Annotated in this window: 100 protein-coding genes, 6 tRNA genes and 2 pseudogenes (2 of these 108 only partly in view); 35 read left to right on the forward strand and 73 right to left on the reverse strand. The window is 72.1% G+C overall.

Annotation, left to right across the window (positions count from 1 at the left end; genetic code table 11):
- Positions 1-66: the 5' end (the start) of an SRPBCC family protein gene (locus ICC28_RS03955; RefSeq protein WP_188286967.1), read on the reverse strand. 381 nt of this gene lie to the left of the window's left edge; the window shows 66 of its 447 coding nt (coding positions 1-66); the start codon lies at positions 64-66; the stop codon falls past the left edge of the window.
- Positions 67-150: 84 nt separating this feature from the next.
- On the opposite strand from ICC28_RS03955, the gene ICC28_RS03960 reads away from it, so the two are divergent.
- Positions 151-2,799: an SCO7613 C-terminal domain-containing membrane protein gene (locus tag ICC28_RS03960; protein ID WP_223188331.1), complete on the forward strand. Its 2,649-nt coding sequence runs from the start codon at positions 151-153 to the stop codon at positions 2,797-2,799.
- Between the two features lie 52 nt (positions 2,800-2,851).
- Here the strand turns inward: ICC28_RS03960 and ICC28_RS03965 are convergent, their stop codons facing one another.
- The 7 genes from ICC28_RS03965 to ICC28_RS03995 all read right to left on the reverse strand — a co-directional run bounded on the left by ICC28_RS03965 (position 2,852) and on the right by ICC28_RS03995 (position 10,473).
- A complete protein-coding gene (locus ICC28_RS03965) occupies positions 2,852-5,593 on the reverse strand; it encodes a Tat pathway signal sequence domain protein (RefSeq protein WP_188286969.1) in 2,742 nt (913 codons plus the stop codon).
- A gap of 114 nt (positions 5,594-5,707) precedes the next feature.
- Complete coding sequence (locus ICC28_RS03970; protein ID WP_188286970.1) at positions 5,708-6,298, reverse strand: hypothetical protein; 591 nt, start codon at positions 6,296-6,298, stop codon at positions 5,708-5,710.
- A gap of 27 nt (positions 6,299-6,325) precedes the next feature.
- Entirely contained in the window at positions 6,326-7,198 is an 873-nt protein-coding gene (locus tag ICC28_RS03975) for a carbohydrate ABC transporter permease (protein ID WP_188286971.1), read from the reverse strand.
- Positions 7,195-8,151 carry a carbohydrate ABC transporter permease gene (locus ICC28_RS03980; protein ID WP_188286972.1) on the reverse strand — a complete coding sequence of 319 codons (957 nt, stop codon included), beginning with the start codon at positions 8,149-8,151 and terminating at the stop codon, positions 7,195-7,197. The genes ICC28_RS03975 and ICC28_RS03980 overlap by 4 nt, the downstream gene beginning before the upstream one ends.
- 14 nt (positions 8,152-8,165) lie before the next feature.
- A complete protein-coding gene (locus ICC28_RS03985) occupies positions 8,166-9,455 on the reverse strand; it encodes an ABC transporter substrate-binding protein (RefSeq protein WP_188286973.1) in 1,290 nt (429 codons plus the stop codon).
- 408 nt (positions 9,456-9,863) lie between these two features.
- Positions 9,864-9,935: transfer RNA gene (locus ICC28_RS03990), tRNA-Val, on the reverse strand.
- Positions 9,936-10,023: 88 nt separating this feature from the next.
- Positions 10,024-10,473, reverse strand: a complete 450-nt coding sequence (locus ICC28_RS03995; RefSeq protein ID WP_188286974.1) for a TIGR02611 family protein — start codon at positions 10,471-10,473, stop codon at positions 10,024-10,026.
- A 191-nt stretch (positions 10,474-10,664) separates the two neighbouring features.
- On the opposite strand from ICC28_RS03995, the gene ICC28_RS04000 reads away from it, so the two are divergent.
- The gene (locus tag ICC28_RS04000; protein ID WP_004002642.1) at positions 10,665-11,078 is read left to right on the forward strand and encodes an SsgA family sporulation/cell division regulator; all 414 of its coding nucleotides are present in this window, start codon (positions 10,665-10,667) and stop codon (positions 11,076-11,078) included.
- Between the two features lie 282 nt (positions 11,079-11,360).
- Positions 11,361-11,921: a CGNR zinc finger domain-containing protein gene (locus ICC28_RS04005; RefSeq protein ID WP_188286975.1), complete on the forward strand. Its 561-nt coding sequence runs from the start codon at positions 11,361-11,363 to the stop codon at positions 11,919-11,921.
- Between the two features lie 309 nt (positions 11,922-12,230).
- Here the strand turns inward: ICC28_RS04005 and ICC28_RS04010 are convergent, their stop codons facing one another.
- A complete protein-coding gene (locus tag ICC28_RS04010) occupies positions 12,231-12,383 on the reverse strand; it encodes a hypothetical protein (RefSeq protein ID WP_010351316.1) in 153 nt (50 codons plus the stop codon).
- A 155-nt stretch (positions 12,384-12,538) separates the two neighbouring features.
- Positions 12,539-12,973, reverse strand: a complete 435-nt coding sequence (locus ICC28_RS04015; protein ID WP_223188332.1) for a hypothetical protein — start codon at positions 12,971-12,973, stop codon at positions 12,539-12,541.
- A 239-nt stretch (positions 12,974-13,212) separates the two neighbouring features.
- Between ICC28_RS04015 and ICC28_RS04020 the strand changes: the two genes are divergently transcribed.
- A complete protein-coding gene (locus ICC28_RS04020) occupies positions 13,213-13,746 on the forward strand; it encodes a DsbA family protein (protein ID WP_188286977.1) in 534 nt (177 codons plus the stop codon).
- Between the two features lie 2 nt (positions 13,747-13,748).
- Here ICC28_RS04020 and ICC28_RS04025 read toward each other — a convergent pair whose 3' ends face one another.
- The 3 genes from ICC28_RS04025 to ICC28_RS04035 form a co-directional block, all read right to left on the reverse strand.
- Positions 13,749-14,573, reverse strand: coding sequence for a GNAT family N-acetyltransferase (locus tag ICC28_RS04025; RefSeq protein ID WP_188286978.1), 825 nt, complete (start codon positions 14,571-14,573; stop codon positions 13,749-13,751).
- A gap of 149 nt (positions 14,574-14,722) precedes the next feature.
- Positions 14,723-15,544, reverse strand: coding sequence for an aminotransferase class IV (locus ICC28_RS04030; RefSeq protein ID WP_188286979.1), 822 nt, complete (start codon positions 15,542-15,544; stop codon positions 14,723-14,725).
- Positions 15,541-16,587 carry a chorismate-binding protein gene (locus ICC28_RS04035; RefSeq protein WP_188286980.1) on the reverse strand — a complete coding sequence of 349 codons (1,047 nt, stop codon included), beginning with the start codon at positions 16,585-16,587 and terminating at the stop codon, positions 15,541-15,543. The genes ICC28_RS04030 and ICC28_RS04035 overlap by 4 nt, the downstream gene beginning before the upstream one ends.
- Before the next feature lie 188 nt (positions 16,588-16,775).
- On the opposite strand from ICC28_RS04035, the gene ICC28_RS04040 reads away from it, so the two are divergent.
- The 5 genes from ICC28_RS04040 (at position 16,776) to ICC28_RS04060 (ending at position 17,257) form a co-directional block, all read left to right on the forward strand.
- Positions 16,776-16,848, forward strand: a tRNA-Gly gene (locus tag ICC28_RS04040).
- 39 nt (positions 16,849-16,887) lie between these two features.
- A tRNA-Cys gene (locus tag ICC28_RS04045) sits at positions 16,888-16,961 on the forward strand.
- Position 16,962: 1 nt separating this feature from the next.
- A tRNA-Val gene (locus ICC28_RS04050) sits at positions 16,963-17,034 on the forward strand.
- Positions 17,035-17,074: 40 nt separating this feature from the next.
- Positions 17,075-17,146 (forward strand) — tRNA-Val (locus ICC28_RS04055).
- 39 nt (positions 17,147-17,185) lie between these two features.
- Positions 17,186-17,257 (forward strand) — tRNA-Val (locus ICC28_RS04060).
- A 55-nt stretch (positions 17,258-17,312) separates the two neighbouring features.
- On the opposite strand, the gene ICC28_RS04065 is transcribed toward ICC28_RS04060, so the two are convergent.
- From ICC28_RS04065 to ICC28_RS04080, 4 genes are all read right to left on the reverse strand, one after another.
- The gene (locus ICC28_RS04065) at positions 17,313-17,624 is read right to left on the reverse strand and encodes a zf-TFIIB domain-containing protein (RefSeq protein WP_188286981.1); all 312 of its coding nucleotides are present in this window, start codon (positions 17,622-17,624) and stop codon (positions 17,313-17,315) included.
- A gap of 80 nt (positions 17,625-17,704) precedes the next feature.
- Complete coding sequence (locus ICC28_RS40295; RefSeq protein WP_317453954.1) at positions 17,705-18,679, reverse strand: aminoglycoside phosphotransferase family protein; 975 nt, start codon at positions 18,677-18,679, stop codon at positions 17,705-17,707.
- 660 nt (positions 18,680-19,339) lie between these two features.
- Positions 19,340-19,519, reverse strand: coding sequence for a hypothetical protein (locus tag ICC28_RS04075; protein WP_188286983.1), 180 nt, complete (start codon positions 19,517-19,519; stop codon positions 19,340-19,342).
- Between the two features lie 196 nt (positions 19,520-19,715).
- Positions 19,716-19,991 carry a hypothetical protein gene (locus ICC28_RS04080; protein ID WP_188286984.1) on the reverse strand — a complete coding sequence of 92 codons (276 nt, stop codon included), beginning with the start codon at positions 19,989-19,991 and terminating at the stop codon, positions 19,716-19,718.
- 196 nt (positions 19,992-20,187) lie between these two features.
- On the opposite strand from ICC28_RS04080, the gene ICC28_RS04085 reads away from it, so the two are divergent.
- Positions 20,188-21,603, forward strand: coding sequence for a serine/threonine-protein kinase (locus ICC28_RS04085; RefSeq protein ID WP_223188333.1), 1,416 nt, complete (start codon positions 20,188-20,190; stop codon positions 21,601-21,603).
- Between the two features lie 19 nt (positions 21,604-21,622).
- Here ICC28_RS04085 and ICC28_RS04090 read toward each other — a convergent pair whose 3' ends face one another.
- From ICC28_RS04090 to ICC28_RS04130, 9 genes are all read right to left on the reverse strand, one after another.
- Entirely contained in the window at positions 21,623-22,441 is an 819-nt protein-coding gene (locus ICC28_RS04090) for a TrmH family RNA methyltransferase (protein WP_188286985.1), read from the reverse strand.
- A 64-nt stretch (positions 22,442-22,505) separates the two neighbouring features.
- Positions 22,506-23,738: a uroporphyrinogen-III C-methyltransferase gene (gene cobA, locus ICC28_RS04095; protein ID WP_188286986.1), complete on the reverse strand. Its 1,233-nt coding sequence runs from the start codon at positions 23,736-23,738 to the stop codon at positions 22,506-22,508.
- A gap of 139 nt (positions 23,739-23,877) precedes the next feature.
- Positions 23,878-27,888, reverse strand: a complete 4,011-nt coding sequence (gene cobT, locus ICC28_RS04100) for a nicotinate-nucleotide--dimethylbenzimidazole phosphoribosyltransferase (RefSeq protein WP_188286987.1) — start codon at positions 27,886-27,888, stop codon at positions 23,878-23,880.
- A gap of 365 nt (positions 27,889-28,253) precedes the next feature.
- Complete coding sequence (cbiE, locus tag ICC28_RS04105) at positions 28,254-29,465, reverse strand: precorrin-6y C5,15-methyltransferase (decarboxylating) subunit CbiE (RefSeq protein WP_188286988.1); 1,212 nt, start codon at positions 29,463-29,465, stop codon at positions 28,254-28,256.
- Positions 29,466-29,558: 93 nt separating this feature from the next.
- Positions 29,559-30,197 (reverse strand): GNAT family N-acetyltransferase, encoded by a 639-nt coding sequence (locus ICC28_RS04110; protein ID WP_188286989.1) that lies wholly within the window; start codon positions 30,195-30,197, stop codon positions 29,559-29,561.
- Between the two features lie 132 nt (positions 30,198-30,329).
- On the reverse strand, positions 30,330-31,160 hold the full coding sequence (locus tag ICC28_RS04115; RefSeq protein WP_188286990.1) for a MetQ/NlpA family ABC transporter substrate-binding protein: 831 nt from the start codon (positions 31,158-31,160) through the stop codon (positions 30,330-30,332).
- Positions 31,161-31,227: 67 nt separating this feature from the next.
- Entirely contained in the window at positions 31,228-31,953 is a 726-nt protein-coding gene (locus ICC28_RS04120) for a methionine ABC transporter permease (RefSeq protein WP_188286991.1), read from the reverse strand.
- Complete coding sequence (locus ICC28_RS04125; protein WP_188286992.1) at positions 31,950-32,996, reverse strand: methionine ABC transporter ATP-binding protein; 1,047 nt, start codon at positions 32,994-32,996, stop codon at positions 31,950-31,952. The genes ICC28_RS04120 and ICC28_RS04125 overlap by 4 nt, the downstream gene beginning before the upstream one ends.
- A 328-nt stretch (positions 32,997-33,324) precedes the next feature.
- Complete coding sequence (locus ICC28_RS04130; RefSeq protein WP_188286993.1) at positions 33,325-33,975, reverse strand: HAD family hydrolase; 651 nt, start codon at positions 33,973-33,975, stop codon at positions 33,325-33,327.
- A gap of 69 nt (positions 33,976-34,044) precedes the next feature.
- Here ICC28_RS04130 and ICC28_RS04135 point away from each other — a divergent pair, with 69 nt between their 5' ends.
- Both ICC28_RS04135 and ICC28_RS04140 read left to right on the forward strand, forming a co-directional pair.
- A complete protein-coding gene (locus ICC28_RS04135) occupies positions 34,045-34,404 on the forward strand; it encodes a hypothetical protein (RefSeq protein ID WP_188286994.1) in 360 nt (119 codons plus the stop codon).
- Between the two features lies 1 nt (position 34,405).
- A complete protein-coding gene (locus ICC28_RS04140; RefSeq protein WP_188286995.1) occupies positions 34,406-34,828 on the forward strand; it encodes a hypothetical protein in 423 nt (140 codons plus the stop codon).
- Positions 34,829-34,923: 95 nt separating this feature from the next.
- Here ICC28_RS04140 and ICC28_RS04145 read toward each other — a convergent pair whose 3' ends face one another.
- The 3 genes from ICC28_RS04145 to ICC28_RS04155 form a co-directional block, all read right to left on the reverse strand.
- Positions 34,924-35,421 carry a GNAT family N-acetyltransferase gene (locus tag ICC28_RS04145; RefSeq protein ID WP_188286996.1) on the reverse strand — a complete coding sequence of 166 codons (498 nt, stop codon included), beginning with the start codon at positions 35,419-35,421 and terminating at the stop codon, positions 34,924-34,926.
- Positions 35,422-35,466: 45 nt separating this feature from the next.
- Positions 35,467-35,973, reverse strand: a complete 507-nt coding sequence (locus tag ICC28_RS04150; RefSeq protein WP_188286997.1) for a sigma-70 family RNA polymerase sigma factor — start codon at positions 35,971-35,973, stop codon at positions 35,467-35,469.
- Positions 35,974-36,047: 74 nt separating this feature from the next.
- Positions 36,048-37,214: a glycerophosphodiester phosphodiesterase gene (locus ICC28_RS04155; protein ID WP_188286998.1), complete on the reverse strand. Its 1,167-nt coding sequence runs from the start codon at positions 37,212-37,214 to the stop codon at positions 36,048-36,050.
- 381 nt (positions 37,215-37,595) lie between these two features.
- Here ICC28_RS04155 and ICC28_RS04160 point away from each other — a divergent pair, with 381 nt between their 5' ends.
- Positions 37,596-38,267, forward strand: a complete 672-nt coding sequence (locus tag ICC28_RS04160) for a lysophospholipid acyltransferase family protein (RefSeq protein WP_188286999.1) — start codon at positions 37,596-37,598, stop codon at positions 38,265-38,267.
- Between the two features lie 342 nt (positions 38,268-38,609).
- On the opposite strand, the gene ICC28_RS04165 is transcribed toward ICC28_RS04160, so the two are convergent.
- The 4 genes from ICC28_RS04165 to argH all read right to left on the reverse strand — a co-directional run bounded on the left by ICC28_RS04165 (position 38,610) and on the right by argH (position 43,339).
- Positions 38,610-40,136 (reverse strand): MFS transporter, encoded by a 1,527-nt coding sequence (locus tag ICC28_RS04165; protein WP_188287000.1) that lies wholly within the window; start codon positions 40,134-40,136, stop codon positions 38,610-38,612.
- Positions 40,133-40,684, reverse strand: a complete 552-nt coding sequence (locus ICC28_RS04170) for a TetR/AcrR family transcriptional regulator (protein WP_223188335.1) — start codon at positions 40,682-40,684, stop codon at positions 40,133-40,135. The genes ICC28_RS04165 and ICC28_RS04170 overlap by 4 nt, the downstream gene beginning before the upstream one ends.
- Positions 40,685-40,764: 80 nt before the next feature.
- Positions 40,765-41,736 (reverse strand): aldo/keto reductase, encoded by a 972-nt coding sequence (locus ICC28_RS04175; protein WP_188287002.1) that lies wholly within the window; start codon positions 41,734-41,736, stop codon positions 40,765-40,767.
- A gap of 175 nt (positions 41,737-41,911) precedes the next feature.
- Positions 41,912-43,339 carry an argininosuccinate lyase gene (gene argH / locus ICC28_RS04180; RefSeq protein ID WP_188287003.1) on the reverse strand — a complete coding sequence of 476 codons (1,428 nt, stop codon included), beginning with the start codon at positions 43,337-43,339 and terminating at the stop codon, positions 41,912-41,914.
- Positions 43,340-43,624: 285 nt separating this feature from the next.
- Here argH and ICC28_RS04185 point away from each other — a divergent pair, with 285 nt between their 5' ends.
- From ICC28_RS04185 to ICC28_RS04205, 5 genes are all read left to right on the forward strand, one after another.
- Positions 43,625-44,476, forward strand: coding sequence for a hypothetical protein (locus ICC28_RS04185; protein WP_188287004.1), 852 nt, complete (start codon positions 43,625-43,627; stop codon positions 44,474-44,476).
- Between the two features lie 112 nt (positions 44,477-44,588).
- Complete coding sequence (locus ICC28_RS04190; RefSeq protein ID WP_188287005.1) at positions 44,589-45,173, forward strand: pyridoxamine 5'-phosphate oxidase family protein; 585 nt, start codon at positions 44,589-44,591, stop codon at positions 45,171-45,173.
- 72 nt (positions 45,174-45,245) lie between these two features.
- On the forward strand, positions 45,246-46,628 hold the full coding sequence (locus tag ICC28_RS04195; RefSeq protein ID WP_188287006.1) for a ferric reductase-like transmembrane domain-containing protein: 1,383 nt from the start codon (positions 45,246-45,248) through the stop codon (positions 46,626-46,628).
- Between the two features lie 28 nt (positions 46,629-46,656).
- A complete protein-coding gene (locus tag ICC28_RS04200) occupies positions 46,657-47,436 on the forward strand; it encodes an FMN-binding protein (protein WP_188287007.1) in 780 nt (259 codons plus the stop codon).
- Positions 47,437-47,440: 4 nt separating this feature from the next.
- A complete protein-coding gene (locus ICC28_RS04205) occupies positions 47,441-48,229 on the forward strand; it encodes an FAD:protein FMN transferase (RefSeq protein ID WP_188287246.1) in 789 nt (262 codons plus the stop codon).
- Between the two features lie 279 nt (positions 48,230-48,508).
- Here ICC28_RS04205 and ICC28_RS04210 read toward each other — a convergent pair whose 3' ends face one another.
- The 6 genes from ICC28_RS04210 to ICC28_RS04235 form a co-directional block, all read right to left on the reverse strand.
- Positions 48,509-49,051 (reverse strand): arginine repressor, encoded by a 543-nt coding sequence (locus tag ICC28_RS04210; RefSeq protein ID WP_188287008.1) that lies wholly within the window; start codon positions 49,049-49,051, stop codon positions 48,509-48,511.
- A 19-nt stretch (positions 49,052-49,070) separates the two neighbouring features.
- On the reverse strand, positions 49,071-50,255 hold the full coding sequence (locus tag ICC28_RS04215) for an acetylornithine transaminase (RefSeq protein ID WP_188287009.1): 1,185 nt from the start codon (positions 50,253-50,255) through the stop codon (positions 49,071-49,073).
- Entirely contained in the window at positions 50,252-51,163 is a 912-nt protein-coding gene (argB, locus tag ICC28_RS04220) for an acetylglutamate kinase (RefSeq protein WP_188287010.1), read from the reverse strand. The genes ICC28_RS04215 and argB overlap by 4 nt, the downstream gene beginning before the upstream one ends.
- Positions 51,160-52,311 (reverse strand): bifunctional glutamate N-acetyltransferase/amino-acid acetyltransferase ArgJ, encoded by a 1,152-nt coding sequence (argJ, locus tag ICC28_RS04225; RefSeq protein WP_188287011.1) that lies wholly within the window; start codon positions 52,309-52,311, stop codon positions 51,160-51,162. The genes argB and argJ overlap by 4 nt, the downstream gene beginning before the upstream one ends.
- Positions 52,308-53,336, reverse strand: coding sequence for an N-acetyl-gamma-glutamyl-phosphate reductase (argC, locus tag ICC28_RS04230; protein WP_188287012.1), 1,029 nt, complete (start codon positions 53,334-53,336; stop codon positions 52,308-52,310). Before argC ends, argJ begins: the two co-directional genes overlap by 4 nt.
- Positions 53,337-53,474: 138 nt before the next feature.
- Entirely contained in the window at positions 53,475-54,434 is a 960-nt protein-coding gene (locus ICC28_RS04235) for a hypothetical protein (RefSeq protein WP_188287013.1), read from the reverse strand.
- Between the two features lie 157 nt (positions 54,435-54,591).
- Between ICC28_RS04235 and ICC28_RS04240 the strand changes: the two genes are divergently transcribed.
- On the forward strand, positions 54,592-55,794 hold the full coding sequence (locus tag ICC28_RS04240; protein ID WP_188287014.1) for an SMI1/KNR4 family protein: 1,203 nt from the start codon (positions 54,592-54,594) through the stop codon (positions 55,792-55,794).
- Between the two features lie 94 nt (positions 55,795-55,888).
- Here the strand turns inward: ICC28_RS04240 and ICC28_RS04245 are convergent, their stop codons facing one another.
- A complete protein-coding gene (locus tag ICC28_RS04245; RefSeq protein WP_188287015.1) occupies positions 55,889-58,372 on the reverse strand; it encodes an alpha-L-arabinofuranosidase C-terminal domain-containing protein in 2,484 nt (827 codons plus the stop codon).
- Positions 58,373-58,525: 153 nt separating this feature from the next.
- On the opposite strand from ICC28_RS04245, the gene ICC28_RS04250 reads away from it, so the two are divergent.
- On the forward strand, positions 58,526-58,993 hold the full coding sequence (locus tag ICC28_RS04250; RefSeq protein WP_188287016.1) for a DUF6314 family protein: 468 nt from the start codon (positions 58,526-58,528) through the stop codon (positions 58,991-58,993).
- Positions 58,994-59,011: 18 nt separating this feature from the next.
- Here the strand turns inward: ICC28_RS04250 and ICC28_RS04255 are convergent, their stop codons facing one another.
- Entirely contained in the window at positions 59,012-59,605 is a 594-nt protein-coding gene (locus tag ICC28_RS04255; protein WP_188287017.1) for a histidine phosphatase family protein, read from the reverse strand.
- Between the two features lie 185 nt (positions 59,606-59,790).
- Here ICC28_RS04255 and ICC28_RS04260 point away from each other — a divergent pair, with 185 nt between their 5' ends.
- Entirely contained in the window at positions 59,791-60,408 is a 618-nt protein-coding gene (locus ICC28_RS04260) for a DUF6461 domain-containing protein (protein ID WP_188287018.1), read from the forward strand.
- Between the two features lie 30 nt (positions 60,409-60,438).
- Here ICC28_RS04260 and ICC28_RS04265 read toward each other — a convergent pair whose 3' ends face one another.
- Positions 60,439-61,881, reverse strand: coding sequence for a PLP-dependent aminotransferase family protein (locus ICC28_RS04265; RefSeq protein ID WP_188287019.1), 1,443 nt, complete (start codon positions 61,879-61,881; stop codon positions 60,439-60,441).
- On the opposite strand from ICC28_RS04265, the gene ICC28_RS04270 reads away from it, so the two are divergent.
- Together ICC28_RS04270 and ICC28_RS04275 are read left to right on the forward strand one after the other, a co-directional pair.
- Positions 61,880-62,800 carry a DMT family transporter gene (locus tag ICC28_RS04270; RefSeq protein ID WP_188287020.1) on the forward strand — a complete coding sequence of 307 codons (921 nt, stop codon included), beginning with the start codon at positions 61,880-61,882 and terminating at the stop codon, positions 62,798-62,800. The genes ICC28_RS04265 and ICC28_RS04270 overlap by 2 nt on opposite strands.
- 99 nt (positions 62,801-62,899) lie before the next feature.
- Entirely contained in the window at positions 62,900-63,094 is a 195-nt protein-coding gene (locus ICC28_RS04275) for a DUF1918 domain-containing protein (protein WP_188287021.1), read from the forward strand.
- Positions 63,095-63,097: 3 nt separating this feature from the next.
- Here the strand turns inward: ICC28_RS04275 and ICC28_RS04280 are convergent, their stop codons facing one another.
- Entirely contained in the window at positions 63,098-64,333 is a 1,236-nt protein-coding gene (locus ICC28_RS04280; protein ID WP_188287022.1) for a glycoside hydrolase family 10 protein, read from the reverse strand.
- Between the two features lie 177 nt (positions 64,334-64,510).
- On the opposite strand from ICC28_RS04280, the gene ICC28_RS04285 reads away from it, so the two are divergent.
- Together ICC28_RS04285 and ICC28_RS04290 are read left to right on the forward strand one after the other, a co-directional pair.
- On the forward strand, positions 64,511-65,386 hold the full coding sequence (locus tag ICC28_RS04285; protein WP_188287023.1) for a 3-hydroxybutyryl-CoA dehydrogenase: 876 nt from the start codon (positions 64,511-64,513) through the stop codon (positions 65,384-65,386).
- Positions 65,387-65,578: 192 nt separating this feature from the next.
- Positions 65,579-65,836, forward strand: coding sequence for a hypothetical protein (locus tag ICC28_RS04290; RefSeq protein ID WP_188287024.1), 258 nt, complete (start codon positions 65,579-65,581; stop codon positions 65,834-65,836).
- A gap of 1 nt (position 65,837) precedes the next feature.
- Here the strand turns inward: ICC28_RS04290 and ICC28_RS04295 are convergent, their stop codons facing one another.
- The 10 genes and pseudogenes from ICC28_RS04295 to infC all read right to left on the reverse strand — a co-directional run bounded on the left by ICC28_RS04295 (position 65,838) and on the right by infC (position 76,696).
- Positions 65,838-66,383 (reverse strand): NUDIX hydrolase, encoded by a 546-nt coding sequence (locus tag ICC28_RS04295; RefSeq protein WP_188287025.1) that lies wholly within the window; start codon positions 66,381-66,383, stop codon positions 65,838-65,840.
- A 108-nt stretch (positions 66,384-66,491) separates the two neighbouring features.
- Positions 66,492-67,832, reverse strand: coding sequence for a transcriptional regulator (locus ICC28_RS04300; protein ID WP_188287026.1), 1,341 nt, complete (start codon positions 67,830-67,832; stop codon positions 66,492-66,494).
- A gap of 276 nt (positions 67,833-68,108) precedes the next feature.
- Complete coding sequence (locus tag ICC28_RS04305; protein ID WP_188287027.1) at positions 68,109-69,203, reverse strand: PP2C family protein-serine/threonine phosphatase; 1,095 nt, start codon at positions 69,201-69,203, stop codon at positions 68,109-68,111.
- 145 nt (positions 69,204-69,348) lie between these two features.
- On the reverse strand, positions 69,349-71,862 hold the full coding sequence (gene pheT / locus ICC28_RS04310) for a phenylalanine--tRNA ligase subunit beta (protein ID WP_188287028.1): 2,514 nt from the start codon (positions 71,860-71,862) through the stop codon (positions 69,349-69,351).
- Positions 71,862-72,983, reverse strand: a complete 1,122-nt coding sequence (pheS, locus tag ICC28_RS04315; protein ID WP_188287029.1) for a phenylalanine--tRNA ligase subunit alpha — start codon at positions 72,981-72,983, stop codon at positions 71,862-71,864. The genes pheT and pheS overlap by 1 nt, the downstream gene beginning before the upstream one ends.
- Positions 72,984-73,110: 127 nt before the next feature.
- Entirely contained in the window at positions 73,111-74,220 is a 1,110-nt protein-coding gene (locus tag ICC28_RS04320) for an ATP-binding protein (protein WP_188287030.1), read from the reverse strand.
- 51 nt (positions 74,221-74,271) lie between these two features.
- Positions 74,272-75,123, reverse strand: a complete 852-nt coding sequence (locus ICC28_RS04325) for a TrmH family RNA methyltransferase (protein ID WP_188287031.1) — start codon at positions 75,121-75,123, stop codon at positions 74,272-74,274.
- Positions 75,124-75,234: 111 nt separating this feature from the next.
- The gene (gene rplT / locus ICC28_RS04330; RefSeq protein ID WP_006141703.1) at positions 75,235-75,618 is read right to left on the reverse strand and encodes a 50S ribosomal protein L20; all 384 of its coding nucleotides are present in this window, start codon (positions 75,616-75,618) and stop codon (positions 75,235-75,237) included.
- Between the two features lie 101 nt (positions 75,619-75,719).
- Positions 75,720-75,914: a 50S ribosomal protein L35 gene (gene rpmI, locus ICC28_RS04335; protein ID WP_004933563.1), complete on the reverse strand. Its 195-nt coding sequence runs from the start codon at positions 75,912-75,914 to the stop codon at positions 75,720-75,722.
- A 109-nt stretch (positions 75,915-76,023) separates the two neighbouring features.
- A pseudogene (gene infC / locus ICC28_RS04340) lies at positions 76,024-76,696 on the reverse strand (translation initiation factor IF-3).
- Between the two features lie 337 nt (positions 76,697-77,033).
- Here infC and ICC28_RS04345 point away from each other — a divergent pair.
- Entirely contained in the window at positions 77,034-77,414 is a 381-nt protein-coding gene (locus ICC28_RS04345) for a DUF1844 domain-containing protein (protein WP_188287032.1), read from the forward strand.
- 4 nt (positions 77,415-77,418) lie between these two features.
- Here ICC28_RS04345 and ICC28_RS04350 read toward each other — a convergent pair whose 3' ends face one another.
- Positions 77,419-78,147 (reverse strand): SseB family protein, encoded by a 729-nt coding sequence (locus ICC28_RS04350; RefSeq protein WP_188287033.1) that lies wholly within the window; start codon positions 78,145-78,147, stop codon positions 77,419-77,421.
- A gap of 150 nt (positions 78,148-78,297) precedes the next feature.
- Between ICC28_RS04350 and ICC28_RS04355 the strand changes: the two genes are divergently transcribed.
- A complete protein-coding gene (locus ICC28_RS04355; protein WP_188287034.1) occupies positions 78,298-79,284 on the forward strand; it encodes a serine hydrolase in 987 nt (328 codons plus the stop codon).
- 54 nt (positions 79,285-79,338) lie between these two features.
- Here the strand turns inward: ICC28_RS04355 and mycP are convergent, their stop codons facing one another.
- Both mycP and ICC28_RS04365 read right to left on the reverse strand, forming a co-directional pair.
- The gene (gene mycP / locus ICC28_RS04360; protein WP_188287035.1) at positions 79,339-80,505 is read right to left on the reverse strand and encodes a type VII secretion-associated serine protease mycosin; all 1,167 of its coding nucleotides are present in this window, start codon (positions 80,503-80,505) and stop codon (positions 79,339-79,341) included.
- The gene (locus ICC28_RS04365; RefSeq protein WP_223188337.1) at positions 80,502-81,320 is read right to left on the reverse strand and encodes a hypothetical protein; all 819 of its coding nucleotides are present in this window, start codon (positions 81,318-81,320) and stop codon (positions 80,502-80,504) included. Before ICC28_RS04365 ends, mycP begins: the two co-directional genes overlap by 4 nt.
- Before the next feature lie 1,604 nt (positions 81,321-82,924).
- On the opposite strand from ICC28_RS04365, the gene ICC28_RS04370 reads away from it, so the two are divergent.
- Entirely contained in the window at positions 82,925-84,127 is a 1,203-nt protein-coding gene (locus ICC28_RS04370) for an amino acid deaminase/aldolase (RefSeq protein ID WP_188287036.1), read from the forward strand.
- Here ICC28_RS04370 and ICC28_RS04375 read toward each other — a convergent pair.
- The 4 genes from ICC28_RS04375 to ICC28_RS04390 are packed head-to-tail and all read right to left on the reverse strand — an operon-like array spanning position 84,124 to position 88,608.
- The gene (locus ICC28_RS04375; protein WP_188287249.1) at positions 84,124-85,056 is read right to left on the reverse strand and encodes a DUF2510 domain-containing protein; all 933 of its coding nucleotides are present in this window, start codon (positions 85,054-85,056) and stop codon (positions 84,124-84,126) included. The genes ICC28_RS04370 and ICC28_RS04375 overlap by 4 nt on opposite strands.
- A gap of 26 nt (positions 85,057-85,082) precedes the next feature.
- On the reverse strand, positions 85,083-85,865 hold the full coding sequence (locus ICC28_RS04380; protein ID WP_188287037.1) for a 3-oxoacyl-ACP reductase: 783 nt from the start codon (positions 85,863-85,865) through the stop codon (positions 85,083-85,085).
- Entirely contained in the window at positions 85,862-87,235 is a 1,374-nt protein-coding gene (locus ICC28_RS04385) for an aldehyde dehydrogenase family protein (protein ID WP_223188338.1), read from the reverse strand. Before ICC28_RS04385 ends, ICC28_RS04380 begins: the two co-directional genes overlap by 4 nt.
- Positions 87,236-87,243: 8 nt before the next feature.
- Complete coding sequence (locus ICC28_RS04390; RefSeq protein WP_188287039.1) at positions 87,244-88,608, reverse strand: glutamine synthetase family protein; 1,365 nt, start codon at positions 88,606-88,608, stop codon at positions 87,244-87,246.
- A 281-nt stretch (positions 88,609-88,889) separates the two neighbouring features.
- Between ICC28_RS04390 and ICC28_RS04395 the strand changes: the two genes are divergently transcribed.
- From ICC28_RS04395 to ICC28_RS04405, 3 genes are all read left to right on the forward strand, one after another.
- Positions 88,890-89,639 (forward strand): FadR/GntR family transcriptional regulator, encoded by a 750-nt coding sequence (locus tag ICC28_RS04395; protein ID WP_188287250.1) that lies wholly within the window; start codon positions 88,890-88,892, stop codon positions 89,637-89,639.
- Positions 89,640-89,761: 122 nt separating this feature from the next.
- Positions 89,762-91,207 carry an ethanolamine permease gene (gene eat, locus ICC28_RS04400; protein WP_188287040.1) on the forward strand — a complete coding sequence of 482 codons (1,446 nt, stop codon included), beginning with the start codon at positions 89,762-89,764 and terminating at the stop codon, positions 91,205-91,207.
- A gap of 36 nt (positions 91,208-91,243) precedes the next feature.
- The gene (locus tag ICC28_RS04405; protein WP_317453956.1) at positions 91,244-91,957 is read left to right on the forward strand and encodes a gamma-glutamyl-gamma-aminobutyrate hydrolase family protein; all 714 of its coding nucleotides are present in this window, start codon (positions 91,244-91,246) and stop codon (positions 91,955-91,957) included.
- A 204-nt stretch (positions 91,958-92,161) separates the two neighbouring features.
- On the opposite strand, the pseudogene ICC28_RS04410 reads toward ICC28_RS04405, so the two are convergent.
- From ICC28_RS04410 to ICC28_RS04420, 3 genes and pseudogenes are all read right to left on the reverse strand, one after another.
- Positions 92,162-93,116 (reverse strand): annotated as a pseudogene (locus ICC28_RS04410) (phosphotransferase).
- Positions 93,117-93,150: 34 nt separating this feature from the next.
- Positions 93,151-94,791 carry a serine/threonine-protein kinase gene (locus ICC28_RS04415; protein ID WP_188287041.1) on the reverse strand — a complete coding sequence of 547 codons (1,641 nt, stop codon included), beginning with the start codon at positions 94,789-94,791 and terminating at the stop codon, positions 93,151-93,153.
- Positions 94,792-94,858: 67 nt separating this feature from the next.
- Positions 94,859-95,764: a LysR family transcriptional regulator gene (locus ICC28_RS04420; RefSeq protein ID WP_188287042.1), complete on the reverse strand. Its 906-nt coding sequence runs from the start codon at positions 95,762-95,764 to the stop codon at positions 94,859-94,861.
- Positions 95,765-95,834: 70 nt separating this feature from the next.
- Between ICC28_RS04420 and ICC28_RS04425 the strand changes: the two genes are divergently transcribed.
- The gene (locus ICC28_RS04425; RefSeq protein WP_188287043.1) at positions 95,835-96,980 is read left to right on the forward strand and encodes a TDT family transporter; all 1,146 of its coding nucleotides are present in this window, start codon (positions 95,835-95,837) and stop codon (positions 96,978-96,980) included.
- Here the strand turns inward: ICC28_RS04425 and ICC28_RS04430 are convergent.
- The 4 genes from ICC28_RS04430 to ICC28_RS04445 all read right to left on the reverse strand — a co-directional run bounded on the left by ICC28_RS04430 (position 96,892) and on the right by ICC28_RS04445 (position 102,194).
- On the reverse strand, positions 96,892-97,605 hold the full coding sequence (locus ICC28_RS04430) for a helical backbone metal receptor (protein ID WP_188287044.1): 714 nt from the start codon (positions 97,603-97,605) through the stop codon (positions 96,892-96,894). The two genes, ICC28_RS04425 and ICC28_RS04430, sit on opposite strands and share 89 nt — an antisense overlap.
- Entirely contained in the window at positions 97,605-98,171 is a 567-nt protein-coding gene (locus tag ICC28_RS04435; protein WP_188287045.1) for a helix-turn-helix domain-containing protein, read from the reverse strand. Before ICC28_RS04435 ends, ICC28_RS04430 begins: the two co-directional genes overlap by 1 nt.
- Before the next feature lie 344 nt (positions 98,172-98,515).
- Positions 98,516-101,128, reverse strand: a complete 2,613-nt coding sequence (locus ICC28_RS04440) for an ABC transporter permease/substrate binding protein (RefSeq protein WP_188287046.1) — start codon at positions 101,126-101,128, stop codon at positions 98,516-98,518.
- Positions 101,121-102,194 (reverse strand): glycine betaine/L-proline ABC transporter ATP-binding protein, encoded by a 1,074-nt coding sequence (locus ICC28_RS04445; RefSeq protein ID WP_188287047.1) that lies wholly within the window; start codon positions 102,192-102,194, stop codon positions 101,121-101,123. Before ICC28_RS04445 ends, ICC28_RS04440 begins: the two co-directional genes overlap by 8 nt.
- Before the next feature lie 189 nt (positions 102,195-102,383).
- Here ICC28_RS04445 and ICC28_RS04450 point away from each other — a divergent pair, with 189 nt between their 5' ends.
- The 3 genes from ICC28_RS04450 (at position 102,384) to ICC28_RS04460 (ending at position 105,549) form a co-directional block, all read left to right on the forward strand.
- Complete coding sequence (locus tag ICC28_RS04450; protein ID WP_223188395.1) at positions 102,384-103,322, forward strand: 5'-3' exonuclease; 939 nt, start codon at positions 102,384-102,386, stop codon at positions 103,320-103,322.
- Positions 103,323-103,489: 167 nt separating this feature from the next.
- Positions 103,490-104,332: a siderophore-interacting protein gene (locus tag ICC28_RS04455; RefSeq protein WP_188287049.1), complete on the forward strand. Its 843-nt coding sequence runs from the start codon at positions 103,490-103,492 to the stop codon at positions 104,330-104,332.
- Between the two features lie 266 nt (positions 104,333-104,598).
- Positions 104,599-105,549 carry an RluA family pseudouridine synthase gene (locus ICC28_RS04460; RefSeq protein WP_188287050.1) on the forward strand — a complete coding sequence of 317 codons (951 nt, stop codon included), beginning with the start codon at positions 104,599-104,601 and terminating at the stop codon, positions 105,547-105,549.
- Between the two features lie 9 nt (positions 105,550-105,558).
- Here the strand turns inward: ICC28_RS04460 and ICC28_RS04465 are convergent, their stop codons facing one another.
- From ICC28_RS04465 to ICC28_RS04490, 6 genes are all read right to left on the reverse strand, one after another.
- Entirely contained in the window at positions 105,559-107,085 is a 1,527-nt protein-coding gene (locus ICC28_RS04465) for a cytochrome P450 (RefSeq protein ID WP_188287051.1), read from the reverse strand.
- Between the two features lie 55 nt (positions 107,086-107,140).
- The gene (locus ICC28_RS04470; RefSeq protein WP_188287052.1) at positions 107,141-107,761 is read right to left on the reverse strand and encodes a GTP-binding protein; all 621 of its coding nucleotides are present in this window, start codon (positions 107,759-107,761) and stop codon (positions 107,141-107,143) included.
- Positions 107,742-108,140, reverse strand: coding sequence for a DUF742 domain-containing protein (locus ICC28_RS04475; protein ID WP_188287053.1), 399 nt, complete (start codon positions 108,138-108,140; stop codon positions 107,742-107,744). Before ICC28_RS04475 ends, ICC28_RS04470 begins: the two co-directional genes overlap by 20 nt.
- Positions 108,137-108,544 carry a roadblock/LC7 domain-containing protein gene (locus ICC28_RS04480; protein ID WP_188287054.1) on the reverse strand — a complete coding sequence of 136 codons (408 nt, stop codon included), beginning with the start codon at positions 108,542-108,544 and terminating at the stop codon, positions 108,137-108,139. The genes ICC28_RS04475 and ICC28_RS04480 overlap by 4 nt, the downstream gene beginning before the upstream one ends.
- Complete coding sequence (locus tag ICC28_RS04485; protein ID WP_188287055.1) at positions 108,541-110,157, reverse strand: sensor histidine kinase; 1,617 nt, start codon at positions 110,155-110,157, stop codon at positions 108,541-108,543. The genes ICC28_RS04480 and ICC28_RS04485 overlap by 4 nt, the downstream gene beginning before the upstream one ends.
- A gap of 886 nt (positions 110,158-111,043) precedes the next feature.
- On the reverse strand, positions 111,044-113,200 hold the 3' portion of the coding sequence (locus ICC28_RS04490) for a DEAD/DEAH box helicase (protein ID WP_188287056.1). The gene runs 696 nt beyond the window's last position; only the last 2,157 of its 2,853 coding nucleotides appear in the window; the start codon falls outside the window, past its right edge — the gene reads right to left on this strand; it ends in the stop codon at positions 111,044-111,046.

Below are 113,200 nucleotides of genomic sequence, written 5' to 3' on the forward strand. Positions count from 1 at the left end.
GTAGACGACGGCCGGGGGTGCGGGCAGGGTCCACACGGTGCGGAAGCGGTAATGGGACCAGTCCATGGACTGAGTGTGGCACCGGATCTGAGTACGTTCTGAGTATCCGCGCTCATGTCCGGCGGGGTGACGCGGACCACACTTCGACCCATGACGCACAACCCGTCCCCGGTCGAGGAGTTGCGGCTCCTCGACACCGAGCTGTGGCAACTGGACGCACGCCGCGCCCAGTTGCTGGCCCGTCGCGTCCGGCTGGTCGCCGCGCTCGACGCGGCCCGCCCGGCGCAGCCCTTCGCGGCGCCCTCCGCGCTCCCGCGCCCCGAGGCCTCGGGGCCCCGGGTGCAGAACGTGCTGCTGGCCCTCGGCGGAGTCCTGCTCGCCATCGCCGCGACGGCGTTCACGCTGGTCAGCTGGGGCCACCTGGGCATCGCCGGGCGGGCCATGGTGCTGGGTGCGGTCACGGCGGCGGCGCTGTGCGCGCCGGTGGTGCTGCTGCGGCGCGGGCTGCGGTCGACGGCCGAGGCGGTGGCCGGCCTCGGGCTGGCACTGACGGTCCTGGACGCCTACGCGCTGCACGAGGTGGCGCTCGCCGGGGTGGACGGCGTCGGGTACACGGCGGGTGCGGCGGCGGCACTGGCGGCCCTGTGGACGGCGTACGGTCTGCTGCCGCGCGCGCGTGAGCTGCGTCTGCCGTGGCCCGCCGCGCTGGCCGCGGCTCAACTCCCGCTGCTGCTCTGGGCGGTGGCGGCGGATGCCGGACCGTATCTGCTGGCCGCCGCGCTGCTCGTGACGGCCGGGTTCGACACAGGAGTGGCGCTCCGGGTGCCGGTCCGTTCCGTACGTCTCGCCGCGACCGTCGGCGCGTACGGCTCGGGCGCCTGGGGTGTGCTGGCGGCCGGAGGTCTGTCGTGGACGGCCGCCGGTCCGAGCGCCGCCGCCCGTGCGGCGGCGCTCCTCGTCCTCGCCGCGGCGATCGCGCTCACCGCCGCCCGGCTCACGGCGCACCCCGGCACCTCGGCGCTGACCGCGCCGGCCGGCGGGCTGCTGCTGGTGGCGGCGTTCGGCGGCGTACTGCGGGTGGCCCTGCCGGACGCGTGGACGGTGCCCGCGTATCTGGCGTGCGGTGTCGCGCTGTTGGCGGCGGCGCGGCTGCCGGAGCCGGTGGGCGCGGGGATGCTGCGGGCCTGTGCCGGGGTTCTGGCGCTCGCGGTCCTGTGGGCCGTACCGCTGGTCGTCCTCACCCTGCTGGGCCCGGTCGCGTGGGTCGGCCGGGCCTGGTCCGGGGCGCCGTCGGACCTGCGCGCCGCGGTGGCCGTGGACGCGCCCTGGCCCGCGCAGACGGAGACGGTTCCGCTCGTTCTGGCCGCGGTGGCCGCCGTACTGGCCCTGGCGGTGCGGGACGCGACGTGGCGTCCTCGGGCGCTGACCGGTGCCCTGACCCTGACCTGGGCGGCGCTGCTCACCCTGCCGGCGGTGCTGGAACTGCCGTACGCCGTCGGCCTGTCGGCCCTGGGCATCACGACGGCGGCCGTCCTCGCGACGGCGGGGAGGCTACGGCCGTCCCGGCCCGTCGGCGAGAGCGCGAGCGCCGAGGCGGCCGAAGCCGCCGACGCTGCCGACGCGGGGAGCAGCGCCGCGGCTTGCGATGCCGAGCCGCCCGCTGCCACGCCGACCGGGCGGGACTCGACCAGGCCAGGCACCACCGGAGCACCCAAGCCCGCCGCAGCCCCGGCCTCCCCCGGCACTCAGCCGACCGCCCCGCCCACTGCCACCCCGACCAGGCCCGACTGGACCAGGCCAGGCGCCAGCGGGGGACCCAAGCCCGCCGCGGCGCCCGCCTTCCCCGACGCTCGGCCGGTCGCCCTCGTCCTCGCCCTCCTCTCCTCCCTCGTTCTCGCGGCCCTCTCGCTCGCCTCGCAGCCCGCGACCCTGTCCGTGCTGGGTGCGCTGACGGTTCTGTTCGCGGCGGCCTCCTGGCACCAGCACCTCGCCCCCGTCACCGCCCCGGCCGCGCTCGCGTACGCCACCGCGCTGGCCTGCGCGGTGGGCGCCGCGGCGCACTGGCCGCCGCAGCACACCGCGCTGCTGGTCCTCGCCGTCCCGGTGGCCGCCGCGCTGCTCGCCGCCAGGCTCGGCGGCGGTTCCCCCGCGACGCTCCCGATCGAGACGACGGGCGCCGCGGCGGGCCTGCTCGCCCTCGGGCTCGCGGTCACCGACCCGCCGCTGCTCGCCCTCGTCCTCGCCCTGTGCGGTGTGATCACCGCGGGCACGGCGCTACGAGCGGACCGTCGTCCCGTCGCCCACGCCTCCGCCGCCCTCTTCGCGCTGGCCACCTGGGTCCGGCTGGCGGCCTGGGGAGTGACCGCCCCGGAGGCGTACACGCTGCCGGTGACCGTGCCCGCCTTGGTCGTCGGCGTCCTGCTCCGGCGCCGCGATCCGCAGGCCTCGTCCTGGAGGGCGTACGGCCCCGGCCTCGCCGCGACCTTCGTGCCGAGCCTGGTCGCCGCCTGGGGCGACCCGGGCTGGACGCGCCCCCTGCTGCTGGGCCTCGCGGCGCTCGCGGTCACCCTGCTGGGCGCCCGCCACCACCTTCAGGCGCCGCTGCTGCTGGGCGGCGCGGTCCTCGCCGTGGACGCCCTGCACGAACTGGCCCCGTACCTGATCCAGATCGCCGGCGCACTCCCCCGCTGGGTGCCTCCGGCCCTGGCCGGCCTCCTCCTGCTGGCCCTCGGCGCGACCTACGAGCAGCGCATCCGGGACGCCCACCGGGTGCGGGACATGCTGGGCCGGCTGCACTGAGGCGCGCGCCCCAAGGGGGGCGCGGGGTGACTCCCCGCGCCCCAGCGGAACGTCACGGCATCTTGTCCCCGACCAGCGCCAGGTTCTGGATCGCCGCAAGCCCGTACAGCGCGGTCGCGTTCGTGGACACCCACGCGGCCTCGCTGCCGCCGACGAGGGCCGTCGGCCCCTCGATCTTCTTCGTGGACCAGTCGGTCGACTCCTTGTAGTCCCACGTGTCGCGGCTGCGGTAGAACTGCTGCCAGGCCCGCGCGGCCAGCCCGTCGTCACCCAACTGGACGGCGGCGTAGGCGTCCTGACGCGAGTGGCCCTGGAACAGCAGCAGCGTGCCGAAGTTCGAGCCGTACCGGGCGGCCTGTTCGGCCTTGCTGGCGTTGTAGTAGCGGCAGTAGTCCAGCCATGCCTCCTTGAACTTCGGCATGTCGACCTGGTCGATCAGCTCGGCGCACAGCTCGACCAGGCCGAACATCGCCGACAGGTGCGAGACGCCGACCTTGGGCTCCTCGTCGATCGCGAACTTCCCGGTGTCGAGGTCGTAGAGGGCGCTGCCCTGGACGAAGCCGTTGGGCTGGGCGGCGATGGTCTCCATGGTGGAGAGCACCCGGGCCTTGGCCTTCTTCCACTTGGGCCCGCGCCGTTCCCACTCGGTGAGCCAGGCGGAGACCAGCCCGGACCAGTCGGTGCCGAAGCCGATCGAGAGGGCGTTGCGGTCCGGCTCGTAGGGTTCGGTGCGGATCTTGCGGATGGGGTCGAGGACGAGGAACGTCTCGTCGGAGTCGACGTTGGCGTGCATGAGGTCGCCGACGCGTTCGTCCGCGGTGAGGAAGTAGTAGTAGCGGCGGTAGGTGGTGTTGGCGATGCGCTGCTGCTTGGCGCTGTCGGCGTAGTGCTGGACGCCGTGCCGGGTGCCGAGCCCCGCCCACTTGCCGATGTGGTAGACGTCCACCTCACCGGTGTGCCGGGTCATGGCCTCCGCGAAGCGGAAGATGTCGGCGCGGCCGGAGCGCATGTACGCGAACCACAGCCAGAGGTCGGGCGACAGCTCGGAGTTGTCCCAGGCGTAGCCTCCGACGTCGTAGCACCACTGGTGGCGGCTGGGGTCGTAGCTGTGCATGATGTCGCCGTAGTCCCAGAAGCCGTACCAACGGCGCATCTCCACCTGGTCCTTGTAGTAGGTGAAGAGGAAGTCGAGGTGGTCCTCGATCTTCGACTTGGCGTCGGTGGAGCGGTCCGGCTCGGAGAACAGCCCGCCGAACACGCCGGCCTTGATGAGTTGCTGGGGCGGTGCGGCGAGCTGGGGCGGGGTGCGGACGGCCTCGACCTGCCGGGCCATGGTCTCGGCGTCGGGCGTGGACTCGTGGGCCCAGAAGAGGAGTTCGCTGGTGCGGGCGATTCCGTAGGGGGTGCCGAAGCCGGGTTCGTAGTCCTCGTAGGTGATGTTGAGGCCTTCGAGCTGTTCGGGGTAGGTGTCCTGGCCCATGCCGTCGTGGTAGAAGCGCAGGTCCATGGGCTGGGCCTCGGGCGACCAGAGCCAGAGGGTGACCTGGGCCTCGTCGGTCTGGGCGTCGCGGATGTCGAGCTGGGCGGGGTGCTTCTCCCAGAAGTCCCTGATGCCGAAGGCGAAGCCGCCGCTCGCGCCGCCGACGTATCCGAAGCCGCTGGCCCGTCGGCCGCCGCCCGCGGGGATCCAGCCGTGGCCCTTCTTGGTGCGCTTGCGTACGGCGAAGCCGTCGGCGGAGAGCTGGGAGAGGGTGTAGTCGCCCCACTCCGGGATGTACTGGAGGCGGGTGGTGACGCGCTGGTCCCAGGTTGAGGGGTCCGGCAGCTTCCTGCCCTCGAACTGCGCCTCCCGTACGACGGCTCCCGGGTCGCGGCGCAGTCCGGTGATGCCCTTGACCGCCTCGCGCAGCAGGCCGGTGCCCTCGCCGCCGATGCGGATGTGGCGGTCGTAGGACTCGTCCCGCAGGGGGACGGTGAAGCGGACGCCGAGTCCGCGGATGAAGTCGCCGCTCGCCTTGCCGGGTTCCTGGGTGCCGTCGTAGGTGATGGTGTGCATCATGCGGAAGGACTCGGCGCCGGCGTAGAAGTAGAGCCGGATCGAGAAGGGCAGCCAACTGCGTGTGCCCTTGCGGTGTTTGCCGTCGATGCGGACGACCGCGCGGACGGGGCCGTCCTGTTCGACCTCGACCTCGCCGATGACGCTGTCGAACCGTTCGACCTTGGTGGCCGTCTGGTCGCCGTCCTCGATCTCGGGCTGGCGCAGGAGGACCAGCCGGCCGTCCTTGGCGATCTCGGTGCCGCCGCGGCGCACGGACTTGACGAGGACGGAGCCGCTCTTGCCGATCTTGGCGGTGATGACGCCGGTCGACACGTCGATGGTGCCGCCGCGCTTGTCGACGGTGACCTTCTTGGCGGGGGCCGCGGGCGTGCCGGGGGCGAGGGTGAGCTTGCCGGAGCCCGAGCCGACCGCGTGCGCGGTCCACTTCAGGGAGCCGTCGGGCCAGTAGGCGATCGGCCAGGACTGGACGGGGACGTCCTTGCCGTCGGCGTCCGTCAGCGCGAACGTCTGGTCCTTGTCGTAGGCGCCCTTGGGCCAGGGCACGCCCACGGTGGAGCCGGGAGCGGCGCCGAGGCCGCCCTTCTCCAGCCAGTCCAGGGTCACCGGTTCGGCGTCCGCTGCCGCAGCCGCGGGCGCGGCCTGCGCGCTCGACGTGCCGAGCGCCCAGCTGAACTGCGCGGCGGCTCCGGTGACGGCGGCCGTCTTGAGGAGGGATCTGCGGTCGATGGGGGACATCGCCTTTCCTTTCCGTGCGGGTGGATCGGGGCAGGGCAAAGGTGTGCGGTCAGGGGCATGACAGAGAGAGGTACGGCGCCCAGGGCGCCGACCCGGTGGCGAGGGCGCCGCCGGTCAGCGGCGCCGGTACCGCTCCTCGACGGCGACGGCCGCCGCGGCGACGGCCCCGAGGACGGGGACCGCCAGGGGGGTGACGAAGGCACCGGACAGGGCTACGACGGCCAGGCCGCCGACGATCAGGAAGGACCCGGCGGGGTCGAGCACGGTCCGGCGCACGGCGGCCGGGAGCAGCGCCCGCCAGGACGCGTCCGGCGTCCAGACGGCAGCCGCCCGCAGCAGCGCCACGGTCAGCCCGATCAGTGCGAACAGACCGACGGCCCCGACGAACCGCCCGCCGGGCAGGCCGGCCCGGGCGGCCAGGACGTCCACCCAGACCGCGGCGGCCACCGCCCAGCCGGCGAGCCCGGCGGCCCACCCGCCGCGCACGGCCGCCCGGAAGTCCGCGACGAACTCCCGCCACCCGCCGCCCTCGTGGCCGATGCGGCGCCGCAGGTGCCGGGCGCCGGCCGCGAAGGCGGCGGGATACGTGACGACTCCGAGGCAGCCCACGGCGATCCACACCCCGGTGAGCAGCGTCTCGGCGAAGACGGAGAACCGCTCGCCGAACACGGACTCCTTGCGTGCCTTCACGCGTGCCTGCGCCATGGTGAACGCCTCAGCCCTTTCGCTCGCCTACTTGAGTCCGGAGGTCGCCATGCCGTCGATGAGATAGCGCTGGAAGGCCATGAAGAAGGCGATGACCGGGATCAACGCCACCAGCGACATCGCGATCATGCTGCCGTAGTTGGAGATGCCCTCCTGGTCGCGGAACATCATCAGGCCGAGCGAGACGGTGTACTTCTCGGGGGTGTTGAGGTAGATCAACGGCCCCATGAAGTCGTTCCAGGCGTTGATGAAGGTGAAGATCGCGCTGGTGATGAGGGCGGGACGGGCCAGCGGCAGCACGATGGACCAGTAGGTCCTGAAGTGTCCGCAGCCGTCGAGCTTGGCGGCCTCGTCCAGCTCGCGCGGCAGCCCGCGCATGAACTGCACCATCAGGAAGACGAAGAACGCCTCCGTGGCCAGGAACTTGCCCGCGACGAGCGGCACCAGGGTGTCGGTGAGCTCCAGGTTCCGGAAGAGCACGTACTGCGGGATGAGCAGAACGTGGTACGGCAGCAGCAGCGTGCCGATCATCAGGGTGAACAGCAGGTTCCGCCCGGCGAACCGGATCTTGGCGAAGGCGTACGCGGTCAGCGAGCTGGACAGCACGACACCGGCCACGGCGAGGACCGCGTACATCAGCGAGTTCCAGAAGAAGCTGCTGATGGAGATGCCGGAGATGCCGTCGGCGAGTCCGGAGAAGTTCTCCCAGACCGGGTCGGTGGGCAGCAGGTCGAGGCTGGCGATGATGTCCTTGCTCGGCTTGAACGAGGCACCGACCACCCAGACCACGGGGTACAGGACGACCGCGAGGACCAGGAGCGCGCCCACGTGCCAGGCGATCGATCCGGTGCGCCGCCGCTCGTTCGCGGTGCGCCGGGCGGGCGTGGTGGCAGTGGTCACTTGGCGGCCTCCTCGTAGTGCACCCACTTCTTCTGCGACCAGAACAGGACCGCCGTGACGAGCGCCACCGCGACCACCAGCGTCCAGGCCATCGCGGAGGCGAAGCCCATCTGGGCCTCCTTGAAGCCCTTCTGGTACAGGTAGCAGGTGTAGACGAGCGTGGCGTCGGCGGGCCCGCACCGGGTGTCGGAGACGACGTAGGCCGAGCCGAACACCTGGAACGCGTGGATGGACTCCAGCAGTACGTTGAAGAAGAGCACCGGGGAGATCATCGGCAGCGTGATGTTCCAGAACCGCCGCAGGGGACCGGCCCCGTCCACCTCGGCGGCCTCGTACAGCTCGCGCGGGACCTGCTTGAGGCCGGCGAGGAAGATGACCATCGGGGCGCCGAACTGCCAGATGCTCAGGGCCACCAGGGCGTAGAGGACATAGTCCGGGTTGCCGATCCAGCCGCCGACCTCGACGCCGAAGATCTTCTGTGAACGGTCCACGATCGCGTCGTCCGAGAACAGCGCCCGCCATACGAAGCCCACGGAGACGCTGGCGCCGATGAGCGAGGGCATGTAGAACGCGGCCCGGTACAGGCCCTGTCCGCGCCGGCTCTGCGCGAGCAGCAGGGCGACGCCGAGGGCGAGCAGCAGCTTCAGCGGGGTGGCCACGACGACGTACTTGAGCGTGACCTCGACCGACCTCTGCCAGCGCGGGTCCTGGAACATCGTCGTGAAGTTGTCCAGACCGACCCACTGGGGCGGCGTGAACAGGTTGTAGCTGGTGAACGCGTAGTACAGCGACGCGATCATCGGCCCCGCCGTGAGCAGCAGGAACCCCGCGATCCACGGCGACATGAAGAGGTAGCCGGCGAGGTTCTCGCGGCGCCGCCCGCGCCGCCCGGCACCGGGAGCGGCGGACCGCTTCCCGGCCAGGCGCACGGGCGCTTCCTTGACGAGCGTCATGGTGGTACGTCCCCTCAGCCCGCGAACGCGGCCTTGGCTTCGTTGAACAGCGCCTTGGCGGCGTCGGCCGGCTTGGTCTTGCCCTGGGCGATCTCACCGCCGAGGCGCAGGAACGCCGCCTCGATGACGTCGGCGCCGGACGGGTGCGGGGTGATCTTCCCGAGCACTCCGGCCGCGGCGACCTCCTCCTCGTACGCCTTGACGCCCTTGTTGTTGTCGTCGGTGGGCGTGAACGCCTCGTACTGCTCGGTCGTGGCGAGGATGCCGCGGTCGTAGCCCATGATCCTGCCGACCTCGGGGTCGTGGACCATGAAGTCGATGAACTGGGCTACCTCCTTGGGGTGCTTGGTCCCGGAGAAGCCGCTGAGCATCAGCGAACCGAGGTACTGGCCCGTCTCCTTGCCGTCCGTGGTGGGGATCGGCGCGAGCCCGTAGTCCGACTCGCCCTCGCCCTCGTAGCGGATGGAGAAGTTGTCCCAGGTGAACTCGGAGGCGGCGAGGCCGGCCGAGAGACCGGACTTGGGCGCGACCTGCTCGATCTTCTTGGGGTCGGCGACGAGCCCGGAGCGCACGCGCTTGTAGCCGTCCTCCCACCACTGCGTCAGATCGTCCTCGGTGAAGCCGAGATCGGAGTCGGTGAAGAACGCCTTGCCGTTCTGACGGAGATACAGGTCGTAGAGGTACATGATGCCGAAGTAGCCGGTGTCACCGGCGATCTTCAGCTTGTCCTGGATCGTCTGGAGCGCGTCGAAGTACTCGTCCCAGGTCCAGCCCATCTTCGGCTCGACGCCCGCCTTCTTGAAGGCCTTGAGGTCGATGACGAGGGCCATGGTGTTGGCGCCGACCGGGATGCCGAGCTGCTTGCCGTCGACCTGACCGTTCGCCAGAACGCCGTTGCGGAAGTTCTCCAGGCTCAGATTCCCCGCGTCCGCCTGGGTCTTGAGATCCAGCAGAACACCACGCTTGTCGTACTTGCGCAGGAAGCCGACCGCATTCTGGAAAACGTCCGGCGGATTACCGCCGGAGGCCTGCGTCTGGAACTTCTCCCAGAACGCGGCATAGTCGGTGAATTCCGGCTTGATCTTGATCTTCGGATACTTCTTCTCGAAGAGGTCGATCGTCTTCTTGATGGCGATGGTGCGCGGCTCGCCACCCCACCACGCGTAACGGAGTGTCACCGTCCCGTTTCCGGAACCGCTGCCGTCGCCGCCGCACCCCGTCGTCGCGGCCAGCCCCAGCGTGGCCGCCGATGCGCCGGCCACCTTCAGGATCGTTCGCCTCTCAACATTCCTGCTGGTTCCCATGGTTGGGCCGCCTCCCCGCAGCGTCATCGCCGCCTGCATGAATCGTTTCAAGTAAGCGCTTGCTGGCACAAGTTACGGAGGGGCTCGTGGTGCGTCAATGATTCGGACAGGAATTTCTTGGAGACCGCCCCGGCGCGCCGGTGCCACCGAGGAACCGGGGAGCACCCCCGGCGGGACGGCTTCGCAGGTGGGAGGCTTGGGGCCGACTGCCCGAACAGGGCGGAAGGGGGCGCACGGCGGGGCGGGTCGGCCGAAAGTCGCCCACGGGGCCGCCGCCTGACGGGACGACGGATCACGCCGACCAGGGCGGGGTGGCGCGCCCGTCCGCCGGGACCGCGCGCGTCGAGATCGTGGCCACGAACGACGGCGGCCCGTCTGCAGTGATGCAGACGGGCCGCCGACTCCGGGTGGGCGATACTGGGTTCGAACCAGTGACCTCTTCGGTGTGAACGAAGCGCTCTCCCACTGAGCTAATCGCCCGGGCGCAGGAAGAACATTACCCCATGTCAGGGGGTGCCTGTGACCAGCACGGACGAGCACCGGCCGGCACCCGCACCCCCGTCACGGATCACTGGTTCTTGATCTTCCAGGGCATCTCGAAACCGAACTTCCACAGGTACACGCCGACGATGACGGCCACGATCACGAGGCCGATCGACGTCAGGATGATGTTCCGGCGCCTGACCTTGGGGTCGAGGGCACGCTGTGCCGCCTCGGTGACCTTGCGCTTGGTCCAGCGCAGCACCAGCTGGGCCCAGACGAACTCGGTTGCCCAGATCGCCATGCCGCCGAAGATCACGACCCAGCCGGGTCCGGGCAGCGGCAGCATGATGATGCCGGTGATCACGACGGCGAGGCCGATGATGAAGACGCCCACCTGCCAGCTCAGATGCAGAAGACGGCGCGCCTTGACGAATTCGGGTGCTCTGGAGCCGAGCGGCTGCTCCTTCACACCGTCCACTTCGATCCTGTTCGAGGCCATGGCCACCTCGCCACCCTCGTCACTCCCCGTGTTCATACGGCCAAACCCTACCCGAGAGAAACCGGTCACCGAAATGGTCGTACCTCGCGAACGGCGTCTCGGCCGGAAGAGTTACGTAAAGACACGCAAAACACTCAGAGGGGTTTACAACGGCACCGTAGGTGGCATGTCGATTTCGCCGACGTGCGAATCCCCGAGCGCACACTGAGCGAAAGGCCCTGGCGCTTATGAACACCACGGTCAGCTGCGAGCTGCACCTGCGCCTCGTTGTGTCGAGCGAGTCCTCCCTGCCTGTCCCCGCAGGCCTGCGGTACGACACGGCCGACCCCTACGCCGTGCACGCCACCTTCCACACCGGAGCCGAGGAGACCGTCGAGTGGGTGTTCGCCCGCGACCTCCTCGCCGAGGGCCTCCACCGGCCCACCGGGACCGGCGACGTCCGTGTCTGGCCGTCACGCAGCCACGGTCAGGGAGTCGTCTGCATCGCCCTGAGCTCCCCGGAGGGCGAAGCCCTGCTGGAGGCCCCGGCGCGAGCCCTGGAGTCCTTCCTGAAGCGAACGGACGCCGCCGTGCCGCCCGGCACGGAGCACCGGCACTTCGATCTCGACCAGGAGCTCTCCCACATCCTGGCGGAGAGCTAGGCGGGGCGCCCACGAAGCCGCCCGGCGCCGTCCACTCGGGGAGACGGCTCGGGCCACGACAACCGCATACGGTATGCACCGACGCCGTCACGCGAGGCTCTCGCGTGACGGCGTCGGTGTCTTTCGTCCGTGGGACCGCGACCCTGACAGCACCACTCGCAGCGCCACTCGGTTGCTCTCGGCTACCACTGGCACCTCGGGGCCGACCGAGTTGCCGTGGAGCCACTACCATCGGCCAGCATCGGCGGGCGTCCGCCCGACCCTCATGCCAGGGAGCGAAACGTGCTGATCACCCACGACACCCGGTGCGCCCTCGACGCCGTCGTGGATCTGGTGAACACCGCGCCGGAGGACGACGCGACGCCGGAGGGGCTGCCGGACGTGCCGGCCCTCGCCGATTTCGTGCGCAGGCACGAGATCAGCGACGTCGGCGTGCTCTCGGAGTTCGACCTGTCCGCGGTACGCAAGATCCGCGGCAGGTTCGCCGGGATCTTCGCGGCCCCGGACGCCAGGGCCGCCGCGGTCCTGATCAACGAGCTGGTCGCCGCCGCGGGCACGACTCCGCGGCTCACCGATCACGACGGCTACGACTGGCACGTGCACTACTTCGCACCGGGCGCCTCGGTCGCCGACCACCTCGCGGCCGACTGCGGGATGGCGCTGGCCTTCTTCGTGGTCGCCGGGGAGCAGGAGCGGCTGCGGCGGTGCGAGGCCCCCGACTGTCGGCGCGCCTTCGTCGACCTCTCCCGCAATCGCTCGCGCCGCTATTGCGACAGCCGTACCTGCGGCAACCGGCTCCATGTGGCCGCGTACCGGGCGCGGCGCAAGGAGGCGGCGGGGTAGGGGGCGGTGGCTGCGGGGTGCGGGGTGCGCGGTGCGCGGCCGCGGGGTATGCGGTCGCGGGGGGCGCTGGGCCGTCGGGCGCGTGCGGTGGCGTCGTGGCTGGGCGCGCAGTTCCCCGCGCCCCTATGGGGCGCTTATGGGTACCGGTGTCCCCCCGCGGGGGGGTGCGCTGGGCCGTCGGGCAAGTGCGGCGGTGGCGTGGTTGGGCGCGCAGTTCCCCGCGCCCCTGCAGGGGGCGGGTGGTGCGGTGTTTTGGGGTGTTCGTCGGCGCGGGCCCCGGCGGGTGGCGCCGGGGGCCGCGGGTACGGCTCAGAGCAGCAGCAGGTCGTGCAGCGCAGCCATGAGCAGCAGAGACCCGATCACCGCAAGGAAGATCATCAGCGGTGGCTGGGAAAGGGCGAAGAGGCATCCGCGCGGCTCGTCCTGCGGCGGCGCGGCCTCGCTCTGTGTCGTGTCCAGCATCTCGCGCCGAATGATGGCGCAGCGAACGGCCCCGTGGCGATCAACACGCCCGGAGAGAGCGGGAGTTCGTCGGAATCCGTGACGTCCGGTACAGGTCGTGATCGATTACGAGCGTGGGTGGACCCACTGTGTCGTTTCAGGCCGGCCTGCGGACGTCATATGCCGTGCTTCTTGAGGATGGCCTCGATGTCGCTGAAGTCCTCCTCGGCCCGGGGTGCCGCCGCGGGCTTGGTCGCCGGGCGGGAGGCGGCGCCCAGGGAGGGCGCCGAGGCCGCCGGCGCCACCGCCTCGCGCTGCCCGGACCGGGCCGCCTTGCGCTCCTTGCGGGTGATGCCGCGGCGACGCTCCACCACGCGGGTGCTCGCAAACAGCAGCCAGGCCGCGCCCAGCACGCCGAAGCCGGCCCACGCGGTCGGACTGAACGCGGTGTCCGCCATCCACTCGACGATCCCGGTCATCACCAGACCGATGGGAACGAGCGAATACGCGGCGATACGGGCGGCGGACAGGAAACGCTTGCGGTACGCCGTGACCGCCGCGATGCCCAGGCCGGCCGCGGAGACGGCGGAACAGACGGTCTCGGCAATCATCCGGTCCTCCAGACGGGATTCGGTCGGGCGCAGCCCTTTCGTCCCTTCCATCCTGCACCTATCGGGCCCCGCCGGGCCATGCCCCGACCCGAGATCAGGGACATCTCCGGGTCGGCTCCTCCGCAGGTGCCGGTCCGGTCGTACGCGGTCCGTGGCACGCACCTGCCGCGACGGGCCGCGTACGTCCCGTCCGGGCGGTCCGGTTGGGAGCGGTCGGCGGGGGCTGGGAGACTGTGCGCATGAGCGACTCCTCCCCCGTCCGTCCCATCGCCCCCGCCGTCGTCCTCGACGTGTGGTGCGAACTCCAGTGCCCGGACTGCCGTGACGCCCTCGACGACCTGCGCGCCCTGCGCGCCCGCTACGGCGACCGGCTGGATCTGCGGCTGCGGCACTTCCCGCTGGAGAAGCACAAGCACTCCTTCGCGGCCGCCCAGGCCGTCGAGGAGGCCGTGGAGCAGGGGCAGGGCTGGCCGTACGCGGAGGCGGTCCTGGAGCGGGTCGAGGAGCTGGACCGCAAGGGCGAACGCCTCCTGGTCGAGGTGGCCCGGGAACTCGGCCTGGACGCCGAGGAGTTCGACACCGCGCTGATCGACGGCCGGCACATCCTGATCGTGGACGCCGACCAGGCCGAGGGCAAGGCGATCGGGGTGACCGGCACCCCGACGTACGTGATCGGCGGCGAGCGGCTCGACGGCGGCAAGAGCCAGGAGGGGCTGCGCGAGCGCGTCGAGGAGATCGCGGACCGGCTGCTGGCCGAGGCCGGACAGGGCTGAGCTCAGAGCAGGTCCTTGTACATCACGTAGCTCTCCGGCTCGTACCCCAGCGACTCGTACAGCCGCTCGGCCGGTGTGTTGCCCGCGAAGACGTTGAGGCCGATGTCCCTTTGGCCGGCGGCCAGCGCCTGGACCTCGGCCAGCAGCATCAGGGAGCGGCCGTGGCCCCGGCCGCGGAACCGTTCGTCGGCCTCGACGTCGAACACGTACGCCCGCTCCCCCTCCACCGACAGCCACAGGGTGCCGACCGCGGTGCCCTCGTGCTCCAGGACGCTGATCAGCGTGTTCTCGGTGGCCAGGCCCTGCGGCAGCAGCCTGGCGTGGTCGCTCTCCGACTTGGTCCTCGCCTGGTCCTCGGGCACCCCGCGGTCGATCCAGCTCTGCGCGTAGTGCGCCTTGCCGTATTCCAGCCACGGCCCGAACTCCGCCTCCGTCATGGGGCGGCCGCGGCTGCCGGCGGGCAGCTCGGGCGGTGTCGCGGGCAGCCGCTTCCGCAGGCGGCGGTTGCGGTGGACGTACCCCAGGGCCGTGGCCAGCCGCAAGGCGGGCTCGGCGTCGCCGGGCACCGTGAGCTCGATGCGCTTGCAGCCCCAGCCGCGGGCCACCTCCTCGGCGGCGAGCGCGGCGACCGTGCCCCGGCCGCGCCTGCGGTCCGGCTCCTCGATCCGCAGGTCGAGGATGTCGGCGACGGTCGGCCCGAAGACGGGGTGGGTCGCGAGGTGTACCGCGCCGACGGGACGGCTGTTCACGCACACCTGGAAGTGGCGGGACAGCACCCCGTCGGCGGCACGCTGAAGCGGCTCGGTCGGCCGCAGGGTCGTGGTCATCAGGGGTGTTCTACCCGCGGTGGAGGCCCGCGTCAGCTTCTTTTCCGCGGCGGTCACGGAACCTGACCCCACTTCCACGTCCGCGGCCGTCACGGATCCTGCTTCCACATCCGCGGCCGTGACGAATCCCGCGTCCGCACCCGCGACGGTCAGGGATCCTGGTCGTGCCCGGACCGCTCGTCGAAGACGCGCATGGCCTTCGCGGTCACCGGGCCCGGCGCGCCCGGCAGTTCGCGGTCGTCGACCCGGTGCACGGCCTGCACGTCGCGCAGCGTCGAGGTGAGGAAGATCTCGTCGGCACGGTCCAGGACGTCCAGCGGCAGGTCGGTCTCCCTGGCGCCGGTCCACTCCACGGCCAGCGCGCGCGTGATGCCGGGCAGGCAGCCGGAGGTGACCGGCGGGGTGTGGATCTCGCCGTCCAGGACGACGAAGACGTTCGACCCGGTGCCCTCGCAGAGTTGGCCGACCGTGTTGCCGAACAGGGCCTCGGAGGCGCCGTGTTGGTGGGCGCGGGCGAGGGCGACGACGTTCTCGGCGTACGAGGTCGTCTTCAGGCCGGTGAGCGCGCCGCGTTCGTTGCGGGTCCAGGGGACCGTGATCACGGCGGTGGAGTCGGGACGGCGGGTGGTCTCGCCGAGGGCGACCACGAGGGTCGGGCCGTGCTCGCCGCGGTCGGAGCCGAGGGGGCCGTGGCCGCCGGTGTAGGTGATGCGCAGCCGGCCCAGCGGCATCGGGTTGGCGGCCAGAACGGCGGCGCAGGCGCGCCGGATCTCGTCGTGGTCCGGGTCGGGCAGGCCGAGGCCCCGCGCGGAGCGGGTCAGCCGGTCCAGGTGCCGGGTGAGCGCGAACGGCTTGCCGTCGGTCGCCTTCACCGTCTCGAAGATGCCGTCGCCCACGGTCAGCCCGTGGTCGAAGACCGAGACGCGGGCGGACTCGATGTCCTGGAGTCCGCCGTCGAGCCAGATCTTCACGTGCTCAGTCCCTCTCCACTCACGTCGTACTCTCCCGACGCTACCGCGAGCAGCCGGGACGCCTTCAGTTCGGTCTCCCGCCACTCCCCCTCGGGGTCGGAGCCCCAGGTGATGCCGGCGCCGGTGCCGAAGCGCAGCACGCCTTCCGTGCGGTCGATCCAGAACGTGCGGATCCCGACCGCCAGCTCGCCGGTGCCGCGGTCGGCGTCGACCCAGCCGACGCCGCCGCAGTACGGCCCCCTGGGTGCGGTCTCCAGCGCGTCGATGATCCGCAGGGCGCTGGACTTGGGCGCGCCGGTGACCGAGCCGGGCGGGAAGGCCGCGGCGAACAGCTCGGGCCAGCCGGCGTCCTCGCGCAGCTCGCCGCGGACGGTGGAGACGAGGTGCACCAGGCCCGGGTGCTTCTCCACGGCGCACAGGTCGGGGACGGTGACGGAGCCGGTGGCGCAGACCCGCCCGATGTCGTTGCGGACCAGGTCCACGATCATCACGTTCTCGGCGTAGTCCTTGTCCAGGAGGTCCGCCTCGGTGCGTCCGGTGCCCTTGATCGGCCCGGACTCGACGACCCGACCGTCCCGGCGCAGGAACAGCTCCGGAGAAGCGGTGGCGATCTCCACGCCGTACCCGGGCAGGCGGATCGTTCCTGCGTACGGTGCCGGGTTGCCGCGTGCCAGCAGGGCGGTGAGGGCGTCCACGTCGGCATCGGGCGCGACCGGCGCCGAGAGGACCCGGCAGAGGTTCGCCTGGTAGACCTCGCCGGCCGCGATGTGCTCGCGGATCCGGCGGACCCCGGCCGTGTATCCGGCGTGGTCGAGGGAGGAGGTCCAGTCCCCGGCTGCCGGTCCCCGCCAGGCGCCCGGCACCGGGGCGGGCACGGGTGCCCGTGTCACGTCACGGAAGCGGGCGCAGGTCAGCCGGCCCTCGAAGTCCGCGGCGACGGCCCAGAAGCCGGTGGAGTCGAGGGCCGCGGGGTCATGGGTGACGTCGAGGAGGCCGGTGGCGACGCGGTCACCGAAGCGGGCGAGGGGAGGGAGGTCGAGCACGTTGTCGAGTCTATGGCGGGTGTCTTCCGGGTGACCTGCGCATGTCTTCGCGGGCGTCCTGGGCGGGTGTCCGGGCAGGTCCGCGCAGGTCCGGCGCAGCACGCTGCACAAACGCGTTTTTGTACTGGCCCAGGAATCCGCTAGAGTTCAACACGTCGCCGGGACGCGCAAGCGGAACGGAAAGACAGGCGAACGTAGCTCAGTTGGTAGAGCGCAACCTTGCCAAGGTTGAGGTCGCGAGTTCGAACCTCGTCGTTCGCTCGAAAGAGCAAGGGGATCATCCCGAACCCCTACACTCCTGGTGGAGTGGCCGAGAGGCGAGGCAACGGCCTGCAAAGCCGTCTACACGGGTTCAAATCCCGTCTCCACCTCCAAGGACGATTAGCTCAGCGGGAGAGCGCTTCCCTGACACGGAAGAGGTCACTGGTTCAATCCCAGTATCGTCCACTGAGGCCTTCGGGCTTCGGGAGCCGCAAGGCTTCGACCCGCGCGATTAGCTCAGCGGGAGAGCGCTTCCCTGACACGGAAGAGGTCACTGGTTCAATCCCAGTATCGCGCACGCATGATCCGATCCGCGGCCTTCGGGCCGTGATCCCGAGGACGATTAGCTCAGCGGGAGAGCGCTTCCCTGACACGGAAGAGGTCACTGGTTCAATCCCAGTATCGTCCACGCACCGCAAGCCCCCGGTCGCTCGCCGCGACCGGGGGCTTCGTCGTGCGGTGGATCAGCTGGAGAACAGCATGTGGCCGAAGCTCTTGTGGCGCTTACGGCCGTAGTGGCCGCCGTGGTGACCGCCGGGGTGCGGGGCTCCCCAGGCGGGTGCCGCCGGGGCGACGGGGGCAGCGGGGGCGGCCGGGTAGGCCTGCGGGGCGGCCGGGGGCGGCGGGGCGGGCTGGGACCACTGGGACTCCAGACGGGTCAGGGCCTCCAGCTCGCCGTAGTCGAGAAAGATCCCGCGGCAGCCGCTGCACTGCTCGATCTGGACGCCGTTGCGGTTGTAGGTGTGCATCGCTGCACGGCACTTCGGACACTGCATGGTCGGCTCAACTCCTCGCCGGTCGGTCCTGCTTCGCGTATCGCCAGGACAGACACTGTCCGGCTGCGGTCGGTTGCACCCTACTTGGCGGATTCGTACGTCAACTCGGGTGGTGCGGCGGCCATTCGGACACATGCGTCGATCAAGGACTCCTCGACCTCGTCCAGGGGGCGGCCGGCCGCGGTCGCCTTGGTGATCGCGGTGGCGGCGGTCTGGACGGTGAGGGCGCGGGCCGGGACGTCCAGGGCGGGCCACGGGTCGCCGTCGGCGGGGACCGCGGGGCCGCCGGCCGTGCGGTACGCGGTCAGGAAGCGGGTCCATTCGTCGGGCGGGAGGAGTCCGCAGGCGTACCAGGCGGCGGGGCGGGCGAGATCCCAGGCGGGGTTGCCGGTGCCGAGGTCGTCGACGTCGATGAGGAGCCAGGGGCCGTGCGGGGCGGGATGGCGGACGAGTTGGCCCAGGTGGAAGTCGCCGTGGCAGAGGGCGGGTGTGGGGGTGGGGATGGCGTGGACCGGGGTGGAGGCCTCGGCGCGGGCCCAGGCGGGAAGGGATTGCCAGGCGCGGAGGACGGGGGGTGCGGCGGGGTGGGGTGCCGTTGCGGTTGCCGTGCGGAGGCGGGTGACGGCCCTTGCGGCCTTGTGCGGGCCGCGCATGGGGGGCAGGGGGGTGGTGACGAGAGTGGGGGCTCGGTGGAGGCGGGCCAGGAGGGTGGCGGCGGACTCCCACGGGGCGTCGTCCGGGGATGCGGGATCGACGGGGGTGCCGTACGGCCAGCAGGTCACCAGGCGGCCGTGCAGGGGGGCCGGGGTGGGGGTGAGCGGGGGGAGGAGTACGTCGGGGAGGGCTGTGGCCGTGGCGAGGCGGAGGGCGAGTTCGGTGGGGTCGGTGTCCGGGGCGTGCGCCTTCGCGACGGTGTCCGCGTGGCGGACGACCGTGCCGTCGGGGCGGTCGGCGAGGGTGGCGGGGGTTCCGCAGGGGCAGGCGGATGCGCGGGAGTGCGCGGTGGCCCTGGCTGCGCGGGTCAGCTCGGGCAGGAGGGGGTTCTTCGGTGTCACGGGGCTCCCTGCGGGCGCGGGTGGTTCTGCGGGTGAGCGTACGCGGGTGGGCTGCGGGGCTTGAGCGGGTGCGTGGGTGGCGTCGTCTGGGGTGCTCGGGCGGCGGGCAGCGGGGTTGCCACCGCCCGAGCTGCGCGGCCCCGGGTCCACGGGTGCCGCCGGTTGCGCCGCCGGGGGGGTCGCGCAGCCCGGCGCTACCGGGGTGCCGCCTGCGCCCACCCGTGCCGCCCCAGGCGGCACGCATGCCCGCAGCACGGACGGCGAAGCGAGCCAGCACCGCCCGCCCAGGCGGACGCCGCCCCGGCCGCCACACACCCACAGACGCAGCGCCCCCCAAGGGGCGCGGGGAACTGCGCGACCAGCCCACGCATGGCCGCGGGTGGTCGTGTACGAGGCCCGCCCTCTGCCGCCCGCAGGGCGAATGGAGTGGGGCGATGCCTGCCCCGGGAGGGCTCGGCTGTCCCGGGGCGTCTGGTCGGGCGGCGAGTATGGACGCCCGGTCTGCGGCTTGCGCACGGAGTGTCGTCGTGGGCATGGCAATGCCGGCGCAGCTCCCCAGCTGCGCCGGCATTTTTTGCCGTCCGCCGCACCCCCGTCCCCACGGGGTTTCATGGGTGGATGTCCCCGCCCGGACCGCTCTTCCGGGCCTGGGGTCGCCGCTCAGCGCCCCAGCATCACGCCCACGGACGACGCTTGTGTGGCCACTGTCTCCCACCCGTCGAAGACGAGGAGGAGCAGGGCTGCCAGGGGGAGGGCCATAAGTGTCGCCACCAGGGGGTGGCGCCGGCCTTGGCGGCGCTGAGGTGTGCGGAGCAGTGTCCGCGGTGCCGTCTGGGCCATGGTCCCTCTCCTGACCGTTCCGTTGTCGTTGGCAGCGGCGGGTGTCTGACCTCGGGGGACGAGTGCGCCACCCGCCGCTTGACCTCAAATCTACGGGCGCGGCGGATGCCGGACGTCATGCCCTCGTACCGATTGCCGGGCCTCCCGGAGGATGAGCCGTGCGCGGGCGACTACTCCCCTGGGTGGAGACGGAGACCTAGGTCTCGGGGTCTTCCCGGAGGGGGCGCCCGGTGTGCCCTGCTTTCTCCGAGCTGTCCTCCCGCGGCACCGGCTGCTCGACCAGCGCCAGGACCCGGTTCGCCATGAAACGGGCCGTACGGACGACGGAGCCGCTGCGGGTGACTTCGCTCACTTCCACCACCCCCCGGCGCACCGCCGTCTCCACCCGGCGGCCCGCCCTGCTCGCCACCACCTCGTACGTGCGGGTCGTGTCCCCCGCGTCCACGACTATCTCCACGCGATCACCCTTCACGGGTTCAATCCCCCTTCTGTGACGGGTGGTTGGCAGCGCGGTCAGGCCGAAGTGCGCCTGTCCACCGGCTCCCTGACCACTTCTCAAGTCTCCCACCGGGCACTGACAATCCGTCGAACCGAGAGGGCGCGGCCTCTGCGCGCAGGGGGCCGCGGAAACGTAAGCTGTGGCTCGTCACAGGGACCGGGCAGCGGGGATGAACATGGCGATGATGCGCCTGAGGCGCGAGGACCCGCGCGTCGTCGGCTCGTTCAGGCTTCACAGACGGCTCGGCGCGGGTGGGATGGGCGTGGTCTACCTGGGCTCCGACAAGAAGGGGCAGCGGGTCGCGCTGAAGGTCATCCGGCCCGACCTGGCCGAGGACCAGGAGTTCCGGTCCCGCTTCGCACGTGAGGTGTCCGCCGCCCGGCGCATCCGGGGCGGGTGCACCGCGCGGCTCGTCGCGGCCGATCTCGACGCCGACCGGCCCTGGTTCGCCACCCAGTACGTTCCCGGGCCGTCCCTGCACGACAAGGTCGCCGACGAGGGCTCGCTGGTCGCGGCGGAGGTCGCCGCCATCGGGGCCGCCCTGTCGGAGGGGCTGGTCGCCGTGCACGAGGCCGGGGTGGTGCACCGCGACCTCAAGCCGTCCAACATCCTGCTCTCCCCCAAGGGCCCGCGGATCATCGACTTCGGCATCGCCTGGGCCACGGGCGCCTCGACGCTCACCCACGTGGGCACGGCCGTCGGCTCACCGGGCTTCCTCGCCCCGGAGCAGGTGCGCGGCGCCGCCGTCACCCCGGCCACGGACGTGTTCTCGCTGGGGGCGACCCTGGCGTACGCCTCGATGGGTGACTCGCCCTTCGGGCACGGCAGTTCCGAGGTGATGCTGTACCGGGTCGTGCACGAGGAGCCGCAGCTGCACGGCGTGCCCGACGCGCTGGCCCCCCTCGTACGCGCCTGTCTGGCCAAGGACCCCGACGAACGGCCCAGCACGCTGCAGTTGTCGCTGCGCCTGAAGGAGATCGCGGCCCGGGAGGCGCAGGGGCTCGCCGAGCTGCGTCCGCCCGCTCCGCGCGCGGGGGACGCGGAGCGGCCGACCGGGCGGCTCGCCGAGGGCTATCCGGAGCGCACCCAGCGGCGCCCACAGGGGCAGCCGGGCGGCGGGCAGGGCACTCCCCCGCCGCGGGGCGCCGGTCCTTCCTCCCGTGGTCCCGCTCCCTCCCGGGGCGGCAGCCCCTCGCGCGGGGGGACGGCCTCGTCCGGCCGGGCCGGGGCACGGCCCACGCCCGCGCAGCGGAACACGCGGTCGGGCAGCGGGAGCAGGCCGGCCCCGCGCAGTGGGACCGGTCGTCCGGCGCCCCGGAACACGGGCACGGGACGGCGTCCCGCCAATCCGCAGTTGCTGCGGCAGCGGCTGTTCGTGTTCGTCGTGGTGACCCTGCTGGTCGCGCTGGGCATCGCCGCGGCGCAGGGCTGCCAGGGCCCGCAGCGGGGACTCGGCGACGACAACGGCGTCGTACGGCAGGAGCGATCGGCGCGGCCGTCGCCGGGGTACGAGCCGCTGGACGGGCCGTTGATGTCCGAGCGGTACGCGTCGACGCTCGAGGCGACGCCCGAGGCGACCGAGTAGCCGCGGCCGCCGCGCTCGGCTACGGCTGGGGGCGGCCCGTGGCCACCGCGTAGAAGGCGACCGCGGCCGCCGCGCCCACGTTCAGGGAGTCGACGCCGTGGGCCATGGGGATGCGTACCCATTCGTCGGCGGCGACCAGGGCCTGGCGGGAGAGGCCGTCGCCCTCGGCGCCGAGCATCAGGGCCACCCGGTCCATCCGGTGCGGGGCGACCTCGTCCAGGGACTTGGCCTTCTCGTCCGGGGTGAGGGCGAGAAGGGTGAAACCGGCCTCGCGGACCGACTCCAGGCCCTTGGGCCAGCTGTCGAGACGGGCGTAGGGGACGGAGAACACCGCGCCCATCGAGACCTTCACGCTGCGGCGGTAGAGGGGGTCCGCGCAGTCGGGTGAGAGCAGGACCGCGTCCATGCCGAGGGCGGCCGCGGAGCGGAAGATCGCGCCGATGTTGGTGTGGTCGTTGACCGACTCCATGATCACGACCCGGCGGGTGGTCTGCAGGAGTTCGTCGGCCGTCGGCAGCGGTTTGCGCTGCATGGAGGCGAGCGCGCCGCGGTGCACGTGGTAGCCGGTGACCTGCTCGGCGAGCTCCGGGCTGACGGCGTAGACCGGGGCCGGGAGCTCGTCGATCACGTCGCGCATGACGTCGACCCACTTCGCGGACAGGAGCATCGAGCGCATCTCGTACCCGGCGTCCTTGGCCCGTCTGATGACCTTCTCGCCCTCGGCGATGAACAGGCCCTCGGCCGGTTCGCGCTTACGGCGCAGTTCGACGTCGGTCAGGCCCGTGTAGTCACGCAGGCGCGGGTCGTCGGGGTCCTCGACGGTGATGAGATCGGCCACAGAGTGATACTGCCTTGTCCTGGGTGCGGTGCCAACGGCTCGGGAGTGGTTGTGTTACCTCGGGTTACGCCGAGGTGTCCGGGCCGACCTTCACGACCTCCCCGATGACGATGACCGCGGGAGGCTTCACGTCCTCGGTGCGGACCGTCTCGGCGACCGTCGCGAGGGTGGCGTCGACCCGGCGCTGCGCGGCCGTCGTGCCCTCCTGGACCAGGGCGACCGGGGTGTCCGGGGACTTGCCGTGGGCGATCAGGGTCTCGGCGATCCGGCCGATCTTGTCGACGCCCATGAGGATCACGAGCGTGCCGGTGAGCCGGGCGAGGGCCGGCCAGTCGACCAGGGAGCGCTCGTCGTCGGGGGCGACATGGCCGCTGACGACCGTGAACTCGTGGGCGACCCCGCGGTGGGTGACCGGGATGCCGGCCGCGCCGGGCACGGAGATGGAGCTGGAGATGCCGGGGACGACGGTGTACGGGATGCCGGCCTCGACGAGCGCCTGCGCCTCCTCCATGCCCCGGCCGAAGACGTACGGGTCGCCGCCCTTGAGCCGGACGACCGCCTTGCCCTGCTTGGCGTGCTCGACGAGCGCGTTGTTGATGGCCTCCTGGGCCATGAAACGACCGTAGGGGATCTTCGCGGCGTCGATGACCTCGACGTGCGGCGGGAGTTCGGCGAGCAGGTCGCGGGGGCCGAGGCGGTCGGCGATGACGACGTCGGCCTCGGCGAGCAGGCGGCGGCCGCGCACGGTGATCAGGTCCGGGTCGCCGGGGCCGCCGCCGACCAGTGCGACGCCGGCGGTACGGGTGCGGTGGTGCGGGGCGACGAGGGTGCCGTCGCGCAGGCCCTCGACGACCGCGTCGCGGATGGCGGCGGTGTGGCGGGGGTCGCGGCCGCGGGCGCTGGTGGTGAGCACGGCGACGGTGACGCCCTCGCTGTGGCCGGTGGCGGGGGTCCAGGCGGTGGCCAGGTCGGCGTCGTCGGAGCGGACGCACCAGACACGGTGCGCCTCCGCCTCGGCCGAGGCCCGGTTGTTGGCTTCCGTGTCGCTGGTGGCGATCAGGGCGTACCAGGCGTCCGTGAGGTCGCCGGTCTCGTAGCGGCGCCGGTGCCAGGTGATCTCGCCCGCGTCCGCCATGGCCTCTACGGAGGGGGTGGCTTCGGGGGACACCAGGACGATGTCGGCGCCCGCCGCGATCAGGGCCGGGAGCCGGCGCTGGGCCACCTGGCCGCCGCCGAGGACGACGACCTTGCGGCCGGTGAGGCGGAGGCCTACGGGGTAGGCGGGGTGTTCGGCCATGAGGTGCGGCTCCTCGTCCTGGCATTGCGATGGGTGCTACGGCGCTGGAGCAGCCCTGACGTGCGCATTTTAGGGATGGGTTCAGCGTACGGCCGGGGTGGGGTGCACGCAGGAGCGCAGACCCCACCCCGGTCCGGGACTACTTCTCGGTGACGCCCGCCGAGTCGAACGTCGCCACCTCGTGCATCGCGCGGGCCGTGCTCTGGACCAGCGGGAGTGCCAGAAGGGCGCCGGTGCCCTCGCCGAGGCGGAGGTCGAGGTCGACCAGGGGGCGCAGACCGAGCTTGTTCAGCGCGGCGACGTGGCCCGGCTCCGCGCTGCGGTGGCCCGCGATGCAGGCCGCGAGGACCTCGGGGGCGATGGCGCGGGCGACCAGGGCGGCGGCGCCGGCGCTGACGCCGTCGAGGATGACCGGCGTGCGCAGGGAGGCGCCGCCGAGCAGGAGGCCCACCATCGCCGCGTGCTCGAAGCCGCCGATCGCCGCGAGCACGCCGATGGGGTCGGCCGGGTCCGGCTGGTGGAGTTCCAGGGCGCGGCGCACGACCTCGGTCTTGCGGGCCAGGGTCTCGTCGTTGATGCCGGTGCCGCGGCCGGTGACCTCGGCCGGGTCGGCGCCGGTGAAGACGGAGATCAGGGCCGCCGAGGCCGTCGTGTTGGCGATGCCCATCTCGCCCGTCAGCAGCGCCTTGTTGCCCGCCGCCACCAGGTCGCGGGCCGTCTCGATGCCGACCTCGATGGCCTGCTTGCACTCCTCGCGGGTCATCGCGGCGCCGGTGGTCATGTCGGACGTGCCCGCGCGGACCTTGCGGGGCAGCAGGCCGGGGGTCGCGGGGAGGTCCGCCGCCACGCCGACGTCCACCACGCAGACCTCGGCGCCCACCTGGCCGGCGAAGGCGTTGCAGACCGCTCCCCCGCCGAGGAAGTTGGCGACCATCTGGGCCGTCACCTCCTGCGGCCAGGGGGTCACGCCCTGGGCGTGCACGCCGTGGTCGCCGGCGAAGATCGCGACGGCCGCGGGCTCCGGGATCGGCGGCGGGCACTGGCGGGACAGGCCGGACAACTGCGCGGAGATGATCTCCAGCATGCCGAGCGCGCCGGCCGGCTTGGTCATGCGCTTCTGCCGCTCCCAGGCCTCGCCGAGCGCCTTGGCGTCCAGCGGGCGGATCTGGGCGACGGTCTCGGCGAGCAGGTCGTGCGGCTCCTCGCCGGGCAGCGCGCGACGGCCGTACGTCTCCTCGTGGACCACCCAGGACAGCGGGCGGCGCTTGGACCAGCCCGCCTGCATCAGCTCGGGCTCGTCCGGGAACTCGTCGACGTAGCCGACGCACAGGTAGGCGATGACCTCCAGGTGCTCGGGCAGGCCGAGGGAGCGGACCATCTCGCGCTCGTCGAAGAAGCTGACCCAGCCGACGCCGAGGCCCTCGGCGCGCGCGGCGAGCCAGAGGTTCTCCACCGCGAGGGCGGCGGAGTACGGCGCCATCTGCGGCTGCGTGTGGCGGCCGAGGGTGTGGCGGCCGCCGCGGGTCGGGTCGGCGGTGACGACGATGTTGACCGGGGTGTCGAGGATGGCCTCGATCTTCAGTTCCTTGAACTGCTTCGCCCGGCCCTTGGGCAGCGACTTCGCGTACGCCTCGCGCTGCCGCATCGCCAGTTCGTGCATGGCGCGGCGGGTGTCGGCGGAGCGGATGACGACGAAGTCCCAGGGCTGCGAGTGGCCGACGGACGGGGCGGTGTGGGCGGCCTCCAGGACGCGGAGCAGCACCTCGTGCGGGATCGGGTCGCTGCGGAAGCCGTTGCGGATGTCGCGGCGTTCGCGCATGACCTTCAGGACGGCCTCGCGCTCGGCGTCGTCGTAGGCGGGCGCGGCCGGGCCGGTGGACTGTCGTGCTTCTGCCACGGGGGCCGTGCTCTCTTCCTGGTCGGCGGCCCTTGTGTCCAGGTCCTCCGCGTTCTGTACGAGGTCGGGGTCGCCCTCGCGAGGCGCCGGGACCGTCGGGTCGCCCTCCGCGGGGAGGACGAGCGGCTGGGGCGGGGTCGGCGCGAGGTGCGGGGTGGTGGGCACCGAGCCCTCCACGGGGACGAACTGCCCCAGCGGCTGCACCTGGGGGCCGGCGGGTTCGGCGAGGTAGGGCTGCGGCTGCTGCGCGTCGGCGGCGGGGGCCTCGGCGGGCCGCGACGGTTCGGGCGCGGCTTCCTCGGCGGCTACGGGCGCGGCGGCGTCGTCGGTGGGGAGCTGGGCGGGGGTCCCGGGCTCGGGTGCCTGCGTCGGGTCGACGGCGGCCGGGAAGGGGACGGCTTCGGGTGCCCCGGGGACCGGGGTGGCGGGGGCTGCCGCCTCGGGGGACGGGGCCTCGGCGGCCGGGGCCTCGGCGGCCTGGGCGAATTCGGGGGTGCTGGGTTCGACGGTCTGGGCGGGGGCCGGAACGGCCGGCTCCGTGATCTGCGCTTCGGTGGTCTCGTCGGCCTCGGGCGCGACGGGCTCCGCTACCTGAGCGGCGTCGGGCGCGGGGGCCTCGGTGGCGGTCGGTGCGGGGGCCTCGGCCGACTGGTCCGCATCGGATACGGCAGGCTCGGCGACGGGTGCGGCGGCTTCGGCGACCGGTGCGGCAGGCTCGGCGACCGGTGCGGCGGCTTCGTCGGCGGCCTGCGCGGTCGCGTCGGCGGCCTGACCCGTCACGTCGGCGGCCTGCGCGGCGTCTGCCGCGGTCGCGTCCGGCGCCTGGGGGGCTTCCGGCGTCTGCACGGCGCCCGGCGCCGCGGTCTCGGGAGCGGCCTCGACCGCCCCGGTCACGCTGACCACGGCGGCCTCGGGCGCGGCGGCCTCCTGCGCGGTGTCGGGGGCGGCGGCCTCGGGCGCGGGCACGGTGTCGGGAGCGGCGGCCTCGGGGGCGGCTACGGCCTCGGGCACCTGCGCGCTCTCAGGAGCTGCCGCAGGACCGGGAGCCCGCACGGACTCGGGAGCCGCCGCAGGATCGGCAGGCTGCACGGACTCGGGAGCCTGTCCGCCCTCGCGGCCGGTCCCGGCATCGATCGCCTGCTCGGTACCCGGCGTCCGCGGCTCGGTCGGTGCCTCACCGGCGACCGGCGCGGCATTCTCCACGGCCTGCTCGGCGACGGCCGCGGCCGTGTCTCCCGACGGGTCCTGGGCGACGTACTCGCCCTCCGGCCCTTCGGCGGGCTGCGGGACGGCCTCGGCGGCGACGGCCTCGGGCTGTGCAACGCCCTCTGCCACAGCCTGGGCCTGCGGAGCGGCCTCCATGACAGCCGGGTCCTGCGGGGCAGCCCCCGCCATGTCCTGGACCTGCACGGCAGCCTCCGCCCCGGGCTGGACCTGCACCGCAGTCTCCGCCACGGCATGAACCTGCGGACCAGCCTCCACGACAGCCTGGGCCTGGGCCTCCACCCCGGGCTGGGCCTGCGAAACGGCCTCGGCGACGGCCTGTGCCTGCGGAGCGGCCTCGGCGGCAGCCGCCTCAGAGGCAGCCTGGACCTGCGGAGCGGCCTCAGCGGCGACCTCGACCGGGGCAGCCGGCTCGGCGACCTGAACCTGCGGACCTGCTCCCGGCGCTGCCTCGGCCTCCGGCGCGGTCTGCACCCGTGCCGCGGCCTGGGCCTGCGGAACAACCGTTTCCGCAGCCTGCGCCTCCTGGCTCGCCGGGGCGGGGGCGCCCCACGGTGCCGCGCCCTGCGGGGCGGGCTGGGCGATGTCGAGGTACTCGGGGCCGGTCGTCGGCGGGCCGGGCTGGCGTACGGGCGCGCCCACGGCGCCGCGGTCGGCGAGGGAGCGGACCGGGCTGGCCGAGGCGTCGGGGATCGGCGGGCCGAGGTGCAGGGGCCGACGGGGTGTGGTCGGCGGGACCGGGGCGGGCCCCGGCAGGCGGACGCCGTTGAGGTCGACCGAACCGCTGTCGCGGCCGGACATCTCGTGCGGGCCCGGCTCGTGCACGGCCTCGACGACCGGCTCCGGCGCCGGCGGGGCGACCTCGTTGCCCCATGCGCTCTGGGCGCCCGGCAGCAACAGGAGGTCTTCGTCCTCGGCGGTGGTCTCGGAGAGGTAGGTGTACGCACCGTGCGCGGGGACGCCCGGCTGCTCCACCATGCCTGCGTTCTCCGGCAGTCCCTCGCCCGGGACCTGGCCGGTGTCGGTCATGCGTACCCCTCGCCCATCGGTTAGTGCTTCTACGACCAGCTCACCGGAACGGCGCACCGACCGCCCCGTAGTGAAGAACGAGCGTGCGTGCCCAGCGGCACGAACGGCCCGTCCACAAAGACGACAAAGCCATTAACTGGCATTGTCGCGGCCGTTGCCCCGTCGCGACAGCTTGATCCGCGACGATCCCGCTGTGGACTGCGCCACGTTGCGCGTCCTCCGGTTCTGCCGTACCACACCCACCCCAAAACGGGCGTGTTTTCCGGACATTGACCGACGAAGCGCCGGGCGACCGAGTGCGGTACAACGATCGGCCAGCCTACCGCGCGCGGTACGACAACAGGATCACGGGGACGGGATCCGCATCAGCCCGTTCGGTCCGGCAGCAGGCCGCTGAGCAGGAACGCGACGCTCCGCTCCGTCTCCGTCCAGGCCCGCGTGTCGAGTTCGACGGACTGCAGGAGGGCGCACTCGACGCGGTAGCCGTGCTCGGTCAGATCGCGGCCGACGAGTTCGGCCGCGTCGCGGGTGGCCGCGTGCGTGACGATGCGCTGCGGGCGGCGGTCGGCGACCGCGGAGACGACCGCCGCTCCCCCGCCGCCGACGCGTACGACGTCCGGCTCGGGCAGGTTCTCCAGCACGTGCGGGGCGGAGCCGTGGACGATCTGGAGCTGGACGCCGAAGCGGCGGGCGGCGGCCTCGGTGCGGGCGCAGGCCTCGGGGTCGTGGTCGACGGCGATGACGGCGGCGCCGGCCCGCGCGGCCTCGACGGCGAAGGCGCCGCTGCCGCAGCCGATGTCCCACACGAGGTCGCCGACGCGGGGTCCGAGCCGGGCCAGTTGGGCCGCGCGCAGGACGTCCGTCTCGCCCTCGCCCAGGACGCCGCCGTAGGCCTCGGCAGGCTGGGTCCAGCCGCGCGGGCCCGCGCCGGGGTCGCGTCCGGCGAGCCAGCCGCCGCTGTCCCCGGCGCCGACCGGGCCGCCGATGGCGATGACGACGTTGGGGTCGCGCCAGGTGTGGTCGGCGGCCTTGTCCGAGGTGACGACCGTGACCTGCTCGCGTTCGGTGCCGAGTTCCTCGCAGATGACGAAGGTGCGGTGGACGCCTTCCAGCAGCAGACCGAGTTCGGCGGGGCCGGCGCCGGGCGAGGTGAGGACGGCGACCTTGGTGTGGGCGCGGCACACGTTCACCGCGCGTCGCAGGGTGCGCCGGTGCGCGACGACCACTTGGGCGTCGTCCCAGGGCATCCCGGCGCGGGCGAAGGCGGCGGCGACCGAGGAGACGGCGGGGACGACCTCGACCTCCAGGCCGAACTCGGGTGCGCGCAGGGTCCGTACGACACCGAAGAAGCCGGGGTCGCCGTCCGCGACGACGACCGCGGTGCCGCGGTGGCCGGCGATGCGGCGGGCGGCGAGGGAGACGCTGCCGAGCCGGATGCGCTCGGCGGCCGGCGGTACCTCGGGCAGCGCCAGGTGGTGTGCGGCACCTGCCACGAGCGTGGCGGCGCCGAGGGCGGAGCGTGCCGCGGCGGTCAGCGGCGAGCCGTCCCAGCCGATCACCGTGACCCGGTCGGCCATCGTCGTCAGTCTCCAGGGGTTTGCGCAGGTCGTCAGGGGTGGGTTCGGTGAGGGTACCTGGTGGCGGCGGCGGGCGTGCCGTCGCCCGAGGGTTCAGTTCCAGTCGCCGTAGGAGGTGAAACCACCGGAGTCGGCGAGTTGCTCGCCGGTGCCCTCCAGGTCCTCGGGCAGCAGGCTCCAGACGATGAAGTCGGTGCGGACGTCGGCCCAGGTGCCGTCCTCGGTGCTGACGCGCGCTATGCAGGCGTTGCGCAGGACGCCCTCGCTGATGCAGCCGATCTTCTGGGCGACCTGCTGGGAGGCGGTGTTGTCGGCGGCCGTGCGCAGCTCGATGCGCTCGAACTTCTGGTCGCCGAAGAGCCAGTGGGCGGTGGCGAGGGCGGCCTCGGAGGCGTAGCCCTCGCCGCGGGCCCAGGGGGCGATGATGTACGACAGTTCGGTGGAGCGGATGTGCCAGTTGGTCTTGGTCAGTTGGACGATGCCGACCAGACGCTGGGTGAGGAACTCGGTGACGGCGAGGTCGAGTCCGCGGCCCGACTCGCGTTCGGCGGGGGCGTACTCGGAGATCCAGTGGCGCGCGCCGTCCTCGCTGAAGGGCTGCGGGACGTGGGTCCAGGCGGCGACCTGTTCGTCGTTCATCATCTCGGTCAGGGCGGGCACGTCGTCCTCGTCGAGGGGCCGCAGCACCAACCGCTCCGTGCTGATGGAGATGTTGGGGAAGGTGCTCGTCATGCGCCGCTCCGTAACCTTCGGAAAAACCGTCAGGGCCTGCTGAACTGCCCAGCATGCAGCATGTCGGCACCGAACCGCACCACAGGGCCCGGCCGGGGCAGCCCGGCGTGGGCCCTGTGGTGTGCTGAGCTGTCAGAAGGACGCGATGACGGATCCGTCGTAGGTGTCCTCGATGAACTTCCTGACCTCGTCGGAGGTCAGCAGTTCGGCGAGCTTCTTCACGCGCGGGTCGTCCTCGCTGCCTTCCTTGACGGCGAGGAAGTTGCCGTAGGGGTTGTCCTTGGCGGACTCCAGGACGAGGGCGTCGTCGGCGGGCTTGAGGTCGGCCTCGATGGCGTAGTTGCCGTTGACGACCGCGGCGTCCACGTCGTCCAGGGAGCGCGGGGTCTGGGCCGCCTCCAGCTCCTTGAACTTGAGGTTCTTGGGGTTCTCGGCGATGTCGGCCGGGGTCGCGTCGTTGCCCACGCCGTCCTTCAGCGTGATGATGCCGTTCGCGTCGAGGAGCTTGAGGGCACGGGCCTCGTTGACGCTGTCGTTGGGGACGGCGACGGTGGCGCCGCTCTTGAGGTCGTCGGCGCTCTTGACCTTGTGGGAGTACAGGCCGAGCGGCTCCAGGTGGACCGTGACGACAGGCACGATGTGGGTGCCGTTCTTCTTGTTGAAGTCGTCGAGGTACGGCTGGTTCTGGAAGTAGTTGGCGCCGACGGAGCCGTCCTCCGTGGCCGTGTTCGGGGTCACGTAGTCGGTGAACTCCCTGACCTCCAGGTCGAGGCCCGCCTTCTTCGCGAGGTTGTCCTTGACGAAGGTGAGGATCTCGGCGTGCGGGACGGGGCTCGCGGCGACGACCAGCGGTCCGCTGGTGTCGGAGGCGGCGGAGTCGCTGTCGGAGCCGCAGGCGGTGAGCCCGAGGGTGAGGGCTCCGGCGGCGAGGACGGCGGTGGTGATCTTGGCGGTGTTACGCACGAAAAGTGCCTTTCCTGAAGGGGTGGTGCGACCCCGTCGTGGGTGGACGGGGAGTTCTGGGGAAGCCTCAGAAGGTCTTGCTGTTGGCCGGTGCGGTCTTCAGCAGCCTGAGCTTCGGGATGGGGCCGGAGCGGCCGCCGCGGCGGTGCAGGGAGCGGGCCGCGTAGTCCCCGGCGAACTGGATGAGGGAGATGACCACGGCGAGGATCGCCACGGTGATCCACATCAGTTCGGTCTCGAAGCGCTGGTAGCCGTAGCGGATGGCGATGTCGCCGAGGCCGCCGGCGCCGACCGTGCCGGCCATCGCCGAGTAGCCGATGAGGGCGACGATCGTGGTGGTGGTGCCGGCGATCAGCGAGGGCAGCGACTCGGGCACGAGGACCTTGCGGACGACCGTCCAGGTGTTGCCGCCCATCGACTGCACGGCCTCGACGAGACCTCCGTCCACTTCGCGGACAGCCGTCTCGACCAGACGCGCGAAGAACGGGATGGCGCCGACGGCGAGCGGCACGATGGCGGCCTCGCGGCCGATGGTCGTCCCGGTGAGGGAGCGGGTGAAGCCCATCAGGGCGACCATCAGGATGATGAAGGGCAGCGAGCGGGCGACGTTCACGACCTGCCCGATGGCCTTGTTGGCCACGACGTTCTGGAGCAGTCCGCCCCGGTCGGTGAGGACCAGGAGGATGCCGAGCGGAAGTCCGCCGACGACGGCGATCACGGTGGACCAGCCGACCATGTACAGCGTGTCCCAACAGGCCTGCTCCAGCAGCGGCTGCATCTCGGACCAGGTCACAGCTGGGCCCCTTCCTTCACCAGAACGGGCTCCTGGCCCAGGATGTCGATCTGCAGGCCCTGTTCGCGCAGGAAGCCGATGGGGACGACGTTGTCCTCGTAGCGGCCGGGCAGTTCGATGCGCATGCGGCCGACCTGGAGGCCGCCGACGGTGTCGATGGCGGCGCCGAGGATCGATATGTCGATGTTGTAGGTGCGCGAGAGCTGGGAGATGACCGGCTGGGTCGCGCTCTCGCCGTGGAAGGTGACGTCGAGGACGGTGCGGTCGGCGCCCGTGGCCTCGCCCCCGACCGGGAAGAGCGCCGAGGCCAGCTCGGAGCCCGGGGTCGCGAGCAGTTCGCTGACCGTGCCGGACTCGACGATGCGGCCCCGGTCCATCAGGGCGGCGGAGTCGCAGACCGACTTCACGACGTCCATCTCGTGCGTGATGAGCAGGACCGTCAGGCCCAGCTGCCGGTTCAGGTCGCGCAGCAACTGGAGGATGGAGCGGGTGGTCTCCGGGTCGAGGGCGCTGGTGGCCTCGTCGGAGAGCAGCACCTTGGGGTCGCCGGCCAGGGCGCGGGCGATGCCGACGCGCTGCTTCTGGCCACCGGAGAGCTGGGCCGGGTAGGCGTGCGCCTTGTCGGCGAGCCCGACGAGGTCGAGGAGTTCGAGGGCCTTGCGAGACCGCTCCTTCCCCGACTTGCCGAGGATCTCCAGCGGCAGTTCGACGTTGTCCTGCACGGTCCGTGAGGACAGCAGGTTGAAGTGCTGGAAGACCATGCCGATACGGCTGCGCGCCTGCCGCAGCTCCTTGCCGGCGCGCGGTCCGCGGCCGGCGAGCGCGGTGAGGTCCTGACCGTCGACGGTGACCGTGCCGGCGGTGGGGCGCTCCAGGAGGTTGACGCAGCGGATGAGCGAGGACTTGCCGGCGCCGGACTGGCCGATGACGCCGTACACCTCGCCTTCGCGGACGTGCAGGTCGACGCCGTCGAGGGCGGTGACCTCACGACCGCGCGAGCGGTTGGCCCGATAGACCTTCGTCAGGCCCGATGTGGTGATCACTGGGGTTTCCGTCACTGTCGAGTACGCGGGCGTGGGTGTGCCCTGGTACGGGAGGAAGGTGTGCGCGGGGCAGATCGGTCACGTACGGCAGAAGGCGTACGGACATGCCGCGGCGGCTCGCTTCGGGGCGCGAGGCTCGGGGGTGGTGCAGGGGCCCTCTAGAAGGCGCACATTCGACACATACAACGAGCACCGGGCGTCATGGTCGCCTCGGTCGCAGGAATGCGGTTGCTCGTCGTGGTCATGCGATCAGTAAAGCAGACAGGTGCGGTCGACCCGGAACCGCTGTCCGCATTGCGGACAGCGGTGGACAGCGGGGGACGGACGGTCAGCCCCGGACGGAGATCTCCAGGCCCCGGCCGGTGACCAGGGCGGACAAGGCGGACAGGTCCTTGACCACCAGGTCGGCGTCCAGTTCGTGGGGCTGGTGGGTTGTGGTCAACGCCACGGTGGTCATCCCGGCGGCGCGGCCGGCCCGGAGTCCGGCGGGGGCGTCCTCGAAGACGACGCAGCGGGCGGGGTCGACGCCCAGCTCACGGGCGGCGAGCAGGTACGGCTCGGGGTCGGGCTTGCCGCGCGTGATGTCGTCGGCGGTGATCAGGGTCTTGGGCCGGATGCCGACGGCGTCGAGGCGGGCCTCGGCCAGGCGCCGGGTGGCGGAGGTGACCACGGCCCACAGCTCGGCGGGGAGCGCGCCGAGGAAGTCCTCGGTGCCGGGCAGCAGTTCCACTCCCCCGTTGGGCACGTCCTCGACCTCCAGCTCCTCGATCCGCGCGACGGCCTCCGGCACGATGGCGGCGGGCAGCAGGTCGGCGGCTATCTCGGCGGCCGGCCGACCGTGCAGCCCGACGCGCGCGAACGCGTCGGGGGTGATCCCGTACTCCCCCGCCCACCGCGTCCAGCAGCGGTCGACGGAGGCGAGGGAGGAGACGAGCGTGCCGTCGTTGTCGAACAGGAGGGCTTCGGCGTGGATCTGCATGGTCTAGACCCTACGGTGCCCGCCGGGGGTGGCCGCGGCAGGGCTTTTGGCCCGTAATAGGCTCACCGCATGCTTGCCGCCCTGACGCTCGTGACCGGCGTCGCCGCACTTCTGCTCGCCGCCTGGTGCGGCTGGGCCGCCTACCGTGACCAGCCGACGAAGGACTGGCACTTCATCGGAATGGCCGTGGTGACCGTGCTGGCGCTGGTCCAGCTGGTGGTCGGGATCGTGCTCCTGGCGCGGGGCGAGGATCCGGAGCAGGGGACGACGATCTTCGTCGGGTATCTGCTGGGCGCGTTCGCCTGCATTCCGGCGGCGGGGTTCATGTCGCTGGCCGAGCGGACGAAGTGGGGTTCCCTCACGGTCGCGGCCGGCGGTGTGGTGCTCGCCGTGCTGGAGGTGCGGCTCTATGACATCTGGGGAGGCTGAAATGGCCGCGACGCAGGAGCAGCCGAAGCAGCGGCTGATCGGCGGCCCCGGCATGCTGCTCGTCTGGCTCTACGGCGTGATGGTCGTCGGCGCGGTGTCGCGGTCGGCGGTGCAGATCTCCACGGAGTTCGACAAGGCGCCGCTGGCCTACACGCTGTCGGCGGTGGCCGGGCTCGTGTACGGGTTCATCACGTACTCGCTGGTGCGGGGCGGCGAGACGGCTCGCAAGGCGGCGTTGTACTGCTGCGCCGCGGAGTTGCTGGGCGTGCTGGCGGTCGGTACGTGGACGCTGGTGGAGCCGTCGGCGTTCCCCGACGCGACCGTGTGGTCGGACTACGGGATGGGGTACCTCTTCATCCCGGTGCTGCTGCCGCTGTCGGCCGTCTACTGGCTGCGGAAGCCGCGCAGCGAGCAGCCTGGCTGATCACCGTCGGCGGGCGCGGGTCCGCGCGTGGTCGATCGCGCCCACGCGGCGGAGCCGCACATCGACACAGCCCCGCGCCCCTTCGGGCGTTTTCGTCACGCCGTTGCCGCGTACGTCCCCGCCGGCTTCTCCAGGACGATCATCGGTACTCCGTCCGTACCCTCGGAGGTGCCGACGGTGCGGTAGCCGACCTTGCGGTAGAGGCGCAGGTTGCCCTCGCTGCGGTGGCCGGTGTGGAGGCGGAAGCTCTTGGCGCCGTGCTGTTCGACGAGGGCGGACTCGGCGGCGCGCAGCAGCCGGGCGCCGATGCCGTGGCCCTGGAGGCGGGGGTGGACGCAGAGCTTGCCGATGGCGGCGGCGCCGTCCTCGGTGACCGAGCCGCGGACCGAGCCGACCACTTCGTCGCCGAGCCGTGCGACGAAGACGCAGTCCCGGGCGACCTCCTCGCGCAGGGAGTCCAGGGTCTGGACGAGGGGATCGATGCGGTAGTTGCCGTACAGCGCCGCCTCGCTCTGGAAGCACAGGTACTGCAGCTTGAAGATCTGCTCCGCGTCCTGCTCGGCCGCCGCAGAGATGGTCACGCTCATGCCCATGTGCGCACGCCTCCCGCTCACCTGATCACCTGTTGTCCCTCACTCCTATCCCCGCGGCCCGCCGACCGCAACCTCCGGTGCGAGCAATCGGCGCAGACAACCCAGGCATCTGGAACGTTCCGGGCCAAGACTTCCCTGTGAGATACCCAACTCCCCCGCGATCTCCCGGTATGTCGGGTCCTGTGGGGACAACAGGGCTTCCATGAGGCGGGAGCAACGGCCGGGGAGCCTGTGCACGGCGTCCCGCAGGGCGCGGTGGCGGGCGGCGGTGAGGGCGAGGGCTTCAGGGCCGCGGTCGGCCGCGTCCGCGGGTTCGTTGTCGTACGGCCGTTCGAGGCGGGTCGTACGGCGGGTGCGGCGGGCCTCGGAGCGGACGGCCGAGCGCAGCCAGCGCTGGGGGTCGCGGGGCGGGCCCTGGGCGTCGAGGAGTTCCAGGAGGCGGAGCCAGACGGCCTGCTCCAGGTCGCCGGGCTCGGTTCCGGAGGCGTGTGCCTCCGCGGAGGCCTCGGCGGTGAGCAGCGGGCGCAGGGCCGTGACCAGGTCGGGTGTCATACGCGGCACGACGTGGCCGCCCGGGCGGCGGGTTGCCCGGGCGGCCGGATGTCACCCCAATCGGGGCACGGGGCTCAGCCGTTGACGAAGTCCTCGCGGGCCAGTACGCCGGTGTCCGGCTGGTCGGTGAAGACGCCGTCGATGCCGGTCGCGAAGTACGTCCGGTAGGCGCCGAAGACATCGCCGTAGGCGTCCGGGGCCGTGCCCTTGCGGAAGTCCGCCGGCAGGAAGGGGTTCTCGTTGCGCAGGGTCCACGGGTGCAGGATCAGGCCGACCCTGTGCGCGTCGCGCACGAGCGTGGTGGGCGTGGTGAGGTTGCCGCTCGCGTCCTTGGGGATGACCAGGTCGAGGGTCGGGCCGATGCCCTGGGCGTAGGAGGCGATCTCGCGCAGGCCGGCCGGTTTGACGAGGTCGGCGACGGTGCGCGGGTCGCCGGTCTCCACGAAGTCGTAGGGGCGGGTGTCCGCGCCGGACAGCAGCACCACCAGCGGGTTGTCGATGAGCTTGTTCAGGCGCTGGATACTGGTCGGCTCGAACGACTGCACGATGACCGGCGAGTTCCACTTGTGCCTGCCGTACTTGCGCAGCACCTTGGCGATCCGCTCCTCCAGGCCGAGGCCCAGCTTGCGGAAGTAGGTGGGGTGCTTGAGCTCGGGGTAGATCCAGACCTGCTTGCCGCGCCTGCGGGTCTGCTCCGTCTGCCACCGCAGCACCTCTTCGAAGGTGGGGATCTCCCAGCGGCCGTTGTACAGGGTGTTGTGCGGGCGGTTGGCGGGGATGCGCTCGATCGCGCGCAGCGTCTTGAGCTCGGCGAGCGTGAAGTCCTCGGTGAACCAGCCGGTGACGGAGACTCCGTCGAGCACCTTGGTGACCTTGCGGTCGGCGAACTCGGGGTGGTCGGCGACGTCCGTGGTGCCGCCGATCTCCGGCTCGTGCCGGCAGACGAGGTGGCCGTCCTTGGTGGGCACCAGGTCGCCGGCCTCGACGATGTCGGCGCCCATGTCGAGGGCGAGCTGGTAGGCGGCGAGGGTGTGCTCGGGGCGGTAGCCGCTGGCGCCCCGGTGGCCGATGATCGTGGGCCGGGGCAGGCCCTTCACACCGCCGCCCGCGTGGCCCGGGCCGGCCGCTCTCGCCGTACCGGACAGCCCGAGGACCGCTCCGCCCGCGCCGAGCACGGCCGCCCCGAGCAGTGCCCGCCGTCCGGTGCCGCGCGCCTGCTCGTCCGACTCCTGCGTTCCCATGAGCGCCCTCCTGCCGTCGCCTGCTGATTGCGGGCCGATCGTAGGTGCGTGGACATGACCGGCGGGAGACCCCCGGCCGAACAGGGGGGTGACGCCCGATGGCGTATGGGGGCAGAGTTCTGACGGCCCGTCGGCTTCGGGCGCATGCCTCGGGGTAGACGCAGGGGGCGGCGTGGGGGCGATGTCCGTCACACCGTTCCGTGCGGATTACCGGGGGGCAACGGGACACCACCGCAGGTAAACCCGCGTCAACAGTGCGTAATACCTCGGTGAACCCGATGTGCGCGACCCCCGGAACCGCGAGTATCGTCCTCACCTGCACAGACTCATATCGAATCCGCAGAGATCCGCTCGCCGTTTCTCTCGACACCGGAGGGCCCGTTGTCCCGCTTCGCGCTCATCAAGGCAGTGCTCGGACCGATCATGCGCCTGATGTTCCGCCCACAGGTGGAGGGCGTGGAGAACATTCCGGGCGACGGCCCCGTCATCCTGGCCGGCAACCACCTGACCTTCATCGACTCGATGATCCTGCCGCTGGTCTGCGACCGTCAGGTCTTCTTCATCGGCAAGGACGAGTACGTCACCGGCAAGGGTCTCAAGGGCCGGCTGATGGCCTGGTTCTTCACCGGCGTCGGCATGATCCCGGTCGACCGCGACGGCGGCAAGGGCGGGGTCGCGGCGCTGATGACCGGGCGCCGGATCCTGGAGGAGGGCCGCGTCTTCGGCATCTACCCCGAGGGCACGCGGTCCCCCGACGGACGGCTGTACCGGGGGCGCACGGGCATCGCCCGGCTGACGCTGATGACCGGGGCGCCGGTGGTCCCCTTCGCCATGATCGGCACGGACAAGATCCAGCCGGGGGGCGCGGGCATGCCCCGGCCCTCCAAGGTGACCGTCCGGTTCGGCGAGGCCATGGAGTTCTCCCGGTACGACGGCATGGACCGCGACCGCTACGTCCTGCGCGCGGTCACCGACTCCGTGATGAGCGAGGTCATGCGGCTGTCGGGCCAGGAGTACGTCGACATGTACGCAACGAAGGCGAAGGCGGCGTAATCCGGACAGCCGCCTGGCACTGGCTGCTCCCGAGCCCCCGCCCACCCGTGAGCGCCGGGTCTATCCGGCCTCCGTGCAATGCCGACCTCGGCCGCACGGCAGGGTGGGCGCGCGAGTGGCGGCGACAACCGGTCTTCCAGCAGAGGCAGTTCACGGGTCGCGCGGGCCGGTCGTACGACGTGCTCGGCGACCGCGCAGGCGTGGCTCGTCGGCACAGGTGGGGCACCGGTCCTGGGAGCGCCCAGGACCGTGCCCCGCGTCCGGGTGGGCCCTAGGTCTGTCCGGCGGATCATGCCGGTGAGTCACCGCCGCTTTCCTGCGACCTGATCCGCCGGACAGGCCCTAACCCCGGTTCTCCTCCAGCCGCTGTCCCCGCAGCATGAACCAGGCCGCCACCGACGCCGCCAGCAGGACGGCCGCTCCCGTGCCCGCGGCCAGGGTCAGGCCGTCGACGAAGGCGTCCCGGGCCGAGGTCAGCAGTTCCTGGCCCGTGTGGGCCGGCAGGCCGGCCGCCGCCTCCACCGCGGCGCCCAGTGACTCGTGGGCGTCCGCCGGGGTGCCGGCCGGGCCCGTGAAGTCGCGGTAGACGCCCGTCACGATGGAGCCCAGTCCGGCGATGCCGAGGGCGGCGCCCAGTTCGTACGCCGTCTCGGAGACCGCTGATGCCGAGCCCGCCTGCTCCTTGGGTACGGAGCTCAGGATGACGTCGGCCGTCACGGTGAACGAGAAGCCCGCACCGATGCCGACGACCAGGAGGGCGGCGCCGAGCAGCGGGTAGCCGGTCGAGCTGTCGATCACGGTCAGCGCGGCCAGGGCCAGGCCGACCGCGGCCAGACCGCCGGAGACCACGGCACGCACCGAGAAGCGGCGCGCCACCCGGCCCGCGACCAGGCCGGCCGCCACCGCGCCGACGGCGGCGGGCAGTTCGGCCAGGCCCGCCTCGAACGGGCCCCTGCCCTGCACGAGTTGCAGGTACTGGGAGAGGAAGAACACCAGGCCCGCCAGTCCGAGGATGGTCAGCAGGTCGGCGAGGACCGCCCCGCTGAAGCCGCGGTTGCGGAACAGCCGCATGTCCAGCAGCGGCGCCGGCAGGGTGAGCTGGCGGCGGACGAAGGCGTAGAGCGCGGCGGCGCCGAGCAGGCCCACGGCGAGCGGCTCCCAGGCGAGGCCGTACGCGGCGGCCTCCTTGACGGCGTAGACGACCCCGACCATGCCGACCAGCGACAGCAGAACGCTGAGCAGGTCCCAGGGGCCGGGGTTCGGGTCGCGGGACTCCGGCAGCATCCGGATGCCGACGACGACCAGGACGGCCATCACGGGCAGGTTGATCAGGAAGACCGAGCCCCACCAGAAGTGCTCGAGCAGGAAGCCGCCGACGATCGGCCCGACCGCCGTACCGGCGGAGGCGGTGGCGCCCCAGATGCCGACGGCGAGGCTGCGTTCGCGCGGGTCGTGGAAGAGGTTGCGGATCAGGGCGAGCGTGGCCGGCATCAGGGTGGCGCCCGCGACACCGAGCAGCGCCCGGGCCAGGATCATCGTCTCCGGCGTGGTCGCGTAGGCGTTGAGCAGGGATATCGCGCCGAACGCCGTGGCGCCCACGAGCAGGATCCGCTTGCGGCCTATGCGGTCGCCGAGGCTGCCCATGGAGACGAGCAGACCGGCGAGGACGAAGGAGTAGACGTCGCCGATCCACAGGAGCTGGGTGCCCGAGGGTCTCAGGTCCTCGCTGATGTAGGGGGTGGCGAGACCGAGGACGGTCGCGTCGACGGCCACCAGCAGCACGGCGAGCACGAGGACGGACAGCGCGAGCCAGCGGCCGGGGCGCTTCACCGCCTCGGTCGTGGTCGTCGGCTGCAGGGTGCTGGTCATGGTTCCTCTCTCCGTAGCGCGCCGCCGAGCAACAGCTCGACGATCATGAACTGGAAGTCCTTGGCGGCCACTCGGCCGTCCAGTACGGACCAGGCGGCGGAGCCGACGAGCCCGTAGAACGCCTCGGTGAGCCACACGGGTGACAGGTCGATGCGGAACTCGCCGTCGAGCTGGCCGCGCCGGAACAGGGCGGCGATGCGGGCGTCGAGCCGGGCCCAGCCCGCGTTCTGCTCCTCGCCCTCGAACAGCTGGTTCTCGGTGACGAGGAACGCGAGCAGTCCGGCCGCGGGCTCGATCTCGCGCACGAGCCGCCGTACGGCCTCGGTGGCGGTGCCCTCGTCCAGGCGGGCCGCTTCCATCGCGGCCTCGCACTCGGCGATGCCGAGCGACTCCAGCGCCCGCACGAGCGCGTCACGGCCGGCGAACTGCCGGTGCAGGGTGGCCCGGCTGATCCCGGCCGCCTTGGCGACCTCGTCCATGGTCGCGGTGGATTTCCGGGTCAGCAGGGCCGCGGCACTGCGCAGCACATGGTCACGATCGACAGCCATGAGACGACTATAGCCCAGGTGAGACATTGATGTCTCACGCTGGGCATGCGTGACTCACGTACAAGGGATCGAGCAGTGTCTCAGTGCCAGGGCAGCTGCCCGCGCCGCTCCCAGTACGCCCGCGGCTCCTCCACCAGGGCCGCGAGCCGCGCCAGCCCCTCCTCGTCGAGGTCGACGACCGGGGCGTGCAGGTTGGAGGCGAGCTGGACGGTGGTGGCGGCGCCGGATAGGACGACCCCGGCCCACGGCTGACGCAGCACGAACGCGAGGGCCACCGCATCGCAGCCCAAAGACGCCTGTGCGGCTACGGCCTTCAGCGCGTCCGGGGCGTACGGCTCGGCGAGCCGGCCGTTGGCCATGCCCTCCTTCACGATCACCGTGAGCCCGGCGTCGTGGGCCTCGGCCAGGGCGGGCGCCGCGGAGGTCTCCAGGACGTTGTACGTCGACTGCACGGTACGGAAGAGGGGTTCGCCGTCGACGGTCACGGCGAGGGCGGCGCGGATCGCGTCGGCCTGGGCGGGGCCGCTGGTGGAGAAGCCGACGGTGAGGCCCTGGGCGGCGGCCTCGGCCAGCCGGGCGTGCAGGTCCTTGTCGGTGAGGGCGGGCGAGTCCGGGGTCACCGAGTGGATCTGGTAGAGGTCGAGCCGCTCGCCGAGCAGGGCGTCGGACTCGGCGCGCTGGCGCTCGTACGCGGCCAGGCTGTGGTCCTTGACCTCGTGGACCTCGGCGTCCGTCGTCCAGCCGGCCGTGTAGGTGTAGCCCCACTTGCTGCCGATGACGATGTCGTCGATGTCGGGGCGGGCGTTCAGCCAGTCGGCGAGGAACTCCTCCGAGCGGCCGTAGGAGCGGGCCGCGTCGAAGTAGCGGACGCCCTGGGCGTAGGCGGCGTCGAGGAGTTCGTGCGTGCGGGTGCGCAGGGTGTCGACGCCGCGGTTCGCTCCGAGGTCTTCGTCTCGGCCGAGGTTGATGTAGCCGGGGCGGCCGACAGCGGCTAGGCCCAGGCCGATGTGGCAAGTGGGGGTCGTTGCGGTTGCCAGTCGGGCGAAGGGCATCGCGGGCTCCGTTCGGTCGGCTCCGGTACGGCTCCGCCCCAACCTAACCTGCGATCACGCTCCGCCGGGGGAGCCGGGCGCCTGAGAGCTCGGGGGTCACGGCTCTCAGGCGGGTGCGGATTCGCCGTGGCTTGTCGCGCAGTTCCCCGCGCCCCTTCAGGGCGTTGTCCTGCCGCTAATTCTTGGCACTCGCCCATTCGTGCTGCGCCGCCACGTCCCGCTTCACCTCTGCCAGTTGCACCGCCACCGCACTCGGCGCCGTACCGCCCCGGCCGTTCCGCGACGCCAGGGCGCCCGGGACGTTGAGGACCGTCCGGACCTCGGGGGTCAGGTGGGCGGAGATCTTTGCGAACTGGTCGTCCGTCAGTTCGTCCAGTTCCTTGTTCTCGGACTCGGCGACCTTGACGCACTCGCCGGCGACCTCGTGCGCGACGCGGAACGGCACGCCCTGCTTGACCAGCCACTCGGCGATGTCGGTGGCGAGGGAGAAGCCGGCCGGGGCCAGTTCCTCCATGCGCTCGCGGTGGACCGTGAGCGTGGCCATCATGCCGGTGAAGGCGGGGAGCAGGACCTCCAGTTGGTCGATGGAGTCGAAGACCGGCTCCTTGTCCTCCTGGAGGTCGCGGTTGTAGGCGAGGGGCAGCGCCTTGAGGGTCGCCATCAGGCCGGTGAGGTTGCCGATCAGGCGGCCGCTCTTGCCCCGGGCCAGCTCCGCGATGTCCGGGTTCTTCTTCTGCGGCATGATCGAGGAGCCGGTGGAGAAGGCGTCGTGCAGGGTCACGAAGGAGAACTCCTTCGTGTTCCAGATGATGACCTCCTCGGCGATCCGGGAGAGGTTCACGCCGATCATCGCGGTGATGAAGGCGAACTCCGCGACGAAGTCCCGGGAGGCCGTGCCGTCGATGGAGTTGGCCGCGGAGCCGTGCTCGAAGCCGAGGTCCTTCGCCACCGCCTCCGGGTCCAGGCCGAGCGAGGAACCGGCGAGGGCGCCGGAGCCGTACGGCGAGACGGCCGTCCGCTCGTCCCACTGGCGCAGCCGCTCGGCGTCCCGGGACAGGGACTGCACGTGCGCGAGGACATGGTGGGCGAAGAGCACCGGCTGGGCGTGCTGGAGGTGGGTGCGGCCGGGCATGGCCACGTCCGGGTGCGCCTCCGCGAGGCCGATCAGCGCGTCCTGGAGGTCGGCGATCAGGCCGCCGATGGTGCGGGCGTGGTCCCGCAGGTACATCCGGAAGAGGGTCGCCACCTGGTCGTTCCTCGACCGTCCGGCGCGCAGCTTGCCGCCGAGGTCGGGGCCGAGACGCTCCAGCAGGCCCCGCTCCAGGGCGGTGTGGACGTCCTCGTCGGCGATGGTGCCGACGAAGGAGCCGTCGGCGACGTCGGCTTCGAGCCGGTCCAGGCCCGCGATCATCCGGGTCAGCTCGTCCTCGGTGAGCAGCCCCGCCTGGTGCAGCACGCGCGCGTGGGCACGCGAGCCCGCGATGTCGTAGGGGGCGAGGCGCCAGTCGAAGTGGACGGACGCGGACAGCTTGGCCAGGGCCTCGGCGGGGCCGTCGGCGAAGCGGCCGCCCCAGAGCCGTACGTCACCGGTGTTGCTGCTCACTAGCTGTGCTCCTCGGAGGTCTGGATGGTGTGCCGCCTCCCCGTGGCGTGAACGGGGAGGCGGTCGTCTGGGTGGTGCCCGGTCTCGCTTCCTCCACCGACCTGCATGAGTATGCAGTGCTCTGCATGATTCGTCAATCGAGCGGCGGCGGGAGCGTCTCGGCGGGAATCCTCGCTTTCCCTTTGAACGGACGAAACCGCTTTCCCGTATCTCTCGCCGAACGCAGGCGCCGCGTTCGCACCCCCACGCCACTGACGACACCCACGACCCGAGTGAGGCATCCGCATGTCCAGGGCTCTTCCGAAGTACAACAAGCGTCGCGTCGCGATGATCGGCGGCGCCGCCGCGGTGGCGCTGTCCGGCGCGGTGATCGCCAACTCCGCACTCGCCGGGGAGTCCGCGAAGAGCAACACCCCGGCCCGGACGCTGGCCGGGCCCGGCACGATCAGCTGTCCGGACGTCGCCTCCCGACTCCCCGCGGTCCCCGCCGGCGCGAAGGCCGAGGTCGACCGCAACCTCGCCCTGCTCAACACCCAGATCCAGGAAGCCAACCAGCGCCTGGTCAACACCGTCGGCCAGGGCGGACCCAACTTCGTCCAGAACGCCATCCTCGGCCCCCTCGCCAGCAAGCGCACCGCCACCATCGACCGCATCGCCATCTCCATCGGCCGCACGGCCGCCAAGCCCCAGGGCCTCAACTCCCTCGCCACCTGCACCCTCAACGCCACCGGGACCAACGCGGGCGGCGGCGGGGCCAAGGCCACCCCCACCCCGGCGGCGGGCGGGAACACGGGCAACGCGGGGAACACGGGCAACGCGGGCAACGCCGGCAACGCGGGCGCGGTCGGCAGGATCAGCTGCCCGGACGTCCGCTCCAAGCTGCCGGCCGTCCCGGCCTCCGCCAGGGCCGAGGTCGACCGCAACCTCGCCCTGCTCAACACCCAGATCCAGGAAGCCAACCAGCGCCTGGTCAACACCGTCGGCCAGGGCGGACCCAACTTCGTCCAGAACGCCATCCTCGGCCCCCTCGCCGGCAAGCGCACCGCCACCATCGACCGCATCGCCATCTCCATCGGCCGCACGGCCGCCAAACCCCAGGGCCTCAACTCCCTCGCCACCTGCACGCTCGTCAAGTGACGTGACAGACGGCCATGGCCGCCCCGTTTGCACGCCGGCCGGGGCGGCCATGGCGTTCACGCGCCCGGAATTCGTTAGACAGGCAAACTAACCTCGTCCATAATCGGTGGACGTGGGAAAAACTTATGAGCGCATAGACGGCAGACTGCGGAAGTTCATCGAAGAGCAGCCCCTGTTCTTCACGGCGACCGCCCCTCTGTCCGGTGACGGAACCGTCAACCTCTCCCCCAAGGGCCTCAAGGGCTCCTTCGCGGTCCTCGACGACCTCACCCTGGCCTACCTCGACTTCGCCGGCTCCAACGCCGAGACCGTCGCGCATCTGCGCGAGAACGGCCGGATCACGCTCATGTGGTGCGCCTTCCAGGGCCCGCCCAACATCGTCCGCGTGCACGGCCGCGGCGAGCCGGTGTTCCGTGACGACCCCCGGTTCCCCGAACTCCTCGCCCACTTCCCGGACATCGACCCGGGCCTGCACGGCCTGCGCGCGATCATCGTCGTACGGGCCGAGCGCGTCCGCGACTCCTGCGGATACGCGGTGCCCCTCATGACCTACGACGAGGACCGCGATCTGCACGGCAGGCGCTTCGCGCGCGAGGACGACGACTCGCTCAGCGCCTACTTCGCCAAGCGGGACATCGCCGCCAGCCTGGACGGGCTGCCCGGGGTGCCGCTGCCGCTCCCGCCGTCGGTGAGCTGAACACACCGGGGTTCTCACACGTACCTCTGGGCCGAGGGACCACGCCCACCCTTGTCCGTCCCCGGAGGAACCGTGACCACCACGCTCGCAGGCGGCCGTGCCGCTCGCCGCCAGACGATGCGCCGTATCCGTCCGCGCCGCTCACCGGCGACCCTGTTGCTGCTCGCCGTGTGGGCGGGGGCGGCCGGCGTGCTGTGGCTGTGGTGGCAGAACACCCCCGCCGTCACCGACACCGCCAGCCGGATCACCAACGCGGGCCGGATCACCGGACTGCTGGCCGGCTACCTGATGGCGCTGGTGGTCCTCCAGATGGCCCGGGTGCCCGCCCTGGAACGCCGGGTGGGCTCCGACCGGGTCGCCCGCTGGCACGCGATGAGCGGCCGCTACACGCTCTGTCTGACCCTCGCCCACGTCTTCCTGATCATGTGGGGCTACGCCCTCCAGGCGGGCAAGGGACTCGGCGACATCGTCACCCAGACCGTCGACTCGATCAACCAGCTGCCGGACATGGGCAAGGCCGCCATCGGCACCGGCCTGCTGTTCCTCATCGGACTGATCTCGATCGGCCCGGTCCGGCGCAGGATCCCGTACGACACCTGGTACCACGTCCACCTGCTGACGTACGCGGCGGTCTTCCTGACGTTCTGGCACCAGCTCACCACCGGCAACGACTTCGCCGTCGAACCCGCCGCGAAGACCGTCTGGTACGGGCTGTACGGCTCGGTCACCGCGCTGGTGCTCTGGTACCGCGTCATCACCCCCGTCCGGCTGAACCTGCGGCACCGGATGCGCGTCGAGGCGGTCTACGAGGAGACGCCGGGGATCGTGTCGGTGCTGATCCGCGGGCAGAAGCTGCACCGGATGGGCGCGGAGGCGGGCCAGTTCTTCCGGTGGCGGTTCCTGGCGCCGGGCATGCGGTTCAGCTCCCACCCGTACTCGCTGTCGGCGGCGCCCCGCCCCGACATGCTGCGGATCACCGTCAAGGCGATCGGCGACCACAGCGCCGGGCTGCGCGAGCTGGAACCGGGCACCAGGGTGTGGGCGGAGGGCCCGTACGGCGCGCTGACCGCCCAGCGCCGCAGCCGCGGCAAGGTGCTGCTGGTGGCGGGCGGCGTCGGGATCACGCCCATGCGGGCGCTGTTCGAGACCCTGCCGGGCGCCTCCGGCGACATCACCCTGCTGTACCGGGCCAACAGCACCCAGGACCTGGCCCTGTGGGACGAGCTGGCCGCCATCGCCGACGAGCGGGGCGCGCGGCTGATGTACGCGGTGAACAGCCCGGACGGCGAGCGCCCGGACATCTCCGCGGAGCGGCTGCGGGACAAGCTGCCCGACATCGACAAGCACGACGTCTTCCTGTGCGGGCCGCCCGGCTTCGCACAGTCCGTCTACGAAGCACTGCGCGGCGCGGGAGTGCCCGCCCGCCGCATCCATCACGAGTCGTTCGAGATGTGAGCGACGGGATTTCAGGAGCTGTAGGAGCATGAGGAAGAGTCATCCGATCCGGCGTTTCGTGCTGGCCGGCGCCGCCACCGTGTCCGGGATCGTACTGCTGCTGTCGCTCAAGCCGGGCTCCGACCCGGCCGCCGCCTCCGCGGCGGGCGGAGCGGCCCCGCAGCAGACCGCGGCGGCGCAGGAGTCGGCCCAGGGCGGCAGCAATGCCGAGCAGCCGGGGACGGTCACCGGAGACGCGGTGAAGACCCAGTACGGGACCGTCCAGGTCCGGCTGACCGTGAGCGACGGGAAGATCACCGCGGCCGAGGCCGTCCAGGCGCCCAGCGGAGGCCGCAGCACCCAGATCACCGACATGGCCGTGCCGCGGCTCAACCGGGCGGCACTGGGCACGCAGAGCGCGGAGATCGACGCGGTGTCCGGGGCGACGTACACCAGCGACGGCTACAAGGAGTCGCTGCAGTCGGCGCTGGACAAGATGGACACGGCCGGTCAGGAGGCGCAGGAGCCGGGTGCCGGCAGCGCCGAGGCCGCCGCGCCGCAGACCGTCACCGGCACTGTCGTGGACACCCAGTACGGGCCCGTGCAGGTCCGGATCACCGTCAGCAGCGGGAAGATCACCGAGGCGGAGGCCGTCCAGTCGCCCAGCGGCGGGCAGAGCACGCAGATCAACGGCAACGCCGTACCGAAGCTCAACCAGGCCGCGGTGGCGGCCGGGAGCGCGGAGATCGACGCGGTGTCCGGGGCCACGTACACCAGCAACGGCTACAAGCAGTCGCTGCAGTCGGCCCTGGACCAGGTCGGTGGCTGAGTCGGTGGCGGAACCGGCGGAGGCTCCCGCCGCGGTGCGTCACGTGGAGGAGGTCATGGGGACCGTCTTCTCCTTCGACGTCCGCGGCGGGGATCCGGGCGCGGTGGCGGCCGCCCTGGCGGAGGCGGTGGCGGGGCTGCACCGGGTCGACGAGGTGTTCAGCACCTACCGCGAGGACAGTGAGGTCTCCCGGCTGGTACGGGGGGAGCTGACCGTCGAGGAGTGCGCCCCCGAGGTGGGGCGGGTGCTGGCGCTGGGCGCGGAGGCCGAGCGGGTCAGCGACGGCTGGTTCAGCACGTCGTACGAGGGCCGGCTCGATCCGACCGGGATCGTGAAGGGCTGGGCCGTCGAGCGTGCCGCGCGCACGCTGGCGGCGGCCGGGGCGAGCGGGGTGAGCGTCAACGGGGGCGGGGACGTGCAACTCCTCGGGACGCCCGGGCCCGGGCGTCCCTGGCGGGTGGGGGTGGCGGATCCCGTGCGGCCGGGCGGGCTGGCGGCGGTCGTCTCGGCGGCGGGGGCTGCGGAGCTGGCGGTGGCCACGTCGGGGACGGCGGAGCGGGGCGCGCACATCGTCGACCCGCGCACGGGCCGCTCCGCGGTCACCGACCTCGTCGCCGTGACCGTCGTGGCGCCCGAACTGACCTGGGCCGACTGCTGGGCGACGGCCGCCTTCGCGATGGGGTCACGGGCGGGCCTGCGCTGGCTGGAGTCCCTGCCCGACGTGGAGGCCCTGCTGATCACAGCGGGCGACGAGGTGCGCTGCACGGGGGGCCTGGCGGCGCGGCTGGGCTGAGCGGGGGGTCCCGCAGCCCGGCGCTACCGGGGTGCCGCCTGCGCCCACCCGTGCCGCCCCAGCGGCACGACTGCCCGCAGGCTCAGCGGCGCGGGCCAGCACCGCCTGCCAGGGTGGGCGCCGCCCCAGGCGACACGCAGGCTCGGCGGAGGGAGTGGGCGGCACGCAGGCTAGGTTGCTGGAACGGCTTGCGTGACTGTGCCGACGTAAGGGGCGCGGGGAACTGCGCGACCAGCCCCCACGCACCCGCACCCGGCACGGAAACCGCAACCGCCCCCTTCAGTGGCCGTTCTGGGCCAGCCGCAGCAGATGTTCCGCCAGGGCCTGTCCGCCACTGGGGTCCCGGCTGATCAGCAGCAACGTGTCGTCGCCCGCGATCGTCCCGAGGATGTCGTGCAGCTCGGCCTGGTCGATCGCCGACGCGAGGAACTGCGCCGCCCCCGGAGGGGTCCGCAGGACCACGAGGTTCGCCGAGGCCTCCGCGGAGATCAGCAGCTCCTGCGACAGCCGCCGCATCCGCTCTTCCTTCGCCGACTCCCCCAGCGGCGCCCGGGGCGTACGGAAGCCCCCTTCGCTCGGCACCGCGTAGATCAGGTCGCCGTCGTTGTTGCGGATCTTCACCGCGTTCAGCTCGTCCAGATCCCGGGAGAGCGTCGCCTGCGTCACCGTCAGCCCGTCGTCCGCCAGCAGCTTCGCCAACTGGCTCTGCGACCGCACCGGTTGCCGGTTGAGGATGTCCACGATCCGGCGGTGGCGTGCGGTGCGGGTCTGCGGCACGGCGGGCCCGTTCCCTGCGTGCTCGTGGTCCTGCGCCTGACTCATCGTCGTCCCATTCCCCGGATCATCCGTCCCCGTTGGCCACGTCTAGGATGCCGGGCAGCATGTGGAGGAAGGCGTCCACCTCGTCGTCGCCGAGATTCAGCGGCGGCATCAGCCGTACGACATCGGGGGCGGGCGCGTTCACCAGGAGGCCGGCGTCCTGAGCCGCCTGCTGCACCTGGGCTGCGCGCGGCTCGGTGAGCACGATACCCAGGAGAAGGCCCGCGCCCCGGACGTGGGCGACCAGCCCGTGCCCGAGTGACTCGATCCCGTCCCGCAACTTCTCGCTCTGCCGCTTGACGTTCTCCAGCAACCCCTCGTTCGCGATCGTGTCGAGCACGGCGAGTCCCGCGGCGCAGGCGACGGGGTTACCGCCGAACGTGGTCCCGTGGTGGCCGGGCTGCAGCAGCTCGGCGGCCCGCCCGAAGGCGACCGTCGCGCCGAGCGGCAGCCCGCCGCCGAGGCCCTTGGCGAGGGTGACGACGTCGGGCAGGACGCCCTCGTGGGCCTGGTACTCGAACCAGTGCCCGGTACGGCCGACACCCGTCTGCACCTCGTCCAGGACGAGGAGGGAGCCGGACGCGGCGGTGATCGCCCGGGCCGCCTTCAGGTAGCCGGGCGGCGGCGCGACCACGCCGTTCTCGCCCTGGAGCGGCTCGATGATCACCAGGGCCGTCTCCTCGGTGACCGCGGCGGCGAGCGCCTGCGCGTCGCCGTAGGGGACGTGGGTGACGTCACCGGGCAGCGGCAGGAAGGGGTCCTGCTTGCCGGGCTGGCCGGTGAGCGCGAGGGCGCCCATGGTGCGGCCGTGGAAGCCGCCCTGGGTGGCGACCATGTGGCTGCGCCCGGTCAGTCGGCCGATCTTGAAGGCGCCCTCGTTGGCCTCGGCACCGGAGTTGCAGAAGTACACCTTGCCGTCGCGGCCGAAGTGCGTCAGCAGCCGTTCGGCGAGGGCGACGGGGGGCTCGGCGATGAACAGGTTGGAGACATGGCCGAGCGACGCGATCTGCCGGCTCACGGCCTCGACGACCGCCGGGTGCGCGTGGCCGAGGGCGTTGACCGCGATACCGCCGACGAAGTCGAGGTACTGCTTGCCGTCGGCGTCCCACACCCTGGTGCCCTCGCCGCGGACCAGGGGCAGCCGCGGGGTGCCGTAGTTGTTCATGAGCGCGCCCTGCCACCGGCCGGTGAGCTCCTGGTTGGTCATGACTCCCCCTGATCGCATCCGTCGGGCACGACCATCGTGCCGATGCCTTCGTCCGTGAAGATCTCCAGCAGGATCGAGTGCTGGACCCGGCCGTCGATGACGCGCGCGGTGTGCACACCGTTGCGCACGGCGTGCAGGCAGCCCTCCATCTTCGGCACCATGCCGGAGCTCAACTCCGGCAGGAGCTTCTCCAGTTGGGAGGCGGTGAGGCGGCTGATCACCTCGTCGGAGTGGGGCCAGTCCTCGTAGAGGCCTTCGACGTCCGTGAGGACCATGAGGGTTTCGGCGCCCAGCGCAGCAGCGAGTGCCGCAGCCGCCGTATCAGCATTGACGTTGTAGACATGTCCGTCGTCCTGGCTGCGGGCGATCGAGGAGACGACCGGGATGCGGCCGTCGGCGAGCAGGGCCTCGATCGCGCCCGTGTCGATGGAGGTGATCTCGCCCACCCGTCCGATGTCGACGGACTCGCCGTCGATCTCGGGCAGGTGCTTGGTGGCGGTGATGGTGTGCGCGTCCTCGCCGGTCAGTCCGACGGCCAGCGGCCCGTGCTGGTTGAGCAGTCCGACCAGCTCGCGCTGCACCTGCCCGGCCAGCACCATCCGTACGACGTCCATGGCGTCCTCGGTGGTGACGCGCAGGCCGGCCTTGAACTCGCTGACGATGCCGTGCCTGTCGAGGGCGGCGCTGATCTGCGGGCCGCCGCCGTGCACGACGACGGGCTTGAGGCCGGCGTGGTGCAGGAAGACGACGTCCTGGGCGAACGCGGCCTTCAGCTCCTCGTCGACCATGGCGTTGCCGCCGAACTTGATGACGACGGTCTTGCCGTTGTGCCGGACCAGCCAGGGCAGCGCCTCGATGAGGATCTGGGCCTTGGGGAGCGCGGTGTGCTTCCGCGTGGGATTGCTCATGACGAGTACGCGCTGTTCTCGTGGACGTAGTCGGCGGTGAGGTCGTTGGTCCAGATGGTGGCGGTCTCGGAGCCCGCGGCGAGGTCGGCGACGATGTGCACCTCGCGGTAGCGCATGTCGACGGTGTCGCGGTCCTCGCCGACGCCGCCGTTCTTGCAGACCCAGACGCCGTTGATGGCGACGTTGAGCCGGTCCGGCTCGAAGGCGGCCTTCGTGGTGCCGATCGCGGAGAGCACGCGGCCCCAGTTGGGGTCCTCGCCGTGGATGGCGCACTTGAGGAGGTTGTTGCGGGCGATGGAGCGGCCCACCTCGACGGCGTCGTCCTCGGTCGCGGCGTTGACCACCTCGACCTTGATGTCCTTGCTGGCGCCCTCGGCGTCCCGGATGAGCTGCTGGCCGAGGTCGTCGCAGACGGTCCGTACGGCCTCGGCGAACTCCGCGTATTCCGGGGTGACTTCGGCGGCGCCGGAGGCGAGCAGCAGCACGGTGTCGTTGGTGGACATGCAGCCGTCGGAGTCGACGCGGTCGAAGGTGGTCCGGGTGGCGTCCCTGAGCGCCTTGTCCAGGGTCGCGCTGTCGAGGTCGGCGTCGGTGGTGAGGACGACCAGCATCGTGGCCAGGCCCGGCGCGAGCATGCCCGCGCCCTTGGCCATGCCGCCGACGGTCCAGCCGTCCTTGGTGACGACGGACGTCTTGTGGACGGTGTCGGTGGTCTTGATGGCGATGGCGGCCTTCTCGCCGCCGTGCTCGGAGAGCTGGGCCGCGGCGGTCTCGACGCCGGGGAGCAGCTTGTCCATGGGCAGGAGTACGCCGATCAGGCCGGTGCAGCACACGGCCACCTCGCCGGCGCCGATGCCGAGCACGTCGGCGGCCTTCTCGGCGGTGGCGTGCGTGTCCTGGAAGCCCTTGGGGCCCGTACAGGCGTTGGCGCCACCGGAGTTGAGGACGACGGCGGTCAGTTCACCGCTCTTCAGCACCTGTTCGGACCACAGGACCGGCGCGGCCTTCACGCGGTTGGAGGTGAAGACGCCCGCGGCGGCGCGGCGCGGCCCGTTGTTGACCACGAGGGCCAGGTCCGGGTTGCCGTTCTCCTTGATCCCGGCGGCGATGCCCGCCGCCGTGAACCCCTTGGCTGCCGTGACACTCACGGTGCGACTCCGATCGTGGAAAGCCCGGTGGTCTCGTCGATCCCCAGGGCGATGTTCATGCTCTGCACGGCACCGCCCGCGGTGCCCTTGGTCAGGTTGTCGATGGCGCTGATCGCGATGATGCGGCCCGCCGCCCCGTCGTACGCGACCTGCACCTGAACGGCGTTGGAACCGTAGACGGACGCGGTGGCGGGCCACTGTCCCTCGGGGAGCAGGTGCACGAAGGGCTCGTCGGCGAAGGCCTTCTCGTAGGCGGCGCGGACGGAGTCGGCGGTGACGCCGGGCCTGGCCTTCGCGGTGCAGGTGGCGAGGATGCCGCGGGGCATCGGCGCGAGGGTGGGCGTGAAGGAGACGGAGACCCGCTCCCCCGCGGCCGCGCTGAGGTTCTGGATCATCTCGGGCGTGTGCCGGTGGCCGCCGCCGACGCCGTACGGCGTCATGGAGCCCATGACCTCGCTGCCCAGCAGATGCGGCTTGGGCGCCTTGCCCGCGCCGGAGGTGCCGGAGGCGGCGACGATCACGGCCTCGGCCTCGGCGAGCCGGGCCGCGTACGCCGGGAAGAGGGCGAGGGAGACGGCGGTCGGGTAGCAACCGGGTACCGCGATGCGCTTGGACCCCTCCAGCGCGGCGCGGGCACCCGGAAGTTCGGGCAGGCCGTACGGCCAGGTGCCGGCGTGCGGGGAGCCGTAGAAGGTCTCCCAGTCGGCCGGGTTCTTGAGGCGGAAGTCGGCTCCCATGTCGACGACGAGCACGTCCGGTCCGAGCTGTTCGGCGACGGCGGCGGACTGCCCGTGCGGCAGCGCGAGGAAGACGACGTCGTGACCGGCGAGCACCTCGGGGGTCGTCTCCCGCAGCACCCGGTCGGCCAACGGCAGGAGGTGCGGCTGGAGCGCGCCGAGCCGCTGTCCGGCGTTGGAATTGCCGGTCAGGGCACCGATCTCGATCTGGGGGTGGGCCAGCAGCAGGCGCAGGAGCTCCCCGCCCGCATATCCGCTCGCTCCGGCCACCGCCGCGCGTACCGCCATGGAAACCTCCTCGTGATGGCATGACTATACGTTTCCATGCACGTTTATGCAATCCAGTGATCTCTCGGCCGTGACGACGACGGAGACTGAGCAGCCGGGATCGACACGACCCGACTGCGACGGCCGTAAGGCGCCCCTTCAGCCTGCCGGGTGCGGAGCACGAGCCCAGCGGACCGGGTGGGCGCCGGGACCGTCGGTGAGCCAGGAGCCGTCACCCAGGGGCGCCATGTCGTAGGCGTGGGCCGCCTCAGTGGCCATGTCGCCGCTGATCGCGCCCGTGCGCACGTCGACCAGGCGGAAACGGAACCACTCCTCCCCGTCCTCGGTCTCACTGCCGAGGGTGACCACAGCCATGTCGGGGGTCAGATAGCCGCCGCTCCATTCCACAAAGGTCTCCTCCCCGTCGTACCCGAAGGCCTCGACAGGGAGAGTGAAGAGAACGTCGCCGCTGGGGTGGCGGTGGAAGGCGACGTCCGCCTGCCCATGGTCGACGGTCATGAACTGATGCCCGTCGGGCGCCAGATCGATCAGGCAGCGGTCCGACCAGGGGTACGTCACGAACTCCACCTCGCCGTCGGCCCCGGCCGTACCCCGGAGAATGACGGAGCCGTCCTGGCCCTCACCGATGTTGAGATAGACGCTGCCGTCCACCGGGTGCACGTGATGGCCGGCGCCGTGCCCGACCGTGTCCAGCGCGCGGCGGGCGAGGACCGTCCCGCTGTCGGCGTCGTACACGACCCACTGGTCTCCTCCCCCGCGTCCCGCCATCGCGTCCGGCCGGTAGACCCACACAGTCCTGCCGTCCGGAGACAGCACGCAGCCGGGCCGATGGCCGTGAAGCACGTGGGAGTGGGGCTCGAAATCCGACGCCCACACCAGGTCACCGGCTTGCGTGAGGCAGACGACCCCGTTCAGGGTCGTGTACACGACTCGCTCCAGATCGGGCCGGACCGCCGACTCCACGACCTGCTCGCCGGCCCGCGGCTGGAACACTGCGGCGGGTTCCAGCGTTCCGAATGCGCCCGGGCCCGTCAGGTAGGCATGGATCCGCCCGTCGCGGTGGCGTGTGACGACCTTCGGAGGGGGCGCAGGAATCATCCGCCGAGGCTAACGCCCGGCTCAGGCCAACGGAGAGCCGGGGCGGCGTGCAGGCCGAGCGGGACGCACACAGGGCGGCGCCCCGGCGGCGGACACCGTCGCGCGTCGTGGGAGAGAATCGGCGCCATCGCGCCGTTGATCACCTTGGAGACGTCAAGTGACCGTGGACCTGGCCGACTTCGCCGAGCCCGACGCCGAACGCCCGCCCGCACCCGTGCCCGTCGACTGGGCGGCCGTCGAGGACTGGCTCGGGGTGCGCCTGCCGGACGACTACCGCCAACTTGCCGACCGCTACGGGCCGTTGGACTTCGGCGAGTATCTGTGGGTCCATGTTCCGTGCGCGCAGGAGGGACGGTTCGACTACGGGGAGTGGCTGCGGGAGACCCAGCGCGAGGCGCGGATCGAGGCCCGGCGGCTGCCGGAGGACGAGCGGCCCCGGCTGCACCCCGAGCCCGGCGGACTCCTCGCCTGGGGCGTCACTCGGGGCGGCGACACCCTGTTCTGGGACACCTCGGTCTCCGACGACCCCGACCGGTGGACGGTGGTCGTCCAGCACAGCGGCCCGGTCCCCGGCAGCGGACTGCGGCCCTGGCACCCGTACGAGCTGACCCTCACCGGCTATCTCCGGCACACCGTCCGCGAGGGCTGGGAATCGCCCTCACCGCCCGGTCCCCTGATGGGTCCGCTGCCCGGCAGCATGGCCCGTACCGCCTTCCTGGAGACGGCCGAGCCGTGGGCGCCGCCCGCGCCGGTCGCACCCCGCCTCACCGGGGAGGACCTGCGGGTCGCCCTGGAGACCGGCACGGGCCTGGACGCACTGCGGCTGCTGGTTCCGCCGCCCGAGGCGCCCTACCTCGGCGGCGGCACCTGGGAGGGGCTCTTCACCGAGCTGGGCATCCGGCTTCCGCGCGAGTACATGGCGCTGATGGACACCTACGGCGCCGGCATCTGGAGCGACTGGCTGCGCTTCCACACCCCGCTGCGGACCGACGGGCGGCGCTTCGCCACCCACGTCGAGGAGACGCTGGACGCGTACCGGAGTCTGCGCGCGGGATACCCGGAGGCGCAGCCCCTGGCCGCGTGGCCCGAGCCCGGCGGCTTCCTGCCGTTCGCCAACTCCATCGACGGCGACTACCTCGGCTGGCTCACCCGGGGCGACGACCCCGACACCTGGCCGCTGATCGTCTGGCCCCGGCACGCCCGCCAGGGCCCGCCCCTGGAGCACGGCCTGATCGACACCCTCCTCGCCTGGCAGCGCGGCACCCTCAGTACGGAGGGCCTCCCCGGCCTGGACGAGGCCGACGACGACCCCTTGGACTTCGCCCGCTTCAGGGCGTGGGACGACCGTGCCTACTGGTGAGCGGTCCGGGCGGTCGGCCTCTCACCGCGCCACGTGAACGGCGGGCGTCACAGGGAACGCCCGCCGTCCTCGATACGACGTGCGGGTGAGTCGGCTACCTCTGCTTGATTCTCAGGAACGTGACCGAGTTCGCCGGGAAGGTGTACGTGAACTCGCCCGCGACCCGCGAGAAGGTGGAGGTCACCGGTGTGACCGGCGCGTGGGTCTCGGAGTTCACCGCGTCCGGGTCGGCCGCGAGGGTGGTCACCCGGGCCCTGGAGGCGACCTTCGCGCCGCCCAGGTCGATCGCCGTACGGGCCGCCGCCGACTGGGCGTTGACGACCTTGACGATCAGGTCACCGGTCCTCGCGTCCTCGGTGACGACCTGGCGGAACGGCTCGGCGGGCTTGTCGTCGGTGAAGCTGCCCCATTCCCGGCCGTCGAGGTACAGGGTGACCTGGCGGCCGCGCACCTTGATGTCGATGTCGTAGGCGCGGCCCGTCTCGATCGACCCGGCCTTGGAGATCAGCGTCGACTTGCCGCCGTCCGTGGCCCGTTCGACGGCGGATTGGGTGTTGTTCCAGCCGCCCAGGTTCCACCAGTAGTAGTTCCCGGTGTCCTTGACCCCGAAGGCGACGAGGAAGCCTTCCTTTCCGGACTTCTTGGTGGCCTTCACGTGCAGGTCGTAGTCGTGCCAGGCGGGGTCGCCCGCGGTGACCATGGTGTTCTCGGCGGCTTCGTCGCTCTGGACGTAGGCCCCGTCCCGGATGCTCCAGCTGCCGGTGCCGTTGTGGGTCCACCGGGAGGCGTCGCCGGAGAAGTCCTCGCTCAGCAGGGAGGTGCCGTCCGCCGCGGTCACCCTCACATCGTCGTACGCGGCGCTGGTCGCCCAGGTCGACAGGCCGACCGCGCCGGTGATGGGGCCGCTGACGTTCGGGGTGCCGGTCGCGGTGGACGGGACGACGCGGTCGCCGACGTTGGTCATGAACAGCTTCTGGACCTCGTAGTTGGCCGAGTTCCAGGAGGTGCGGTTGTTGAACCAGATCAGGTCCGGCCGCCACTGCACGTAGTCCTCGTTGGCGAGCAGCGGGGCGTAGCTGGCGAGCTTGACGACGTCGGCGTTGCGCTCCAGGCCGGTCATGAAGGCGGCCTCGGCGAGGGCGTTCTTGAAGGCGTTGCCCTGGGAGGCGTACTCGCCGAGGAAGACCTTGGGGCCGCCGCGGTCGTAGCTGTCGTAGCGGTCGTTGTTCTGCAGGAACCACTGCGGGCTGTTGTAGTAGTGCTCGTCGACCATGGCGACGTTCGCCTCGCGGTTCATCTTCCAGAGGCTGTCGAAGACGGTGCCGGTGTCGTCGGGGCCGGAGTTGGAGACGACCGTGATGTCCGGGTACTTCGCCTCGATGGCGGCGCGGAACTTCTGGAAGCGGGCGAAGAACTCAGCCGGCAGGTTCTCCTCGTTGCCGACGCCGATGTGGGTCAGCCGGAAGGGCTTGGGGTGGCCCATCTCGGCGCGCTTCCTGCCCCAGGGGCTGGTCGCGGGGCCGTTGGCGAACTCGATGAGGTCGAGGGTGTCCTGGATGTGCCGCCGGAGCAGCGCCTCGTCGTCGGTGGCGCGGTTCTGGCCGCAGCCGGTGACCAGGGCGGGGACGACGGGCAGCGGCATCGCGCCGATGTCCTCGGCGAAGCGGAAGTACTCGTAGTAGCCGAGGCCGTAACTCTGGTTGTAGCCCCAGAAGTTGGCGTTCGTCGCCCGCTCCTCGACCGGGCCGATGGTGTCCTTCCACTGGTAGGAGCGTTTGCGCTGCCAGCCGGAGGCCTCGCTGTAGTCCTGCATGGAGCCGGTGTTGACCAGGCAGCCGCCGGGGAAGCGCACGAACGCCGGGTTGAGGGCCTCGATCTTCTCGGCGAGGTCCTTGCGCAGGCCGTTGCTCTGGCGCTTGTAGGTGTCGCGCGGGAAGAGGGAGACCATGTCGAGCGCCGCGGCGCCGGAGGAGGCGACGGCGAGGCGGCCGGTGGAGCTGGTGCGGCTCGCGGTGAAGGTGGCCGTGTACTTGGCCCAGCCGCCCCGTACGGCGACCCGGCGGGCGTCGGCGAGGGGGCCGGCGGCGTCCTTCAGGGTGACGGTCAGGGTGCTGCCGCTCCCGGCGCGGGCCCACACCGAGAAGTCGTACTTCTTGCCCCGGTCGACGTGGACGCCGGTGTTGTAGCCGGCGTTCGTGACGGAGGAACCGGCGCCCAGGGAGAGGTAGTTGCGGTTGCGCTCGTTCAGGCGCCCGGCGTCGTTCACGACCTCGGCCGTGCCGTCGACCTTCCAGGAGGTCAGCGGCGTGTAGGAGCCGTTGTCGGCGGTGGAGTACTCGAAGGAGCGGTTCTGGACGAGTTCGGCGTACAGACCGCCGTCGGCGGCCCGGTTGATGTCCTCGAAGAAGACGCCGTACATCGTGTCGTCGATCGTCGCGCCCCGGGCGGACGGGGCGACGGTGATCGCGTAGTCGGTGACGTCCTCGGCGTGCGCGGGTGCCGGGACCGCGGCGACGGCCGTCACCAGGGCGGTGGCGGTGAGACCGAGTCTCCAGCGGGTGCGGGCGGTGCGTGACATGGATACTCCGCGGCTCGATGTGCGTGGGTCGGTACGGGACACACTCGTTCGAAATATCAGACGCTGATCAGAAACTCGAACGGCAAGATAGGGAGGGGGCAGGAAGGCGTCAATGGGTCGCGCAGGAACGGACGGGACGGAGTCGAGGGCGCCATGGGCGAGTTCTGGCCAGTGCGGGACGTGCTGGCGTATCTCACGGGCGGGTGGCGGGTGCACCGCTCGGTGCTGGACCAAGGGAGCGACGAGCGGGGCGAGTTCACCGGCACGACGCTTTTCGGCCCCCTGGACGGCGGTGGTCTGCTGCACGAGGAGAACGGCACGTTCCGCTGGCGGGGAGTGGCCCGGCCGGCCGAGCGGACCCTGCGCTTCCGGCCCGGGAGCCCGCCCGGCACGGCGGACGTCCGCTTCGCCGACGGCCGCCCCTTCCACCACCTGGACCTGACCACGGGCCACCACATCGCCGACCACCCCTGCGCGGCCGACCTCTACCGCGGCGAGTTCACCGTCCTCGACGCCGACCACTGGCGCTCGGTGTGGCGCGTGCGCGGCCCGGCTAAGGACCTCGTCCTCACCACTGACTACACGCGGGAACCCTTGTCGGAGCGGGGCCCCGCGCACTGATGACGCACATCACCGCGCCTACGCCCGCGAGGGCTGCGGCGGCACCCCGTCGAAGCGCAGGTTCCAGCGGCCCGACCGGCCGGTGACCGTCGTCGTCGACAGCGGGCGCACATCGAGGTTCCAGTAGGTCGCGGGCGGGGCCTTCAGGGCGTAGACCAGGGCGGCCCGGATCACGGAGGGCTCGGCGACGGCGACCACCCGGCCGCCGTCCTCGACCGGCCGGGTGTCGAGCCAGCCGCCGACCCGGCCGATGAACGCCAGCAACGACTCCCCGCCGTGCGGTGTGCCGCGGGGGTCTGCGAGCCAGGCGTCCACCGCGTCGGGTTCGCGGGCCATGGCCTCACCGAGGGTCAGCCCACGCCAGCGGCCCATGTCGCAGTCCCGCAGCGCGAGCTGCACCAGGGGCGCGTACCCGAGGGCGTCGCCGGTGGCGCGGCTGCGGGGCGTGGGCGAGCAGTAGCGCAGCTCCGCGGCCGACAGCGGCACCAGGTCGTGGGCGGCGCGCTGCACCTCGTCCCAGCCGGCCTGGTCCAACGGCCGGTCGTCCTCGAAACGCTCCGCGAGCAGCGGAGAACTCCGCGCGGCGGCGACGAACGTGACCCGTAGCGACATGCGGCGATCGTGATTCCCGAAACTCCGCAGGTCAAGTGGTGTTATCTCCGAGTTACCCAGGGTGCGCGAAACCTTACTTCCCGGTCAGGACCAGCCGGACAAGCCGCCAGAAATGGAGCTCGCGCGGGCGACGAGCCCAGCCCGGCGCCGGGGGCGCTGTCAGTGGCGGGTGCGATGCTGCGCGCATGAACGGGATCACGACCGCCGCGGACTACACGTGGCTGGGCACGGAGTACGAGGACCTGATGGAGGCGTACTGCGTCACCTACGTCCGCGGACTGACCGCCGAGGAGCTGCTCCAGGAGCTCAACGCCGAGCCGGCGGGCTGGCTCACCGGTGTCGATACGCTGTGCGAGCCGGCGTACGAGCTGAGCGATCACGACCGTCTGTTCGTGGGCGCGGCCACCCTGGGCGACTGGACGCTCATGGTCGAGCCCAACGGCTACCTGGGCACTCTGGACGAGATCATGCTCCCCCTCTCCCGCGGCCGCAGGGTGGTCTCCCACTTCCGCAACGTCAACGCGGTGGACCACTTCAACTGGTGGGAGGACGGCACCCTGCGCCTGCACTTCGAGCCGCTGTTCGCCTACGCGCGCGACGGCAGCCATCCCGACGGGCTCCTCGCCGAGATGAAGGAGTCGGGCTTCGACCTCAGCGACGCCGAGGACCGCGCCGAGGACTTCGACCTGATCGACGAGGCGGCCTTCGCCCTCGCCCACCGCATCACCGGCATACGCGTGACGCCCGCGCTCTTCGCGTCGGCGGAGTTCGTGTGCGGCGTGGCGCCCGTCCCGCACAGCTAGGAAGCGACGCACCCAAGCTCGCCGACGCGGTCAGCGGGCCCGTACCTCGTCGCAGGCCGTCCGCAGTCGCCGTACGCCCTCGATGATCTCCCCGGTGCCCGCCGCCGCGGCGAAGCTCAACCGCACGAAGGGGGCCGGGGGTTCGGCGCTGAAGTACGGGCGGCCCGGGGTGATCGCGACGCCGGCGCGCAGGGCGGCGGAGGTGAGGGCGGTGTCGTCGGTGCCCTCGGGCAGCCGGAGCCACAGGTGGTAGCCGCCGGACGGGATGTGCGGCAGGGCGAGGTCGGGCAGCCCGCTCAGCAGCTCGGCCGTCATGGCGTCCCGGCGGGCGCGCAACTCGGCGGAGATCGCCCGCAGATGGCGCGGCCAGGCGGGCGAGCCGACCAGTTCGAGGGCCGCCTCCTGCAGCGGCCGGGGTACGAAGAAGGTGTCGACCACCTGGATCGCGCGCAGCCGCTCCAGCACCGGGCCACGGGCGGCCAGGGCGCTGACCCGGAAGCTCGGCGAGGTCGCCTTGGTCAGGGAGCCGACGTGCACGACGACCCCGTCGGGATCGTCGGCGGCCAGCGGACGCGGCAGCGGCCCGGCGTCCTCGTGCACCAGCCGCCGTACGAAGTCGTCCTCGACGACGAAGGCGCCCGCCTCGCGCGCGATGCGCAGCACCTCACCGCGCCGCTGGGGGGCGAGTACGGCGCCGGTGGGGTTCTGGAAGAGCGGCTGGCAGACGAAGACACGGGCACCGGTCGCCCGGAACGCGTCGGCGAGCAGGTCCGGCTTCACCCCGTCCGGATCGACCGGCACCGGCACCGGCCGCAGGCCCGCCGCCCGTGCGATGGCCAGCATCCCGGGATAGGTGGGTGACTCGACGAGCACCGGCGTGCCCGGGGTGGTCAGCGCCCTCAGTGCGGTGGTCAGCGCGGACTGGCCGCCCGAGGTGATGAGCACCTCGGCCGCGGACACCGCGCCGCCGATGCCGCGCGCGAACCACTCCCGCAGCTCCGGCAGCCCTTCCATGGGCGGCCGGCCCCAGGCCCCGGGCCGGCGTCCGGCCCGGGACAGCGCGGCGGCCATCGCCCGTTCCGGCTGGAGCGAGGGATGCAGATAGCCGCCGTTGAACTCGATCACGCCGGGTGCCGGGGCGTCCAGCGAGACGAGCACCCCGGAGGCGTCCACCGAGCGCGGCACGGGGTCGGCGGAGCTGTCCGCGCTCAGGGCGACCTCCTGCCAGGAGGTGTCCCCGGCGGGCGTGGCCGTACGGGTGCGGGGCCGGGCCCGGAACGCACCGGCGCCGGGCCGGGTCACCACCAGCCCCTCCGCGGACAGTTGGGCGAGGGCGCGCGACACCGTCACCGGGCTCACCCGAAACCGCTCCACGAGGGCCCGGCTCGACGGGAGCTTCCCTCCGGGTGAGTAGCGGTCGAGCTCCCGCCTTAGCCGTTCCGCCAGTTCATCGACGCTGCTACGCTCTTGCATGAGAGCACAGAGTAGCGCTACTGCCCCGACCGGGATAGCGGTCGACACCCCGGCCAGGGCCTCGACGGCGGGCGGCACCCTCATGGCCGCCCTCGGCGTCATCGCCTTCTCCCTCACCTTCCCGGCGACCGCCTGGGGGCTGGAGGGCTTCGGCCCCTGGTCGCTGGTGGCCGTGCGCAGCGCTCTCGCCGCCCTCCTCGCGGGCGGCTGCCTGCTCGCGCTGCGTGTCCCGCTGCCGGACCGCCGGCACTGGGCGGCCCTCGCCGTCGTGGGCGGCGGAGTCGTCTTCGGCTTCCCGATGCTGACCACGCTCGCGCTCCGGACGTCGAGCACCGCGCACGCGGCCGTCGTGGTGGGCCTGCTCCCGCTGACCACCGCCCTCTTCTCGGCCCTTCGGGTGGGCACCCGGCCCTCGCGCACCTTCTGGACGGCGGCCCTGGCCGGCGCGGCCGCGGTGGTCGCCTTCACCGTGCAGCAGAGCGGCGGCGCCCTGACCACCGCCGACCTCTATCTCTTCGGGGCGCTGCTGGTGTGCGCGGCCGGCTACACCGAGGGCGGCCGACTGGCCCGCACCATGCCGGGCTGGCAGGTCATCGGCTGGGCGCTGGTGATGTGCCTGCCGCTCAGCGTGCCCGCCGCCGCGCTCGCCCTGTCCTACGAGCCCGTGGAGCTGACCGCGCACAGCGTGGCCGGGCTGCTGTGGGTCGCGGCGGGCTCGCAGTTCCTCGGGCTGGTCGTCTGGTACCGGGGCATGGCCGCGATCGGGATCCCGAAGGCCAGCCAGTTGCAGTTGGCCCAGCCCCTGCTCACACTGGTGTGGTCGGTGCTGCTGCTGGGCGAGCAGCTGACCGTGGCCGCTCCGCTGACGGCCGCGGCGGTGCTGGTCTGCATCGCCGTCACCCAACGGGCGCGTGGCTGAGTGGGCCGTACGGCCCACTTCCCACCGGCGTCCCGGACCGTAGACTCAAGACCACGGACCGCTATCGCTGCTCCCGCACTTGGTGAGGAGGCTCTCCGGATGCGTGCAACCGTCGGCGACCAGCTTGTTCAGCACGGCAGGGTGGTCGGACAGCAGGACAAGGTCGGCGAGATCGTCGAGGTACTGGGCCAGGAGGGCAGCCCTCCGTACCGCGTCCGGTTCGAGGACGGGCACGAGGGCCTGTGCTCCCCCGGCCCCGACACCGAGATCCGCCACAAGAACACCTCTCAGTAGGTGTCAGGGCGGGGGCATCGCCGGCTGACCGTAGTGGTCGGCGACCACCCGCGCCATGGCCCCGCTCGGATCCGCCGCCACCTCCCGTGCGGCGAAGAAGACGTGCCCGCGCACCTCCGGACGGTTCCTGGCCAGCGTGAGGTGCCGGGACAGCTCGGCCGGGTCCTGCCAGGCGGCGGGCTGTGCCGGGTCGCCCGCCCGGTACAGGGCCTCGCCCAGGTACAGCTTCGTGCCGGTGCCCCGGGCCACCTCCGCCCACCAGGGCAGCAGCACCTTGTAGTCGGCGGCGGCGTTGCCGATGTGCCAGTACAGCTGCGGGCAGATGTAGTCGATCCAGTTCTCCCTGACCCATTTCCGGGTGTCGGCGTACAGCTCGTCGTAGGCCTGGAGCGCCCGGGTGTTCGAGCCGAGCGGGTCGGTACCCGCGTTGCGCCACACCCCGAACGGGCTGATCCCGAACTGGGTACCGGGCCGGACCTCCTGGATCCTGGCCGCCGTCTCGCGCACCAGCCGGTCGATGTTGTCGCGCCGCCAGTCGGCCCGGTTGACGAAGCCGCCGCCGTGGCGGTCGTAGGCAGCGTCGTCGTCGAAGGTCTGGCCGGCCACCGGATACGGGTAGAAGTAGTCGTCGAAGTGCACGGCGTCGATAGGGTACTTCGCCACCGCGTCCATCATCGCGTCCTGCACGAAGGCGCGGACCTCGGGCAGCCCGGGGTTGTAGTAGAGCTTGCCGCCGTACCGCACCACCCAGTCCGGGCGCTTGCGGGCGGGGTGGGAGGCGACGAGCTTCGTGAGGTCCGTGTGGTTGGCGATCCGGTACGGGTTGAACCAGGCGTGCAGCTCCAGACCGCGCGCGTGGGCCTCGCGGACGGCCGTCCCGAGCGGGTCCCAGCCGGGCGCCCTGCCCTGCGTCCCGGTCAGATACGCCGACCAGGGCTCGTACGACGAGGGCCACAGCGCGTCCGCCGTGGGCCGCACCTGGAAGATCACCGTGTTCAGCCGGCGCCGGACCGCCGTGTCGAGGTGGGCGATCAGCTCGGCCCGCTGCTGGGCGGCGGTCAGACCCTGCCGGGAGGGCCAGTCGCGGTTGGCGACCGTCGCCAGCCACATGCCCCGCATCTCACCGACCGGATGCCGCCGCCTCGGCACGGCCGTCGCTCCCGACGCCTTCGCTCCCGAAGCCGCTGTCAGGGACGCCAACGCGGCCAGCGCGAAGGCCCGGCGAGTCACTCGGCCCATTCCTGTTGCACCCCCACATGCGCTGCGGATCCGCACCGTCACGGACCGTCTCCGCGCCCCAGAATGCCCGACCCCGACGATCGATCATCGATACTTGGGAGTAACGTGCACGAACGGAGCAGGCGCGCCGGGACCCGGTGACCCTGCCACAGCCGAAGTGACAGCGAAAGGGACGATGTGACGTACACCCCAGCGGGAGACATCGCGCGCGTCGGAGTGGTGGGCTGCGGCCAGATGGGAGCCGGCATCGCCGAGGTGTGCGCCCGCGCCGGCCTGGAGGTGCGGGTCGCCGAGACCACCGGCGAGGCCCTGGAGATCGGCCGCACCCGGCTGTTCAACTCCCTGGCCAAGGCCGCCGAGCGCGGCAAGATCTCCGCGGAGGAGCTGGAGGCGACGCAGGCGCGGCTGAGCTTCACCACCGACCTGGGCGAGTTCGCCGACCGCGACCTCGTCATCGAGGCCGTCGTGGAGAACGAGCAGGTCAAGACGGAGATCTTCCAGGTGCTCGACCAGGTCGTGACCCGGCCCGACGCCATCCTGGCCTCCAACACCTCCTCCATCCCGCTGGTGAAGCTGGCGGTCGCCACCTCGCGGCCCGACCACGTCATCGGCGTCCACTTCTTCAACCCGGCCCCCGTGCAGAAGCTCGTCGAGCTGATCCCGGCGCTGACCACCTCCGAGGGCACGCTCGGCCGCGCCCAGGCCTTCGCCGAGAAGCTGCTCGGCAAGCACGCGATCCGCGCCCAGGACCGCTCCGGCTTCGTGGTGAACGCGCTGCTGATCCCCTACCTGCTCTCCGCGATCCGGATGTTCGAGTCGGGCATCGCCAGCCGCGAGGACATCGACAACGGCATGGAGCTCGGCTGCGCCCACCCGATGGGCCCGCTGAAGCTGTCCGACCTGATCGGCCTGGACACGGTCGCGTCCGTGGCGCAGAGCATGTACGACGAGTACAAGGAACCGCTCTACGCCGCTCCCCCGCTGCTCCAGCGCATGGTCGACGCCGGCCGGCTGGGCCGGAAGTCCGGGTCGGGCTTCTACACCTACGGCTGATTACAGACGGTCAGATTCCGGCCAACCGCACGGGCCCGGCACCGAACAGGTGCCGGGCCCGCGTCATTCACACACCGTGTGCGCTCCGGGCCCGCATATGCCCGTCGCACACTCTCCCCATGGGCCCACCAGGCGAGTTCACTTCCCTGCGTGTGCAAGGGATGTGAGACGACTACGGAAAGGAGCGGACACGTGACCGCCGACCCCGAGCATCCCGTCGTATCCGGAGAACTCGCAGAGTTACGACGCCGCCTCGATGTCGCCTACGCCCGCGTGGAGGGCGGGCTGGCGCTACTCACACACCGCAGCAAGGAGACCGCCAAGGAGATCGACGACCTGAACACCCGCATCCACACCCTCGAACACGCGCGCTGGCCGTTGCCCGCGGTCGCCGCCCTCACCGCCGTGGGTGCTCTGGTCGTGGCGATCTGGCAGGCGGTGGGACGCTAGGTCAGGGCAAGGCGTCCTGCCCGAGCCTGAGATGGTGCAGCAGGAGTAACGCGGCCGCCATGTTGGCGGCCGGGACCTCCCCACGGGCGACCATGTCGGGGACGAGCTTGAGAGGGACCCATTCCCGACGGTCCGACTCGAAGTCGTCCACGGGGTGTCCGACGTACGCGCCCTCGTCGGCCCAGTAGATGTGGTGCCGGGCGTCGGTGAGGCCGTTGGACGGCTCCACGGTCATGAGGTGGTGCAGGACCCCCGGCCGCCAGCCGGTCTCCTCCTCCAGCTCCCTGGCGGCCGCTACGGCGATGTCCTCGCCGTCCTCCACGACACCCGCCGCGAGTTCCCACCCCCAGCTGTCGGTGATGAAGCGGTGGCGCCACAGCAGGAGGACCTCGTTGGCCTCGTTCACCACCGTCGCCACGGCCACCGGCCGCAGCCGTATCAGGAAGTGGTCGAGATGCCGGCCGTCCGGCAGCTCGACGTCCGCGAGATTGACGCTGAACCAGCGGTTTGAGTACACATTTTGTTCGTTCTGTTTCGTCCACTGCACGGTTCTGCCACCTTCCGCCGAGTAAGTGGCAATATCGCAGCAGGAGCGGTCTGACAGCAGGCGCACAGAACCCCGCTCGCAGCGCGGCGCAGTGTTCTTCGGACAGATCTACAGCGGTACGCGCAGTGCCCCGTCGATGAGTTCGGCGGCCTCGGACGTGCCCGCGCAGCCACTGCGCACGAGGTACTCGCGCACCGCCCGGAGTCTGTCGCGCAGCCGCTGGGACTCCATCCCCCTGGCTTGTTCGGCCATCTGCACGGCGGTCGCCACCGCCTTGTCGGCGTGGCCCTGGCGCAGCTCGATCGTGCTGAGCATGGCCAGCCGGTGCACCCGGCCCCGGTCGTGGGCCGGATTGTCGACGGCGGCGGCCGCGTGCTCCCCCGCCGCCGCCAGCTCGCCCAGGCTCAACAGCGCCTCCGCCACCTGGACGTTGACCAGTCCCGGCTGGACATAGCCCGTTTCGTCGGGTTCGTATCCGCGCCGGATGCGATCGGCGGCCTGCTCGGCCCGCCTGATGCAGGACAGGGCACTCGTGCCGTCGCCGAGATGGGCGTACGCCTTCGCCTGCATCGCGTACAGGTCGGAGGCGAGCGCCGGGGTGATGTGCTTGCCGGCGGCTCTGAGCGCGGCCTCCGCGAAGGCGACGGCCTGCCGGTACTCCCGCATGAAGAGCGACTGGTTGACCAGCAGCGCGATCACATAGGCGCCGAGCCCCCGGTCGCCGCTGGCCTTCGCGAGCCGGAGCGCCTGGTGGAAGTAGCGCTGGGCGAGCCCGTGCGCGTCCGAGTCGTACGCGCAGATCCCGGCGATCGCCACCAGGCCGCCGGTGGCGCGGTGCAGTTGGCGGCCGGTGGCGTCGGTGTAGCTGCCGCGCAGCAGCGGGGCGGCCTCGGCGTTGAGGAAGCCGACGATGCGGGTCCTGGTCGCGATGCCGCCGGCCTTGCGGTACATCTGCTCGTAGTGCGTCCGGGCCGCGCGGAGCATCTCGATGTCGGCCGTGGTGACCCGGTGCCGACCGCCGCGCGAGACGTCCGTGTCCTCCGGCGGGTTCTCCCACTCCCAGACGGGCATCACCGCGGGCGTGCCGGTGACGGCGGGCGCGCCGAGGATGTGCGGGCGCTGCTGCTCGTCGGAGCGCCACAGGGCGGTGGCCCGCTCGACGAACCCGGACAGCGAGGTGCCGTGCGGGACGGCCGGCTCGCCGGGGACGCCGAGCCCGATGTCGTCGAGGGTGACGGGCCGCCGGAGCCGGCTTGCGAGGACCTCGCAGATCAGGTCGGGCACCTGGCCGCGCGGCCGCTGCCCCTTCAACCACCGCGCCACGGCCGTGTGTTCGTATCTGAGCGCGAGTCCGCGTGCTCGGCCCGCCTGGTTCACGTGCGCCGCGAGACCCGCGTGCGAGATCCCCGCCTCGTCCAGGATCGCGTCGAGCAGAGTGTTGGGCTGCATATATGCCCCCCGGGTGGCTCGGTGCCGTCAGACTAGTGGGTCCGCCTTCACACGGGGTGTGAACGGAGTGCTCGAATCCGGGCTGTACGCGCACTGTTGCGGAGAGTTTCCAGCCGGTTGACTGAGTTGCCTCGCAAGAGGCCGGCCGGGCCGCCGGCTCCCCCTCGTACAGTGCGGCGGCCCGCATCCGCGCCGTCCGCCCAGCTGCCTGCCCGACACTCCGTGGCGGGGCGGACGGCCGCCGCCGGCTGGGCCGCGCGACCAAACGCCGTTCAGCTAAAGGTGCGTTGTCGGCTGCGTTGTGGCTGGTCGCGCCCGCGCGGCGGAGCCGCTGATGTCACCGCCCCGTGCCCCTGAAGGTCGGCTGCCTCTTCCCTGGGCTCGATCGTTCCGTAGGACCAGCAACGCGATGTCGTCCGACGGAGTGCCCGTCATGTGGCGCCTCAGCGCCGTCAGTACCGTGCGCAGGACGAGCTGTGGTGAGGACGGCTGGGTGTGGAGTGCGCCCGCCAACGCGGCCCGGAGGGAAAAGAATCGGCCATGCGCGTCGCGGGCGTCCTCCGCTCCGTCCGTGTAGAGGACCAGGGAGTCGCCGGGCAGCAGGCGGCCCGCGGGGGCGGCTGACAGGTCGGGTGGGAGGGGGAAGGGGCCGAGCGGCGGCAAGGGGGCCGCGCGGGTGAGCGGCTCGACCGTCGTGCCGCTCATCAGATACGGCCATGGATGGCCGCAGTTGAGGACGCGCACCTCCCCGTCCCGGCGGATCTCCAGGAGGAGGACGGTGACGAACTCCTCGGCGACCGGGTTCTCGGGCTCGCGGCCCCCGGCGGGATGCTCCTCGCGGGAGCGCTCCCGCAGATGGCGTGCGAGAGCGCGGTCCAGTCGGCGCAGCACCCGGCCCAGGTCGGGCTCGTCGTGGACGGCCTCGCGGAAGCTGCCCAGAAGGGCGGCGGCGGTGCCGAGGGCGGTGATCCCGTGCCCGCGTACGTCGCCCATCACCACGCGCACGCCGTGCTCGGTGGCGATGACCTCGTACAGGTCCCCGCCGACCGTGGCGCCGCGGTCGGCCGAGAGCTGCGCGGCGGCGATGTTCAGCCCGTCGATGCGCGGCGGCAGCGGCCGCAGCAGCACGCTCTGCGCGACACCGGCGACCCGGCGGATCTGCCGCAGCTCGCGCAGCAGCGTCTGACGGACGTGGAGTATCAGCCCGGTGCCGACGGCGAAGAAGACGGCGCTGGTGGCCACGCGCGCTCCCAGGCCGTCCTGCTGGGCGAGCGGACAGGTGAGTTTGTACGTCATCGCCACGGCACCCCAGGCGGTGGGCAGCCCCAGCGCGAGCAGCCGTCGGGGAAACACAGCCTTGATGCGGATCATGCCGATGGCCCCCCATGTAGGCCCTGACAACGCAGAATCGGACCGACCCCGAAAGGCCGGTCCGATTCTGTCGACCGCATGACCCGGAAGGACCAGATCACCCAGAAAGGTCACTCGAACGAGTGAGGTGACCGAAAGGTGGTGCTCAGCCCCTCAGTACCGCCCCCGTGCGCTCGCCCGCGAGAGCCACCGCGGCGTCCCGGGCGGCCGAGGCCTCGTCCACCGTCAGCGTCCGGTCACCCGCGCGGAACCGCAGCGCATAGGCCAGCGACTTCTTCCCGTCGCCCAGCTGCTCGGCGTTCTCGTACACGTCGAACAGCCGGATGGCCTCCAGCAGGGAGCCCGCGCCCTCGCGCAGCGCGGCCTCCACCTCGGCGTGCGGCACGAACCTGTCGACGACGAGCGCGACGTCCTGCGTGGCCACCGGGAAGGTGGAGATGCTCGGCGCCTGCGGGGTGTCGTCGCCGACCCGCTCCAGGAGGTCCAGGTTCAGCTCCGCAGCGCAGGTGCGCGCGGGCAGGCCGAGGGTCTTGAGCACCCGCGGGTGCAGTTCGCCCGCGTGTCCGACGACCGTCTCCGTGCCGTCGACGACGACCGCCAGCTCGGCGCACCGGCCCGGGTGCCACGGCCCGTACTGGCCGGAGCGCACGATCAGTTCGGCCCCCGCCTCGGTGGCGACCGTCCGGGCGGCCTCGACCGCGTCGGCCCAGCCGGCCGGGCGGCCCTTGCCCCACCAGCCGGCCTGCTCGCGGGCGCCCGCGAGGACGACGGCGACGTGGCGCGGCTGCTCGGGCAGCACGGCGTCGAGTGCGGCGATCTCCTCGTCGGTGGGACGCCGGTCCACGGGCAGGTGGGCGGCGGTCCCCCGCTCCTCGCGCGGCTGGAAGACCAGGCCGGTCTCGAAGAGGGCGAGGTCGTGCGAACCCCGGCCGTCGTTGCGCCGCAGGGCAGCCAGCAGGCCCGGCAGCAGCGACGTACGGAGCGCGGGCTCCTCGTCGTTGAGCGGGTTGGTGAGCTTCACGACGCGGCGGGCCGGGTCGTCGGCGTCCAGACCGAGCTGGTCGAAGACCTGCTCGCCGATGAACGGGTAGTTCGGCGCCTCGACGTAGCCCGCCCCGGCCAGGGCGCGGCCGACGCGGCGGTGCAGCCGCTGCCGGTGCGTCAGGCCACGGCCGGACGGCGGCTTGGGCAGCGTGGAGGGCAGGTTCTCGTAGCCCTCCAGGCGGATGACCTCTTCGGCGAGGTCGTTCTGCTCAAGGAGGTCGGGCCGCCAGGACGGGACGGTGACGATCAGCTCGTCCTGCCCGTACACGTCACAGCCGACCTGCTGGAGGCGGCGTACGACGGTCTCGCGGCCGTAGTCGACGCCCGCCACCTTGTCCGGGTGGTCGGCGGCGACGGTGATGGTGTGTGGCGCGGACGGCGCGATGACCTCGGTGACACCGGCGTCGGCGGTACCGCCGGCCAGCAGCACCAGCAGGTCGACCGTGCGCTGGGCGGCGGCAGCGGCGGCGGCCGGGTCGACGCCCCGCTCGAAGCGGCGGGACGCCTCCGAGGACAGCTTGTGCCGGCGGGCGGTGCGCGCGATGGAGACGGCGTCGAAGTGCGCGGCCTCGATGACGACGTCGGTGGTGGCGCCGTCGGTGTCCGCGTGGTCCGCGATCTCCGTGTTGGCGCCGCCCATGACACCGGCGAGGCCGATCGGGCCGCGGTCGTCGATGATCACGAGGTCCTCGGCGTGCAGCTTCCGCTCGGTGCCGTCGAGGGTGACGATCTTCTCGCCCTCGGCGGCGCGGCGGACGCCGATGGTGCCCTGGACCAGCGCCCGGTCGTAGGCGTGCAGCGGCTGGCCGAGCTCCATCATCACGTAGTTGGTGATGTCGACGGCGAGGGAGATCGGGCGCATGCCGACCTTCTGCAGCCGGCGCTTCAGCCAGATCGGGGAGCGCGCCTCGGGGCTCAGGCCCGAGACGGTGCGGGCCGTGAAACGGTCGCAGCCGAGCGGCTCGGAGACCTGCACGGGGTAGCCGTAGGCGTTCGGCGCGGGGACGTCGAGCAGGGCCGGGTCGCGCAGCGGCAGGCCGTAGGCGATGGCGGTCTCGCGGGCGACGCCGCGGATGGACAGGCAGTCGCCGCGGTTGGCGGTGACGGCGATGTCCAGGACCTCGTCGACCAGTTCGAGGAGCTCGATGGCGTCCTTGCCGACCTCGGTCTCCGGCGGCAGCACGATGATGCCCTTGGTGCCGTCGTCGCCCATGCCCAGCTCGTCGCTGGAGCAGATCATGCCGTGCGAGTTGCGGCCGTAGGTCTTGCGCGCGGAGATGGCGAAGCCGCCGGGCAGCACGGCGCCCGGGAGCACGACCACGACCTTGTCGCCGACCTGGAAGTTCCGGGCGCCGCAGACGATCTCCTGGGGCTCGCCGGTGCCGTTGGCCTGGCCGACGTCGACGGTGCAGAAGCGGATCGGCTTCTTGAACTCCGTCAGCTCCTCGATGGTCAGCACCTGGCCGACGACCAGGGGGCCCTTGAGGCCGTCGCCGAGCTGCTCGACCGTCTCGACCTCGAGGCCGGCCGAAATGAGCTTGGCCTGCACATCGCGGCCGGTCTCGGTGGCCGGCAGGTCGACGTACTCCCGCAGCCAAGAAAGCGGGACCCGCATCAGATCTCCATCCCGAACGGCCGGGTGAACCGGACGTCACCCTCGACCATGTCTCGCATGTCCTCGACGTTGTGGCGGAACATCAGCATCCGCTCGATGCCGAACCCGAAGGCGAAGCCGCTGTACTTCTCCGGGTCGACGCCGCAGGCGGTGAGCACCCGCGGGTTGACCATGCCGCAGCCGCCGAGCTCGATCCAGCCCTCGCTGGAGCAGGTGCGGCAGGGCCGGTCGGGGTTGCCGACGGACTCGCCGCGGCAGACGTAGCACACCATGTCCATCTCGGCGGACGGCTCGGTGAAGGGGAAGAAGTTCGGCCGCAGCCGAGTCTTCATGCCCTCGCCGAACAGCGACTGCACCATGTGGTCCAGGGTGCCCTTGAGGTCCGCCATGGTCAGGCCCTCGTCGACGGCGAGCAGCTCGACCTGGTGGAAGACCGGGGTGTGGGTGGCGTCCAGCTCGTCGGTGCGGTACACGCGGCCGGGGCAGATCACGTAGACCGGCAGCTCGCGGTCGAGCAGGGAGCGGATCTGCACCGGGGAGGTGTGGGTGCGCAGCACGACACCGGACTCGGTGCCGCCCTGCGGGCCCTCCACGAAGAAGGTGTCCGCCTCGCCGCGGGCCGGGTGGTCCGGGCCGATGTTGAGGGCGTCGAAGTTGAACCACTCGGCCTCGACCTGGGGGCCCTCGGCCACCTCGTAGCCCATGGCCACGAAGATGTCCTCGATGCGCTCCGAGAGCGTGGTGAGCGGGTGGCGGGCGCCGGCCGGTACGCGGTCGTGGGGCAGCGTGACGTCCACGGCCTCCTCGACCAGCACGCGTGCGTCGCGCTCGGCCTCCAGCTCGGCCTGGCGGGCGGCCAGCGCCTTGTTGACCGCGCCGCGGGCCATGCCGACCCGCTTGCCGGCCTCGGCCTTGGCCTGCGGGGGCAGCGCGCCGATCTCGCGGTTGGCGAGGGCCAGCGGCGAGGCGCCGCCGGTGTGGGCGACCTTGGCCTCCTGGAGCGCGTCGAGGGAGCTCGCTGCGGCGAAGGCGGCGAGCGCCTCGTCCCGCATGCGCTCGATCTCTTCCGGTTTCAACGCCTCGACCTCGACAGGGTCGTACGACTTATTCGGTGCCGACATCTCTTCCCGTGCTTCCGATTGGCTGGCTGAAGGTCCCCGTCACGGACTCACAGGGCCGCGTGCAGGACACAAAGGTGCCAAAGGCCGAGTCTAACGGGGTGCAGGTGGACGAATGCGCCCGCGGCCGTCAGGCGAGATACGCCGGTGCGGCCACGGGCAACGTAAATCGGAACTCGGCGCCGCCGCCGGGGGCGCGGCCGACCGTGATGGTGCCGCCGTGGGCCTCGACGATGCCCTTGACGATGTAGAGCCCGAGGCCGGTGCCACCGCGCTTGCTGCCCCGCCAGAAGCGGGTGAAGACGCGGTTCATGGACTCCTCCGGGATGCCGGGCCCCTCGTCGCTCACCGTGACCGACGTACCTGCGTCCTCCCCCTCGCGGGGGGACGTCGTGGGCATGACGTCAATCGTGACGCGTCCCTCGCCGTGCCGCACGGCATTTTCCAGCAGGTTGCTGAGCACCTGGTCGATCTTGTCGGGGTCGGCCCACAGGTCGGGCAGCGGCTGCTCGGTGCGCAGCAGGAACCGGTCGGCGGGCTGGCCGGCGGCGACGTAGGCCTGGATGTGGCGGCCGACGGCGGCCGCGATGTCGACGGGCTGGCGCCGCACCTCCAGCCTGCCGGAGTCGATGCGGGAGATGTCCAGCAGTTCGGCGATGAGGCGGGTGACGCGGTCGGCATCGGCGTCGACGGTCTCCAGCATCAGCCGCTTCTGGTCGTCGGTGAACCTCTCCCACTTGGCGAGCAGCGTCGCCGTGAAGCCCTTGACGGAGGTGAGCGGGGAGCGCAGCTCGTGGGCGACGGTGGCGATCAGCTCGGCGTGGCTGCGCTCGGTGCGGCGGCGGGCCTCGGTGTCCCGCAGGGAGACCACGACCCGGCGGACGGGGCCGGTGGGCTCGGTGCGGACGTAGCGGGCCGAGACGAGCACTTCGCGGCCGCCGGGCAGCAGGAGGTTCCGCTCGGGCTGACGGACCCGGATGGCGAGGCCGCCGTAGGGGTCGGTGAGCTGCCACCAGCGGCGGCCCTCCAGGTCCTCTAACGGCAGCGCCTTCTCCAGCGGCTGTCCGAGGGCCTCGGCGGCGGGGACGGCGGCGATGCGCTCGGCGGCGGCGTTGAAGCAGATCACGCGCCCGTGTTCGTCGGCGACGACGAGCCCGTCGGGCAGGTCGTCGGGGTCGCACGCGTGAGCGGTGTACTCCCCGGCCCGTGCTCCCGGTACGCCGCTCGTGCCCACACTCATCCCCGTACCCCACCTCTCGACTGACCGAGGGGCCCCGAGCTGGTCACCCTACTAGCTGTGGGTGACGGAGCGGCACCCTCCGGAGGCGCGCTGTGCGCGGGCCGATGCGTAGAGACATACGGCGGCGGCGGTGGCGAGGTTCAGACTCTCGGCCTTTCCGTGGATGGGGACGCGCACGACGGCGTCCGCGAGCGCGCGGGTCTCCTCCGGGAGCCCCCAGGCCTCGTTGCCGAACACCCAGGCGGTCGGGCCGCCCATGGTGCCCTTGTCGAGCTCGTCGTCGAGGTCGTCCGTGCCGGCCCCGTCGGCGGCGAGGATGCGCGCCCCGGCCTCCTTGAGCCCGGCCACGGCCCGCTCGACGGGCACGCCGACGGCGACGGGCAGGTGGAACAGCGAGCCGACGGAGGCGCGTACGGCCTTGGGGTTGTACAGGTCCACGGAGGCGTCGGTCAGTACGACGGCCTCGGCGCCGGCGGCGTCGGCGCACCGCAGGACGGTGCCGGCGTTCCCGGGGTCGCGCACGTGGGCGAGGACGGCGACGAGCCGGGGGCGGGCGGCGAGGATCTCCTCGAAGGGGGTGTCGAGGAACCGGCAGACGCCGACCAGCCCCTGCGGGGTGACGGTGGTGGAGATGTCGGCGACGACCTGCTCGGAGGCGAGGTGGATCCGGGCGCCGACCTCGCGGGCCCGGCCGACGATGTCGGCGTAGCGCTCCGCGGCCTCGACGGTGGCGAACAGCTCGACGAGCGTGTCCGGCCGTGTCCCGGCCTCCCGCACGGCCTGCGGCCCCTCCGCGAGGAACAGCCGCTCCTTGCCCCGGAAGTTCCGCTTGGCCAGCCGCCGGGCGGCGGTGACGCGGGGGGACCGGGGGGAGATGAGGTCGGGGGCAGCGGCGGAGGGCATGCTCATCACTTTCGGCGACTACTTTCCATTACCAACACAACGGACCCGCAGGTGAAAACCCACGGGTCCGTCCAGTCACGTCGGCTTCACGCCGGCGCAGCCACGCGTGCGTCAGGCCGCCTTGGGGGCGTTGACGTCCGACGGCAGCGCCTTCTGGGCGACCTCGACGAGCGCGGCGAACGCGTTCGCGTCGTTGACGGCCAGCTCGGCGAGGATCTTGCGGTCGACCTCGACGTTGGCGGCCTTCAGGCCCTGGATGAAGCGGTTGTACGTGATGCCGTTGGCGCGGGCAGCGGCGTTGATGCGCTGGATCCACAGCTGGCGGAAGTCACCCTTGCGCTTCTTGCGGTCGTTGTAGTTGTAGACCAGCGAATGGGTGACCTGCTCCTTGGCCTTGCGGTACAGGCGCGAACGCTGGCCACGGTAGCCGGAGGCCTGCTCCAGGATCGCCCGGCGCTTCTTGTGGGCGTTGACTGCCCGCTTGACGCGTGCCACTTTTTAACTCCTTGTAGCGGGGCCGTGGTTGGACTCACACGGCCCGGGTTCGAATGGGTCCCGGTCCTGACGTACGGCGCTCACGGGGAGCGCCGGGTACGTCACTTGCCGAGAAGCTTCTTGATCTTCGCGGCGTCGCCCGGGGCCATCTCGGCGTTGCCGGTGAGGCGACGCGTCACGCGGGACGACTTGTGCTCAAGCAGGTGGCGCTTGCCGGCGCGCTCACGGAGCACCTTGCCGGAGCCGGTGACCTTGAAGCGCTTGCTGGCACCGCTGTGCGACTTGTTCTTCGGCATAGCGCCGTTCTCTCCTCGTCGGTGGCGCTCCGGTGCCCGGTCGTGAAACCGGGCACATGGAGCGTCGCTCTTGTTTCGGTTGTGTCCTGGGGACTTGCGTCCCCCGGGATCACGCCTCGGCGGAAGCCTCGGCAGGGGCCTCGGCGCTCTCGGTCTCCGCGACGTTCTGCGACTTGCCGGGGTTGGCCTTCGCGTCTGCCTTGCGGGCTTCCTGCGCCTGGCGGGCCTCGGCCATCGCCTCGGTCTTCTTCTTGTGCGGACCGAGAACCATGATCATGTTGCGGCCGTCCTGCTTCGGGTTCGACTCGACGAAACCGAGGTCCTGGACGTCCTCCGCGAGGCGCTGCAGCAGTCGGTAGCCCAGCTCGGGCCGGGACTGCTCGCGACCACGGAACATGATCGTGATCTTGACCTTGTCGCCCTGCTTGAGGAACCGGACGACGTGACCCTTCTTGGTGTCATAGTCGTGCGGGTCGATCTTCGGCCGGAGCTTCATCTCCTTGATGACCGTGTGCGCCTGGTTCTTGCGCGCCTCACGGGCCTTCATGGCCGACTCGTACTTGAACTTCCCGTAGTCCATGAGCTTGCACACGGGCGGACGGGCGTTCGCCGCGACCTCGACCAGGTCCAGGTCGTACTCCTGCGCAAGCTCCAGTGCCTTGGCCAGCGGGACAATGCCCACCTGCTCGCCACTGGGACCGACAAGTCGCACCTCGGGAACGCGAATCCGGTCGTTGATGCGGGGCTCGGCGCTGATGGATCCTCCTCGGTTAGCACCACACGGCGGTCTGGCGGACAGCCGCGTATGTCTTCGTTCGTGAGACCTAACCGCGCCGAAGCACAAAAAATGCCCCGGACGATCACAGGCGGGGCTCCAAAACACTACCGGAGCACCGACGCGATGACCGCGGGGCGCAATTTCGGACGACTCCATCGTCCGTACGGAACGATGGTGGCCGCCTGACCGGGTGACCCGCCGCCCCGGGGGACGGTCAGGTGGGAGATCGGAGCCTCCACTTGTGGGCCGAGCACATGAGTGTCCGGCCGGTCGTTACACAAGGTTAGCAGCTACCCGGGGGCCGTGCGAATCCTCGTACACCTGGGCCTATCGTGTGGGACATGAGTGACACCCCTGCCGAATCCCCCGAGGCGCAGTCTCCCGAGGCTCCCGGCTTCGACGAGATGACCCGTGACATCGCCGAGGTCCCCGCCGTCGAGGTCATCGTGACGGTCGCCGTCAACCTGATGAGCGCCGCCGCCGTGAAGCTCGGTCTGACCGAGGAGGGCGACAAGTACAAGGACCTGGACGAGGCCCGCAAGCTGGTCTCCGCCCTCGCCGGCCTCCTCGACGCGAGCACGACGGAGATCAGCTCGTTCCACGCGGCGCCGCTGCGGGACGGCCTGAAGTCGCTCCAGCTGGCCTTCCGCGAGGCCTCCCTCGTCCCCGACGAGCCGGGCCAGGGCCCGGGCGAGAAGTACACGGGCCCGATCTACGGCTAGACCGTTACCGCACATACAGGGGCTCGCCCGGTGGCGTCGCCTCGGCCGGCAGGAGTGCCAGGTCGAGGCCGCGCACCAGGCGGGCCCTCAGTGTTTCGTCGGCGGCGAGCCGCTCGGCGACCGCACGGGCGGCCTCCGCCGGGGCGGCGGCCGGGTCCAGGACGAGGGCGAGGGTGCCGTCGGCCTGTCCGGGCCCGAGGTGGGCGCGGAGCACGGCCGACTCGGCGGCCACCGCCGCCCGCACCGCCTCGACCACCGCCGGGTCGGCGAGCGGATCGGCCGTCGTACGCCCCTCCGCGACCGCCAGCAGCGCGGACCCCGTCAGCTCGAACGGCACCGGCCCCGCCATGTCCAGCACCACCGTGTCCGCCTTCTCGTGCGCGGCGGCCTCCAGCGCCTGGTGCAGGTGTACGGCGACGGGGCGGGCCGCCGGGTCCCAGCGGGCGAGGGAGTCGGTGGAGGTGAAGGCGGGCAGCGCCTTGCGGTCGCCGGCCCGCAGCGTCGGTACGGCCATGTCGCTGGTCTTCTCCCGGCGCAGCCCGTTCTCGTCCTCCTCGACCTCGCCGAGCACGGCGACGACCGGGACGAGCAGCCGGGCGCCCCTGAGCGCCCCGAGGACGGGCTCCAGGGCGGTGCGGTCCTCGGCCCAGGCCGCGAGCGCCGCGCTCAGCCGGGGGTCGGCGGAGCCGTCGTCGTCGGGGAAGGGAGAGTCGGGAATGTTCTTGTTCGCCACGGTCCTCGACCCTATCGGGGGGATCCTGCTGCGCCTGTGCGGCCCCGGAAACGCGCCCGTGACGCCGCTCACGGAAGTCTCAGGTTTCCTTGACACACATCTAACGTCCGTCTAACGGCAGGCACAGTCGCCGGTCCGAGCATCGCGGGCATGGAGTCCTCCAGAGCGCGTCGCGACCGTCGTATCCCCCTGGTGCACATCGCCGCTCTCGCCGTCGTGGCCGCCGTCGGGGCCACGGCCGCGGGGACGGTGTACGTGCAGGCCCAGGCGCACGCTCCTACGGGCGCGGCGGGCGCCGTATCGTCGTCGGCGACGCCCTCGACGGTCGCGGTGAGCGAGGAGGCCCCTGTGGAACGCGTGGCGCAGCCGACGGCGGATCCGGACGCGCTCCTGACGGAGGCGATGGAGTCGGTGAGCGTCGAGGAGGGGGCGGAGGTGTCGGTGGCGGTGCTGGACCTCGCGTCCGGTGCGAGCGCCTCGTACGGGGACGGGTCCTTCGACACCGCGAGCGTCGTCAAGGTGAACGTCCTGGCGGCGCTGCTGCTCCAGGCGCAGGACGCGGGGCGGGAGCTCGGTCCGGCGGAGCGGGAGTACGCCGCCGCGATGATCGAGCACAGCGACAACGACGCCACGTCGGTGCTGTGGGAGACAATCGGGCGGGCGGAGGGGCTGGCCGCCGCGAACGAACGGTTCGGGCTGACCTCGACCGAGGGCGGGGACGGTGCGCTGTGGGGGCTCACCCAGACCACTGCGGCCGACCAACTGACACTGCTCCGGCAGGTGTTCGGGGACGAGTCGGAACTGAACGCGGCATCGCGGACGTACCTGCAAGAGCTGATGGGGCGGATCGCCGCCGGTCAGCGGTGGGGCGTGTCGGCCGCTGCCGACGGCGCGGCCTGGGCGCTGAAGAACGGCTGGCTCCCCCGGAGCACGACCGGGCTGTGGGACATCAACAGCATCGGGCGGGTGACGACCGAGGACGGGCGCGACTTCCTGGTCGCGGTCCTGTCCGACGGGCATACGACGAAGGCGGCCGGGGTGGCGGCGGTGGAGGCGGCCGCCAGGGCGGCGGTGTCGGTTCTCGCGGAGTCCTCGCGCGGGACGAGTGACGTCACCTACGGTGCGGCGGCGCCCTGACGGGGCGCCGGGCTGTGCCGGCCATGCGGCTCCGCGGCGCTTCCAGCGGAGCGCTCAGTAGCCGTCGGAGTCGGTGCGGCGGCTACGCCACAGGGTGACCGCGGCGACCAGGAGGACTCCTCCGGTGCTGCCGGCCAAGGGGGCCGCCCAGTCCGACGTGTGGTCCTCGGGTTTCTCGGTGTCGGGGCCGGAGCCGAAGTAGCGCTCGCCGTATGCGGCCGCCTGCAGGCGCTCGGGTTCGAGGGCGGCGGCCTTCTTGAGGGCGGCGGCCGGATCGACGAAGCCGTAGCCCCGGGAGTCGTCGCGGCCGCCCGCGGGGGCGTTGCGGGCGGTGTCCTCCAGGAGCGTCTTGATCTGGGCCGGGGTCAGGTCCGGGTGGGCGGACTTGACGAGGGCGGCGGCGCCGGAGACGAAGGCCGCGGCGGCGCTCGTGCCCCAGCCCTCGTAGTACTTGCGGTCGGGGTCGGCGATGACGACGTCCACGCCGGGGGCGCTGACCGTGGCGTACCAGCGGCGGGTGGAGAAGGAGGCGCGGGTGCCGAACTTGTCGACGGCGGTCGCGGCGATCACGCCCGGGTAGGCGGCCGGGTAGGAGATGCGGTCGCCCTTCTCGCCGCCGTTGCCGGCGGAGGCCACGACGACGACGCCCTTCTCCAGGGCGTACTGCACGGCCTCGTCCTCGGCCGATTCCGGGTGGGCGGACTTGGAGTCGTCGCCCAGGGAGAGGTTGATGACGTCGGCGCCGTGGTCGGCGGCCCAGCGGATGCCGTCGGCGAGGGCGTTGCCGCGGCTGGTGCGGGCCTTGGCGCGGGCGGAGTCGCCGTCCTCCAGGATCACGCGGACGGGGAGGATCTTCGCCTCGGGGGCGATGCCCATGACGCCGTCGGCGCCCGCGTAGCCGTGTCCGTGACCGGCGATGATGCCGGCCATGGCGGTGCCGTGGCGGGCCCAGGCGCGGTCGCCGCGCTGGGCTCCGAAGCCGACGAGGTCCTTGCCGGCGAGGACGTTGCCGGCGAGGTCGGGGTGTTCGTCGTCGACGCCGGTGTCCAGGACGGCGACGGTGACGCCCTCGCCCTTGGTGGTCTGCCAGGCCTCCTGGGTGTGCATGGCCTCCAGGGCCCACTGCTTGGCGCGGATGCCGTCGGCGTGGGCGGTGGTGGCGGGGACCAGGGCGAGGGAGGCGGCGAGGAGGACGCCGAGGAGGCCGGTACGGGTCTTCATGAGGGCTGCTCCGTGGCGGCGGAGCCGACGTTCCGGCGCAGGGCGCGTTCGATGCGGTCGGCGAGGCCCTGCGCCTCGTGACCGAGGCCGGCCTGGGCCACGGCCGTGCCGGCGCCGGACTCCATGGCGGCCTCGGCGGGCTGCGCCTCGTCGACGGTGCGGCCGTCGGCCCAGCCGGAGACGGCGTAGACGACGACGGGGGCGTCGGTGAGGACGGAGACGGTCCAGGAGGCACGCTGTTCGGTGCCGAAGGCGGCGGCGACGGTGTCCTGCGCGGCGTACGGGCGGGGCATCAGGTCGCGGCGCCGGTCGAGGCCCTCCTTGGTGAACCGGGTGTCGAGGGCGGTCATGGCGGTGGCGTCGGCCTTGGTGAACAGCAGGCCGACGGTGGTGACGTAGCTCTGGGTGGCGTCGGTGTAGGTGGCGCGCAGCAGCCGTTCGCAGCCGACCGGTGCGAGGGCCTTGCGCAGGAGGGGATCGAAGGCGCCCTTGCAGCCGCTGTCCGGCGCGACGGCGATACGGGTCCAGGTACGGTCGGCGTCGCCGGGTCCGGCGCCCTTGCCCGCGACGCTGGGCGGGAACAGGGTGTCGACCGGCACGCTGTGCCACAGGCTCTTGGCGGTGGCGAAGGAGTCGCGGGCGCCGGCCGCCGCCGAGTCCCCCACCAGCCAACTGCCGGTCACGGCACCGCCCACGAGGCCCAGGCCGAGCACGAGACACGCGGCGGCCGCGGCGGTACGCGGCCCGATCCGCACCCCGATCGGCCGCGGCCGCGCCGGCCCGTCGTACCCCTCGGGTTCCCCGAACGACACCACGGGCCGCGTCGCACTCCAGGAGAGCGCGGGGTCCGGACCGACGGACGGCCCCACGGCCCCCCGCCCCACGCCGACCCCCGTCGAGCCGGACTCGGGGACCGGGCCCGGACGTGCGCCTGCCCCCGCCGAGCCCGACCCGGAAACCCGGGTCAGGCCCGAGACCGGCTCCGAGGAGCCCCCGGTGGAGGGCGCCTCCGCCGGGACCGGCCGCAGGCGCGCGGTCGTCTCCACGGGCGCGACGACGGGACGCGGCGGCACTGTCTGCCCCGGCGCCGGACGACTTGTCCCGGCGGGCGGAGCGTCCGGGAAACGGGGTGGCCGCCCGATGCCCGGCGACGCGGCGGTCCGGGCAGCGGTCGGCGGGTCCGGGAACCGCGTAGAGGGTCTGGGCGGGGGCGGAACAACGGGAGCGCGGTCACCCTGAGTGGACGGGGAGCGCAGGGACGGAAAGCGGGGCGGAGTAACGGATTCCCGGCTTCCGCGCCCCGCCGCCGAGCGCGGGGCGTCGACGGGCCCCTCCGGGAAGACCGCAGACGAAGCAGGATTCCCCCCGCCCATCGGCGGGCGCGGGGCACCGACACGTCGCTCCGGGAAAGCCGGGGGCGAGGCCGGGGGCTGACTCCCCCGATCCACGGCCGCACGCGAGGCGTCGGCGGTCCGCCCCGAGAAAGCCGCAGACGAACCAGCGGACCGATCCCCGCGACCCGTCGCCGAACGCGGAGCATCAGCGGCCCGCTCCGAGAAGACCGCAGACGAACCAGAGGCCTCATCCCCGCGACCCACCGACGCACGCGGGGCATCAGCGGGCCGCTCCGGGAAGACCGCAGACGAGCCAGGGGCCTGGTCCCCCCGGCCCACCGACGCACGCGGAGCATCAGCGGGCCGCTCCGGGAAAGCCGCAGCCGAACCAGCGGACCGATCACCCCGACCCACCGACACACGCGAAGTGCCACCGGGCCGCTCGGAGAAGGCCCGAGACGAACCAGAGGGCCCATCCCCCCGATCCGTCGGCGGACGCGGAGCATCAGCGGGCCGCTCCGGGAAGACCGCAGACGAGCCAGGGGCCTGGTCCCCCCGGCCCACCGACGCACGCGGAGCATCAGCGGGCCGCTCCGGGAAGGCCCTAGGCGGGTCGGCGAGCTGGCTCTCCCGGTCTGCCGACGCATGCGGAGCGTCAGCGGGCCGCTCCGGGAAAGCCGCGGGCGCGGCAGTGGAGCGGCTCCCCGGGTCTGCAGGCGGGCGTGCGGTGTCGGGGGATTGCGGTTGTGTCGGGGGCTCGGTGGACGGGGCCGGTGGATGGGTGGGGCGTGGGGGAACGAGGGGGCGTTGGGGTTCCGTGTTCATGCGCCCCCCGTTTCCTCTGCCCCGCCTGTCCTGGTGTGCGGGCCCTCGTCCGTTCGCCCCGGCCCGGTGCGGAGCCGGCCGTCCCGGGCACATCTACCCGCACGGGCAGTCCGGCATCCCGGCGACGGGTGCGTACGTCTCGTGCGTGCGCGTCACTCTACGGGTTGATACCGGCCGGACGGGAACCAGTCCGCGAGGCCGGGGCTTTAGCCCGGATCGTCCCCCTACCCTGCGTTGATCGGGTCTGGCAGGCTTCGTTCATGACTGCGCGCGCCGCCGACCGGGCCCGTTACGACCGGGCCACCGCCCATCTCGACGCCCCGCTGGCGATCGTGGATCTGGAGGCCTTCGACGCCAACGCGGACGATCTCGTCCGCCGCGCCGGCGGCAAGTCGATCCGGGTGGCCAGCAAGTCCGTACGCTGTCGGGCCCTGCTCGAACGCGTCCTGGCGAAGGACGGCTTCGCCGGGATCATGTCCTTCACCCTCGACGAGTCGCTGTGGCTGGCCCGGTCGGGGTTCGACGACGTCCTGCTCGCCTACCCGTCCGCGGACCGCGCCGGGTTCGCGGAGCTCACGGCCGATCCCAAGCTCGCCTCCGCCGTCACCGTGATGATCGACGATCCGGCGCAGCTCCGGTTCATCGACGAGGCCCGGGACGGGGGCCGTGAGGTCGTACGGGTCTGTCTGGAGCTGGACACCTCGCTGCGGCTGCTCGGCGGGCGGGTACGGGTGGGCGCCCGGCGTTCGCCCCTGCACTCCCCCGCCCAGGTGGCCGACATGGCGCGGCTGGTGGCCGGGCGGCCAGGGTTCGAGGTCGTGGGGATCATGGCGTACGAGGGACACATCGCCGGTGTAGGTGACGCCGTCCGCGGGCATCCGCTGCGTTCGCGGGCGGTGCGGCTGATGCAGGCCACCGCGCGCCGGGAGCTGGCCGCCCGGCGGGCGGAGGTGGTGCGCGCCGTTCGGGCCCTGGTGCCGGGGCTCGAGTTCGTCAACGGCGGCGGCACGGGCAGTGTGCAGCACACCGCGGCGGAGGACGCCGTCACCGAGATCGGCGCGGGTTCGGGGCTGTATGTGCCGCGGCTGTTCGACAACTACACGTCCTTCAGCGGGCGCCCGGCCGCGTTGTTCGCCCAGCCCGTCGTACGGCGGCCCGGGGTCGGCGTGGTGACCGTCCTCGGCGGCGGCTACCCGGCCTCCGGCGCCCCCGGCCCCGACCGGCTCCCGGTGCCGTACCTGCCGGAGGGGCTGCGCTACGACCCCCAGGAGGGGGCCGGCGAGGTGCAGACGCCGCTGCTCGGCTCCCCCGCCGACGACCTGCTGATCGGCGACAAGGTGTGGTTCCGGCACGCCAAGGCGGGCGAGCTGTGCGAGCGGTTCGCGGCGCTGCATCTCGTCGAGGGCGACACGGTGACGGCGACCGTGCCGACGTACCGGGGCGAGGGCCGCACGTTCCTCTAGGGCTTGTCCGGGCCCACACTGTTGCCGACCCCGCCGCCCCCGTCGGGGTCGGAGACGGACCGGATGCCCTTGGTGATCAGGTCCATGTCGGACAGCGGCGGGCCGTCGGCGCCCGCGTCGAAGTAGTAGCGGACGCAGACCGGTGACTCGGTGCCGACGCGGGACGGGAAGACCGTCGACTGGACGTAGCCGCCGGGCCCCTCGGCGGTCCTGACCCGCCAGCGCACGAAGTAGCCGGCCCGGCCGGCCACCGCGACGGGGCCGGACTTGACGAGTTCGTGGGACTCGATGCCGCCGTAGGGGCGCTTGTCGAGCAGGTCGCGGTCGTACGCCGCGTCGGCCGCCTCCGGGATGTCCCGCTTGGCGAGGGTCTCGGGGGACGTCTCGCCGCCCGAGGTCGGCATCGTGCGGGAGACGACCCGGCCGCGGTGGCAGAAGCCGCCGTCGCCGGGGCAGTCGTAGGTGCCGTCGGTGGTCATGACGACGTCGCTCTCGGAGACGTACTTGGGCCGGACCCAGCCTTCGGGCAACGGCAGGGTGATGCCGTTGAGTTCGTCGACCACGACGGCCGGGTCGTCGGCGGACGGCTCCTCGGTGGTCGGTGACGTGGGCTCGGTCGTCGGGGGCTCGGTCGTCGGGGGCGCGGTGTAGTACGTGGGCCCTGTGTCGGTCTGGGCGCCGTCGGTGTCGTCGCCGGAGCGCAGGGCGACCGCGCCGGTGACGATCGCCGCGACGAGGACGACTCCGGCGGTGGTGAGGGCGACGGCCTTGGCGCGTCCGGACGCGGGGTTGCCGGCGGACGGCGGGCCCGGCACCGGCGGCCCCGCGACCTCGGGTGCGCGCCGGTGCTCGGTCCAGGCCGTGCCGTCCCACCAGCGCTCCAGATGGGGAGCGTGGGGATCGCGGTACCAGCCGGGCGGGGGCGTCATGCTCATCCGGGCACTGTAGGACGCGCCTACAGCGGCGTGACGTACGCCCCCGAGATTCCGCCGTCCACCAGGAAGTCGGTGGCGTTCACGAAGGCGGAGTCGTCGCTGGCCAGGAAGGCGACGGCGGCGGCGATCTCCTCGGCCTCGGCGAATCGGCCGACCGGAATGTGGACGAGGCGGCGGGCCGCGCGCTCCGGGTCCTTGGCGAACAGCTCCTGCAGCAGGGGCGTGTTCACCGGGCCCGGGCAGAGCGCGTTGACGCGGATGCCCTCGCGGGCGAACTGCACGCCCAGCTCGCGGGACATGGCCAGGACGCCGCCCTTGGACGCGGTGTACGAGATCTGGCTGGTCGCCGCGCCCATCCTGGCCACGAACGAGGCCGTGTTGATGATGGAGCCCTTGCCCTGCCGCTGCATGTAGGGGATGGCGGCCTTGCAGCACAGGTAGACGGAGGTGAGGTTGACCTCCTGGACGCGCTTCCAGGCCTCCAGGCCGGTCTCCAGGATGGAGTCGTCGTCGGGCGGGGAGATGCCGGCGTTGTTGAAGGCGATGTCGACGCTGCCGTAGGTGTCGTAGGCCGTCCTGAACAGGGCCTCCACCTGCTCGGGGTCGGTGACGTCGACCTTCACGAAGATCCCGCCGACCTCCTCGGCGGCGGCCTTGCCGCGCTGTTCGTCGACGTCGCCGCAGACGACGTGCGCGCCTTCGGAGGCCAGGCGGCGGGCGGTGGCGAGGCCGATGCCGCTGCCGGCTCCGGTGATGACGGCCGTACGGCCCACCAGGCGGCGGCAGATGATTTCGTCAGTCACTGTGCGGGGCCCTCCGTGCTGATGAAGACGTTCTTGGTTTCGGTGAAGGCGGTCAGGGCGTCCGGGCCGAGCTCGCGGCCGATGCCGGACTGCTTGAAGCCGCCGAAGGGGGTCCAGTAGCGGACGCTGGAGTGGGAGTTGACGGACAGGTTTCCGGCGCGGACCGCCTGCGAGACGCGCAGGGCGCGGCCCACGTCGCGGGTCCAGATGGAGCCGGACAGGCCGTAGTCCGTGGCGTTGGCCAGCTGGACCGCCTCCGCCTCGTCCTCGAAGGGGAGGACTACGGCGACGGGGCCGAAGACCTCCTCGACGGCCACGCGCGCGCGGGGGTCGACGTCGGTCAGGACGGTGGGCGGGAACCAGAAGCCGGGGCCCTCGGGGGCCTTGCCGCGAATGCCTTCGGCGCCCTCGGGGACGTAGGAGCGCACCCGCTCCAGCTGGGCCCTGGAGATCAGCGGGCCCATGTCCGTCCTCTCGTCGGCCGGGTCGCCGACGCGGACGGCGCCGACGGCCGGGGTCAGCAGCTCAAGGAAGCGGTCGTAGGCGCTGCGCTGGACGAGGATGCGGGTGCGGGCGCAGCAGTCCTGGCCGGAGTTGTCGAGGAAGGACATGGGGGCTGCCTGGGCGGCGGCTTCGAGGTCGGCGTCGGCGAAGACGATGTTGGGGCTCTTGCCGCCGAGTTCGAGGGTGACGCGCTTGAGCAGGGCGGAGCCCTTGGCAAGCACCTGTTTGCCCACGGTCGTGGACCCGGTGAAGACGATCTTCGCGACGCCGGGGTGTTCGACGAGGGCGTTTCCGGCGACGGGGCCGTGGCCGGGCAGCACCTGGAACAGGCCTTCGGGAAGGCCTGCCGCCAGGGCGAGTTCGGCGAGGCGGAGGGCGGTGAGGGGGGTCGTCTCGGCGGGCTTGAGGAGCACCGCGTTGCCGGCGGCGAGCGCGGGGGCGGTGCCCCAGGCCGCGATGGGCATGGGGAAGTTCCAGGGAGCGATGACGCCGACGACGCCGAGCGGTTCGAGGATGGTCACGTCCAGGCCGCCGGGGACCGGGATCTGGCGGCCGGTCAGCCGTTCCACTCCGCCGGCCGCGTAGTCCAGCAGGTCACGGACGTTGCCCGCCTCCCAGCGGGCGTTGCCGACGGTGTGGCCGGCCTCGGTCACCTCCAGCCGGGCGAGTTCTTCGAGGTGTTCGTCGACGGCGACGGCGAACCGCCGCAGCAGCCGGGCGCGGTCCGCGGGCGCGAGGGCGGCCCAGGACGCCTGTGCCTTCGTGGCGCGTACGACGGCGGCGTCGACGTCGGCCGCGGTGGCGGCCGGGACGGTGGCGACGACCTCTTCGGTGGCCGGGTTCAGTACCTGGAGCTGGTCGGACAAGAAGGGCCTCACATGCGTTCGAAGGAGCGGCGGAGCTCCCAGTCGGTGACGGCGGCGTCGAAGGCGTCCAGTTCGACGCGCGCCATGTTCCGGTAGTGCGCGACGACCTCGTCGCCGAAGGCGGCCTTGGCGAGGGGGCTGTTCTCCCACAGCTCGGCGGCCTCGCGGAGGGTGGTGGGGACGTGCGCGAAGTCGGCGGTGTAGGCGTTGCCGGGGCAGGCCTCGGGCAGTTCCAGCCGCTGCTCGATGCCGTACAGGCCGGCGGCCACCATGCCCGCGACCGCGAGGTGGGGGTTGACGTCGCCGCCGGGCAGCCGGTTCTCGAAGCGCATCGAGCGGCCGTGGCCGACCACCCGCAGGGCGCAGGTGCGGTTGTCGTGGCCCCAGGCGACGGCGGTCGGGGCGAAGGAGCCCGGCTGGAACCGCTTGTAGGAGTTGATGTTGGGGGCGTACAGGAGCGAGAAGTCCCGCAGGGCGGCCAGTTGCCCGGCGAGGAAGTGCCGCATGACGTCGGACATGCCGCCTTCGCCGTCCCCGGCCATGGCGTTGGTGCCGTCGGCGTCGGCGAGCGAGAGGTGGATGTGGCAGGAGTTGCCCTCGCGCTCGTTGTACTTGGCCATGAAGGTGATCGAGACGCCCTCCTGGGCGGCGATCTCCTTGGTGCCGGTCTTGTAGATCGCGTGCTGGTCGCAGGTGACCAGGGCCTCGTCGTACTTGAAGGCGATCTCGTGCTGGCCGGGGTTGCACTCGCCCTTGGCGGACTCGACGGTGAGGCCGGCGGCGGCCATTTCGTTGCGGATGCGGCGCAGCAGCGGCTCGATACGGCCGGTGCCCAGTACCGAGTAGTCGATGTTGTACTGGTTGGCCGGGGTCAGCCCCCGGTAGCCGGCGTCCCAGGCCTGCTCGTAGGTGTCCTTGAAGACGATGAACTCCAGCTCGGTGCCGACCTGGGCGGTGTAGCCGAGTTCGGCGAGGCGGTCCAGCTGGCGGCGCAGGATCTGGCGGGGGGCGGCGGCCACCGGGGAGCCGTCGCTCCAGGCGAGGTCGGCGACGAGCATGGCCGTGCCCTCGTTCCAGGGGACGCGGCGCAGGGTGTCGAGGTCCGGGTGCATGGCGAAGTCGCCGTAGCCGCGGTCCCAGGAGGACATGGCGTAGCCGTCGACGGTGTTCATCTCGGCGTCGACGGCGAGCAGGTAGTTGCAGCCCTCGGTGCCGTGGTGGAGGACCTCGTCAAGGAAGAAGCGGGCGGCGAACCGCTTGCCCTGCAGCCGCCCTTGCATGTCGGGGAAGGCCAGGACGACAGTGTCGATCTCACCGCCGGCGACGAGGGCGTGCAGCTCCTCGACGCCGAGCGGGGGTGTGCGGTCTGCCACGGGAAAGCCTCCTTCAGGCTTCTTCGGTCAGCCGGGAGCCATAAGGTATTGCCATGGACCATTGATTGGGAAGGGGGTTCCGCCACATGTCGCAGGAGGCGGGCACGGAGCACACGCCCGAGGCGGGCGCCGGGCAGGCGCGGGGGGCCGGCGCGGGGCAGGCGCGGGGGGCCGGCGCGGGGCACGTGCGGGAGGCGACCTCGGGACCCGCGCGGGAGGCGCATCCCGACCGCGTGCGGGAGACGGTTGCGGGGCGCGTGCGGGAGACGGTTGCGGGGCGCGTGCGGGAGGCGGCTCCGGAACACGGCGCGCTGCCCGTGGCCGACGACCGGCTGACGTCGGTCCTGCGGCCGGTGCGGGCCGGGAACGGCTTCGAGGAGGCCCTGGAGCAGATCCTCCAGGTGGTCAGGCTCGGCCTGGTGCCGGGCGGCGAGCGGCTGCCGGCCGAGCGCGAGCTGGCGGACCGGCTGGGCATCAGCCGGGTGACGCTGCGCGAGGTGCTGAAGGTGCTCCAGGACCAGGGCCTGGTCGAGTCCCGGCGCGGACGCTACGGCGGCACGTTCGTGCTGCCGCGCGCCGAGACGCCCGGCGAGGAGGAACTGCGCCGCCGTCTGAAGGACGTGGACGTCGAGGACACGCTGCGCTTCCGCGAGGTGCTGGAGGTGGGCGCGGCAGGGCTGTGCGCGGCGCACGGGCTGGACGAGGAGCAGGCCGGGCGGCTGCGCGAGGCGCTGGCGCGCACGCACGACGCCCCGCTGACCGAGTACCGCCGCCTGGACACGCTGCTGCACCTGACCCTCGCCGAGCTGTCCGGCTCCCCCAGCCTCACCACCCAGTACGCGGCCGTACGCGCCTCGGTGAACGACCTGCTGGACTGCATCCCGCTGCTCGTACGGAACCTGGAGCACTCCCAGCGCCAGCACACCGCGCTGGTGGAGGCCGTGATCGAGGGGAACGCCGAGTGCGCGCGGGAGATCATGCGCGAGCACTGCGCGGGTACGGCGGCGCTGTTGCGCGGCTTCCTCGGATGAGCGCGGACGAGCACGGATTTACCGACGCTTAACGCAGGGGTATTGCTTTCCCGCGGCGGCACCGCAAAGGTATGGCTCCATTCCATTGAGCTCTGTCCGCCGCCCCGTGGGGAGTCGTGCCCATGTCCCAGGAATCCGTCAGTACACCCGCCGCCACCGAGCCGGACGACTACCTGGAGCGCAGGGCGTTGCGCCGCGGCAGCGCCGGCTGGGTGCTGCTGACCGGCCTCGGCGTCGCCTACGTCGTCTCCGGCGACTACTCCGGCTGGAACTTCGGCCTGGCCGAGGGCGGCTTCGGCGGACTCGCGATCGCCATGGTGCTGATGGGCGCGATGTACGCCTGCATGGTCTTCGCGCTCGCCGAACTGTCCTCGATCCTGCCGACCGCGGGCGGCGGCTACGGCTTCGCCCGCCGGGCGCTCGGCCCGTGGGGCGGCTTCCTGACCGGTACGGCGATCCTCATCGAGTACGTCCTCGCGCCCGCCGCCATCGTCATCTTCATCGGGGACTACGTCGAGTCGCTGGGGCTGTTCGGCCTGGAGTCCGGCTGGCCGATGTACCTGGTCTGCTTCGCGATCTTCCTCGGCATCCATCTGTGGGGCGTGGGCGAGGCGCTGCGGTTCAGCTTCGTCGTGACCGGCATCGCGGTGGTCGCCCTGATCGTGTTCGCGGCGGCGGCGCTGCCCGAGTTCAGCTTCGGGGCGCTGGACGACATCCCGGCGGACCCCTCGGCGACGGGCGCGAGTTCCTGGCTGCCCTTCGGTCTGCTCGGCATCTGGGCGGCGTTCCCGTTCGGCATGTGGTTCTTCCTGGGCGTCGAGGGCGTGCCGCTGGCCGCGGAGGAGACCAGGAACCCGGCCCGTACGCTGCCGAAGGCGATCCGCTGGTCGATGGGCATCCTGATCGTGCTGGCCGTGGTCACGTTCGTCGCGGCGGCGGGGGCGCGCGGTTCCGCGGCGATCCAGGAGGCGGGCAACCCGCTGGTGGAGGCGCTCCAGGCGGACGGCGAGGCGACGACGCTGAGCCGGATCGTGAACTATGCGGGCCTGGCCGGGCTCGTGGCCTCGTTCTTCTCCCTGATCTACGCCGGGTCGCGGCAGTTGTTCGCCCTGTCCCGCGCGGGCTACCTGCCCCGCTTCCTCTCCCTGACCAGCAGCCGCAAGGCCCCGTACCTGGGCCTGCTGGTGCCCGGCACGATCGGCTTCCTGCTGGCCGCGGTCACCGGCGACGGGGCGCGGATGCTGAACATGGCGGTCTTCGGCGCCACGATCTCCTACGCCCTGATGTCCCTGTCCCACATCGTGCTGCGCCGCCGCGAGCCGGAACTCCCGCGGCCGTACCGCACTCCGGGCGGGGTCCTGACCTCCTCCGTTGCCCTGGTGCTGGCCTGTGCGGCCCTGGTGGCGACGTTCCTGGTGGACGTGACAGCGGCGTTCATCGCCCTCGCGGTGTACCTCGTGGCCCTCGGCTACTTCGGCCTGTACAGCCGCAAGCGCCTGGTGGCGAAGGCCCCGGAGGAGGAGTTCGCGGCTCTGGCGGCGGCCGAGGCAGAGTTGGTGCGGGACTGATGGGACGAGAGTGAGAACGACGGTGAAGGAGTCGCTGTGGTCAGGCCGCTGATCGGGGTCAGCACCTACCTGGAGGCCGGGGCGCGCTGGGGCGTGTGGGAGCTGGAGGCGGCGCTGCTGCCGGTCGGCTATCCGCGGCTGGTCCAGCGGGCGGGCGGCATCGCCGCGATGCTGCCGCCGGACGCGCCGGAGCACGCCGCGGCCACGGTGGCCCGGCTGGACGGGCTGGTGATCGCGGGCGGCCCGGACGTCGAACCGGTCCGCTACGGCGCCGAGCGCCACCCCCGGACCGGGCCGCCGGCGCGCGAACGGGACGCCTGGGAACTGGCGCTGATCGAGGCCGCCCTGTCCTCGGGCACCCCGCTCCTGGGCATCTGCCGGGGCATGCAGCTGCTGAACGTCGCACTCGGCGGAACGCTCGTCCAGCACCTGGACGGGCACGCGGAGGTGGTCGGCGCCTTCGGCAGCCACCCGGTGAAGCCGGTTCCGGGCTCGCTGTACGCCGACATCGTGCCGGAGGAGACCCCGGTACCGACGTACCACCACCAGTGCGTGGACCGCCTCGGCACCGGCCTCGTGGCCTCGGCCTACGCGGCGGACGGCACCGTGGAGGCGGTGGAACTGCCCTCCGCCCAGGGCTGGTTGCTCGGCGTCCAGTGGCACCCGGAGATGGGTGAGGACGTACGGGTGATGCGCGCCCTGGTGGACGCAGCCACAGGCACACCACCCCCTGACCCGAACGCCCCCTGAGTGAGCCCGGTCAGGACCACGCCGCCCTGATCGATGCGCAGGCGTCCGGCCGGAAGCGGCCACGGGCACGCCAGCCCATGGGCGAGTCGAGCGCTGGTGGAGGCAGCCACCGAAACTCCGGACTCCAGCCCCCCGAACCAGCCCAGAACGGCGTCGCCCAAGCCCATGCGGGCACCGGTGGCGGCAGCCGCAGGGGCACCCGCTCTACCCCAGCCGCCCCCTGAGCCACGCCAGGGCCGCGTCCCCCTGGGCCCGTTGGAAGGGGCGCAGGGTGGGGAGGCCGGGTGGGGCGGGGTGGAGGGAGTTGCGGAGGAAGTAGGCGGAGAGGGCCGCGAGGGCGGTGGTGACCGCGTCGGGGTCGGCGGAGCGGCCGAGGGGGTGGGTGGTGAACACCTCCTCCGGGTCGGGGCCGCCCTGGGCGCGGACGCAGGGCAGCATCACGAGCAGGTCGAACCAGGGCGCGGCGCAGGGCGTGCGGCCAGTCGACGAAGACGACGCGGCCGTCGTCGGCGAGGAGGATGTTGTCGGCGCGCAGGTCGGCGTGGGCGAGGGTGGCGCCGGAGACGGCCTCGGCCCAGGGGGCGGCGAGTTCGGCGAGCCAGGGCAGACGGTCGAGGGTCCAGGCGTCGAGGTGTTGTGCCGCCCCGGGTTCCTTGCCGTCGGCGAGGTCGCTCCAGCCGGAGAAGTCGGCCGCGAGAGCGTCGGCCGCGCGCGGGGCGGTGAACGGGGACGGTGTGAGGCGCTGGACGAGGACGGTGAGGGCGTCCAGCACGCGCTCCAACTCCTGGCGCCGCCAGGGTACTTGAGGCTGACGCCCGGCGATGTCCTCCAGGACGAGAGCGACCCAGGTGCCGTCGTCGTAGGTGCCGAGCAGGGCGGGTGCCGGCACGTCGGTCGGCAGGGCGGCGGTGTTGCGGGCCTCGGCGCGGTGGAACGCCGGGCTGCGCCGGTTGGTGTCGGCGCTGACCGCCTTCACGAAAGCGCGGCGCCCGTCGGCGGTGCGCACGCGCGCGGCCGCCCCCGGCGAGAAGCCGCCGGGCTGGGTCTCGGCCTGGACGACCGGGGCGCCGAGGACGTCCGTCACGGCGGTGCGCAGTGCCTCGGGGAGTTGGTCCCACGGGGTGCGCAGGCCGGTGGCGGGCGGGATCATGTACGGCATCCTGGGGCCCGGAAGCCGGACGCGCCAGTGGTTTTCAGCGCTTCGCGCCGGCCCGCCAGACCGTCATGTCCAGGGTCAGGAAGCTGAGTCCGGGCTTGTTCCACAGTGCGGTCGATTTCGTCTGGAGTACGAGCAGGGCCATGTCGCCGTCGCGGTGCTTGACGCAGTACTCGGTGCCCGCCGCGCCGGCCGACAGTCCGAAGCTGTGCGAGTTGGCGCTGCTCATGAGCAGGCGGCACTCGTCGAGGCTGGTTCCCCTCCCTCCGAATATCTGGATGATCGTGCTGGTGTCGCTCTCCAGCGCGCAGCCGATCGTCGCGCAGTTGAGGCGGATGTCGCCCTTGCGGTCCTTGCGCTGGACCGGCTTGTCGAAGCTGAGGGAGTTCGCCTCGTCGAGCCAGAGCTGGGCGTGGCCCTCGGGCCCGGGCGTCCCGGACGCGGTCGGGGTGGGGGTGGGGTCCGACGGCTCCCGGTCCGACCGCCCCGACGCCCCGTCGTCCCCGGCCGCCGCCGCACCCGACGCGGATGCCGCCGACGCCGACGCCGCCACCGACGTCCGTACGGAACCGGCTCCGGCCCCGTCCCGCCCGCCGCCCTCGGCGGAACCGTCCAGCAGGGTCCACGCCGTGCCGCCCGCCAGCAGCGCCCCCGCCGTCACGGCGACCGCCGCCATCAGCGCCGTACGCCCGCGGCGGGTTTGTCGTACCACCGGAACCGTCGACTGCGGGGGCGCGATCAGGGGCTGTCCGTGCAGCGGCCGGGTGGGCGCGGGAACCGCCACCAGCGTGGGCTCCGGAACCGTCACCTCCGGCCCGGTGATCTCACGCCACACCGTCGGCGCCGCGTCCTCGCCCAGTTCCTCGCGGCACCACTCGACGATCTCGGCCGGTGTGGCCCGCTCCCCCGGGTCCTTGGCCAGGCAGCGGGCGATCAGCGGCCGCAGCTGCTCCGGCAGCGGGGACAGGTCGGGTTCCTCGTGCACGATCCGGTAGAGCACGGTCGCCGCGGGGCCGTCCCCGTGCAGCGCCCGGCCCAGGGCTGCGAAGGCGGCGGTCTGGCCGAGCGCGAAGACATCGGTCGCCGCGGTCACCTCGCCCGCGGTCGCCTGCTCGGGGGCCATGAACTGGGGCGTGCCGATGGAGGTGCCGGTGGCGGTGTGGGAGGTGACGTCGGCGGCCAGCGAGATCCCGAAGTCGATCACCCGGGGGCCGTCGGCGGCCAGCAGCACGTTGGACGGTTTCAGGTCGCGGTGCACGATCCCGGCGCCGTGGATGGCCTGGAGCGCCTCGGCCGTGCCCGCCATCAGCCGGAGCACCGCGGACACGGGCAGCGGTCCGCGGCGGCGTACCGCGTCGGCCAGGGAGGGGCCGGGCACGTACAGCGTGGCGAGCCAGGGCGGGCTGCTCTCCGCGTCGGCGTCGATCAGTTCGGCGGTGTAGGCGCCGCGGACCCGCCGGGCCGCCGCGATCTCGCGCCGGAACCGGTGCCGGAAGTCGGGGTCGTCGGCGAGTTCGGGCCGGACCACCTTGATGGCCACGGGCCGGCCGCCCTGCGTGTGCGCGAGGTAGACCTGTCCCATGCCGCCGGCGCCCAGCCGGGCGGCCAGCCGGTAGCCGGCCACCTGGGCCGGATCGTCCGCCCGCAGCGGCTCGAACGCCTCCGTCGCACGCTGCATCCGCCCGCGTCCCCCTGTCCCCACGCATGTCCCCTCGAACCGTTGCACTGCGCAACAGAACCCTAAGCTACCCCCGGGTCAGCGACAGCAGGTCCCTCGCGGGCCCCACCGGCCGGTGCCCGGTCGGCCACACCGCGCGCAGGTCGCGGGCGAGGGCGACGCCGTCGACGGGCACGCTCACCAGCCGCCGCATGGTGAGCTCCTCGCGGACGGCGAGTTCGCTGAGCACCGCCGGACCGGCGCCGCCGACCGCCGCCGCCTTCACCGCCGTGGTGGAGGAGAGTTCGATGAGGGGGCGGGCCAGGCCACCGAGGGCGGTGTCGAGGACCTGGCGGGTGCCGGAGCCCTTCTCGCGCAGGATCAGGGGGGTGACGGCCAGCTCGGAGGCCTCCAGGGGGCGTCGGCGGCGGGCCCACGGGTGGCCGGGGGCGGTGACGACGATCAGCCGGTCGTGGGCGATGACCACGGAGTCCAGGCCCGTCGGCACCGTCAGTCCCTCGACGAAGCCGAGGTCGGCGTCGTCGGACAGCAGCAGTTCGGCCACGGCGGCCGAGTTGCCCGCGAGCAGGGAGACCGCGGTGTCCGGGCGCGCGGCACGCAGCGCCAGCAGCCAGCCCGGCAGCAGGTACTCGGCGATGGTCATGCTCGCCGCGACCCGCAGCCGGGAGTCGCGGCGGTCCCGCAGCGCCTGCGCGCCCGCGTCGAAGGCCGCGGCCGCCTCCACGATCCGCCGCGCCCAGTCCGTCACCAGCGCCCCGGCGTCGGTGAGCCGGGAGCCGCGCGGGGAGCGGTCCACCAGCGCCACGCCGAGCTGCCGTTCCATGGACCGGATCCGGCTGCTGGCCGCGGGCTGGGTGATGCCCAGCTCGCGCGCCGCCCCGCCGAGACTGCCGAGCCGGGCCACCGCCAGCAGCAGCTCCAGCGCTCCGAGGTCGGGCACGCGATGGGCGAGGGACGTCTCCGCACTGCTCATAAATCCAGTTTATGTCCTCATAGAGACGTACTCCCTGGCAGCGGCCCTGATCCGCGAGGACGGTGGATCCATGGTCACCGCCGTCCACCCCCTGCCGCGTGCCACCGCCGTCCGTCACCTCGGGCCGAACTGGTACGCCGCCGTCATGGGCACCGCCATCGTCGCCACCGCCGGCGCCACCCTGCCCCTGCCGGTCCCGCGGGCCCCGCTCGCCGCCGTCTGGGCCCTGGCCCTGACACTGCTCGTCGTCCTCCTCGGCGCCCGCGCCCTGCACTGGACCCACCACCGCGACCAGGCCCGCGCCCATCTCCTCGACCCCGCCATGGCCCCCTTCTACGGCTGTCTGTCCATGGCGCTGCTCGCCGTCGGCGGCGGTGCCCTCACCGTCGGCCGGGACTGGATCGGCACCCGGGCCGCGGTCGCCCTCGACATCGTGCTGTTCACCACCGGTACGGCCGTCGGACTCGCCGCCGCCGTCGCCGTCCCCTACCTGATGGCCGTACGCCACCGGGTGGATGCCGGGCAGGCGACGCCCGTGTGGCTGCTGCCGCTCGTGGCGCCCATGGTGTCCGCCGCGCTCGGGCCGCTCCTCGTGCCGCACCTGCCGACCGGGCAGCCCCGGGAGACCCTGCTGCTGGCCTGCCTCGCGCTGTTCGGGCTGAGCCTGCTCGCGACCCTGCTCATGCTGCCGCTGGTCTTCGCCCGTCTGATCACCACGGGCCCGCTCCCGCTCGCGCTCACCCCGACGCTGTTCCTGGTGCTGGGGCCGCTCGGCCAGTCCACCACGGCCGTCGGCGCGTTCGCCGAGGCCGCCCCGGGGGTGGTCCCGGCCCCGTACATCCAGGGCTTCGACGTGCTGGCCGTGCTCTACGGCGTGCCGGTCATGGGGTTCGCGCTGCTGTGGTTCGGCCTCGCCACCGCCCATGTCGTGCGCGCCCGGCGGCGGGGCATGGGGTTCGCGATGACCTGGTGGGCGTTCACCTTCCCGGTCGGCACCTGCGTCACCGGCGCCGCGCAACTGGCCCGCCACACCGGCCTCGCCGTCTACGACGGGCTCGCGGTCGTCCTGTACGGGGTGCTCGTCGCCGCCTGGCTGACGGCGGCCGTCCGCACCGTGGGCGGGCTGCTCAGCGGTGCGCTGCTCGCAGGGCCGCGCGCAGCAGCCGTGGTGCCTCGGCCAGTGACGGCCCGTACCACGTCAGGTGCCGTCCGCTGACCAGCGCGCAGGGCAGGCCGGGGAAGGCCTCCGGGCCGTCGTCGGCGGTGAAGCGGTAGGGCTCGTCCGGGAGGACGACGACGTCCGGGGCCGTCGCGCGCAGGTCCGCCAGGTGGGTGCGCGGGTAGCGCTCCTCGTGCGTGGCGTACACGTGGTCGACGCCCAGGCGGGCCAGGACGTCACCGGCGAAGGTGTCGCGGCCCAGCACCATCCACGGGCGGCGCCAGATCGGGACCACGGCGGTCGTGCGGTGTTCCGGGGCCGGAAGGGATGACCAGGTCTCCTCCGCCTCGTCCAGCCAGCGCGGCCGGGTGCCGAAGCGGGTCAGCACCCGCTCCAGTTCCGAGAACGCCTGCGGCACGTCCCGGATCTCGGTCACCAGCACCTCGATGCCCGCCGCGCGCAGCGCCGCGAGGTCGGGTGCGCGGTTCTCCTCCTCGTTGGCGATGACCAGGTCGGGGGCGAGTGCGAGGATCCGGTCGGTCCTGGGGTTCTTGGTGCCGCCGATCCGGGTGACGTCGAGGTGGGCCGGATGCGTGCACCAGTCCGTGGCGCCGACCAGCACGCCGGGTGCGGACAGGGCCACCGCCTCCGTGAGCGAGGGCACCAGGGAGACGACGCGCATCAGCGCGGCCGGTCCTGGACCGCCTCGATGTGCTCGGCCACGGCCACGACGACGACGCGGGTGTCCGGGACCGTCGCCCGCCAGCGGTGGCGCACCCCGCCGGTGAGGTACAGCGTGTCGCCGCGGCCGAGGCGGTAGGCGCGGCCCTCCGCCTCGATCTCCACGGCGCCGTCGGCGACGTACATCAACTGGTCGTTGCGGTACTGGAATTCACGGCCCGCCTCATGGCCGCCGGTGAACTCCGAGGCGTGCATCTGATGGTGGCCGCGCACCAGGGAGCGCGCCCGGGGGTCGGCCGTCGGCTCGACGCACTCGGCGCGTACGACGTCGACGCTGCACGCCGGGTCGGCGGCGGCGAGGAGTTCGACGGCCGTGGTGCGCAGGGCGTCGGCGAGCTTCTCCAGGGAGCTTCTGCTGGGCCGGGCCCTGTCGTTCTCCACCTGGCTCAGGAAGGGCACCGACAGGCCGCTGCGCTCGGCCACGACGGCGAGGGTGAGCTCCAGTGCGCGGCGCCGTCGTCGTACGGCCGCGCCCACGCGCAGTGGCTGTTCTTTGTGGTCGCCCATCGCTCCGGCTCCCTCCTTCGCCCATCGCCCGGTGACACAACTCCCGTGAGGAGTTCTCTGCACCCTACGCATGTTCGGCAAACCGTTTCATGCGCCCGTCACATCGACGACACGCGGCGGTGGCCGCGACCCCACAGTTCGCGCCACCCCTGACCCCCGATCAGCCCGAGTCTGCCGTCCCACGCCTCGACGCGCAGCCCGTTCCCGATGTTCCCCTGCGCCGAGCGCCTGGTCAGGCGTATCCTCTGCGGCCGCCCGCCCAGTTGGCCGGATTCGATCGCGGCACGCAGAAGGCGGGCGTCCGGCACCGTCAGGTGCGCCGGACGCCCGCCGGAACGAGGGTGCTACGCGGCGGGAGTCATCCGCTCGACCATGTCCGGGTGCTCCTCCAGCCAGGCGGCGACGGCCTCCTCCTCGTGCCCCTGGCCACGGTCCTTGATCTCCTGCTCAAGGGTGCCCAGCTCGTCCTCGCTCATCGTGAAGTTCTTGATCCACTTCGTGAGCTGGGGGTAACGCCGGGGGAAGTCCTTGTTGGAGATGGTGCGGATCGTGTTGCCCTCGCCGAAGAACTTCTGCGGGTCCTTCAGCTTGGTCAGCTCGTACTCGCTGTACGCCCAGTGCGGCGACCAGAGCGTGACGGCGATCGGCTTCTTCTTGGCGTAGGCCCGCTTGAGCTCGGCGAGCATGGCCGGGGTGGAGCCGTCGACGACCTTGTACTCGTCGTCGAGGCCGTATCCGGGCAGCACCTTGGTCTTGAGCAGGTTCATCTCGCCGGTGCCGGGCTCGATGCCGATGATCCTCCCGTCGAAGGTGCCGGACTTGCCCTTGAGGTCCTCCAGCGAGTCGACGCCCTTGACGTAGGAGGGCACGGCGATCTCCAGCGACGTCGGCTCGTACCAGGTGCCGAGGTCGTGGAGCTTGTCCTTGCTCTTCTCCCAGTAGTTCGCCTGCGCGTACGGCAGCCAGGCGTCGAAGTTGAGGTCGAGGTCACCGGACGCAAGGCCGGTGTAGACCGGGCCGACGTCCATCTGCTTCAGGTTCAGCGTGTAGCCGCGCCGCTCCAGGACGTTCTTCCACAGGTAGGTGACGGCGATGTCCTCGTCCCAGGGGAACCAGGCCACGTCCAGCGGGCGCTTCGCCTCGGCCGGGGTCCCGGTGTTCTTCACCGGGGCCAGCTCGTCGACCACGCCGGGGTTGTCCTTCAGCCAGGCGCGCACGGCGTCCTGCTGCTTGCCCTTGCCGGCCTTGTTGATCTCCGACTCCAGGCCGGTGAGCTGCTCCTCGGTCATCGTGAAGTCCTTCAGCCACTGGCCGACGACCGGGTTCTGCTCGGCGAAGCCCTTGCGGGCCACGGTGTGCACCTCGTCGCCCTCGCCCCAGGCGCCCTTGGGGTCCTTGAGCTTCTTCAGCTCGTAGTCGCTGTACGCCCAGTGCGGCGACCAGAGCGTGACGACGATGGGCTCCTTCTTGGCGTAGGCCCGCTTGAGCTCGGCGAGCATGGCCGGGGTGGAGCTGTCGACGACCTTGTACTCCTTGTCCAGGCCGTACGCGCCGAGGACCTTGCTCTTGAGCAGGCTCATCATGCCGGCGCTGGACTCGATGCCGGTGATCTTCCCGTCGAACTGCGCGGCCTTGCCCTTGAGGTCGTCGAGGGAGTCGACGTCCTTCATGTAGGCGGGCACGCTCAGCTCCAGGGAGGTCGGGCCGTACCAGGAGCCCAGGTCGTCGAGGCGGTCGCCGTACTTCTTCCAGTACTGCTCGTGGGTCGTGGGCAGCCAGGCGTCCGTCTGGAAGTCGACGTCGCCCTGCGCGAGCGAGGTGTAGAGGGGGCCGGCGTCGAACTGCTCGGTCTTCACCTCGTAGCCGCGCCGCTCCAGGATCTCCTTCCACAGGAAGGTGGAGGCGACGCCCTCGTCCCAGGGGATGTAGCCGATGCTGATCTTCTTGCCCTTGCCGACGTTCGTGCCGTCGGCGAGCGGCTCGCCCTTGTCGCCGCCGCCGAAGACGCCCATGCCGCCCGCGACGAGGGCGAGGACGACGACGCCGACCACGGCGACGGACGCCTTGGGACGGTACGACCAGATGTTCAGGCCCTGGGCGGCGCGCAGCCGGGCGGCGGCGCGCCGGCCGAGCGGCGAGACCTGGGTGCCCAGCGCGCTGGTCATGCGGTCCAGGTAGATCGCGAGGATCACGATGGCGATGCCCGCCTCGGCGCCGAGGCCGATGTTGAGCTGGCCGATGGCCTCGTTGACGTCGCCGCCGAGGCCGCCGGTGCCGACCATGCCGGCGATGGCCGCCATGGACAGGCCCAGCATGATGACCTGGTTGACGCCCGCCATGACGGTGGGCAGGGCCAGCGGCAGCTGGACGCGCAGCAGGGTGTCGCGCGGCGGGGTGCCGAACGCCTCGGCGGCCTCGACCAGTTCCTTGTCGACCTGGCGGATGCCCAGCTCGGTCATGCGGACGCCCGGGGCGAGCGCGAAGACCAGGGTGGCGACGATGCCCGCGGCGGCGCCGCTGCCGAAGAAGAGGATGGCCGGGATGAGGTAGACCATCGCCGGCAGCGTCTGCATCAGGTCCAGGCCGGGCCGCACGATCGCGCTGACCCGGTTCGAACGGGCCGCCCAGATGCCCACCGGCACCGAGATCACCAGCGCGATGACCGTGGCGACGAGGACCAGCGACAGGGTCACCATCGCGTCCTCCCACAGGTCCAGGGAGATCACGAAGCCGAACCCGACGAAGGTGAGGACTCCGGCGAGCGTGCCGCGCAGCCAGCATGCGATCACGGCGAAGATGCCGGCCAGCAGCAGGGGCTCTGGGGCCTGGAGGACGGCGTCGACACCGTCGTAGGCGCCGCGGAAGACCGTTTCGAGGAAGTCGAACAGCCAGCCCATGTGGGTGGTGAGCCACTCGACCCCGTCGTTGACCCAGGAGCCGAACTCGATCCTAGGCACGGGCGGTCACCTTCTCTCCGTCGGCGCAGGGCACGGGGGCCTCGGTCGCGTCGCCGAGGAAGCCGACGAGCCGCTGCCGCGGGACGACGCCCACGAGTCCGCGCTCGCCGTCGAGCACGGCGACCGGGTGGGAGAGCCGGGCGCTGAGCGCGCACAGCTCGGTGAACGGGGTGTCGGGCGTGGCGGTGGCGCAGGCGCAGTCGGCCTCGTCGCCGGTCACGTCCGTGTCCATCACGGAGGAGGCGGTCAGCACGCGGGAGCGGTCGACGTCCTGGGTGAAGGAGGCGACGTAGTCGTCGGCGGGCCGGACGAGGATGTCCTCGGCGGTGCCGATCTGGACGATGCGGCCGTCGCGCATGACGGCGATGCGGTCACCCAGGCGCATGGCCTCATTGAGGTCGTGGGTGATGAAGACGATCGTCTTCTTCAGCTTCGTCTGGAGTTCCAGGAGCTGGTCCTGCATGTCGCGGCGGATCAGCGGGTCCAGCGCGCTGAAGGACTCGTCCATCAGCAACAGGTCGGCGTCGGTGGCGAGCGCGCGGGCGAGGCCGACGCGCTGCTGCATGCCGCCGGACAGCTCGTCGGGCCAGGACTTCTCCCAGCCGCCCAGGCCGCACAGCTCCAGGGCCTTGGTGGCCCGCTCGATGCGCTCGGCCTTCGGCACGCCCTGGACCTCCAGGCCGTAGGCGGCGTTCTCGACGACGCTGCGGTGCGGGAAGAGCGCGAAGTGCTGGAAGACCATGCTGATCTTCCGGGCGCGGACCGCGCGCAGGTCGCGGTCGCTGAGCGCGGTCAGGTCCTGGCCGTCGAAGCGGACGTGTCCGGCGGTGGGTTCCAGGAGCCCGTTGAGCATGCGCAGCAGCGTGGACTTGCCGGAGCCGGACAGGCCCATGACGACGAAGATCTGGCCCGGCTCCACGGTGAAGGAGGCGTCGATCACGGCGGCGGTGACGCCGTCGGCACGCAGCTCCTCGCGGTCGGCACCGCCCCGGAGCCGCTCCACTGCCTGGTCTTCTCGTCTGCCGAACACCTTGTAGAGATGTTCGGCCTCTAGTCTCGCTGACACGCGTACCTCTTGTTTCGACGGCAAGGAAAACGGAGCGGGCCGCGCGACAGTTGAATCCGCAATCGACACCGCTCCGACGCGCGCCTGCCCCCGTTCCGCGATCACAAACGACATGTGGTCCAGCCCACAAACAGTGCGCAGGACACAACCCGTTGCGGCGACGGGCCGGTGTCAGTGGGGTACGGCATGATGCGTGACGTGACCGGACGACTGATGCTCCTCGACACCGCCTCGCTCTATTTCCGCGCCTATTTCGGCGTGCCGGAGTCCGTGAAGGCCCCGGACGGCACACCGGTGAACGCCGTGCGCGGGCTGCTGGAATTCATCGACCGCCTGGTGAAGGACCACCGCCCGGACGCGCTGGTGGCCTGCATGGACGCCGACTGGCGCCCGCAGTGGCGGGTGGACCTGATCCCCTCCTACAAGGCGCACCGGGTCGCCGAGGAGCACGCGGCGGGGCCGGACGAGGAGGAGGTGCCGGACACGCTGTCGCCGCAGGTGCCGGTCATCGAGGCTGTCCTCGACGCGCTCGGCATCGCGCGCGTGGGCGTCGAGGGGTACGAGGCGGACGACGTGATCGGCACGTTCACCGCGCGGGCGAAGGGCCCGGTGGACATCGTCACCGGCGACCGCGACCTGTACCAGCTGGTGGACGACGCGCGCGGGATCCGGGTGCTGTACCCGCTCAAGGGTGTGGGCACGCTCCAGCTCACCGACGAGGCGTGGCTGCGCGAGAAGTACGGCGTCGACGGCCGGGGGTACGCCGATCTGGCGCTGCTGCGCGGCGACCCGAGCGACGGCCTGCCGGGGGTGCCGGGCATCGGCGAGAAGACGGCCGCGAAGCTGCTGGCCGAGTTCGGGGACCTCGCCGGGATCATGGCCGCGGTCGACGACCCCGGGGCGAAGCTCACCCCCTCGCAGCGCAGGCGACTGGACGAGTCGCGGCCCTACGTCGCCGTCGCGCCGACGGTGGTGCGGGTGGCGGCGGACGTACCGCTGCCGGAGGTGGACACCGCCCTGCCGCGCGGGCCGCGCGATCCGGCGGCGGTGCGGGAGCTGGCGGAGCGCTGGGGTCTGGGCGGGTCGCTGCAGCGGCTGCTCACCACGCTCGGCACGCCTGCCGCGTGAGGTGGGTGTGCGGTGACCGTGTGACAGGCGTTCCCCGTCGAGTGAATGAGGCGCGGCGGACAGGGAATTCGTCCCTTAAATTCTTCTTCACGCACTTTGCCGGGGGAGCAATCGGCAGGGGGAGGTGCTAACTTAGGTAAGCCTAAGCTGGAGAGAGGGAGGCCGTCATGGCAGAGCGCCCCGCCCGCAAGCCGCGCAAGCTGCATTCCGCGCAGGTCATCCGTACCGAACGGCTGACTCCGCACATGCAGCGCGTGGTGCTCGGCGGCGACGGGCTCGCCGACTTCGAGGCCGACACCTGCACCGACCACTACGTGAAGATCCTCTTCCCGGCCGAGGGTGCGACCTACCCCGAGCCCTTCGACATCGAGCGCATCCGCGAGGAGTTCCCGCGCGACCACTGGCCGGTGACCCGCACCTACACGGTGCGCGCCTGGGACCCCGACCACCGCGAGCTGACCGTGGACTTCGTGATCCACGGCGACGAGGGCCTGGCCGGCCCGTGGGCGATGCGCGCCGAGCCCGGCGAGACCGTCCGGTTCATGGGCCCCGGCGGCGCCTACGCCCCCGACCCGACCGCCGACTGGCACCTCCTCGTCGGCGACGAGAGCGCCCTGCCCGCGATCGCCCGCTCCCTGGAGGCGCTGCCCGCCGGGACCACCGCCCACGCCTTCGTGGAGGTGGCCGGACCCGAGGAGGAGCAGAAGATCGACTCCGATGTGGACGTCGTCTGGCTGCACCGCGGCGACCGCCCCGTCGGCGAGGCCCTGACCGCGGCCGTCCGGGCCCTGGACTTCCCCGAGGGCCGCCTGCACGCCTTCGTCCACGGCGAGGCGGGCTTCGTGAAGGAACTGCGCCGGATGCTGCGGGTCGAGCACCGGATCCCGCGCGAGGACCTGTCGATCTCCGGCTACTGGCGCCTGGGCCACAACGAGGACGGCTGGCAGGCCTCCAAGCGGGAGTGGAACGCGCGCATCGAGGCGGAACAGGAGAGCACACCCGCCGCCTGAACGGCCCCCTTCCCGGCGTGCTCACCGCCGGGACCGTCGAAGCGATCCTCACCGCGCCCAGCGCGGCCCGGGCGGCTCGACGGACGGCTCTCCGCGCCCGGTCTCACCGACGACCGGCCCGCCGGATGCCGCGCTCCACGGCCCCAGCGGGGTGCACGACCCCGGCGGAGTGCACAAGGAGTACGAGGCGGTCGCCCCGTACGGCGGTTCCGCGGCCCTTGTCGCCGGGTCCGTGGCGGCCTGGCGCGGCCGTACCCTTGATCGTGATGAGACGCCGGACCCCGCCCCCGCCCGCTCCCCTGCCGCAGCGGCAGGGGGTGGACCCGGTGCGGGTGCGGCTGCCTCAGCAGGGGGCGTGGGCCACCGTGCGGGAGCATCTGGTGGAGCGGCTCGCGGCGGGCGGCGGGGTCGTGGACGAGATGTTCGCCGCGGGGCTGTTCGTCGGGGCGGACGGCCGGGCCGTCGCCGCCGACGCACCCTACGTGCCGGGGATGTTCGTGTGGTTCCACCGGGAGCTGCCGGACGAGGTGCCGGTGCCGTTCCCGCTGGAGGTGGTGTACCGCGACGCGCACATCGTCGTGGTCGACAAGCCGCACTTCCTGGCCACCACCCCGCGCGGCAGCCATGTCACCGAGACCGCGCTCGCCCGGCTGCGCCGCGAACTCGGCCTGCCGACGCTCGGCGCCGCGCACCGGCTGGACCGGCTCACCGCGGGGCTTGTGCTGTTCACGGTGCGGCCCGAGGAGCGGGGCGCCTACCAGACGCTGTTCCGCGACCGGCGGGTGCACAAGGAGTACGAGGCGGTCGCCCCGTACGACGCCTCGCTGGCGCTGCCCCGGACCGTGCGCAGCCGGATCGTGAAGGAGCGCGGGGAGCTGGCCGCCCGTGAGGTGGCGGGCGAGCCGAACGCGGTCAGCCGGGTGGAACTGATCGAGCACCGCGCCGACGGGCTCGGCCGGTACCGGCTGCTGCCGGAGACGGGGCAGACGCACCAGCTACGGGTCCACATGAACGCGCTCGGCGTGCCGATCCTCGGCGATCCGCTCTATCCGGTGGTGGCCGACCCCGGGCCGGCCGGTGACTTCCGGCGGCCGCTGCAACTGCTGGCGCGGGCGCTGGAGTTCACCGACCCGGTCACGGGGGCGGAACACCGGTTCCGCAGCGGGCGGGTGCTCGGGGCCTGGGCCTCGTACGGGACCTGGGCCTGCCGTCCGTAGCGGCGACCGTCAGTAGCCGCGCCACCAGCGCACGAACCGCTGCCAGGCGCCGAGACGGTGGGCCGGTTCGGGCTGCGGCGCGGGCGCCGGGGCGGCGGCGACCGGCTGGGACTGCGGCACGGGCGCCGGGGCGGCGGCGACCGGCTCGGACTGCGGCACGGTGCGGGACTGCACCGGTTCCGGCGGCGTGCTGCTGACGTGCCAGGCGGGCCGCGGCGGCGGGACCGGGGCGTGGCTGGGCCTGGCCAGCACATCCTGCTGGGGCTTGGGCGCGAACCGGACCGGCAGTTCCACCAGGTGCCGGGAGGCGATCGACTGCCGCCAGGTCAACTCGTCCTCTTCGCAGTCGAGTTGCACGTCCGGAAGCCGCATCAGCAGGGCGTCGACGCCGGTGTCGGCGATGCCACGGGCGATGTCCTGTCCGGGGCATTCGTGCGGGCCGCCGCCGAAGGCGAGGTGGGAGCGGTTGCCCTGCATGTTGGCGGACAGGTCGGGCCGCACCCGGGGGTCGATGTTGCCGGGCGCGATCCCGAAGAGCAGTCCGTCACCCTTGCGGATGCGCTGGCCGCCCAGCTCGGTGTCCTGCTTGGCGTAGTAGGCGAAAACCGTGCTGAACGGCGGCTCGTTCCACAGGGACTGCTCGACCGCCTCCGGCACGGTCATCTGGCCGCCCTTGAGCTGGGCGCGGAAGCCCGGTTCGGTGAGGACCATGCGCAGCACGTTGGCGATCAGGTTGGCGGTGGCCTCGTAGGCCGCCATGAGGACGACCCACAGGTGCTTGGTGATCTCGTCGTCGGTGAGCCGGGCCGGGTGGGCCATGAGCTGGCTGGTGAAGTCGTCGGACGGGTCGGTCCGGCGGCGCTCGGTGAGCCGCTGCAGGGCGCTCATGACGTAGGCGTGGCTGGCGATGGCCGTCTCGGTGCCGCGCAGCATGTCCCGGGTGGCCTGCACGATCCGGTCGTTGTACTCCTCGGGCATGCCGAGGATCTCGCACATCACGGCCATCGGCAGGTGCTCGGCGAACTGGCTGACGAGGTCGGCCTCGCCCTGCTCGCAGAAGTCGTTGACCAGGCGCTGGGTGTAGCGGTTGATGTGCCGCCGGATGTTGCGGTGGTCGATGGTCGACATGGCGCCGGTGACCGCGCCGCGCAGCCGCAGGTGTTCGTCGCCCTCGGCGTAGGAGCAGATGGGCTCCCACGCGATGTGCGGCATCAGGGGGTGGTCGGGCTTGACCATGCCCTCGAGGAGCGGGTTCCAGATGCGGCTGTCCCGGCAGAACTGCGAGGGGGTGCGGACCATGTGCAGGTTCTCGGTGTGGCCGAGGACCACCCACATCGGCACGTCGTCGTGGAGCAGGACCGGTGCCACCGGGCCGTACTCCTCGCGCAGTTGCTCGTACAGGTCGCTCAGGTCCTCCGCCTCGGGACCGTAGAGCCGGCGCAGGCCGCCGGGCCCGACGCCGTGGGCGGGGCAGCCGGGGGGCGGATCGAGCCGCGGGTCGTCCATGCCGGTCGAGGGGTGGGTTTCAGGCGTCACGTGGTCGCTCCGAAGTGGATCCGGTGTCTGGGGAGTTCGGGGGCGGATACGTCGGTCAGGTGAGGGCGCCGGTCATGGCGAGCGAGTGCAGGAAGCGCATCAGGGTCATGAGGGTGTCCCGGCTGGAGGCGCGGCGGCGGGCGTCACAGTCGACGATGGGGATCTCGGGGGGCAGGTCGAGCGCCTGGCGCAGCTCCTCGACGGGGTAACGGGGCGCGTCCGGGAAGGAGTTGACGGCGACCACGAACGGCACGCCGCGCTCCTCCAGGCGCCCTATGACGTCGAAGCTGACCTCGAGACGGCGGGTGTCGATCAGTACGACGGCGCCGAGCGCGCCCTCGAACAGGCCGTTCCACAGGAACCAGAAGCGTTCCTGGCCGGGGGTGCCGAAGAGGTAGAGGACCAGTTTCTCGGTGATGCTGATGCGGCCGAAGTCCATGGCGACGGTGGTGGCCGTCTTGGTGTCGGAGCCGTAGTTGTCGTCGACGCCGACGCCGGCCTGCGTCATGGTCTCCTCGGTGGTCAGCGGTCTGATCTCGCTGACCGACCCGACCATGGTCGTCTTGCCGACACCGAAGCCGCCGACGATCACGATCTTCACCGCGGCCTGGGCCGTCTGCGGCAGCTGGTCCTCGGTCCGTGGTCCCGGGATGGTGTCAGAGCTTTTGAAGTCCATGCATCACCGCTTCGAGGAGGGAACGGTCGGCGATCGACTGCCGGACGATCGGCTTACGCGCCGTCACCAGTTCGGCCGCCAGCATCTCGGTGATCACGACGGTCACCACGCTGAACGGGAGGTTGAGGTAGGCGGACAGCTCGGCCACCGACAGGGGGGCCGAGCAGAGCCGGAGCAGCGCCGTCTGCTCGGGCGTGGCGGAGGGAGGCGAGTCGGCGCCCGCCACGATTAAGGTGACCAGGTCGAGGTCGGCGCGCGCCTGGCCGTCGGCTCCGCCGACCACGAAGAGACGCTCGGGCTGCTTGCCCTGTCCCTCCTGGGGAGGCTGCGGGGCCGGCTGTGGGCTGGGGCTGCGCCTCTGGCGTTGCGGAGGAGTCATACGGCCTGCCCGTTGCGCCGGGGCGGACTGGTCAGATGGGGTCCGATCCGGTCCACCAGATCCCGCATGCGGTTGCTCATCAGTCCGGGTTCGGCGAACGTGTCGGAGAGCACCGCGAGATAGGCGTTGGGGCCGGCGGCCATCAGGTAGAAGTAGCCGCGGTTGATCTCGATGATCACCAGCTTCATCTTGCCGTCGCTGTTCGGGATCTCGTGGGCGACGGCGCCGGCCAGGCTCTGCAGGCCCGCGCAGGCCGCGGCGACCCGGTCCGCGGCGTCGGGATCACCGCCGTGGCGGGCGATGCGCAGGCCGTCGGCGGAGAGCACCACGATCATCTCGATGCCGGGTACGCCGTCGGCGAGATCCCTGAGCATCCAGTCGAAGTTGGCTCGCTGCTGGATCACTTGAGGTCCCCCTCGTCCTCGGCCGGGGCGTGGGCCGAATCGGTGGTCGGCTGGGTGAATGCATTGGGGTCTGGGTCGCGCTTGAGGCCCTCCCAGAAGGCCTCCACCCAGAGCCCGGGCGGGGTGTCGTCCTCGTCCTGCTTCGGCTCGGGCGCGGCGTCGGGGTCGCCCCACACGGGCTTCTCCCCGCGGGCGATGGCTTCGCGGTCGGCCTGCTCGATGGCGGCCTGCTCGGCGAGCCGCTGGCTGAGCGGGGTCTTGACCCGGCTGCGGCGCTGCGGCAGCCCGTTGGCGGTCCACTCGGTGACCACGGGGACGTCGTCCTCCATGGCGACGGACGCGGGGATGCGTGGGCTGGTGGGGCGGCGGGTCTTGGGCTTGCGCTTGGGTCCTTCGAGCGCGCCGAGGTCCACCTGGGGCTCGGCCGAGGCACCGATGCCGTGGGCGAGGCCGACGCCCGGCTCGGAGGTGATCATCTCGCGCGGCACGATGAGGACGGCGCGGACTCCGCCGTAGGCCGAAGTGCGCAGCGAGACCTGCATGTTGAAGGCGGTGCACAGGCGGCCCACGACGGCCAGGCCGAGGCGCGGGGAGACGCCGAGCTCCTGGAGGTCGACGCCGGCCTTGGCCTGCTCCAGCATGTTCTCGACGCGGGCGCGGGCCTCTTCGCTGAGGCTGACGCCGGCGTCCTCGATCTCGATGGCGACGCCGGTCTGCACCTCGGTGGCGGTGACGTGCACCTTGGACTGCGGCGGCGAGTACCGGGTGGCGTTGTCGAGGAGTTCGGCCGCCGCGTGGATGACCGGCTCGACGGAGATGCCGCGGATGTTGACCTTGCAGATGTTGTCGAGGGAGATGCGCCGGTACTCCAGGATCCGGGACATCGCGCCGCGCAGCACGCTGTACAGCGCGACGGGTTCGGGCCACTGGCGGCCGGGGCGACCGCCGCCGAGGACGGAGATGGAGTCGGCGAGGCGGCCGATCAGCATGGTGCCGTGGTCGATGCGCAGGAGGTCGTCGAAGACCTCCGGGTTGCGGCCGTGGTCCTCCTCCATCTCCCGCAGTTCCACCGCCTGTTGGTGGACGATCGCCTGCACCCGGCGGGCGACGTTGACGAAGGAGCGCTGGGCGGAGTCCCGCAGGGCTTCCTCGTGGTCGATGATGTCCAGCACCGTGCGGATCACCGTGAGGTGTGCCTTGGGGAGGTCACGGTAGGAGGGGTCGATGTCGCCGATATGGAGAACCACCTCTCTGGGTGAATTCCCGCGGCGCAGGTACTCGATGGCGGTCGGCACGATCTCCTTGGCCAGCCGTTCGAGTTCCTGCTCGTGGACGGCGATGCGCCGCTCCAGATACGCGCTGTGACGGGCGTGTTCCTCGCGGGCGTCGCGCAGGGCGCGGCCACGGCGTACGGCTTCGGCGGCCGTCGCGATCACCAGCAGCGTGGCGACGGCGCCGCACCAGCCGACGGCCGCCCGGGCCGGCGCCGTGACGACGGCGGCGGCGGCTCCGGTCGCCGCGGCCATCACTATGGCAGGCAGCAACAGCACGCGCGCGTAGGGCAGTTCACGGCGCCGGGGCTGAGAGGCGGGAGGGGGTTGAACACTCACCATGTGGGCCCTCTGAAACGAATCGGCTGGAGTTCGGGGGAGCTTGCACGGGGGTACGTCATGGAACGTTCTGGATCTAAGGAATTTTTGGGAACACGCGCACGAATTCGCCTCAACTCGGTGCGCTGCGGGCGAGCTTAGTCCCAGCGGATCAACGCCGTGTCATATTCAGCAAGCACCTGAAATGGGCCCCGAGACAGGAGTACGCTCTGCTCCATTTACACGCTGTGCCTTCATTCGCACACGGTGCGTCACAGCGCACAGGCGCACGAAACTCACCCACCGTGATGGGTGAACAGCTATTTCCGCTCCACCGACTCAGCGCCCGGCGACGCGTACCACCGCGTCCGCCGCGGCCTCACCGAACACCAGGACGAGCCGCTCGGAGCCGGAGCGGCCCCCTACGACGACACCCGCGGTCAGTCCGAGCACCGGATCCCTCCACTGACCGGACCCGCCCTTCGCGAGCACCCCGCCGGCCGCGGCATCGGCGAGCGGCTGACGGTCGGCTTCCTGAGCCCGGCGCGCACGGCGGGGAGGCCCGCAGGCCGCCCGGCGCGCACCTGGGGCAGCGGGCGCGGCATACCGGCGAGCAGCGCCACCTCCGCCCGGCGGGGCCTGGGCGGCCGCTCCCCGGCCGGGGCGGCGCACTCGGCGAGGAGCCCGCGGGCAGGACACCGCAGGCGTGACGACGGACTCCCCCAGCTCGGCGAGGAGTCGTCCCTCCATGCCGAGGACTTGGGTGCGGTGCCCCGGGGCGGCGGTGACGGACCCTGGCGAGCGGGGAACCCGCCTCGGCCGCGGCGAACGCGGCACTTTCTCGCCCGCCGGGCCCGGGGCCTTGCACACCGGACACGCGGAGCCCTTCACGGACGCCCCGGCCGAACCGTCACCCCACCGACGAGTAGGCCACGACCCCCCGCAGCAACTGGTCGACGGCCTTGCGCGCGGACTTCGCCACGGTTGACCCTTCCGCGGGGGCCGCGGCCGAGATCTGCCCCAGCACGTCGATCACCTGCTTGCACCACCGTACGAAGTCTCCCGCGGGCATCTCCGCCTCGCGCAGCACCTCGTCCAGGCCCTTGCCGCTGGCCCACATGTACGCGGCCCAGGCGAACCCGAGGTCGGGCTCGCGCTGGCCGACCCCTTCGGTCTGGCTGATCCGGAAGTCCTCCTCCAGCGCGTCCAGACGGCCCCAGATCCGCACCATTTCCCCGAGCGCGGCCTTGGCCTTGCCGGACGGCACCTTCGGCGCCATCGCATCGTCGCTGAGCCGCGCCTCGTAGACCAACGCGGAGACGCACGCGGCCAGTTCGGCCGGGGCCAGCCCCTCCCAGACGCCGGCCCGCAGGCATTCGCTGGCCAGCAGGTCGAGTTCGCCGTAGAGCCGCGCGAGGCGCCGCCCGTGTTCGGTGACCTCGTCGCCGCGCAGGTAGTCGAGCTCGGTCAGCAGCGCCACGATGCGGTCGAAGGTCCGCGCGATGGTGTTGGTGCGGCCTTCGATCCGCCGCTCCAGCTGCGAGGTGTCCCGCAGCAGCCGGTGGTAGCGCTCGGCCCAACGGGCGTGGTCCTCACGGTCGTTGCAGCCGTGGCAGGGGTGCGCCCGGATCGCGGTGCGCAGCCGTGCGATCTCGCGGTCGTCGGCGGCCTGGGAGCGCTTCTTGCGCGCCCGCTCCGGCGGAATGTGCCCGGCCTTGGTGCGCAGCGCGGAGGCGAGGTCCCGACGGGACTGCGGGGAGCGCGGGTTGAAGGTCTTGGGGATCCGCATCCGCTCCAGGGCCTCGACCGGGACGGGGAAGTCCATCGCGGCCAGCCGCTTGACCTGCCGCTCGGCGGTGAGGACCAGGGGGCGCGGGCCGTCGTGGTGCTCGAAGCCCCGGTGCCCGTTGGACCGCCCGGCGGGCAGCCCCGGGTCAAGCACCAGGGCCAGCCCCGCGTACTTGCCCGTGGGCACGTGGATGACATCGCCCGGCTTGAGCTTCTCCAGGGCGACGGCGGCCTCCGCGCGCCGCTGGTTGGCTCCCTGGCGGGCCAGTTCGGTCTCCCGGTCCTTCAGCTCCCGGCGCAGCCGCATGTACTCGTCGAAGTCGCCGAGGTGGCAGGTCATGGAGGCCTTGTAGCCTTCCAGTCCCTCCTCGTTGCGCTGCACCTGCCGGGAGATCCCGACGACCGACTTGTCGGCCTGGAACTGCGCGAACGAGGTCTCCAGCAGCTCCCGCGAGCGGTGCCGCCCGAACTGCTCGACCAGGTTGACCGCCATGTTGTACGACGGCTTGAAGCTGGAGCGCAGCGGGTACGTCCGCGTGCCGGCCAGCCCGGCGAGGTGCTCGGGGCTCATGCCCCGCTGCCACAGCACCACGGCGTGGCCCTCGACGTCGATGCCACGCCGCCCGGCACGGCCGGTGAGCTGGGTGTACTCGCCCGGGGTGATGTCGGCGTGCTGCTCGCCGTTCCACTTGACGAGCTTCTCCAGCACCACGGACCGGGCGGGCATGTTGATGCCCAGCGCCAGCGTCTCCGTGGCGAACACGGCCTTGACCAGTCCGCGCACGAACAGTTCCTCGACGACCTCCTTGAAGGTCGGCAGCATGCCCGCGTGGTGGGCGGCGATGCCGCGCTCCAGGCCCTCCAGCCACTCGTAGTAGCCCAGGACGTGCAGGTCCTCGGTGGGGATGGAGGCGGTGCGCTCCTCCACCAGGGCCCGCACCCGCTCCCGCGCCTCCTCGTCGTTGAGCCGCAGCCCCGCGTACAGGCACTGCTGGACGGCGGCTTCGCAGGCGGCGCGGCTGAAGATGAAGGTGATGGCGGGCAGCAGGCCCTCGGCGTCGAGCCGCTCGATGACCTCGGGCCGGCCCGGGGTCCACACCCGCGACCGCTGCCGGCGCTCGCGCTCCCGGTCGGCCTCGCGCATGGCGCGCCCGCGTCTGCGGTCCTGGTACGACGGCCGGGTCGCCTCCATGCGGGCGAGCCGCGCGAGGTCGGGGTTGACGGCCTTCTTGTGGCCCTCGCCCTCCTCGAACAGGTCGTACATCCGGCGTCCGGCGAG

Source organism: Streptomyces sp. TRM68416, from assembly GCF_014596915.1.
Taxonomy (GTDB): Bacteria; Actinomycetota; Actinomycetes; order Streptomycetales; family Streptomycetaceae; genus Streptomyces.

Coding starts and splice junctions, on each gene's coding strand:
- ICC28_RS04320 (WP_188287030.1), bottom strand. CDS start 74,220: ATGAGTGTGGGCACGAGCGGCGTACCGGGAGCACGGGCCGGGGAGTAC.
- ICC28_RS04270 (WP_188287020.1), top strand. CDS start 61,880: ATGAGAGCACAGAGTAGCGCTACTGCCCCGACCGGGATAGCGGTCGAC.
- ICC28_RS04145 (WP_188286996.1), bottom strand. CDS start 35,421: ATGGGCATGAGCGTGACCATCTCTGCGGCGGCCGAGCAGGACGCGGAG.
- ICC28_RS04455 (WP_188287049.1), top strand. CDS start 103,490: ATGGCAGAGCGCCCCGCCCGCAAGCCGCGCAAGCTGCATTCCGCGCAG.
- ICC28_RS04010 (WP_010351316.1), bottom strand. CDS start 12,383: ATGCTGGACACGACACAGAGCGAGGCCGCGCCGCCGCAGGACGAGCCG.
- ICC28_RS04025 (WP_188286978.1), bottom strand. CDS start 14,573: ATGACCACGACCCTGCGGCCGACCGAGCCGCTTCAGCGTGCCGCCGAC.
- ICC28_RS04435 (WP_188287045.1), bottom strand. CDS start 98,171: ATGGGCGACCACAAAGAACAGCCACTGCGCGTGGGCGCGGCCGTACGA.
- ICC28_RS04085 (WP_223188333.1), top strand. CDS start 20,188: ATGAACATGGCGATGATGCGCCTGAGGCGCGAGGACCCGCGCGTCGTC.
- ICC28_RS04165 (WP_188287000.1), bottom strand. CDS start 40,136: ATGACCAGCACCCTGCAGCCGACGACCACGACCGAGGCGGTGAAGCGC.
- ICC28_RS04210 (WP_188287008.1), bottom strand. CDS start 49,051: ATGAGTCAGGCGCAGGACCACGAGCACGCAGGGAACGGGCCCGCCGTG.
- mycP (WP_188287035.1), bottom strand. CDS start 80,505: ATGAAGACCCGTACCGGCCTCCTCGGCGTCCTCCTCGCCGCCTCCCTC.
- ICC28_RS04130 (WP_188286993.1), bottom strand. CDS start 33,975: ATGCAGATCCACGCCGAAGCCCTCCTGTTCGACAACGACGGCACGCTC.
- ICC28_RS04185 (WP_188287004.1), top strand. CDS start 43,625: ATGTCCAGGGCTCTTCCGAAGTACAACAAGCGTCGCGTCGCGATGATC.
- ICC28_RS04020 (WP_188286977.1), top strand. CDS start 13,213: ATGAGCGACTCCTCCCCCGTCCGTCCCATCGCCCCCGCCGTCGTCCTC.
- ICC28_RS04150 (WP_188286997.1), bottom strand. CDS start 35,973: ATGACACCCGACCTGGTCACGGCCCTGCGCCCGCTGCTCACCGCCGAG.
- pheS (WP_188287029.1), bottom strand. CDS start 72,983: ATGTCGGCACCGAATAAGTCGTACGACCCTGTCGAGGTCGAGGCGTTG.
- pheT (WP_188287028.1), bottom strand. CDS start 71,862: ATGCGGGTCCCGCTTTCTTGGCTGCGGGAGTACGTCGACCTGCCGGCC.
- rpmI (WP_004933563.1), bottom strand. CDS start 75,914: ATGCCGAAGAACAAGTCGCACAGCGGTGCCAGCAAGCGCTTCAAGGTC.
- ICC28_RS04375 (WP_188287249.1), bottom strand. CDS start 85,056: ATGACGCCCCCGCCCGGCTGGTACCGCGATCCCCACGCTCCCCATCTG.
- ICC28_RS04470 (WP_188287052.1), bottom strand. CDS start 107,761: ATGGACTTCAAAAGCTCTGACACCATCCCGGGACCACGGACCGAGGAC.
- ICC28_RS04000 (WP_004002642.1), top strand. CDS start 10,665: ATGAACACCACGGTCAGCTGCGAGCTGCACCTGCGCCTCGTTGTGTCG.
- ICC28_RS04280 (WP_188287022.1), bottom strand. CDS start 64,333: ATGGGCCGAGTGACTCGCCGGGCCTTCGCGCTGGCCGCGTTGGCGTCC.
- ICC28_RS04430 (WP_188287044.1), bottom strand. CDS start 97,605: ATGCGCGTCGTCTCCCTGGTGCCCTCGCTCACGGAGGCGGTGGCCCTG.
- ICC28_RS03970 (WP_188286970.1), bottom strand. CDS start 6,298: ATGGCGCAGGCACGCGTGAAGGCACGCAAGGAGTCCGTGTTCGGCGAG.
- ICC28_RS04245 (WP_188287015.1), bottom strand. CDS start 58,372: ATGTCACGCACCGCCCGCACCCGCTGGAGACTCGGTCTCACCGCCACC.
- ICC28_RS04235 (WP_188287013.1), bottom strand. CDS start 54,434: ATGATTCCTGCGCCCCCTCCGAAGGTCGTCACACGCCACCGCGACGGG.
- ICC28_RS04355 (WP_188287034.1), top strand. CDS start 78,298: ATGGAGTCCTCCAGAGCGCGTCGCGACCGTCGTATCCCCCTGGTGCAC.
- ICC28_RS03980 (WP_188286972.1), bottom strand. CDS start 8,151: ATGACGCTCGTCAAGGAAGCGCCCGTGCGCCTGGCCGGGAAGCGGTCC.
- ICC28_RS04370 (WP_188287036.1), top strand. CDS start 82,925: ATGACTGCGCGCGCCGCCGACCGGGCCCGTTACGACCGGGCCACCGCC.
- ICC28_RS04170 (WP_223188335.1), bottom strand. CDS start 40,684: ATGGCTGTCGATCGTGACCATGTGCTGCGCAGTGCCGCGGCCCTGCTG.
- ICC28_RS04345 (WP_188287032.1), top strand. CDS start 77,034: ATGAGTGACACCCCTGCCGAATCCCCCGAGGCGCAGTCTCCCGAGGCT.
- ICC28_RS04255 (WP_188287017.1), bottom strand. CDS start 59,605: ATGTCGCTACGGGTCACGTTCGTCGCCGCCGCGCGGAGTTCTCCGCTG.
- cobT (WP_188286987.1), bottom strand. CDS start 27,888: ATGACCGACACCGGCCAGGTCCCGGGCGAGGGACTGCCGGAGAACGCA.
- ICC28_RS03985 (WP_188286973.1), bottom strand. CDS start 9,455: ATGGGAACCAGCAGGAATGTTGAGAGGCGAACGATCCTGAAGGTGGCC.
- ICC28_RS04265 (WP_188287019.1), bottom strand. CDS start 61,881: ATGCAAGAGCGTAGCAGCGTCGATGAACTGGCGGAACGGCTAAGGCGG.
- argC (WP_188287012.1), bottom strand. CDS start 53,336: ATGGCGGTACGCGCGGCGGTGGCCGGAGCGAGCGGATATGCGGGCGGG.
- eat (WP_188287040.1), top strand. CDS start 89,762: ATGTCCCAGGAATCCGTCAGTACACCCGCCGCCACCGAGCCGGACGAC.
- ICC28_RS03960 (WP_223188331.1), top strand. CDS start 151: ATGACGCACAACCCGTCCCCGGTCGAGGAGTTGCGGCTCCTCGACACC.
- ICC28_RS04415 (WP_188287041.1), bottom strand. CDS start 94,791: ATGCAGCGTGCGACGGAGGCGTTCGAGCCGCTGCGGGCGGACGATCCG.
- ICC28_RS04200 (WP_188287007.1), top strand. CDS start 46,657: ATGAGGAAGAGTCATCCGATCCGGCGTTTCGTGCTGGCCGGCGCCGCC.
- ICC28_RS04175 (WP_188287002.1), bottom strand. CDS start 41,736: ATGCCCTTCGCCCGACTGGCAACCGCAACGACCCCCACTTGCCACATC.
- cobA (WP_188286986.1), bottom strand. CDS start 23,738: ATGGCCGAACACCCCGCCTACCCCGTAGGCCTCCGCCTCACCGGCCGC.
- ICC28_RS04305 (WP_188287027.1), bottom strand. CDS start 69,203: ATGATCCGCATCAAGGCTGTGTTTCCCCGACGGCTGCTCGCGCTGGGG.
- ICC28_RS04475 (WP_188287053.1), bottom strand. CDS start 108,140: ATGACTCCTCCGCAACGCCAGAGGCGCAGCCCCAGCCCACAGCCGGCC.
- ICC28_RS04275 (WP_188287021.1), top strand. CDS start 62,900: ATGCGTGCAACCGTCGGCGACCAGCTTGTTCAGCACGGCAGGGTGGTC.
- ICC28_RS03965 (WP_188286969.1), bottom strand. CDS start 5,593: ATGTCCCCCATCGACCGCAGATCCCTCCTCAAGACGGCCGCCGTCACC.
- ICC28_RS04075 (WP_188286983.1), bottom strand. CDS start 19,519: ATGGCCCAGACGGCACCGCGGACACTGCTCCGCACACCTCAGCGCCGC.
- ICC28_RS04325 (WP_188287031.1), bottom strand. CDS start 75,123: ATGCCCTCCGCCGCTGCCCCCGACCTCATCTCCCCCCGGTCCCCCCGC.
- ICC28_RS04260 (WP_188287018.1), top strand. CDS start 59,791: ATGAACGGGATCACGACCGCCGCGGACTACACGTGGCTGGGCACGGAG.
- ICC28_RS04425 (WP_188287043.1), top strand. CDS start 95,835: ATGGTCACCGCCGTCCACCCCCTGCCGCGTGCCACCGCCGTCCGTCAC.
- ICC28_RS04065 (WP_188286981.1), bottom strand. CDS start 17,624: ATGCAGTGTCCGAAGTGCCGTGCAGCGATGCACACCTACAACCGCAAC.
- ICC28_RS04015 (WP_223188332.1), bottom strand. CDS start 12,973: ATGATTGCCGAGACCGTCTGTTCCGCCGTCTCCGCGGCCGGCCTGGGC.
- ICC28_RS04420 (WP_188287042.1), bottom strand. CDS start 95,764: ATGAGCAGTGCGGAGACGTCCCTCGCCCATCGCGTGCCCGACCTCGGA.
- ICC28_RS04250 (WP_188287016.1), top strand. CDS start 58,526: ATGGGCGAGTTCTGGCCAGTGCGGGACGTGCTGGCGTATCTCACGGGC.
- ICC28_RS04110 (WP_188286989.1), bottom strand. CDS start 30,197: ATGACGAGCACCTTCCCCAACATCTCCATCAGCACGGAGCGGTTGGTG.
- ICC28_RS04140 (WP_188286995.1), top strand. CDS start 34,406: ATGGCCGCGACGCAGGAGCAGCCGAAGCAGCGGCTGATCGGCGGCCCC.
- ICC28_RS04460 (WP_188287050.1), top strand. CDS start 104,599: ATGAGACGCCGGACCCCGCCCCCGCCCGCTCCCCTGCCGCAGCGGCAG.
- cbiE (WP_188286988.1), bottom strand. CDS start 29,465: ATGGCCGACCGGGTCACGGTGATCGGCTGGGACGGCTCGCCGCTGACC.
- ICC28_RS04450 (WP_223188395.1), top strand. CDS start 102,384: ATGCGTGACGTGACCGGACGACTGATGCTCCTCGACACCGCCTCGCTC.
- argB (WP_188287010.1), bottom strand. CDS start 51,163: ATGAGCAATCCCACGCGGAAGCACACCGCGCTCCCCAAGGCCCAGATC.
- ICC28_RS04300 (WP_188287026.1), bottom strand. CDS start 67,832: ATGCAGCCCAACACTCTGCTCGACGCGATCCTGGACGAGGCGGGGATC.
- ICC28_RS03995 (WP_188286974.1), bottom strand. CDS start 10,473: ATGAACACGGGGAGTGACGAGGGTGGCGAGGTGGCCATGGCCTCGAAC.
- ICC28_RS04135 (WP_188286994.1), top strand. CDS start 34,045: ATGCTTGCCGCCCTGACGCTCGTGACCGGCGTCGCCGCACTTCTGCTC.
- ICC28_RS04155 (WP_188286998.1), bottom strand. CDS start 37,214: ATGGGAACGCAGGAGTCGGACGAGCAGGCGCGCGGCACCGGACGGCGG.
- ICC28_RS04485 (WP_188287055.1), bottom strand. CDS start 110,157: ATGGTGAGTGTTCAACCCCCTCCCGCCTCTCAGCCCCGGCGCCGTGAA.
- ICC28_RS04215 (WP_188287009.1), bottom strand. CDS start 50,255: ATGACCAACCAGGAGCTCACCGGCCGGTGGCAGGGCGCGCTCATGAAC.